Origin of the sequence: Pseudomonas fluorescens (genome assembly GCF_902497785.1) — a bacterium.
Lineage (GTDB): Bacteria > Pseudomonadota > Gammaproteobacteria > Pseudomonadales > Pseudomonadaceae > Aquipseudomonas > Aquipseudomonas fluorescens_BO.
This window is the reverse complement of the sequence record NZ_CABVHK010000011.1, coordinates 1-115,343: the sequence shown is the minus strand read 5'-3', so window position 1 is coordinate 115,343 and position 115,343 is coordinate 1. Positions and strand designations below refer to the sequence as shown.

Annotated in this window: 98 protein-coding genes, 1 tRNA gene and 1 pseudogene; 64 read left to right on the top strand and 36 right to left on the bottom strand. The window is 60.5% G+C overall.

The genetic code is table 11. The features are described 5' to 3' along the window. Positions 1–84 precede the first annotated feature (84 nt). The 7 genes from F8N62_RS17700 to F8N62_RS17670 form a co-directional block, all read right to left on the bottom strand. Positions 85–1,878: an alpha/beta fold hydrolase gene (locus F8N62_RS17700; RefSeq protein ID WP_150711878.1), complete on the bottom strand. Its 1,794-nt coding sequence runs from the start codon at positions 1,876–1,878 to the stop codon at positions 85–87. A gap of 148 nt (positions 1,879–2,026) precedes the next feature. Further along, a complete protein-coding gene (locus tag F8N62_RS17695; RefSeq protein ID WP_150711877.1) occupies positions 2,027–2,284 on the bottom strand; it encodes a hypothetical protein in 258 nt (85 codons plus the stop codon). Between the two features lie 136 nt (positions 2,285–2,420). After that, positions 2,421–2,496, bottom strand: a tRNA-Gly gene (locus F8N62_RS17690). A 63-nt stretch (positions 2,497–2,559) separates the two neighbouring features. Continuing rightward, positions 2,560–3,120, bottom strand: coding sequence for a CDP-diacylglycerol--glycerol-3-phosphate 3-phosphatidyltransferase (gene pgsA / locus F8N62_RS17685; RefSeq protein WP_150711876.1), 561 nt, complete (start codon positions 3,118–3,120; stop codon positions 2,560–2,562). 32 nt (positions 3,121–3,152) lie between these two features. Beyond that, a complete protein-coding gene (gene uvrC, locus F8N62_RS17680) occupies positions 3,153–4,976 on the bottom strand; it encodes an excinuclease ABC subunit UvrC (RefSeq protein ID WP_150711875.1) in 1,824 nt (607 codons plus the stop codon). Between the two features lie 2 nt (positions 4,977–4,978). Continuing rightward, positions 4,979–5,620: a UvrY/SirA/GacA family response regulator transcription factor gene (uvrY, locus tag F8N62_RS17675; RefSeq protein ID WP_008015884.1), complete on the bottom strand. Its 642-nt coding sequence runs from the start codon at positions 5,618–5,620 to the stop codon at positions 4,979–4,981. 126 nt (positions 5,621–5,746) lie between these two features. Continuing rightward, positions 5,747–6,211, bottom strand: coding sequence for a GNAT family N-acetyltransferase (locus F8N62_RS17670; protein WP_150711874.1), 465 nt, complete (start codon positions 6,209–6,211; stop codon positions 5,747–5,749). A gap of 617 nt (positions 6,212–6,828) precedes the next feature. On the opposite strand from F8N62_RS17670, the gene F8N62_RS17665 reads away from it, so the two are divergent. From F8N62_RS17665 to F8N62_RS17595, 14 genes are all read left to right on the top strand, one after another. Continuing rightward, positions 6,829–7,902 (top strand): 3-deoxy-7-phosphoheptulonate synthase, encoded by a 1,074-nt coding sequence (locus tag F8N62_RS17665; protein WP_150711873.1) that lies wholly within the window; start codon positions 6,829–6,831, stop codon positions 7,900–7,902. Between the two features lie 226 nt (positions 7,903–8,128). Beyond that, the gene (locus tag F8N62_RS17660) at positions 8,129–9,010 is read left to right on the top strand and encodes an esterase/lipase family protein (RefSeq protein ID WP_150711872.1); all 882 of its coding nucleotides are present in this window, start codon (positions 8,129–8,131) and stop codon (positions 9,008–9,010) included. Between the two features lie 85 nt (positions 9,011–9,095). After that, a complete protein-coding gene (locus F8N62_RS17655) occupies positions 9,096–9,377 on the top strand; it encodes a peptidylprolyl isomerase (RefSeq protein ID WP_150711871.1) in 282 nt (93 codons plus the stop codon). Between the two features lie 121 nt (positions 9,378–9,498). Next, positions 9,499–11,367, top strand: coding sequence for an extracellular solute-binding protein (locus F8N62_RS17650; protein ID WP_150711870.1), 1,869 nt, complete (start codon positions 9,499–9,501; stop codon positions 11,365–11,367). Continuing rightward, entirely contained in the window at positions 11,367–12,428 is a 1,062-nt protein-coding gene (locus F8N62_RS17645) for a microcin C ABC transporter permease YejB (RefSeq protein ID WP_017339138.1), read from the top strand. The genes F8N62_RS17650 and F8N62_RS17645 overlap by 1 nt, the downstream gene beginning before the upstream one ends. Next, positions 12,428–13,450 (top strand): ABC transporter permease, encoded by a 1,023-nt coding sequence (locus F8N62_RS17640; RefSeq protein WP_150711869.1) that lies wholly within the window; start codon positions 12,428–12,430, stop codon positions 13,448–13,450. The genes F8N62_RS17645 and F8N62_RS17640 overlap by 1 nt, the downstream gene beginning before the upstream one ends. Positions 13,451–13,466: 16 nt before the next feature. Continuing rightward, the gene (locus F8N62_RS17635; protein WP_150711993.1) at positions 13,467–15,038 is read left to right on the top strand and encodes an ABC transporter ATP-binding protein; all 1,572 of its coding nucleotides are present in this window, start codon (positions 13,467–13,469) and stop codon (positions 15,036–15,038) included. A 124-nt stretch (positions 15,039–15,162) separates the two neighbouring features. Then, a complete protein-coding gene (locus F8N62_RS17630) occupies positions 15,163–16,578 on the top strand; it encodes a sigma-54 interaction domain-containing protein (protein ID WP_150711868.1) in 1,416 nt (471 codons plus the stop codon). A 286-nt stretch (positions 16,579–16,864) separates the two neighbouring features. After that, complete coding sequence (locus F8N62_RS17625; RefSeq protein ID WP_150711867.1) at positions 16,865–18,256, top strand: GntP family permease; 1,392 nt, start codon at positions 16,865–16,867, stop codon at positions 18,254–18,256. A gap of 7 nt (positions 18,257–18,263) precedes the next feature. After that, positions 18,264–19,037: a 3-hydroxybutyrate dehydrogenase gene (locus F8N62_RS17620; RefSeq protein WP_150711866.1), complete on the top strand. Its 774-nt coding sequence runs from the start codon at positions 18,264–18,266 to the stop codon at positions 19,035–19,037. A gap of 129 nt (positions 19,038–19,166) precedes the next feature. Continuing rightward, complete coding sequence (locus F8N62_RS17610; RefSeq protein ID WP_150711864.1) at positions 19,167–21,122, top strand: acetoacetate--CoA ligase; 1,956 nt, start codon at positions 19,167–19,169, stop codon at positions 21,120–21,122. Between the two features lie 100 nt (positions 21,123–21,222). After that, entirely contained in the window at positions 21,223–22,278 is a 1,056-nt protein-coding gene (locus F8N62_RS17605) for a tetratricopeptide repeat protein (protein ID WP_150711863.1), read from the top strand. Between the two features lie 158 nt (positions 22,279–22,436). After that, a complete protein-coding gene (locus F8N62_RS17600; RefSeq protein WP_150711862.1) occupies positions 22,437–23,939 on the top strand; it encodes an ATPase domain-containing protein in 1,503 nt (500 codons plus the stop codon). Continuing rightward, positions 23,936–25,606, top strand: a complete 1,671-nt coding sequence (locus F8N62_RS17595) for an ATP-binding protein (protein WP_150711861.1) — start codon at positions 23,936–23,938, stop codon at positions 25,604–25,606. Before F8N62_RS17600 ends, F8N62_RS17595 begins: the two co-directional genes overlap by 4 nt. Positions 25,607–25,712: 106 nt before the next feature. On the opposite strand, the gene F8N62_RS17590 is transcribed toward F8N62_RS17595, so the two are convergent. The 5 genes from F8N62_RS17590 to F8N62_RS17570 form a co-directional block, all read right to left on the bottom strand. Beyond that, positions 25,713–26,090: a response regulator gene (locus tag F8N62_RS17590; RefSeq protein WP_010460444.1), complete on the bottom strand. Its 378-nt coding sequence runs from the start codon at positions 26,088–26,090 to the stop codon at positions 25,713–25,715. Positions 26,091–26,167: 77 nt separating this feature from the next. Continuing rightward, complete coding sequence (locus F8N62_RS17585) at positions 26,168–27,349, bottom strand: hybrid sensor histidine kinase/response regulator (protein ID WP_150711860.1); 1,182 nt, start codon at positions 27,347–27,349, stop codon at positions 26,168–26,170. Next, positions 27,343–27,936 (bottom strand): chemotaxis protein CheB, encoded by a 594-nt coding sequence (locus F8N62_RS17580; RefSeq protein ID WP_150711859.1) that lies wholly within the window; start codon positions 27,934–27,936, stop codon positions 27,343–27,345. The genes F8N62_RS17585 and F8N62_RS17580 overlap by 7 nt, the downstream gene beginning before the upstream one ends. Further along, positions 27,933–28,748: a CheR family methyltransferase gene (locus F8N62_RS17575; protein WP_150711858.1), complete on the bottom strand. Its 816-nt coding sequence runs from the start codon at positions 28,746–28,748 to the stop codon at positions 27,933–27,935. Before F8N62_RS17575 ends, F8N62_RS17580 begins: the two co-directional genes overlap by 4 nt. A gap of 25 nt (positions 28,749–28,773) precedes the next feature. Further along, complete coding sequence (locus F8N62_RS17570; RefSeq protein ID WP_150711857.1) at positions 28,774–32,265, bottom strand: response regulator; 3,492 nt, start codon at positions 32,263–32,265, stop codon at positions 28,774–28,776. 262 nt (positions 32,266–32,527) lie between these two features. Here F8N62_RS17570 and F8N62_RS17565 point away from each other — a divergent pair, with 262 nt between their 5' ends. The 11 genes from F8N62_RS17565 to F8N62_RS17515 all read left to right on the top strand — a co-directional run bounded on the left by F8N62_RS17565 (position 32,528) and on the right by F8N62_RS17515 (position 44,852). After that, positions 32,528–32,893: a response regulator gene (locus tag F8N62_RS17565; protein ID WP_150711992.1), complete on the top strand. Its 366-nt coding sequence runs from the start codon at positions 32,528–32,530 to the stop codon at positions 32,891–32,893. Positions 32,894–32,989: 96 nt separating this feature from the next. Further along, positions 32,990–34,294, top strand: a complete 1,305-nt coding sequence (locus tag F8N62_RS17560) for a glycosyltransferase (protein WP_150711856.1) — start codon at positions 32,990–32,992, stop codon at positions 34,292–34,294. A 103-nt stretch (positions 34,295–34,397) separates the two neighbouring features. After that, positions 34,398–35,303: an AraC family transcriptional regulator gene (locus F8N62_RS17555; RefSeq protein WP_150711855.1), complete on the top strand. Its 906-nt coding sequence runs from the start codon at positions 34,398–34,400 to the stop codon at positions 35,301–35,303. Between the two features lie 325 nt (positions 35,304–35,628). After that, positions 35,629–36,939, top strand: coding sequence for an ABC transporter substrate-binding protein (locus F8N62_RS17550; protein WP_150711854.1), 1,311 nt, complete (start codon positions 35,629–35,631; stop codon positions 36,937–36,939). A gap of 176 nt (positions 36,940–37,115) precedes the next feature. Then, positions 37,116–38,042 carry a carbohydrate ABC transporter permease gene (locus F8N62_RS17545; protein ID WP_150711853.1) on the top strand — a complete coding sequence of 309 codons (927 nt, stop codon included), beginning with the start codon at positions 37,116–37,118 and terminating at the stop codon, positions 38,040–38,042. 10 nt (positions 38,043–38,052) lie between these two features. Next, positions 38,053–38,883 carry a carbohydrate ABC transporter permease gene (locus F8N62_RS17540; RefSeq protein ID WP_150711852.1) on the top strand — a complete coding sequence of 277 codons (831 nt, stop codon included), beginning with the start codon at positions 38,053–38,055 and terminating at the stop codon, positions 38,881–38,883. Positions 38,884–39,064: 181 nt separating this feature from the next. Then, the gene (locus F8N62_RS17535; RefSeq protein ID WP_150711851.1) at positions 39,065–40,168 is read left to right on the top strand and encodes an ABC transporter ATP-binding protein; all 1,104 of its coding nucleotides are present in this window, start codon (positions 39,065–39,067) and stop codon (positions 40,166–40,168) included. A gap of 16 nt (positions 40,169–40,184) precedes the next feature. Next, positions 40,185–41,657: a mannitol dehydrogenase family protein gene (locus F8N62_RS17530; protein ID WP_150711850.1), complete on the top strand. Its 1,473-nt coding sequence runs from the start codon at positions 40,185–40,187 to the stop codon at positions 41,655–41,657. A gap of 184 nt (positions 41,658–41,841) precedes the next feature. Beyond that, positions 41,842–43,338 carry a xylulokinase gene (gene xylB, locus F8N62_RS17525; protein WP_150711849.1) on the top strand — a complete coding sequence of 499 codons (1,497 nt, stop codon included), beginning with the start codon at positions 41,842–41,844 and terminating at the stop codon, positions 43,336–43,338. Between the two features lie 13 nt (positions 43,339–43,351). Then, positions 43,352–44,296 carry a carbohydrate kinase family protein gene (locus F8N62_RS17520; protein WP_150711848.1) on the top strand — a complete coding sequence of 315 codons (945 nt, stop codon included), beginning with the start codon at positions 43,352–43,354 and terminating at the stop codon, positions 44,294–44,296. Between the two features lie 289 nt (positions 44,297–44,585). Beyond that, complete coding sequence (locus tag F8N62_RS17515; protein WP_150711847.1) at positions 44,586–44,852, top strand: DUF2790 domain-containing protein; 267 nt, start codon at positions 44,586–44,588, stop codon at positions 44,850–44,852. 63 nt (positions 44,853–44,915) lie between these two features. Here the strand turns inward: F8N62_RS17515 and F8N62_RS17510 are convergent, their stop codons facing one another. Next, positions 44,916–45,185: a DUF1652 domain-containing protein gene (locus F8N62_RS17510; RefSeq protein ID WP_150711846.1), complete on the bottom strand. Its 270-nt coding sequence runs from the start codon at positions 45,183–45,185 to the stop codon at positions 44,916–44,918. 637 nt (positions 45,186–45,822) lie between these two features. On the opposite strand from F8N62_RS17510, the gene F8N62_RS17505 reads away from it, so the two are divergent. The 3 genes from F8N62_RS17505 to F8N62_RS17495 are packed head-to-tail and all read left to right on the top strand — an operon-like array spanning position 45,823 to position 47,350. Then, a complete protein-coding gene (locus F8N62_RS17505) occupies positions 45,823–46,026 on the top strand; it encodes a hypothetical protein (RefSeq protein ID WP_077750139.1) in 204 nt (67 codons plus the stop codon). Positions 46,027–46,080: 54 nt separating this feature from the next. Next, a complete protein-coding gene (locus F8N62_RS17500) occupies positions 46,081–46,596 on the top strand; it encodes a DoxX family protein (protein ID WP_150711845.1) in 516 nt (171 codons plus the stop codon). A gap of 55 nt (positions 46,597–46,651) precedes the next feature. After that, positions 46,652–47,350: a dienelactone hydrolase family protein gene (locus F8N62_RS17495; protein WP_150711844.1), complete on the top strand. Its 699-nt coding sequence runs from the start codon at positions 46,652–46,654 to the stop codon at positions 47,348–47,350. A gap of 75 nt (positions 47,351–47,425) precedes the next feature. Here the strand turns inward: F8N62_RS17495 and F8N62_RS17490 are convergent, their stop codons facing one another. From F8N62_RS17490 to F8N62_RS17480, 3 genes are all read right to left on the bottom strand, one after another. Next, a complete protein-coding gene (locus tag F8N62_RS17490) occupies positions 47,426–48,394 on the bottom strand; it encodes a nitrilase-related carbon-nitrogen hydrolase (RefSeq protein ID WP_150711843.1) in 969 nt (322 codons plus the stop codon). A gap of 95 nt (positions 48,395–48,489) precedes the next feature. After that, positions 48,490–49,422, bottom strand: coding sequence for a GlxA family transcriptional regulator (locus F8N62_RS17485; protein ID WP_150711842.1), 933 nt, complete (start codon positions 49,420–49,422; stop codon positions 48,490–48,492). Positions 49,423–49,516: 94 nt separating this feature from the next. Beyond that, entirely contained in the window at positions 49,517–50,137 is a 621-nt protein-coding gene (locus F8N62_RS17480; protein WP_150711841.1) for a cell wall hydrolase, read from the bottom strand. Positions 50,138–50,336: 199 nt separating this feature from the next. Here F8N62_RS17480 and F8N62_RS17475 point away from each other — a divergent pair, with 199 nt between their 5' ends. After that, positions 50,337–51,188 (top strand): CAP domain-containing protein, encoded by an 852-nt coding sequence (locus F8N62_RS17475; protein WP_150711840.1) that lies wholly within the window; start codon positions 50,337–50,339, stop codon positions 51,186–51,188. A gap of 44 nt (positions 51,189–51,232) precedes the next feature. Here F8N62_RS17475 and F8N62_RS17470 read toward each other — a convergent pair whose 3' ends face one another. Together F8N62_RS17470 and F8N62_RS17465 are read right to left on the bottom strand one after the other, a co-directional pair. Next, positions 51,233–54,040, bottom strand: coding sequence for an amino acid adenylation domain-containing protein (locus tag F8N62_RS17470; RefSeq protein ID WP_150711839.1), 2,808 nt, complete (start codon positions 54,038–54,040; stop codon positions 51,233–51,235). Positions 54,041–54,230: 190 nt separating this feature from the next. Next, positions 54,231–55,157: a LysR family transcriptional regulator gene (locus F8N62_RS17465; RefSeq protein WP_150711838.1), complete on the bottom strand. Its 927-nt coding sequence runs from the start codon at positions 55,155–55,157 to the stop codon at positions 54,231–54,233. Positions 55,158–55,288: 131 nt separating this feature from the next. Between F8N62_RS17465 and F8N62_RS17460 the strand changes: the two genes are divergently transcribed. After that, positions 55,289–55,693 carry a RidA family protein gene (locus tag F8N62_RS17460; RefSeq protein ID WP_150711837.1) on the top strand — a complete coding sequence of 135 codons (405 nt, stop codon included), beginning with the start codon at positions 55,289–55,291 and terminating at the stop codon, positions 55,691–55,693. A 33-nt stretch (positions 55,694–55,726) separates the two neighbouring features. Here the strand turns inward: F8N62_RS17460 and F8N62_RS17455 are convergent, their stop codons facing one another. Continuing rightward, positions 55,727–58,297 carry an EAL domain-containing protein gene (locus F8N62_RS17455; RefSeq protein WP_150711836.1) on the bottom strand — a complete coding sequence of 857 codons (2,571 nt, stop codon included), beginning with the start codon at positions 58,295–58,297 and terminating at the stop codon, positions 55,727–55,729. Between the two features lie 154 nt (positions 58,298–58,451). Here F8N62_RS17455 and F8N62_RS17450 point away from each other — a divergent pair, with 154 nt between their 5' ends. Continuing rightward, positions 58,452–58,952 (top strand): PaaI family thioesterase, encoded by a 501-nt coding sequence (locus tag F8N62_RS17450; protein ID WP_150711835.1) that lies wholly within the window; start codon positions 58,452–58,454, stop codon positions 58,950–58,952. A gap of 453 nt (positions 58,953–59,405) precedes the next feature. On the opposite strand, the gene F8N62_RS17445 is transcribed toward F8N62_RS17450, so the two are convergent. From F8N62_RS17445 to F8N62_RS17430, 4 genes are all read right to left on the bottom strand, one after another. Beyond that, entirely contained in the window at positions 59,406–60,980 is a 1,575-nt protein-coding gene (locus F8N62_RS17445; RefSeq protein ID WP_150711834.1) for a DHA2 family efflux MFS transporter permease subunit, read from the bottom strand. Continuing rightward, positions 60,977–62,062, bottom strand: coding sequence for an HlyD family secretion protein (locus F8N62_RS17440; protein WP_150711833.1), 1,086 nt, complete (start codon positions 62,060–62,062; stop codon positions 60,977–60,979). The genes F8N62_RS17445 and F8N62_RS17440 overlap by 4 nt, the downstream gene beginning before the upstream one ends. A 100-nt stretch (positions 62,063–62,162) precedes the next feature. After that, positions 62,163–62,573: a cupin domain-containing protein gene (locus F8N62_RS17435; RefSeq protein ID WP_150711832.1), complete on the bottom strand. Its 411-nt coding sequence runs from the start codon at positions 62,571–62,573 to the stop codon at positions 62,163–62,165. 79 nt (positions 62,574–62,652) lie between these two features. Next, a complete protein-coding gene (locus tag F8N62_RS17430; protein WP_150711831.1) occupies positions 62,653–63,402 on the bottom strand; it encodes an SDR family oxidoreductase in 750 nt (249 codons plus the stop codon). 254 nt (positions 63,403–63,656) lie between these two features. Here F8N62_RS17430 and F8N62_RS17425 point away from each other — a divergent pair, with 254 nt between their 5' ends. Then, entirely contained in the window at positions 63,657–65,234 is a 1,578-nt protein-coding gene (locus F8N62_RS17425) for a winged helix-turn-helix domain-containing tetratricopeptide repeat protein (protein ID WP_150711830.1), read from the top strand. 61 nt (positions 65,235–65,295) lie between these two features. Here F8N62_RS17425 and F8N62_RS17420 read toward each other — a convergent pair whose 3' ends face one another. Further along, positions 65,296–65,676, bottom strand: coding sequence for a response regulator transcription factor (locus F8N62_RS17420; RefSeq protein ID WP_150711829.1), 381 nt, complete (start codon positions 65,674–65,676; stop codon positions 65,296–65,298). Positions 65,677–65,948: 272 nt separating this feature from the next. Here F8N62_RS17420 and F8N62_RS17415 point away from each other — a divergent pair, with 272 nt between their 5' ends. The 7 genes from F8N62_RS17415 to F8N62_RS17385 all read left to right on the top strand — a co-directional run bounded on the left by F8N62_RS17415 (position 65,949) and on the right by F8N62_RS17385 (position 71,675). Continuing rightward, positions 65,949–66,392, top strand: a complete 444-nt coding sequence (locus F8N62_RS17415; RefSeq protein WP_150711828.1) for a phage infection protein — start codon at positions 65,949–65,951, stop codon at positions 66,390–66,392. Between the two features lie 293 nt (positions 66,393–66,685). Next, complete coding sequence (locus tag F8N62_RS17410; protein ID WP_150711827.1) at positions 66,686–67,501, top strand: DUF1206 domain-containing protein; 816 nt, start codon at positions 66,686–66,688, stop codon at positions 67,499–67,501. 108 nt (positions 67,502–67,609) lie between these two features. Then, positions 67,610–67,777 carry a periplasmic nitrate reductase, NapE protein gene (gene napE, locus F8N62_RS17405; protein WP_150711826.1) on the top strand — a complete coding sequence of 56 codons (168 nt, stop codon included), beginning with the start codon at positions 67,610–67,612 and terminating at the stop codon, positions 67,775–67,777. Between the two features lie 33 nt (positions 67,778–67,810). Next, positions 67,811–68,071: a chaperone NapD gene (locus F8N62_RS17400; protein WP_150711825.1), complete on the top strand. Its 261-nt coding sequence runs from the start codon at positions 67,811–67,813 to the stop codon at positions 68,069–68,071. Next, positions 68,068–70,572, top strand: coding sequence for a nitrate reductase catalytic subunit NapA (gene napA / locus F8N62_RS17395; RefSeq protein ID WP_150711824.1), 2,505 nt, complete (start codon positions 68,068–68,070; stop codon positions 70,570–70,572). Before F8N62_RS17400 ends, napA begins: the two co-directional genes overlap by 4 nt. Before the next feature lie 11 nt (positions 70,573–70,583). Next, entirely contained in the window at positions 70,584–71,069 is a 486-nt protein-coding gene (locus F8N62_RS17390; protein ID WP_150711823.1) for a nitrate reductase cytochrome c-type subunit, read from the top strand. A 9-nt stretch (positions 71,070–71,078) separates the two neighbouring features. Further along, positions 71,079–71,675, top strand: coding sequence for a cytochrome c3 family protein (locus tag F8N62_RS17385; protein ID WP_150711822.1), 597 nt, complete (start codon positions 71,079–71,081; stop codon positions 71,673–71,675). Between the two features lie 200 nt (positions 71,676–71,875). Here the strand turns inward: F8N62_RS17385 and F8N62_RS17380 are convergent, their stop codons facing one another. Together F8N62_RS17380 and F8N62_RS17375 are read right to left on the bottom strand one after the other, a co-directional pair. Then, complete coding sequence (locus F8N62_RS17380; protein WP_150711821.1) at positions 71,876–72,334, bottom strand: MarR family winged helix-turn-helix transcriptional regulator; 459 nt, start codon at positions 72,332–72,334, stop codon at positions 71,876–71,878. A gap of 195 nt (positions 72,335–72,529) precedes the next feature. Further along, a complete protein-coding gene (locus tag F8N62_RS17375) occupies positions 72,530–73,735 on the bottom strand; it encodes an epoxide hydrolase family protein (protein WP_150711820.1) in 1,206 nt (401 codons plus the stop codon). 371 nt (positions 73,736–74,106) lie between these two features. On the opposite strand from F8N62_RS17375, the gene F8N62_RS17370 reads away from it, so the two are divergent. Further along, positions 74,107–75,024 carry a LysR substrate-binding domain-containing protein gene (locus F8N62_RS17370; protein ID WP_150711819.1) on the top strand — a complete coding sequence of 306 codons (918 nt, stop codon included), beginning with the start codon at positions 74,107–74,109 and terminating at the stop codon, positions 75,022–75,024. 15 nt (positions 75,025–75,039) lie between these two features. Here the strand turns inward: F8N62_RS17370 and F8N62_RS17365 are convergent, their stop codons facing one another. Then, positions 75,040–75,996: a threonine dehydratase gene (locus F8N62_RS17365; protein ID WP_150711818.1), complete on the bottom strand. Its 957-nt coding sequence runs from the start codon at positions 75,994–75,996 to the stop codon at positions 75,040–75,042. A 96-nt stretch (positions 75,997–76,092) separates the two neighbouring features. Between F8N62_RS17365 and F8N62_RS17360 the strand changes: the two genes are divergently transcribed. Then, positions 76,093–76,908, top strand: coding sequence for a helix-turn-helix transcriptional regulator (locus tag F8N62_RS17360; RefSeq protein ID WP_412071979.1), 816 nt, complete (start codon positions 76,093–76,095; stop codon positions 76,906–76,908). A 73-nt stretch (positions 76,909–76,981) separates the two neighbouring features. On the opposite strand, the gene F8N62_RS17355 is transcribed toward F8N62_RS17360, so the two are convergent. After that, entirely contained in the window at positions 76,982–78,379 is a 1,398-nt protein-coding gene (locus tag F8N62_RS17355) for an MFS transporter (protein WP_150711816.1), read from the bottom strand. A 542-nt stretch (positions 78,380–78,921) separates the two neighbouring features. Beyond that, positions 78,922–79,905 carry a GlxA family transcriptional regulator gene (locus F8N62_RS17350; RefSeq protein ID WP_150711991.1) on the bottom strand — a complete coding sequence of 328 codons (984 nt, stop codon included), beginning with the start codon at positions 79,903–79,905 and terminating at the stop codon, positions 78,922–78,924. Between the two features lie 131 nt (positions 79,906–80,036). Between F8N62_RS17350 and F8N62_RS17345 the strand changes: the two genes are divergently transcribed. The 5 genes from F8N62_RS17345 (at position 80,037) to F8N62_RS17325 (ending at position 86,619) form a co-directional block, all read left to right on the top strand. Continuing rightward, entirely contained in the window at positions 80,037–80,945 is a 909-nt protein-coding gene (locus F8N62_RS17345) for an alpha/beta fold hydrolase (protein WP_150711815.1), read from the top strand. A gap of 112 nt (positions 80,946–81,057) precedes the next feature. Beyond that, positions 81,058–81,483, top strand: coding sequence for a hypothetical protein (locus F8N62_RS17340; RefSeq protein ID WP_150711814.1), 426 nt, complete (start codon positions 81,058–81,060; stop codon positions 81,481–81,483). Positions 81,484–81,673: 190 nt separating this feature from the next. After that, positions 81,674–82,735, top strand: coding sequence for an alpha/beta fold hydrolase (locus tag F8N62_RS17335; RefSeq protein ID WP_150711813.1), 1,062 nt, complete (start codon positions 81,674–81,676; stop codon positions 82,733–82,735). Positions 82,736–82,848: 113 nt separating this feature from the next. Then, positions 82,849–84,387 carry a cryptochrome/photolyase family protein gene (locus tag F8N62_RS17330; protein WP_150711812.1) on the top strand — a complete coding sequence of 513 codons (1,539 nt, stop codon included), beginning with the start codon at positions 82,849–82,851 and terminating at the stop codon, positions 84,385–84,387. 105 nt (positions 84,388–84,492) lie between these two features. Further along, positions 84,493–86,619: a TonB-dependent receptor family protein gene (locus tag F8N62_RS17325; RefSeq protein WP_150711811.1), complete on the top strand. Its 2,127-nt coding sequence runs from the start codon at positions 84,493–84,495 to the stop codon at positions 86,617–86,619. Positions 86,620–86,637: 18 nt separating this feature from the next. Here F8N62_RS17325 and F8N62_RS17320 read toward each other — a convergent pair whose 3' ends face one another. From F8N62_RS17320 to F8N62_RS17310, 3 genes are read right to left on the bottom strand one after another with little or no spacing between them, the layout of a single operon-like run. Beyond that, a complete protein-coding gene (locus F8N62_RS17320; RefSeq protein ID WP_150711810.1) occupies positions 86,638–87,537 on the bottom strand; it encodes a LysR substrate-binding domain-containing protein in 900 nt (299 codons plus the stop codon). A gap of 6 nt (positions 87,538–87,543) precedes the next feature. Continuing rightward, the gene (locus tag F8N62_RS17315) at positions 87,544–89,757 is read right to left on the bottom strand and encodes a xanthine dehydrogenase family protein molybdopterin-binding subunit (RefSeq protein WP_150711809.1); all 2,214 of its coding nucleotides are present in this window, start codon (positions 89,755–89,757) and stop codon (positions 87,544–87,546) included. Next, complete coding sequence (locus F8N62_RS17310) at positions 89,757–90,221, bottom strand: (2Fe-2S)-binding protein (RefSeq protein ID WP_150711808.1); 465 nt, start codon at positions 90,219–90,221, stop codon at positions 89,757–89,759. The genes F8N62_RS17315 and F8N62_RS17310 overlap by 1 nt, the downstream gene beginning before the upstream one ends. Positions 90,222–90,339: 118 nt before the next feature. Between F8N62_RS17310 and F8N62_RS17305 the strand changes: the two genes are divergently transcribed. From F8N62_RS17305 to F8N62_RS17265, 9 genes are all read left to right on the top strand, one after another. Further along, on the top strand, positions 90,340–91,230 hold the full coding sequence (locus tag F8N62_RS17305) for a LysR substrate-binding domain-containing protein (RefSeq protein WP_150711807.1): 891 nt from the start codon (positions 90,340–90,342) through the stop codon (positions 91,228–91,230). A gap of 334 nt (positions 91,231–91,564) precedes the next feature. Beyond that, complete coding sequence (locus F8N62_RS17300) at positions 91,565–92,494, top strand: amidohydrolase family protein (RefSeq protein ID WP_150711806.1); 930 nt, start codon at positions 91,565–91,567, stop codon at positions 92,492–92,494. A 4-nt stretch (positions 92,495–92,498) separates the two neighbouring features. Then, the gene (locus F8N62_RS17295; RefSeq protein ID WP_150711805.1) at positions 92,499–93,404 is read left to right on the top strand and encodes an amidohydrolase family protein; all 906 of its coding nucleotides are present in this window, start codon (positions 92,499–92,501) and stop codon (positions 93,402–93,404) included. Positions 93,405–93,571: 167 nt separating this feature from the next. Beyond that, positions 93,572–94,957: a UbiD family decarboxylase gene (locus F8N62_RS17290; RefSeq protein ID WP_150711804.1), complete on the top strand. Its 1,386-nt coding sequence runs from the start codon at positions 93,572–93,574 to the stop codon at positions 94,955–94,957. Further along, positions 94,954–95,601: a UbiX family flavin prenyltransferase gene (locus F8N62_RS17285; RefSeq protein WP_150711803.1), complete on the top strand. Its 648-nt coding sequence runs from the start codon at positions 94,954–94,956 to the stop codon at positions 95,599–95,601. Before F8N62_RS17290 ends, F8N62_RS17285 begins: the two co-directional genes overlap by 4 nt. A gap of 73 nt (positions 95,602–95,674) precedes the next feature. Then, the gene (locus tag F8N62_RS17280) at positions 95,675–96,715 is read left to right on the top strand and encodes a CobW family GTP-binding protein (RefSeq protein ID WP_150711802.1); all 1,041 of its coding nucleotides are present in this window, start codon (positions 95,675–95,677) and stop codon (positions 96,713–96,715) included. Between the two features lie 254 nt (positions 96,716–96,969). Further along, positions 96,970–98,325, top strand: a complete 1,356-nt coding sequence (locus F8N62_RS17275) for a nucleobase:cation symporter-2 family protein (RefSeq protein WP_150711801.1) — start codon at positions 96,970–96,972, stop codon at positions 98,323–98,325. A gap of 12 nt (positions 98,326–98,337) precedes the next feature. Next, a complete protein-coding gene (locus F8N62_RS17270; RefSeq protein ID WP_150711800.1) occupies positions 98,338–99,723 on the top strand; it encodes an amidohydrolase family protein in 1,386 nt (461 codons plus the stop codon). 130 nt (positions 99,724–99,853) lie between these two features. After that, positions 99,854–100,711, top strand: coding sequence for a hypothetical protein (locus tag F8N62_RS17265; RefSeq protein ID WP_191632397.1), 858 nt, complete (start codon positions 99,854–99,856; stop codon positions 100,709–100,711). 209 nt (positions 100,712–100,920) lie between these two features. On the opposite strand, the gene F8N62_RS17260 is transcribed toward F8N62_RS17265, so the two are convergent. The 3 genes and pseudogenes from F8N62_RS17260 to F8N62_RS17250 form a co-directional block, all read right to left on the bottom strand. Continuing rightward, entirely contained in the window at positions 100,921–102,726 is a 1,806-nt protein-coding gene (locus tag F8N62_RS17260) for a sulfatase-like hydrolase/transferase (RefSeq protein WP_150711799.1), read from the bottom strand. 99 nt (positions 102,727–102,825) lie between these two features. Continuing rightward, positions 102,826–104,083: pseudogene (locus F8N62_RS17255) on the bottom strand (OmpP1/FadL family transporter). A gap of 264 nt (positions 104,084–104,347) precedes the next feature. Then, positions 104,348–105,565 (bottom strand): MFS transporter, encoded by a 1,218-nt coding sequence (locus tag F8N62_RS17250; protein WP_150711798.1) that lies wholly within the window; start codon positions 105,563–105,565, stop codon positions 104,348–104,350. 126 nt (positions 105,566–105,691) lie between these two features. Between F8N62_RS17250 and F8N62_RS17245 the strand changes: the two genes are divergently transcribed. Further along, complete coding sequence (locus tag F8N62_RS17245) at positions 105,692–106,345, top strand: TetR/AcrR family transcriptional regulator (protein WP_150711797.1); 654 nt, start codon at positions 105,692–105,694, stop codon at positions 106,343–106,345. A 6-nt stretch (positions 106,346–106,351) separates the two neighbouring features. Here F8N62_RS17245 and F8N62_RS17240 read toward each other — a convergent pair whose 3' ends face one another. Next, positions 106,352–107,233: a LysR substrate-binding domain-containing protein gene (locus F8N62_RS17240; protein ID WP_150711796.1), complete on the bottom strand. Its 882-nt coding sequence runs from the start codon at positions 107,231–107,233 to the stop codon at positions 106,352–106,354. Positions 107,234–107,342: 109 nt separating this feature from the next. On the opposite strand from F8N62_RS17240, the gene phnD reads away from it, so the two are divergent. The 8 genes from phnD to F8N62_RS17200 form a co-directional block, all read left to right on the top strand. Continuing rightward, the gene (gene phnD / locus F8N62_RS17235; protein WP_150711795.1) at positions 107,343–108,212 is read left to right on the top strand and encodes a phosphonate ABC transporter substrate-binding protein; all 870 of its coding nucleotides are present in this window, start codon (positions 107,343–107,345) and stop codon (positions 108,210–108,212) included. Continuing rightward, on the top strand, positions 108,209–109,006 hold the full coding sequence (gene phnC, locus F8N62_RS17230; protein WP_150711794.1) for a phosphonate ABC transporter ATP-binding protein: 798 nt from the start codon (positions 108,209–108,211) through the stop codon (positions 109,004–109,006). The genes phnD and phnC overlap by 4 nt, the downstream gene beginning before the upstream one ends. Positions 109,007–109,008: 2 nt before the next feature. Next, the gene (gene phnE, locus F8N62_RS17225) at positions 109,009–109,827 is read left to right on the top strand and encodes a phosphonate ABC transporter, permease protein PhnE (protein ID WP_150711793.1); all 819 of its coding nucleotides are present in this window, start codon (positions 109,009–109,011) and stop codon (positions 109,825–109,827) included. 137 nt (positions 109,828–109,964) lie between these two features. Then, positions 109,965–111,056 (top strand): iron-containing alcohol dehydrogenase PsrA, encoded by a 1,092-nt coding sequence (gene psrA / locus F8N62_RS17220; RefSeq protein WP_150711792.1) that lies wholly within the window; start codon positions 109,965–109,967, stop codon positions 111,054–111,056. A gap of 121 nt (positions 111,057–111,177) precedes the next feature. Beyond that, positions 111,178–112,473: an MFS transporter gene (locus F8N62_RS17215; protein ID WP_150711791.1), complete on the top strand. Its 1,296-nt coding sequence runs from the start codon at positions 111,178–111,180 to the stop codon at positions 112,471–112,473. 54 nt (positions 112,474–112,527) lie between these two features. After that, positions 112,528–113,400, top strand: coding sequence for a LysR substrate-binding domain-containing protein (locus tag F8N62_RS17210; protein ID WP_150711790.1), 873 nt, complete (start codon positions 112,528–112,530; stop codon positions 113,398–113,400). A 79-nt stretch (positions 113,401–113,479) separates the two neighbouring features. Beyond that, a complete protein-coding gene (gene phnX / locus F8N62_RS17205; RefSeq protein WP_150711789.1) occupies positions 113,480–114,307 on the top strand; it encodes a phosphonoacetaldehyde hydrolase in 828 nt (275 codons plus the stop codon). A gap of 225 nt (positions 114,308–114,532) precedes the next feature. Next, positions 114,533–115,343, top strand: an 811-nt coding sequence (locus F8N62_RS17200) for an FAD-dependent monooxygenase (RefSeq protein ID WP_191632396.1), incomplete at its 3' end; no start/stop codon positions are given.

Below are 115,343 nucleotides of genomic sequence, written 5' to 3'. Positions count from 1 at the left end.
GGTCGGCGCCGGTCGATCCTCACCTGTGCAAAGCGCTGAAACCCACGGGTGGCGTGGGGTCAGCTCGAGGAAAAGATGGCAGCCTCAACGCTCCATGACATAGGTACCAGGTGCGGGGCACAGGGGCGGGTACTTGCGCGAGCCGAGCTTCTTCGGCGGCGGCACGCTGTCACCCGAGCGCTGCCCGATCCATTCCCGCCAATGCGGCCACCAGCTGCCTTGCTGGCGCTCCCCGGCGTCCTGCAGCCAGGCTTGCGGGGTCTCGGCGGCGGCAGGCGCCGCGTAGTAGAACGACCTGGGGTTGCCCGGCGGGTTCACCAGGCTCTGTAGGTGGCCAGCGTTGGACAATACGTATGTTGTGTCCTCGCCAAACAACCGCGCGGTGCCGTAGCAGCCCTGCCAAGGTGTGATGTGGTCGGTGGTACCGCCAACCACATAGGCACCCACCTTGACCTGGGTCATGTCGATCGACTCGCCGGCAATTTCCAGAGAGCCCGGGTTGCTGTAGGGGTTCTGCTGGACCAGGTCGAGGTAGTCCGAGTGCAGTTGGGCGGGTAGCCGCGTGGTGTCATTGTTCCAGGCCAGAATGTCGAAGGCTGGCGGCTTGTTGCCCAGCAGGTAATTGTTGACCCAGTAGTTCCAGATCAGGTCGTTGGGCCGCATCCAGGCGAACATGCGGGCCATACCCTGGCCACTCAGCACGCCTTTGCGCCGGGAACTGGCCTTGGCCGCGCGCAGGGCAGACGGGGTGGCGAACAGCCCCAAGGTGGTGTCGTCCAGTGCCGAGGCCATGTCGAGCACGCACACGGCCCAACTGGTGTTGGCTACCTTGTGGCCTTCGCCGCGAGCCGCCAGCCAGCCCAGATAGGCCGCCAGGGTGATGCCGCCCGAACAAGAGCCCCACATGTTCACATCCTGGCTACCGGTGATCCTGCGCGCCACGTCCACAGCTTGGTCGAGGCACAGCGTGTATTCGGACAACCCCCAGTCGCGGTGCTCGCTGGTGGGATTGCGCCAACTGATGACGAAGAGGGTGACGCCGCTGTCCTGGATCCACTTGATCAAGCTTTTCTCTGGCGACAGGTCGATGGCGTAATACTTGTTGATTTGCGGCGGCGACATCACCAAGGGCCGGGCATAGACCTGTTCGGTATTGGGAGCGAACTGCAGCAGTTCGAACATCTCGTTGCGAAACACCACTTCACCTTTGGCCGTGGCGATGTTTTCCCCAACCTTGAACGGCGTGCTGTCGACCTGTCTCGGCAGCCCACGGTTGGTCAGCATATCCTCGCCGAATTGGCGAATGCCCCTGGCCAGGCTCATGCCCCCGGTGTCCACCAGCTTGCGCAGCGCCGCCGGATTGGTCAGCGGCGAGTTGCTTGGCGCCATAGCATCGGCCAGGAGCGCTGCAACAAACCGGGCCCGGCTCTTTTCCAGTGGGGCAAGGTCGGTGGATTCGATGAAGCGGGTCATCTCACTTTGGCCGGCCAGGTAGCTCTGTAGTAGTGCGCGCAGGAAGGCATTGGATTGCCAGGCCGGATCGGTGAAGCGCTTGTCCTTCGGGTTCGGCGCGATGCTGGATTTGCCGCCGACGATGTCCCGCAACTCCTTCAGGTAGCCCCCCAGATGAGCGCCCGCTTTGAGCGGCGATTTGCCCATGGCCTTGAGCAGGTAACCGGCCGAGCTGGCCAGGTCCGCCGCGCGCACGCTGACGAGCGGATTGCCTGCGATGGTCTGGTTGGCTGCCGTACCAATCAGCTCTTTTTGCTGGTTGCTGTCCGGGAGATCGGCATCCTTGCGAGGGCGACGCTTTCTGCCGGTCGCCGGGGGACGCTGGGTGTGGGTGGCGGTATCGCTCGTGCGGGTCGATCTGCTCATGGCGGCTCTCGTGTTTTCCGGCGCTGTGTTGTTTTGCACCGACTCTAGGCAGCAACGGCGTCGGCCATCTCGCATCGCACGACAGCGAATTTTCATTTCATGACAAGCAAATCGTGGGGCGATGAACTGAACGGGTGGCCTATACGTTTCAGCTGGCAGTTTCGAGCAGCTGCTTATGGCCTGGTGCTGTCCGTAAAGGAGGACACCCGTGAGAAACAGCAAGCGCAAACCCAAAATCGTTGCAGTGCGCCCCGCCATACCCACGCAATTTTTGAAGAAAGAAAGGGATTTCCTCCATTAACTGATAGGGATTATTTGTCACTGGAGGTTTAGGAATCGCGACGATGTCGAGATCTGCCGAGGGATTGGTCATCAACCCTTGTTCAGCCATGGCATAGCGGAACAATTGATTGAACCAGGCTCGATTGAGAAGAGATGTGCGGGTTCCGGTTTTCGACAGAATTCGCCGGAACGAAAAAAGGACCCGAAGGCCCTGTTTTCAATCGCTTACAGAATTCAGTTGAACTCTATAGCGCTATATCTGGAGCGGGAAACGAGACTCGAACTCGCGACCCCGACCTTGGCAAGGTCGTGCTCTACCAACTGAGCTATTCCCGCGTCTTGGTGAGGCGCATTCTATAGAATCCAGATGCCTCGTCAACCCTTTGATTCAAAAATGTTTTATTTCTTTTCAACTTCAGTCTTCAGATGCGGCCAGGCTGCCCGCAGGTACTGGACCATGGACCACAACGTCAAGCCTGCCGAGATCAGCAGCAAGGCGTAACCCAGCAAAACCCAGAACGTGAAGGCTGAAGGATTGGCCAGAAGGATCACCAATGCCAGCATTTGCGCAGCGGTTTTCCATTTGCCGAGGTTCGATACCGCGACATGAGCACGTGCGCCAAGCTCGGCCATCCACTCGCGCAGCGCCGAGACGACAATTTCGCGGCCGATGATCACGGCGGCCGGCAGCGTGAGCCACAGGTTGCCGTGTTCCTGCACCAGTAACACCAGCGCCACGGCGACCATCAGCTTGTCGGCCACCGGGTCGAGGAAAGCACCGAACGGCGTGCTTTGCTCCAGACGCCGCGCCAGATAACCGTCCAGCCAGTCTGTGGCGGCGGCAAAGGCGAAGACCGAGGCGGACGCCAGGTAGCTCCATTGGTAAGGCAGGTAAAACAGTAAAATAAAGATCGGTATGAGCAGGACGCGTAGAACGGTAATCAGATTAGGGATATTCATCGGCACAACTGGCTACGAGGTGAGGTGGCATTCTACTCGCTGTGCAGATTTGCATAAATCAACTCTGCGAGCTTTTTACTGATCCCGGGTGCTTTGGCGATCTCTTCGATGCTGGCACGAGACAGCTCCTGCAATCCACCAAAATGTTTCAACAAATCACGCCGACGGGTCGGTCCGACGCCGGCAACCCCCTCAAGCGTAGACGTGCGGCGGGTTTTGCCGCGGCGGGCGCGGTGACCGGTAATCGCGAAACGGTGAGCTTCGTCGCGAATTTGCTGGATGAGATGCAACGCCGGAGAATCGCCGCGCAAGGTGAATTCATGGGCGGCATCGTTGAGGTACAGGGTTTCGAAACCGGCCTTGCGTGTCGCGCCTTTGGCCACGCCCAGCAAAATCAGGTCGGGTACCGCCAGCTCATTGAGCACGTCACGGGCCATGGACAACTGCCCCTTGCCGCCGTCCACCAGCAGAATGTCCGGCAGCTTGCCCTCCCCGTCCTTCAGTTTGCTGAAGCGTCGGGTCAGGGCCTGGTGCATCGCGGCGTAGTCATCGCCCGGCGTCACGCCTTCAATGTTGTAACGACGGTAATCGGACTTGATCGGACCTTCGGGGCCGAAGACGACGCAAGACGCGACGGTCGCCTCGCCGCTGGAGTGGCTGATGTCGTAGCACTCCAGCCGCTGCGGCGGCTCGTCCAGTTTCAGCACATCGGCCAGTGCTTCGAAACGGGCAGCGACGTGTTGGCGGTTGGCCAGGCGCGCACTCAGGGCCTGCTCGGCATTGGTCACCGCCAATTGCTGCCAGCGTGCCCGCGTGCCGCGAACCCGGTGGCTGATGGACAGTTCGCGACCGCGCAGCTCGTCAATGGCCGCAATCAGCGTCGGGAAGTCTTCGTGAACCACGTTGACGATCAACTCGCTGGGCAAGTCGCGTTCAGGGCTGCTGATGAAATACTGACCCAGAAACGCCGCCATGACCTCGGAAACGTCTTCTTCAATACCCACCTGCGGGAAGAAGTTCTTGCTGCCCAGCACCCGGCCACCGCGCACGCTGATCAAGTGAACGCACGCACCGCCCGGGTTGACGAATGCCGCAATTACGTCGACATCGCCAGTCCCGCCTTCCATGCTCTGTTGATCCTGGACCCGGCGCAGCAATGAAATCTGGTCGCGCAATTCGGCGGCGCGCTCGAATTCGAGGTTGATCGCCGCCTCTTCCATGGCGGCGGATAACTCGTCGGTCAGCGCATTGCTGCGTCCTTCGAGGAACATCACCGAGTGCCGCACATCTTCGGCATACACCTCGGGCTCCACCAGACCGACGCAAGGTGCCTTGCAGCGCTTGATCTGATATTGCAGGCACGGCCGCGTACGGTTCCTGTAGTAACTGTCTTCGCACTGGCGAACGAAAAAGGTCTTTTGCAGCAGGCTCAGGCTTTCGCGAATCGCACCGGCGCTGGGGTAAGGGCCGAAATACTTGCCCTTGGCTTTTTTCGCCCCGCGATGAATGCTCAGGCGTGGAAACTGGCCATCGGACAGGAATACGTACGGATAGGATTTGTCGTCGCGCAGCAGGATGTTGTACGGCGGGCGCCATTCCTTGATCAGCGTCTGCTCAAGCAGCAGCGCCTCGGTCTCGTTGGCCGTGATTGTCGTTTCGACCTGGGCAATCCGCGCCACCAGCGCAGCGGTCTTCGGCGCGAGTCCGGACTTGCGGAAGTAACTCGACAGGCGATTCTTGAGGTTCTTGGCCTTGCCGACATAGAGCAGGCGCGCCTCGCTGTCGAACATGCGGTAGACGCCGGGGCGTCCACTGACCGTCGACAGGAAAGCACTTGGATCGAAGGTGTCAGTCATTTTCAGAGGCTGGCATCCACCATGCCGTGACGAACTGCCAACAGCGTCAACTCGACATCGCTGCTGATCGAAAGCTTTTCGAAAATTCGGTAACGGTAGGTGTTCACGGTTTTGGGCGACAGGCAGAGTTTGTCGGAAATGATCTGCACCTTCTGGCAGCCGACAATCATCAGGGCGATCTGGATTTCCCGCTCCGACAAGGCGTCGAACGGTGAGTCGTTGGTCGGCTGGAAGGATTTGATCGCCAGTTGCTGGGCGATCTGCGGGCTGATATAGCGCTGCCCGGCAAACACCAGGCGGATGGCCTGGACCATTTCCGGCAGCCCGGCGCCCTTGGTCAGGTAACCGGCGGCACCGGCTTGCAACAACCGTGTAGGAAACGGATCTTCTTCGCACACGGTGACCGCGACCACCTTGATGTCCGGATGGCTGCGCAACAGTTTGCGCGTGGCCTCAAGGCCACCGATGCCAGGCATCTTGACGTCCATCAGCACCACATCGGGTTTCAACTCACGCGCCTTGAGCAGGGATTCTTCGCCCGACTCGGCCTGACCGACCACTTGCAGGCCATCGATGTCAGCCAGCATTCGTGTAATGCCTGTACGAACGAGATCATGGTCATCGACTACTAGCACCCTAATCAAGCAGACACCTCGCGATATGGTCTTATTGAGTTGCCGACACCTTAGCAAAAAGCAACTGGCAGACCTAGCGGCAAGCGTCATATAAAAAGTATCAATACATCTTGAAAGGCTTGTCTTATGCGCGTTTCAGAGACTTGCGATCTCGACATCGCGCTGCATTCTCAGGAAACACTCATCGCTGCCAACCACCTTCAGGCCCTTGCGCTCGTATAACGCTTTCGCCGGATTGTTGTCGAAAACCGTCAGGCGCAAGGCCGGGCGCCGTTCCTGGCACGCCATCGCGAATACCTGATCGATCGCCCAGGATCCGGCACCCTGCCCCTGACAGCTTTCGAGCACGTGCAACTCACGGATGTACAAGGCCCTCGCGTCCCGGCTGAGGCTCACATAACCCGTTCGCACACCATTACACACAATCAACCAGTTCTGGCGACCCGCCCAGGCGACATCGAACGCCTCGTCCTGCCACAGCAGATCGTGCTGAATGTAGTAGCGGAGCATGGTGTGGCAGGTCAGTTCGCGGGCAAAGGCCAGGTCCGGCGCCGTCGCAGGACGTAACTCATAGGGGGCGGCGATGGGTGCTGTCGTCATGGTGGGTCTTGGGGCGTCGAGATAAGCCTGAAGTGTGTCACAACCGCCGACGCGCTCAAGCGATAGAAAATTGCACCGTCGATTGATAGAAATTTCTGATTGAATCCGCGTACCGGCCTCTAGTAAGCTCGGCGCATCCATCGGAGACAGACCATGTTCAACGCCCTCTCACAGCTTCGTACCGCCAGCGCCCCGCGCTCGGTTGCGGCTGTCCGGGCGAATGTCGTTTGCGCTCCGGTCAGCTTTTATTTTGGGTATTGGTTTAGCCACTGGCGCGCCTGATACCCACACGGCGCCCACTTTAAACGGGTCGCCACCAGAGAATTCTCAACCCCCGGTCGGCTTCCCGACCGGGGGTTTTGTTTTTTCAGCCCCGCCACTTTTCGGCAACACCTGACAATTTGAGGATTTACACCATGAACGACGCCACTTATTACCGTTACGACCTCTTTACCGCATGGCGATTTACCAGCTTCCGCTCGGGACAGCCTGCCGCCTCCGATCGGTCACCTACAGGTGGCAAGCACACACACGCAGCCAATCCGGCCAATTGTCGAACACCCCAATAGGGCCGAGCGCGCGGGAACGAACCCGCCGCCTGCCCAGGAAGCCTGACCATGAACTCGTCCGTCTCTGCTCTGCCGTTGTCCACCCTGAGCCCTGCCAATGAAGCGCTGACCCTGCGCCTGCCAAGCTCATTGCAACTCAAACAGCAACTGCCCCTCAGCAATGCCCTGACCCGCCAGGTCGCCTCCCATCGCGACGCGGTTCGCGCGATCCTCAACGGTGAAGACACCCGTTTGCTGGTGATCGTCGGACCTTGCTCGATCCACGACCCCCGATCCGCCCTCGAATACGCCAGCCACCTCGCCCGCCTCGCCGCCGAAGTCAGTCACGAAATGCTCCTGGTGATGCGCGCCTACGTCGAAAAACCGCGGACCACCGTTGGCTGGAAAGGCCTGGCGTACGATCCACATCTGGATGGCAGCGATGACATGGCCAGTGGTCTGAGCCTGTCCCGCGAACTGATGCGCGAAATGCTCCTGCTCGGCTTGCCGATTGCCACTGAACTGCTGCAACCGATGGCCGCCGGCTACTTCGACGACCTGCTCAGCTGGGTGGCCATCGGCGCGCGCACCACCGAATCGCAGATCCACCGGGAAATGGCCAGCGGCCTGGCCATGCCGGTCGGCTTCAAGAATGGCACCGATGGCGGCGTCGGAGTGGCCTGCGACGCCATGCGCTCCGCCGCCCACCCCCACCGGCACTTCGGCGTCGACAGCCAGGGTCACCCCGCCATCATCCAGACCCCGGGCAATGCCGACACTCATCTGGTCCTTCGCGGCGGCCATCGCGGCCCGAACTACGACCGCGACAGTGTCGCCCGAGTGAACGGTGATCTGGGCAAACTGAAGATCCCGGCACGGATCATGGTCGATTGCAGCCACGCCAACAGCGGCAAAGACCCGCTGCGTCAACCCGCCGTGTTCAACGATGTGCTCGAACAACGTTTGCAAGGTGATCGAACGTTGATCGGGATGATGATCGAGAGCCATTTGTTCGAAGGTTGCCAGCCGTTGAGCCCTTCGCTGCAGTATGGCGTATCGGTGACGGACGGTTGCCTGGGGTGGGCCGGGACGCAAGCGTTGTTGCGGCAGGCGGCGCAGCGGTTGCGAGCGGCACAGGGCTGAAAGGCAAATGACATTCCGGAGGTAGGCCATTGCAGGACTCTGCGCTACCTCCGATTAAAGGATGTCTGGACATTCCGAAAAGGACCGCCTACAGATTCGAATATTCGTACTTTCTCTATTCCGTTTTCCCCAAATCACAGCGTCTTTTTCATACATCGCCCGCACATCGGAGTGCTTTAGAGTGAGGCCCAGGCTCACTCATGAACTCCCGCGAAAAGGTATGAACATGCAACGGAATGCAAGCACTCTCTATCCCATCCTGCTGGTCCACGGGCTGTTCGGATTCGATCGAATCGGCCCAATCGAACTCTTCCGCGACGTCAAACAAGCCCTCAGGAGCTCCGGCGCCCGAGTGTTCATCCCGCACCTGTCGGCAACCCATACCAATGAAGCGCGCGGTGAACAGCTTCTCGCACAGATTGATCGCGTGCTGGAAGGCACTGGCGCAGACAAAGTCAACCTGATCGGCCATAGCCAAGGGGCACTGGCCGCACGTTTTGCCGCTGCAATCGCACCGCAGGTTGTGGCATCGGTGACGTCGGTCAGCGGCCCGAACCACGGCTCCGAACTGGCCGATTTCCTGCGCAAGGCATTGACGCCGGGACACCTTCCGGAACGCGCTGCCGAAGCGGTGGTGACCTTGTTCGCCGATTTCCTGTCGTTGCTCAGTGGCAACCCTCAGCTGCCGCAAAATGCGGTTGCCGCGCTGAATGCGCTGACCACTGAAGGGGTCAGCGCGTTTAATCAAAAGTACCCGCAAGGGCTGCCAAAAACCTGGGGTGGCAAGGGTCGCGAACTGGTCGACGGGGTCCGCTACTATTCCTGGAGCGGCACCTTGCAGGGGAGCATTCTTGATGAAGGGCTCAACGCGCTGGACCCATTGAACGGATTTTCCCGCGCGTTTTCCCGCTACTTCACGATCGAAGCGGACCAGAACGACGGGATGGTCGGGCGCTTCAGTTCCCATCTGGGCAAGGTGATCCGTTCCGACTACCCGCTGGATCATCTGGACAGCATCAACCAGACGGCCGGTCGGGTGCGCCATGGCATCGACCCGCTTGATCTCTATGTGCAACATGCCGAACGCCTGCGAAAGGCTGGCCTGTAAGTAGCCGAAGGAACTTTGAGAAGAAATGGACCACTGAATCCGGTAGGCTCAGCACTTTACTGAACATTGAAAGGAGTATTTACCCATGCCTAAAGCCACTGCCCGTCACATCCTGGTCGCCAGCGAAGACAAGTGCAACGAACTGAAAACCCAGATCGAAGGCGGCGCCGATTTCGCCGAAATCGCCAAAGCCAACTCCACCTGCCCGTCCAGCCGTCAGGGCGGTGATCTGGGCTCGTTCGGTCCAGGCCAGATGGTCAAGGAGTTCGACACCGTGGTCTTCAGCGCACCGCTGAACGTGGTGCAAGGCCCGGTCAAGACCCAGTTCGGTTACCACCTGCTGGAAGTGACCAGTCGTCAGGACTGATTGATTCGACAGTTACCGCGCAACGGCCCGCCTTTTTGGTGGGCCGTTGTGTTTCAGTGGCGAGGGACGCGCCGCTAGCGTACAAATTGCGCTTATCGACCACCCGGCTCTAAGGCTGACAATGCGACTGGCTTTCCCTACTTTGCTGTTCACTGCCGTGGCCCTGCTGTTGGGCGCCGCCGGTGTGAATGCCGCTCCCCAACATGCGTTGACCGTCTACGGTGAACCGGCGAAATACCCTGCCGGCTTCAGTCATTTTGCCTACACCAATCCGCAAGCCCCCAAGGGCGGGACGATGCGTCGTTCGGCCATCGAAATCGGTCACTTCGATCATGTCCTGCCTTATATAGACAAAGGCATCGGCGTGACGCAGATCGACGGTTTGATTTATTCGCCGCTGGCTCAGCGTTCCCAGGATGAGCCCTACACCGTGTACGGTCTGGTCGCACAGAAGATGGAGCGCTCGGATGACGGTTTGTCGCTGCGTTTCTACCTGAACCCCAAAGCCCGTTTTGCCGATGGACAACCGATCACCGCGCAAGACGTGCGCTACACCTTCGACCTGCTGATGACCCAAGGCAGCCTGCGCTATCGCACCCAGTTCGCCGACATCAAAGGTGTCGAAGTGGAATCGCCGCTGACGGTTCGGTTCGACTTCAAAAGCAGCGAAAACCGCACCCTGCCCCTCGATATCGCGACCTTGCCGGTCTTCCCCGAGCACTGGTGGAAAACCCGCGACTTCGCCGGCGGCGGTGGTTACGAACCGCCACTGGGCAGTGGCCCGTACAAGGTGAGTAAGGTCGACTCAGGACGCAGCATCACCTTCGAGCGCAACCCTGACTGGTGGGGCAAGGATTTGCCGGTCAGCCGCGGCCTGTACAATTTCGATCACTTCAGTATCGAGTACTTTGGTGATACCGACGTCGCGCGTCAGGTGCTGCGCGGCGGCGCCTACGACTACAACCGCGAATTCTCCGCCACCGGCTACTCCATCGGCTACGACAGCCCGGCCCTCAGCGACGGCCGCCTGCAAAAGGCGCATCTGGCGCAAAACGCCCCGCAATCGGCGCAAGGCTTCGTGTTCAACCTGCAAAATCCGCTGTTCCAGGACCGCAGCGTCCGTCAGGCGCTGGTGATGCTCTGGGATTTCGAATGGAGCAATCGGCAGATGATGCGCAATCTGTATATTCGCCAGCAGAGCTTCTTCTCCAACACCGACCTCGCCGCGCGCAGCCTGCCCGATGCCGCCGAGCTGGCCATTCTGGAACCCTTGCGCGGGCAGATCCCCGATGAAGTGTTCACTCAAGTCTTCGAAGCACCGAAGACCGACGGCAGCGGCGTGATCCGCGACAAACAACTGCAGGCGCTGGATCTGCTTGAGCAGGCCGGTTTCAAACCCGATGGCGACCAACTGGTGAACGCCGAAGGCAAGCCGTTGAGTTTTACCTTCCTGGTCAGCCAGAACGGCATGGACCGTTTGCTGCTGCCGTACAAACGTACGCTGAAACAGATCGGCATCGACCTGAACATCCGCCGCATCGATTCGTCCCAGTACGTCAACCGCCTGATGTCCCGGGATTACGACATGATCGTCACCGGCTACCCGGTCACCACGTCGCCGGGCAACGAGCTGACTAACTATTTCGGCTCTGCGGCGGCCAACGATCCGGGCTCGAACAATTACATGGTGCTGAAAAACCCGGCGGTGGATACGCTGGTCAACGGCCTGGTCCGCGCCACCACCCAGGCCGACATGTTGCGCTACGCCCATGCGCTGGACCGGGTGCTGCAATGGAACTACTACTGGATTCCTAATTATTACCCGCCGGGCAGCTCGACCGTGTGGTGGAACCGCTTTGGCATTCCGAGTGTGCAGGCCGCCAATGACGAAGCCATCGAGAGTTGGTGGGAAGTAAGCACCACGCCGCTGACCAACCAACAGATGACTGCCGAACTGATCAAGCGCGGCAGACCCGGAGGGCCGCACTGATGTGGGCTTATATACTGCGGCGCTTGCTGCTGATCATTCCGACGCTGGTGATCATTCTTCTGGTCAACTTCGTCATCGTTCAGGCCGCACCGGGTGGCCCGGTGGAACAGGCGATTGCGCATCTGCAAGGCATCGGCGGCGCCAGTGTCGGCGGTGGTTCGAGTGAGGTCATGAGCGGCAGTTCGCGCGCCAGTCGCGGCCTCGACCCGCAGCTGATCAAGGAAATCGAAAAACAGTACGGCTTCGACAAACCGGCCCCGGAACGCCTGTGGCTGATGCTCAAGAGCTATGCGCAACTGGACTTCGGCAAAAGCTTTTTCCGCGGCGCCACGGTCACCGACCTGATCCTGGAAAAAATGCCGGTGACCATTTCCCTCGGTCTGTGGGCGACGCTCATTACTTATCTGGTGTCGATCCCGCTGGGCATCCGCAAAGCCGTGCACCATGGCAGCCATTTCGACATCTGGAGCAGCACCGCGATCATCATCGGTTACGCGATGCCGGCGTTCCTGTTCGCGATGTTCCTGATCGTGGTGTTCGCCGGCGGCACCTCGCTGAACTGGTTCCCCGTGCGCGGCCTGGTCTCGGACAACTTTGAATCGCTGTCCACCGTGGGCAAGATCGCCGACTACTTCTGGCACCTGGTATTGCCGGTAACGGCGCTGGTGATCGGAGGTTTCGCCACGTTGACCATCCTCACCAAGAACTCCTTCCTCAACGAAATCACTCGCCAGTACGTGGTCACCGCCCGCGCCAAAGGCATGAGCGAACGCCGCGTGCTCTACGGCCACGTGTTCCGCAACGCGATGCTGTTGGTGGTGTCGGGCATTCCCCAGGCGTTCATCAGCGTATTTTTTGCCGGTTCGCTGCTGATCGAAGTGATCTTCTCCCTCGACGGCCTCGGCCGCATGAGTTACGAAGCGGCAGTGTCGCGGGACTATCCGGTGGTGTTCGGCTCGCTGTTCATCTTCACGCTGTTCGGCCTCCTGATAAAACTGGTCGGCGACCTCTGCTACACCCTGGTCGATCCGCGTATCGACTTCGCCGCGAGGAACGCCTGATGTTCAAGCTCTCGCCGTTGGCGCGTCGACGTTTCGAGCGCTTCAAGAAAAACCGTCGCGGCTGGTGGTCGCTGTGGTTGTTTATCGGCCTGTTTCTGCTGACCCTAGGCGGCGAACTGATCGCCAACGACAAACCGCTGGTGGTCAGCTATCAGGGCTCGTTGTACTTCCCGGCCTTCAAGCGCCACACCGAACAGGAGTTCGGCGGACAACTGCCGTTCCAGGCCGACTATCGCAGTGACTATGTGCAGAAGCTGATCAACAAGGACGGCGGCTGGATGCTATTCCCGCCGATCCCGTTCAGCGACGACACGCCCAATTACGAGCTGAACAAACCGGCGCCGAGCCCGCCGTCGAGCGTCAATTGGCTGGGCACCGACGATCAGGCGCGCGATGTGTTGGCCCGGGTGATTTTCGGCGCGCGGGTGTCGATTCTGTTTGCGCTGATGCTGACCGTTGTCAGCGCGCTGATCGGCATCGCCGCCGGCGCGCTGCAAGGCTATTACGGTGGCTGGGTGGACCTGATCGGTCAGCGCTTGCTGGAGGTCTGGTCGGGTTTGCCGGTGTTGTATTTGTTGATCATTCTGTCGGGGTTCGTCGAGCCGAATTTCTGGTGGTTGCTGGGGATCATGGCGTTGTTTTCCTGGCTGGCGCTGGTGGACGTGGTGCGCGCCGAGTTCCTGCGCGGGCGCAACCTGGAATACGTCAAAGCCGCGCGTGCGCTGGGCCTGACTGACCGCAAGGTGATCGTGCGGCACATCCTGCCCAACGCGATGAACGCGACCCTGAGTTACCTGCCGTTCATTTTGACCGGGGCGATATCGACGCTGACCGCGCTGGATTTTCTCGGTTTCGGCATGCCGGCCGGCAGTGCTTCGCTGGGCGAGTTGATCGGTCAGGGCAAGCAGAACCTGCAAGCACCATGGCTGGGCCTGACCGCGTTTTTCACGCTGGCGTTGATTCTTTCTTTGCTGGTGTTTATCGGTGAGGCGTTGCGAGATGCCTTTGACCCTCGATCTTGATCAAGCGGACGTTGATATGAGCAACCTGATCGAAATCCGTGACCTCTGCGTGGCCTTCAATGGCCAGACCGTGGTGCGCAATCTGTGCCTGGACATCCGCCCCGGCGAATGCCTGGCGCTGGTCGGCGAGTCGGGATCCGGCAAATCGGTGACCGCACACTCGATCCTGCAATTGCTGCCCGAGACCGGCACCCAATCCACTGGCAGCATTCGTTACCGCGGCAAGGAACTGCTCGGCGCTTCATCGAAGGTGTTGCGCGAGCTGCGCGGCAATCGCATCGCGATGATTTTCCAGGAGCCGATGACCTCGCTCAACCCGCTGCACAGCATTGAAAAGCAGATCGGCGAAACCTTGCTGCTGCACAAGGGAATGACCGGTAAACCGGCACAGGTACGGATTCTCGAATTGCTGCACCTGGTGGGTATCCAGAAACCCAAGGAACGGCTCAAGGCCTATCCCCATCAACTCTCCGGCGGCCAGCGGCAGCGGGTGATGATCGCGATGGCCCTGGCTTGCGAACCGGAATTGTTGATCGCCGACGAACCGACTACGGCGCTCGACGTCACGGTGCAGCGCAAGATCCTGATCCTGCTCAAATCACTGCAACAGCGGCTCGGCATGTCGCTGCTGCTGATCAGTCACGACCTCAATCTGGTGCGCAGCATTGCCCAGCGCGTGTGCGTGATGAAGGCCGGGGAAATCGTCGAACAGGCGCCCTGTGAAACGCTGTTCACCGAGCCGAAGCACCCTTACAGCTGCGTCCTGCTGAACGCCGAACCGGAAGGCGAAGCGTTGGCCCGGGACGCGCGCGAGAACGTTCTAGAAGTGGACAATCTGCACGTGCGATTCCCTCTCAGTGGCGGACTGTTTCAGCGCAAGACGTACTTGAACGCTGTGGACGGCATCAGCCTGAATGTCCAGCGCGGCAAGACCCTGGGGATTGTCGGCGAGTCCGGTTCCGGCAAGTCGACACTGGGTCAGGCGATTCTGCGTCTGCTCGACTCCGAAGGCGGCATTCGTTTTCAGGGTGAAGCGCTGGACGGCCTGACACAAAAGCAGCTGCGGCCGTGGCGCAAGAAAATGCAGGTGGTGTTCCAGGACCCATTCGGCAGCCTGAGCCCGCGGATGTCGGTGGCGCAGATCATCAGCGAAGGGCTTGAAGTGCACAGCCAGTTGACGGCGGACGAATGCAAGGCCGAGGTGATTCGGGCCTTGCAGGAAGTCGGCCTCGACCCGCAAAGCCGCCATCGCTATCCCCACGAATTCTCCGGCGGCCAACGCCAGCGCATCGCCATTGCCCGGGCGCTGGTGCTCAAGCCGGCGCTGATTCTGCTGGACGAGCCGACCTCGGCGCTGGATCGCACGGTGCAAAAACAAGTGGTCGCCCTGCTCCGCCAGCTTCAGGAAAAGCATGGCCTGACGTACCTGTTTATCAGCCACGACCTGGCGGTGGTCCGCGCCCTCGCCCACGACATGATCGTGATCAAGGACGGCAAAGTGGTGGAAAGCGGTGCCAGCCACGACGTGTTCGATTCGCCGCAGCATCCGTATACCAAAGAGCTGCTGGCGGCGGCGCATCCGCGGTAGGCACGACACCGAGTCGCCCCTTTCGCGAGCAGGCTCGCTCCCACATTGAAACGCGATCAACTGTGGGAGCGAGCCTGCTCGCGAAGAGGCCAGCACAAGCCACACACACTCAGGATCAGCCAACATGAACACCACCGAAAGCCTCAAGGATTACCAGCGCGTTCGTCTGTTGGCGATCCGCTCTTTGTTCGAGATCATCGAGCAGTCGAGTGAAGGCACGGTGATTGTCGATCGCGACGCCAACATCGTCTGGATGAACGAGCGTTACGCACGCCGCTTCGGTCTGGAGTCGGCCGAAATAGCCATCGGCAAGCCCTGCGAAAGCGTGATCCCCGGCAGTCTGCTGCGTGAAGTGGTGCGCACCGGTCGGCCGATTCTGCTCGACATGCAAGACACCCCCAAAGAACCGCTGGTGGTGATGCGCCTGCCGATTCACGACGACGCCGGCGTGGTGATCGGCGCGATCGGGTTTGCCCTGTTCGACGAATTGCGCAGCCTGTCGCCGATGCTCAAGCGCTACATGAGCATGCAGGAAGAACTCGCTTCCACCCGCTCGCTGCTGCGGGCGCGGCAGACCAAGTACAACTTCGCGCACTTCATTGGCACCAGCGCCGCCAGCCTGGAAGTCAAGCGCCGCGCCCGGCGCAGTGCCAGCGCTGAATCGCCGGTGTTGCTGCTGGGTGAGACCGGTACCGGCAAAGAGCTGTTGGCGCAGGCGATTCACGGTGCCTCGCCACGCGCGCACAAAGCCTTCGTCAGCATTAACAGCGCGGCGATTCCCGAAGCGCTGCTGGAAGCCGAATTCTTCGGCACTGCCCCCGGCGCATTTACCGGCGCCGATCGCAAGGGTCGCGCCGGCAAGCTGCAGATCGCCCAGGGCGGCACGCTGTTCCTCGATGAAATTGGCGACATGCCGCTGCCGTTGCAAAGCAAACTGCTGCGGGTATTGCAGGAAAAGGAATTCGAACCGGTCGGCTCCAATGAGGTGATCCAGAGCGATGTGCGGGTGATCGCGGCAACGTCCACCGACCTTGAAGCGGCGATCAAACGCGGCGAATTCCGCGCCGATCTGTATTACCGCCTCAACGTGTTGCCGATCCAGGTACCGCCGTTGCGGGATCGACTCGATGACTTGCCGGCACTCAGCGAAGCCATCCTCGAAGAACTGCGCAGCCAGCATGAACTGAACCGCGAAGCGCTGTCATTGCTGGGGCAGCACGCCTGGCCAGGCAATATCCGCGAACTGCGCAACGTGCTGGAGCGCGCGGCATTGCTCAGTGATGATCTGCTGTTGAATGCACAGGACATTCGCGCGGCGATTGGCACGTTCACGCCGGTGGAGCGTGCGCAGTTGCGGGTGATTGAGCCGGTTGCGCATGAAACGTTCAGCGAGGCGCGAGAGCGCTTTGACCGGCAATTGATTGAAGCTGCCCTGACGCAATGTGGGGGGAAAGTCATTGAGGCAGCGGCGCAACTGGGGCTGGGGCGGTCGACGTTGTACAAAAAGATGGTGGCGTTGGGGATTGCAGAGTCTCCATAAAGAGACATGAATCTCTATAGCTAGACACGGCCTCTTCGCGGGCAAGCCCGCTCCCACAGGGACTTAGTTTCTTCGGATTGACTCAGTAACCTGTGGGAGCGGGCTTGCCCGCGATGAGGCCGGTCCTGCTAGATAAAGTCTCAAGATAGAGATAAATATTTCAACGACACTTCGAAAAACAATAAATATCCTTATATTTCAATACGTTATCTTCTTGGCACAAATCTCGCTAACGCCCTCTCCCACGAAAGATCCACCACAAAAATAACAATCCAGGAGACACACCATGAGTGTGATCATTGCCTTGGCAGCCCTCGCGCTGCTGATGCTTGCGGCCTACCGTGGCTACAGCGTTATCCTCTTCGCCCCGATTGCCGCGCTCGGCGCCGTACTGCTCACCGACCCTTCCGCCGTCGCCCCCGCGTTTACCGGGGTGTTCATGGAGAAAATGGTCGGTTTCATCAAACTGTATTTCCCGGTGTTCCTGCTCGGTGCGGTGTTCGGCAAGCTGATCGAATTGTCAGGCTTCTCGCGTTCCATCGTTGCGGCGGCGATTGGTCTGCTGGGCACGCGTCAGGCAATGCTGGTGATCGTGCTGGTCTGTGCGCTGCTGACCTATGGCGGCGTCTCCTTGTTCGTAGTGGTGTTTGCGGTCTATCCGTTTGCCGCGGAAATGTTCCGCCAGAGCAACATCCCCAAGCGCCTGATCCCGGCGACCATCGCCCTCGGCGCATTCTCGTTCACCATGGACGCCCTGCCCGGCACGCCGCAGATCCAGAACATCATCCCCAGCACCTTCTTCAACACCACCGCATGGGCGGCGCCGTGGCTGGGCGTGATCGGCGCGATTTTCGTGTTCTGCGCCGGCATGCTGTTCCTTCAGCGCCAGCGCAACAAGGCCCAGCGCGCCGGTGAGGGTTACGGCACCGACCTGCGCAACGAGCCGGAAACCGCGCCCGACATCAAGCTGCCCAACCCATGGATCGCCCTCTCGCCATTGCTGGCGGTGGGCATCATGAACCTGCTGTTCACCCAGTGGATTCCGCAGTGGTACGGCAAGACCCACAGCCTCGCACTGCCGGGCATGACCGCGCCGGTGACCACCGAAATCGCCAAACTCACGGCGATCTGGGCGGTTCAGGCAGCGTTGCTGGTGGGCATCATTATGGTGCTGGTATTCGGCTTCAAAGCGATTCGCAGCAAGCTGGCCGAAGGCAGCAAAAGTGCGGTCAGCGGCGCGCTGCTGGCGGCGATGAACACTGCGTCGGAATACGGGTTTGGTGCGGTGATCGCGTCCCTGCCGGGCTTTCTGGTGCTGGCCGACTGGCTCAAAAGCATTCCCGACCCGCTGGTCAACGAAGCGATTACCGTGACCCTGCTGGCCGGCATCACCGGCTCGGCGTCGGGCGGCATGAGCATCGCGCTGGCGGCCATGGCCAACGACTTCATCGCCGCGGCCCATGCGGCCAATATCCCGCTGGAAGTGCTGCACCGCGTCGCCGCCATGGCCAGCGGCGGCATGGACACCCTGCCGAACAACGGCGCCGTTATCACCTTGCTGGCGGTGACGGGCCTGACCCACCGCGAAGCCTACAAAGACATTTTCTGTATTACGCTGATCAAGACCCTGGCGGTTTTTGTGGTGATCGGCACCTTCTACGCCACTGGCATTGTGTGAGGTATTCATGACTTCTCTTTCGGGCAAGACCGCATTGGTCACCGGCTCCACCAGCGGCATCGGCCTGGGCATCGCCCTCAGCCTGGCCAAGGCTGGCGCCAACTTGATCCTCAATGGTTTCGGCGATGCTTCGGCGGTGATTGCAGAGGTTGCACAGTTCGGTGGCAAGGTCGGCCATCACCCCGCCGATGTCAGCGACCCGGCGCAGATTGCCGACATGATCGCGTACGCCGAGCGCGAGTTTGGCGGCGTGGATATTCTGGTCAACAACGCCGGGATCCAGCATGTGGCGTCGGTGGAAGACTTCCCCGTGGAGCGCTGGGATTCGATCATCGCGATCAACCTGTCGTCAGTGTTCCACAGCACCCGACTGAGCTTGCCCGGCATGCGCGCCAAAGGTTGGGGACGGATCATCAACATCGCTTCGGTGCATGGCCAGGTGGGCTCGGTGGGCAAGGCCGCGTACGTTGCGGCCAAGCATGGGGTGATCGGTTTGACGAAGGTGGTCGGACTGGAAACAGCCAAGTCCAACGTCACCTGCAACGCGATTTGCCCGGGCTGGGTGTTGACCCCGCTGGTGCAAAAGCAGATCGATGACCGCATCGCCACCGGGATTGAACCGCAGCAGGCGCAGCATGATTTGCTGGCCGAGAAGCAACCGTCGCTGGAGTTCGTCACGCCGCCGCAGTTGGGCGAGCTGGTGCTGTTTCTATGCAGTGAAGCCGGCAGCCAGGTGCGGGGCGCGGCATGGAATATTGATGGTGGGTGGTTGGCGCAGTAAACCTGTGGCGAGGGAGCTTGCTCCCGCTCGGCTGCGCAGCAGTCGTGTTTGGGGCGGCTTCGCCACCCAGCGGGAGCAAGCTCCCTCGCCACAAGAGCCCTGTGTATACATAGAACAAGAGGCAAAAAAATGTCCGACATCCTCTGGCAACCCGACGCCAAGCGCATCGCCAACTCGCGCATGGACGCTTTCCGGCGCTTCATCAATCAACGGCACCACCTGCATGTCGCCGACTACGCCGATTTGCACCAATGGTCCATCGATCAACGGATCGACTTCTGGCAAGCGATCGTCGACTTCTTCGACATCCGCTTCCACACGCAACCCGATGCCGTGCTGATCGAAGGCGCTCACATGCCCAGTGCCCAGTGGTTCCCCGGCGCCACCCTGAACTTCGCCGAGCACCTGCTGCGTCGCCGTGATGACGCCGTCGCCGTGATTGCCATCGCCGAAAACGGCCAGCGCGAACAGCTCACCTGGGCTGAACTGGCCGAGCACGTCGCCGGTTTCCAGAACAGTTTGAAAGCCTGCGGCGTCGGCCTCGGCGACCGCGTGGCCGCGTGCATGCCCAATACCTGGCAAACCCTGGTCGCCATGCTCGCCACCACCAGCCTCGGGGCCATCTGGTCCTGTTCGTCGCCGGACTTCGGCACCCAAGGGGTGATCGACCGCTTTGGCCAGATCGAACCGAAAGTGCTGATCACCTGCGCCGGTTACCGCTACGCCGGCAAGGACATCGACCAAAGCGCCAAGGTCAACGAAATCCTTGCACGCCTGCCGTCGCTGCAACAGCTGATCGTCGTGCCTTACGCTCGACCACAAGCGCGCATCGCAGACTTCCACACGCAGGCGGCTGTGGCGCTGTGGGATGAGTTCTACGAACCGGGCGGCGCGCCGGATTTCGTCGCCGTGCCGTTCGCCCATCCGCTGTACATCCTCTATTCCAGCGGCACCACCGGCGTGCCCAAATGCATCATCCACAGCACCGGCGGCGTGCTGTTGCAGCACGTCAAAGAACATGGCTTGCATTGCGATCTGGGCCCCGGCGATCGCTTGTTTTACTACACCACCTGCGGCTGGATGATGTGGAACTGGCTGGTCTCGGCCCTGGCGGTGGACAGCGCCGTGGTCCTATATGACGGCTCGCCGTTTCACCCCGGCCCCGAGCGCTTGATCGACCTGATCGAAGACGAGCGCATCAGCGTGTTCGGCACCAGCCCCAAGTACCTCTCGACCCTGGAAAGCCATGGCGTCAAACCTCGTTCGAGCCACGATCTCGGGCGCCTGAAAACCTTGCTCTGTACCGGCTCCGCGTTATCGCCCCAAAGCTACGATTACGTTTATCGCGACGTCAAAAATGACCTGTGCCTGGCCTCGATGTCCGGTGGCACGGACGTCGTGTCGTGCTTCGTCAATGGCAATCCGTTGCAAGCAGTGCGTCGCGGCGAAATACAAGGCAAGAGCCTGGGCATGGCCGTCGAAGTCTGGAACGACGCCGGTGCAGCGGTCATTGGCGAAAAAGGTGAGCTGGTGTGCACCCGGCACTTCCCGGCCATGCCGATCGGATTGTGGAATGACCCGACCGGCGAAAAGCTGCACGCCTCCTACTTCAGCCAGTTTCCCGGCGTCTGGGCCCAGGGTGACTATGCCGAGCAACTGGCTCACGGCGGGATGATGATTCACGGACGTTCGGACGCGGTCCTCAACCCCGGCGGCGTGCGCATCGGCACGGCGGAGATCTACCGTCAGGTGGAAAAAGTCCCACAGGTCATCGACAGCGTCGCCATTGGTCAGCAATGGCAGGACGACGTGCGCGTGGTGTTGTTTGTACGCCTGAGCGATGGCGTGGCGCTGGACGAGGCCCTGCAACAGCACATTCGCGACGTCATCCGCGCCAACACCACACCTCGGCATGTGCCGGCGAAGATCGTCGCGGTGACCGACATTCCACGGACCATCAGCGGCAAGGTGGTGGAACTGGCGGTGCGCAACGTGGTGCATGGCCAACCGGTGAAAAATACCGATGCACTGGCCAATCCCGAAGCGCTGGAACAGTACCGCGACCGCCCGGAGCTCCTTGATTGACGGGCCTCTTCGGGCTTTCAACGAAGGCAGGTTTGACTCGCAGGCCTGCCTGACCGAAGCTGGCAACCTTGCCAAAGCTTGCCAGCTCCCGGATTACTGCATGCCCCAGTCCCGCCGCTACCTGATCATCAGCCTCTGCGTGTTGTTTGCCATCGGCCTTGCCTGGCTGTACCTGCGCAGCACGACCCCGGTCATTCCCGAAGCGATCAAACGTGGCTACAGCGAAGCGCTGACCCAGGCGCGCGCAGGTCAGCCGGGGGCCGCGCGAGTGCTTTATCAGCAGTTAGGTCGCCCGGACATTTCACCCAAACGCCGGGTCTGGCTGCATGCCGAACTGCCCAATTACCCCAGCCCCCAGGCGCTGAAGCTGGCGACTGCCGACTTGCAACACGAGTCCGCCGACGTGCGCATCGCCGCGATCAAAAGCATCAGTGGGCTGGTTCCCGGTGGTCAGCGCAGCCTGCTGCTGGGGCCGCTGCTCGAGGACGGCGAACACAGTGTCCGGCTGGCCGCAGTGAACGCATTACTGGGGCTGTCGCCGGACAATCTGGGGTTGTATTTCGGGCCCTTGCAACAGGCTGTGGACGCTTGGGAACAGTTGCTCGGCGCGGCCCCGGAAAGCGCCGACAACCAATATCAGCTGGCCCGCCTGCACTTGCACAATGGCGAATTCAAAGCGGCGCAACAGGCGCTGGATAATACCTTGCGCCTGGCCCCGGACAACCTGCCCGCGCTGGTGATGCAAATCGAAGTGCTGGACAAGTTGGGGCAAGGCGAGGCGGCCCGGCTGCTGCTGGCCAAACAGCTGAAGGCCCAGCCCGATTCCGCCTACCTGCAACATGCCCTCGGGCTCTGGTTGCTGCATCACGGCCAGAGTGAGTTCGCCCTGCTCGGCCTGTCCAAAGCCGTGGAGCTCGACCCGGACAACAAGGATTATCGCTACGACCTGGCCACCACCTTGCACGATGAACAGGAGCTGGAAGCGGCGCAGAAACAACTGCAGGAAATCGTCCAGCGCCACCCCGCCGACCGCAAGGCCCGGGTGCTGTTGATCAACTACTGGAAAGAAAGCGGACAGTTGCAGAACGTGCAGATCCTGTTGGCGCAGCTCGAACAACTCAATCCCGACGACCCGGCGTTGCAGCAAGGCCTTTGAAAAATCGCAGCGTCCGCAGGCTGCGATTTTTTGCTTTACACCATTCTCAGCAACAAAGTGCGGAACGCTTATCTCGGCCAACGGTCAAGTGATCAGGCAGTTCATTCAGGCTCTTCAGGCCTGCTGCCTCGCTTCCCCTAGTCATGAGAGGGCTTTTTTTGTCTACATCTAACGAGTTGTTCAGTGCAAAAGCCGCCACCGGCATCGAAGGTCTGGATGACATCCTGGCCGGCGGATTGTCCCGCGGTCATGTGTTTTTGCTTGAGGGCGAACCCGGCACCGGCAAAACCACCGTCGCTTTGCAATATCTGATCGCCGGCGCCAAATCCGGCGAGCGCTCGTTGTACATCACCCTGTCCGAAACCGAACGCGAACTACGTCAAGGGGCCTTGTCCCATGGCTGGGAGCTGGATGAAAACATCCACATCTTCGAGCTGACGCCACCGGAAAGCCTGCTCAATGCCGAGCATCAACAAAGCCTGTTGTACTCCTCGGACCTCGAACTGGGCGAAGCCACCAAGCAGATCTTCGAAGTGGTCGAACGGGTCAAGCCGACCCGTGTGGTGCTCGACAGCCTCTCCGAAATTCGCCTGTTGGCGCAAAGCTCCCTGCGCTACCGCCGCCAGATCCTCGCGATCAAACACTACTTCGTGCGCTATGACGCCACGGTGGTGCTGCTGGACGACCTGACCACTGAATCCCTCGACAAAACCGTGCACAGCGTCGCCCACGGGGTTATTCGCCTTGAAGAACTGACGCCCAACTATGGCGCCGAGCGCCGGCGCGTCCGCGTGGTCAAATACCGTGGACAAAAGTATCGCGGCGGTTTTCACGACTTCACCATCATGGGCGACGGTGTGCACGTGTTCCCGCGCCTGGTCGCGGCCGAACATCGCGGCGAGTACGTGCGCACCCAACTCACCAGCGGCATCCGCGAAATGGACGCCCTGCTCGGCGGTGGCATCGAGACCGGGTCCAGCACCCTCATCCTCGGCCCGGCCGGTACTGGCAAATCGCTGATCTCGATGATCTTCGCCGCTGCCGCCGTGGCGCGCGGGGAAAAAGCCGCGCTGTTCATTTTCGATGAAGAACTCGGCTTGCTGTTCGAGCGCATGCGCAACATGGGCATCGACCTGAAAGCCCTGCAAGACACCGGCAATCTGTTGATCGAGCAAGTGGATGCGGCGGAATTGTCCCCCGGCGAGTTTTCCCACCGGGTTCGCCGCTGCGTCGACCAGCAACAAATCAAAACCGTGGTCATCGACAGCATCAACGGCTATCAGGCGGCAATGCCCGAAGAAAACGCCCTGGTGCTGCACATGCATGAACTGCTGCTCTACCTCAATCGCCGCGGCGCCGCGACCTTCATGACCGTTGCCCAGCACGGACTGGTCGGCGACATGCAGGCCCCGGTCGATATCACCTACCTGGCCGATTCGGTGATCCTGCTGCGCTACTTCGAGGCGCTGGGCCAGGTTCGCCGTGCGATCTCGGTCATCAAGAAACGTACCGGCAGCCATGAAACCACCATCCGCGAATACCGTATCAGCCAGCAAGGCATGACCATTGGCGAGCCACTGGACGCGTTCCAGGGCGTGTTGCGCGGTGTACCGACCTACGTCGGCGAAACCCCACCCTTGCTTAAGGACAAAAACCCGTGACGGTGCAGCTAGCGACGTCCGAGCGCGCGATCATTCTCGCGCCGCTGGGACGTGACAGCCAAATCGCACTGTTGATGCTCAACGAAGCGGGTTACGACGGCGTCATCACCCGGGATCTGATCGGCTTGTGCGCCGAGCTTGAGCAAGGGGCGGGCCTGCTGTTGATCTCCTCCGAGGCATTGTTGGGCGCTGATCTCGAACCGCTGTTCGGGCTGATCGAACAGCAACCGACCTGGTCCGATCTGCCGATTGTGCTGATGACCTACCATGGCGGCCCGGAACAGAATCCCGCCTCACGTTTCGGCCCGCAACTGGGCAACATCACCTTTCTCGAGCGCCCTTTTCATCCGGTAACCCTGATCAGCCTGGTGACCACTGCGTTGCGCGGACGACGACGACAGTACGAAGCCAGGGACCGGCTGGTCGATCTCAGTCAGAGCGAGCTGCGCCTGCAAACCACCCTTGAAACCCTGGAACAGCAGGTCGAGGAACGCACCGCGCAGTTGCGCCACAACGAAGAAGCCCTGCGCCAGTCGCAGAAGATGGAAGCGGTCGGTCAGCTCACCGGCGGCATTGCCCACGACTTCAACAACATGCTGACCGGGATCATCGGCAGCCTCGAGCTGCTGCGCCGGCGGTTGTCCCGTGGCCGCACTGAAGACCTCGACAGCCTGATCGACCTCGGCGTGACGTCGGCCAACCGCGCGGCCAGCCTGACCCACCGCTTGCTGGCGTTCTCGCGGCGCCAGTCGCTGGATTCCAAGCCGGTCGAAATGAACGAGCTGGTGGTGTCCATGGGCGAGCTGCTGCAGCGCAGCATCAATGAAAGCATCCAGCTCGACATGCAGTTGAACTCGCCATTGTGGGTAGCCGAGGCCGACCCCAATCAACTGGAAAGCGCCCTGCTCAACCTGGTGATCAATGCGCGGGATGCCATGCCCGACGGCGGCAAGCTGGTGGTCAGAACCGCCAATCAGTTTCTGGATCACGCCTTCACCGACGCCCACAGCAACCTGGAGCCGGGCGACTACGTGGTACTGAGCGTCACGGATACTGGTTGCGGCATGCCGGAATCCACGATGAATCGCGCCTTCGATCCTTTCTTCACGACCAAGCCCATCGGCCAGGGCACCGGCCTGGGGTTGTCGATGATTTATGGTTTCAGCAAACAATCGCGCGGGCACGTGGCCATTGACAGTGAAGTGGGCAAAGGCACCACCGTGAGCCTGTATCTGCCGCGGTTTGGCGGCGATGTACCTCAGGACGATCCGCAAGACGTCCAGCATCCCTTGTTGGCTCAGGAAGGCGAAACGGTGCTGATCGTCGAGGATGACCCGGCAGTGCGGGTGCTGGTGAGTACAGTGCTGGGCGAGCTGGGTTATGCCTTTGTCGAGGCGGGCGATGCCGACAGCGCGGTGCCGATTCTCGATTCCGCACAGCGTATCGATCTGATGATCAGTGACGTCGGGTTACCGGGCATGAACGGCCGGCAACTGGCGGAAATCGGCAGGCAGTACCGGCCCGACCTGAAAGTGCTGTTCATCACCGGCTACGCGGAACACGCGGCGGTACGCGGCGGATTCCTCGATCCGGGCATGCAGATGATCACCAAGCCGTTTACCTTCGACCTGCTGACAGCGAAGGTGCGGGAGATGATCCGCATTTGACGCCACTCAATCCCGGCGTAGGAGCTGCCGAAGGCTGCGATCTTTTGATCTTGCTTTTCATAAGATCAAAAGATCGCAGCCTTCGGCAGCTCCTACAGGGTCCGGTTTACGACAGCATGTCCTGCATCAATTCCTGCAAAACATCCAGATCGAACGGTTTGCCCAGAATCGGCGCCTTGCGCGTGATAGGGCTGTCGGTCTCGCGGATTTCCTGCGGGTAGCCGCTGATGAAAATCACTTTGAGTTCCGGTCGCAGTTTCACGGCGGGTTCGGCGATCTGCACGCCAGAGATGCCGCCCGGCAGACGAAAATCGGTAATCATCATGTCCAGATGCGGCTTGCTCGCCAGAATTTCGAAGGCCTGCTCGCCGTTTTCGGCCTGCAATACCCGGTAGCCCTCACCCGACAGATAGGCCGACAGCACCATCAGAATCGAGGGGTCATCTTCGACGATCAATACGACGTCTTGTGCATCTTCACTCATGGGAAGCCTATGTTCGGTCAATAGCTGCTGATACGACCGTGAGGTCGATCAGAGGTTGCGTTTTTCTGGCTGTTTTCCTACAGCGGCAGACAAACGCGAAACAAGGCGCCTTCGCCAATCCGGCTCTCGACGGTAATGGTACCGCCATGGGCGGTCACAATCTGTTCCGAAATAAACAACCCCAGGCCCAGACCGGCGACGGCATGTTTAGCCGTCACCCGTTCAAACTGCTGGAAAATGCGTTTCTGGTTTTCTTCGCCAATGCCGATCCCGTGATCGCGCACTTCCACCAGGGCCTGACCGTTGTCACTGTACACCTTCACGGTGATCGGGCTCTTGGCACCGTAACGCAACGCGTTGGTCAGCAGGTTGGAAATCACCTGTTCAATGCGAAATTCGTCCCAGCGGCCCTCCACCGTTTGCCCGGCCTCCAGGGAGACGGAGCACTCGGCGGCGTCGATCTGCGGCGCAAAATTCTGCAACAGGTTGCGCACCAGCGCCGACAAATCGAAGCGCGTCGGTCGGATCGACAATTTGCCGGTGCGAATCCGCGAGACGTCGAGCATGTCTTCGATCAGCCGGATCAGGCTTTTGATCTGCCGTTCATCGCGGTCGACCATTGCGTGCATCTTGTCCAGGGCGAACGCCGCGGCATTGTCGCGGGCCAGGTGCATCTTGCGCAGCTGGGTTTCGAGAATCAGGCCATTGAGCGGCGTGCGCACTTCGTGGGCGACAATCGACATGAAGTCATCGCGCATGCGCACCGCCTGCTCCAGCTCCAGCTGTGTGCTCTGCAACTGCTTGAGCAGCGCTTCCTGTTCGCGACGGCTCTGCTCGAGGGCTTCGACCTGTTGCTTCATCGCCTTGCTCTGGCGGTACAGATCGACGAACACGTTGACCTTGCTCTTGACCGCGTGGATATCCAGCGGTTTATGCAGAAAGTCCACGGCGCCGCTTTCGTAGCCCTTGAACGCATAGTTCAATTCACGACCGGCGGCACTGACAAACACAATCGGGATGTTCTTGGTTTTCTCGGTGCCGCGCATCAATTCGGCCAGCTCGAAACCATTCATGCCGGGCATCTGCACGTCGAGAATGGCCATGGCGAATTCGTGTTGCAGCAGCAGCGACAAGGCTTCGTCGGCGGACAAGGCTTTGTAGACCAGGCGGTCTTCACGCTTGATCAGCGCTTCGAGCGCCAACAGGTTCTCCGGCAGATCGTCGACGATCAGCAGTTTGGCTTGAATGTTACTTAGCATGCTATTCGTTCCAGCTCGACAAGCAGACGGCCGATGCCGCGTATAGGGAGTATGTGGTCTGGCTGAAGCACATCCAGCGCTGCCCGGGGCATGACGGCGACCTGCGCCTCGTCGGGGTCCTGCACGATGGTCAGGCCGCCGCGTTGCTTGACATGCGCCATGCCGCTCGCGCCGTCGCGGTTAGCGCCGGTCAACAACACAGCGGCAAGCTTCGGGCCGTAGGCGTCGGCAGCCGACTCCAACAGGAAGTCGATGGCCGGCCGCGAATAATGCACGCGGTCTTCGAGGCTCAAGGACAGCGTGCGGTCCTGCTCCACCGACAAGTGATAACCCGGCGTGGCGAAATACAGCGTTCCGGCTTCGACCGGCGTCTTGTCACTGGCCTCTTGCACCCGCAGCGACACGCGTCGGGCAAACACTTCGGCCAAGTGGCTACGACGCTCGTCCGGCAAGTGCAAGACCACAATGATGGGCAGCGCAAAGCCTTTGCGCAGAGGGCTGAGAATATTCAGCAACGCCTCCACACCACCGGCGGATGCGCCAATCACAATGGCTTCGACTGAAGGCAGGATAGCGGCGTCGTTCATGATTTTCGGTAGATCCGTTCTTGTTTGACCAACGGCTCGAACTGCTTGCCGAAGGCCGAAAAATCCGGAGTTTCCTTACTGCCCAGCACCAGGAAACCGCGATGGCACAGCGACTCGTGGAACAATCCGAACGCGCGATCCTGAAGTTTTTTATTGAAATATATCAATACGTTACGGCACGAAATTAATTGAGTTTCTGAAAAGACACTGTCGGTCGCGAGGCTGTGATCGGCGAAGGTCACGTTTTCACACAGGCTCTTGTCGAAAATCGCGTAGCCGTAAGCCGCCGTGTAGTAGTCGGCGAATGAACACTGACCACCGGCCTGCTGATAATTGGAGGTGTAGGCGCGGACATTTTCCATGGAGAAAATCCCCTGCTTGGCCTTGTCCAGCGAACGCGGGTTGATATCGGTGGCGTAGATGATGGTGCGGTCCAGCAAGCCTTCTTCGCGCAACAGGATCGCCATCGAGTAAACCTCTTCACCGGTGCTGCAACCGGCGATCCAGATCTTGATCGACGGATAGGTCTTGAGCAGCGGCACCACTTCCTGGCGGATGGCGAGGAAGTGCGAAGGATCGCGGAACATTTCGCTGACCGGAATCGTCAGCAATTGCAGCAGTTGCATAAACGCCGTCGGATCGTGCAGGACCTTTTCCTGCAGGGCGGAAATGGTCGCGCACTCGAACTGGCCCAACGCGTGCTGGACGCGGCGCTTGATCGAGGCGCCGGAATAATCGCGAAAGTCATAGCTGTATTTGAGGTAGATCGCCTCAATCAGCAAGCGCAATTCGATTTCGGTGTTCCGTTCCACTAGAAGCTTTCCACTAGATGCTGCATTAGATGCGTTCCATTTTCGGCAACCACACACGAATCAACGAGAACAGGCGATCCAGGTCGATGGGCTTGGCCAGGTAATCGTTGGAGCCCGCCTGAAGGCAGCGCTCCTGATCGTCCTTCATCGCCTTTGCCGTCACCGCAATGATTGGCAGCTTGCGCCAGCGCGGGTCCTTGCGGATCTCGATGGTGGCTTCGAAACCATCCATCTCCGGCATCATCACGTCCATCAACACCAGATCGATGTCCTCGACTTCATTCAACTTTTCAATCGCCTCACGACCGTTCCGGCCAATGACCACGACTGCACCCTTTTGCTCCAGCGCGCTGGTGAGGGCGAAGATGTTACGGACATCGTCGTCCACCAACAGCACCTTGCGGCCCTCGAACACCTTGTCGCGGCTGCGCGCAGTCTTGAGCATCTTCTGCCGCTCATGGGACAACTTCGATTCAACTTTGTGCAGAAAGAGTGTGACCTCATCCAGCAGCCGTTCCGGAGAGCGTGCACCCTTGATGATGATCGAGCGCGAATACTTGCGCAGTTCGGCCTCTTCATCGCGGGTCAGGTTGCGCCCGGTATAGACGATGACCGGCGGGAACGAGCAGATGTCCTCGGTGGACATGCGCTTGAGCAGATCGTTGCCTAGCATGTCAGGCAATTTCAGGTCGATGATCATGCAGTCGAATATCGTCGTGCGCAGCAGCTCGAGCGCTTCCTGGGCGAAACCGACGGCGGTGATCTCGATGTCCTCGTCGCCGATCAGCCGCGCAATGCTGTCGCGCTGCAAGTCATCGTCCTCGACCAACAGCACGCGCTTGACCTTCTGGGTCAGCTTGGCTTCCAGGCGGGCAAACACGTCCTTGAGCTCTTCGCGAGTGGTCGGTTTGACCGCGTAACCGATCGCACCCATGTGCATCGCCGCCTCGACACGGTCTTCAACGGAAATCACGTGCACCGGAATGTGCCGGGTTTGCGCGTTCTCCTTCAGGCGTTGCAGCACGGTCAGGCCGGAATGATCGGGCAGGCGCATGTCCAGCAGGATCGCGTCAGGAATGTAATCCCGGGCCAGGTCGTACCCTTCATCGGCACCGTGGGCCACCAGGCACTGATAACCCAACTCATGCGCAAGATCGTAGAGGATGTGCGCAAAGTTAGGCTCATCTTCCACCACGAGAATGCAACGCGTGTTGAACGGCGCTTTGGTGCGGTCGTCATTGAAGCGCGGTATATCGACTTCTGCGATCAGCGGCACCAGCGCGGCAGTGGCCACCCTCGGCGTTGGCACCACCGGCGAAGTCTTTATCGGCTGCGGCGAGGTCTCCCCCGGCTCGACGTATTGCTGCGGCAGCACCAGGGTAAACACACTGCCCTGCCCCGGTTCGCTGGTGACGCTGATCGAACCGCCGAGCAACGCCGCCAGATCACGGGAGATCGACAGACCGAGGCCGGTGCCGCCGTAACGGCGATTGGTGGTGCCATCGGCCTGGCGGAACGCTTCGAAAATGCTCTCCTGCTGATCCGCCGCGATACCAATCCCGGAGTCACGAACCACGAAAGCGATGCCGTCGTTCGGCTGACTGGCAATGGTCAGGCTGACCGAACCTTTCTCGGTGAACTTGACCGCGTTCGACAGCAGGTTCTTGATCACTTGCTCCAGACGCTGGCGGTCGGTGTAGATCATCATCGGTGAACCGGGTTGCAGATCGACCTGGAAGTCCAGCCGCTTGTCAGTCGCCAAGGGCTGGAACATTCCGCGCAACCCGTCCACCAGGCGCGCGACGCTGGTGTTCTCCGGGCGCACCTCGAGTTTGCCGGCCTCGACCTTGGAGATATCGAGGATGTCGTTGATCAGGTTCAGCAGGTCATTACCGGCAGAATAGATCGACTCGGCGAATTTCACCTGCTCGGCGCTGAGGTTGTCCTGGGGGTTTTCCGCCAGCAACTTGGCCAGGATCAACGAACTGTTCAACGGCGTACGCAGTTCGTGGGACATGTTGGCGAGGAATTCGGACTTGTACTTGCTCGAGCGCTGCAATTCTTCGGCACGTTCTTCCAACTGGGCCTGGGCCTGATTGAGTTCGGTGTTCTTCAAGTCCATGGCATCTCGCTGGTCAGCCAGGATCTGCGCCTGATCGGCGAGCTGTTCGTTGGTCTGCTCCAGCTCCACCTGCTGGGTTTCCAGATGCGCCTGGGATTCCTTGAGAATCCGCGACTGCTCTTCCAGTTCCTCGTTGGCAGTCTTGAGTTCCTCCTGCTGAACCTGCAGCTCTTCATTAAGCTGCTGGGTCTCGGCGAGCACTTCCTGGAGACGTTGGCGATAGCGCGCGGCTTCGATAGACGTGCCGATATTGCTGGATATCAGTTCGAGGAGTTCGATGTCGCGCTCGTCCAGTGGCCGCAGGAAACCGAGCTCGATCACGCCGTTGACCCGCTCATCGTCACTGGTTGGCACCACCAGAACGCTGTGCGGCAGGCCTTCGCCCAGACCGGACGTGACCTTGAAGTAATCGGTCGGAACGTGGTCGAGGCGGATCAGACGCGCCAGTTGAGCGACCTGGCCGACAATCCCCTCACCGCTGTAGATCTGCTGATCGCGTTCCTCCTGCTCGCGGGAAAAACCATACGACGCGACGCGCTTGAGGCCACCGTGTTCTTCACGCACGTAAATGGCGGCAACGGCGGTGCCGAGGTATTGCGCACAAAACTGCAGAATGTTGCGACCCAGGGTATTGAGCGACAGTTGCCCCAGTACCTGCTCGGCCAGTTCGGTCTGGCCGTTGCGCAGCCAGGCTTGCTGCTCCAGGCGATGGGCGCTGGCCTGTTGCGCTGCGAGCGTGGCGCCGTAGCTTTGCGAGAGGTTGATCAAATCCCGACGGCCGATGTAGGCGAGCAAGGCGCTGATACCGAGGACAAACACAAGGTACAGGCTGATGCTCCAGATCGTGGTGCGGCGCACTTCCTCGTTGCGCGCGGCGCGCAACTGCTGCTCCATCTCGATCACGTCTTCGAATTGCTTGCGAATCTCGTCGGTCAGGCGTTTGCCGCGCCCGGCCTTGACGACACTGCGGTAATCACCGTTCGCGCGCTGCATGTCGATCATGCTCTGCGCGTAGCTGGCCCATTCACCCTGCAAGGCCTCAAGCCTTCGCAAGCGATCCGTCTGCACCGGGTTGTCCGCGGTCAGTTCGAGCAAGGTCTTGACCGCCACTGCGACGCGTGGCCGGGCGGTTTCGTAGGGTTCGAGGAATTTCTCGTCACCACTGAGCAGGAAGCCACGCATGCCGGTTTCCAGATCAACGGTCAGTTTCACCGCTTCATTGGCGTTATTGATCACCCGGTCAGTGTGCTCGACCCACTGGATCACCGACAGTAAATAGGTGATCAGCGAGACAAAAAACACCGCACTGAGCACGCCCACACCCAACGGCAGGCTGACGTTGCGGCTCAGGAGTTTACGGAATCGTTGCTCATCAACCGAAGACGCAGTGGTCATGGGGAAGCCTTGTCGAACTGTTGAAAGCCACGGAGTTTGCCCCAAATCGGCCGTATTGATCCAATTTTCTGACGTGATTTCACGCAAAATCCTACATTCAGCTGCTCCAGCGCAAAGGAGCGGTTACCCTTGCAGGGCTGAGTGCAGCTATTCTTTTTCCTGGGTGTCCGGGAACTTGTCGGGCTTCGCTACTTACTGATGCAAGAGCCCGGTGATTTTGATCGACCGGCCCACCGTACTTTCCATTTTTGAGAGCCCCATTATGTCCGCCGAAAAATCCGTCATCCTGGTCGTAGAAGACGACGACATCGTGCGCATGCTGATCGTCGATGTCCTGGAGGAGCTGGAATTCAAGGTATTGGAGGCAGATGGATGCGAACAGGCGCTGGCGTTTCTCAACGATGAAGATCAATACATCGATCTGATGATGACCGACGTCGGCTTGCCAGTGATGGATGGCCGCGAACTCGCCACACAGGCACGCCTGGTTCGCCCGGAGCTGCCCATCCTGTTCGCCAGCGGCTATGCCGAGAGCATCGATGCGCCGGCGGGGATGCACGTAATCGGCAAGCCTTTCTCCATCGATCAGTTGCGCGACAAAGTCAGAAGCATTCTCGCGCAAGCCTGAGCGCTGCGGCCTCGGGAATCGTCAGCGCCTGTGGTTTAATTGCGCCCCGCTTTCTTCCCGCCCCGCCCCAAGGCCCGCTTTAAGGAATGTTTCTGCATGAGCCAAACCCGCGCAACCAAAGTCCTGGTCATTGGTTACGTCTGGCCCGAACCCGCTTCTTCGGCGGCCGGCGGGCATATGATGCAGATCCTCGATACCTTTTTGCAGCAAGGCTGGGACATCACGTTCAGCAGTCCGGCGCGCAGCGGCGAACATCGGGCCGACTTAACGGCGCTGGGCATTGCCGAAGTACCGATCGAGCTGAACAACAGCAATTTCGACACCTTCATCACCGAACTGGCCCCGGATGTCGTGATGTTCGACCGTTTCATGATGGAAGAGCAGTTCGGCTGGCGCGTTGAAAAGCATTGTCCCGACGCGGTGCGGGTGCTCGAGACATCGGACCTGCAAAGCCTGCGCGATGCCCGGCATCAGCGGCTCAAGCAGCGTTTGAAAGACAGTGATGACGCCAATGACTTCAGCGCACTGTTCGCACCGGCGTTGCGCGAAGAATTCGAATTCATGGCCGACACGGACCTGGCCAAACGGGAAATCGCGGCGATTTATCGGTGCGACTTGAACCTGATGATCTCCGAGGTGGAAATCGAGTTACTGGTCGAGCAGTTCAAACTGCCGCGCGACCTGTTGCACTGGTGCCCGCTGATGGTCGATTTGCCGAGTCAGGCGCCGGTGCCGTTCGACGAACGCGCGCACTTTCTGCATATCGGCAATTTCCGCCACGCGCCCAACTGGGACGCGGTGCTCTGGTTGAAAACCGCCATTTGGCCGCTTATCCGCCAGCAGTTACCGGGTGCTCAATTGCACATCTATGGCGCTTACACACCGCCCAAGGCGACTGCCCTGCACAACGCGGCCCAGGGTTTTCGGGTGATGAACTGGGCAGAAGATGCGCTGCAAGTCATGGCCGCCGCACGGGTGTGCATGGCGCCGCTGCGTTTCGGCGCGGGCATCAAAGGCAAAATCGTCGATGCGATGCTGTGCGGCACGCCCATTGTCACGACGCCGACAGGTGCCGAAGCGATGCATGGCGAGGAGCCATGGCCGGGCGCGGTGACCTGCACCGCACAGGCCTTCGCCGACGCTGCCGTGCAACTTCATCAGGACCCGCGTCAATGGCAGGAAGCTCAGGCCCATGGGCTGCAACTGCTCAGCAACCGTTACCAGCAAAATGTTCACGGTCCAGCATTGATCGCCCGGCTTGTGCATTGCTTGGAACATCTACCCGCGATCAGAAGGGATAACTTCACCGGCAGTATGCTGCGTCATCACCAACACAAAAGTACCCAATACATGGCGCAATGGATTGAAGCCAAGAATCGCACTCAGACCACGGCCTCGTAACCTGGCCCCTCTCTGTCAATGCGCAGTTAAGTCGCCAGGCACTGGCTTCGACGGCCCCGAAGCAGGCATGATCAGGGCGCGATAACAACAAAAGCGCACTGACATGACTCGAACCGCCCGCGTGACCGACCCTTCCTACGAATTGATGGACGACCACAACGGCTTGTCCATCATTTACCGCCAGCACGGCTTTCCCTGCCCCCTGGTGCGTTGGCATTTTCACAAGGAATACGAGCTGCACCTGATTATCGCCAGCTCTGGCAAGGTGTTTATTGGCGACTACATTGGCAATTTCTATCCGCAAACGCTGTTCCTGACCGGGCCCAACCTGCCCCACAACTGGATCAGCCAGGTCGCCGAGGATGAAGTGGTGCCCAAGCGCGACATGCTGGTCAACTTCACCGACGAGTTATTTGAGAGCGGCCATCATGTCTTTGCCGAACTCAAGTCCCTGGTGCCGTTACTGGAGCGCGCCCAATACGGCATCGAGTTTCGCTGCAAAAACACCATTCGCCAGGCCATGGCGTTGATGCAAAGCATCGCCGACAGCCAGGGAGTGACGCGGCTCGGGCATTTTTTCATTCTGCTGGAGCTGCTGGCCGGCACCGATGACTACCAGTTGCTGTCCGGCGCGACAACGCCGCAACTGGCGGACGAACACAACATCGATCGCACTAACCGCGCAGTGGATTACATCTTCGCCCACTACGCCCGCGAACTGCCGCTGGAGGAAGTCGCCGAGCACCTCGGCATGAAGCCGACCTATTTCAGTCGTGTGTTCAAACAGGCCACCGGGCGCTGCTTCATCGAATTCGTCAACCGGCTACGCATCAGCAAGTCCTGCGAATTGCTGGCCGACGGCGATAAACCGGTGACCGATGTGTGTTTCGAGTCGGGCTTCAATAACATTTCCAATTTCAATCGACGGTTCCAGCAATTGAAAGGCATGACGCCGTCGCACTATCGGCGGTTGGCGGTGCAGCGGTTGACTGAGCAAAACCTCGGGTAAAGAAAGATCAAAAGATCGCAGGCTTCGCCAGCTCCTACGGGGAACCGCATTCCAAATGTAGGAGCTGCCGAAGGCTGCGATCTTTTGCTTGAAAATCGCAAGCCCCACAGGAACCGCATTCCAAATGTAGGAGCTGCCGAAGGCTGCGATCTTTTGCAGCTCCCTCGCTTCAGTCCAGTGCAAAATAGTATCGATCACAGTGCGATGGATGATTTGTCTCATCCGCCATTGAAGGCTGTAATCGACGCACATGCTTCCTGCCCCGGAAGACACAAAAACAATAACTGTCCTTCTGCCCCCACCGGGTGCAGAAAAGGAGTGCTCGATGCAACCTTCGGTAAAAGCTCTGCTAGCCCTCACCTGCATGACCCTCAGCAGTGTCAGCCTTGGCGCTCAGACGCTGACCATCGCCACCGTCAACAACAGCGACATGATCCGCATGCAAAAGCTCTCGAAAACCTTCGAGGCCGAGCACCCGGACATCAAGCTCAATTGGGTGGTGCTGGAAGAAAACGTCCTGCGCCAACGCCTGACCACCGACATCGCCACTCAGGGCGGGCAGTTCGATGTGTTGACCATTGGCATGTACGAAGCCGCACTCTGGGGTGCCAAGGGCTGGCTGGAACCGATGAAGGATTTGCCCGCCACTTATGGCCTCGACGACGTGTTCCCTTCGGTGCGCGAAGGCTTGTCGGTCAAAGGTTCGCTGTACGCCCTGCCGTTTTACGCCGAAAGCTCCATCACCTATTACCGCACCGACCTGTTCAAGGACGCCGGGCTGACCATGCCGGAGCACCCGACCTGGGAACAGATCGGCGAATTCGCCAGCAAACTCACCGACAAAGATAAAGAACAATACGGCATCTGCCTGCGCGGCAAGGCCGGCTGGGGCGAGAACATGGCGCTGATCACCACGGTCGCCAATGCCTATGGCGCACGCTGGTTCGATGAGAAATGGCAGCCCGAATTCACCAGTCCCGAGTGGAAAAACGCGCTGAATTTCTACGTCGACACCATGAAAAAATCCGGCCCGCCGGGTGCGTCGAGTAACGGTTTCAATGAAAACCTGGCGCTGTTCAACAGCGGCAAGTGTGCGATCTGGGTGGATGCCAGCGTCGCCGGCTCGTTCGTCACCGACAAAACCCAGAGCAAGGTCAGCGAACACGTTGGCTTTACTTACGCGCCGCACCAGACCACCGATAAAGGCTCGGCCTGGCTCTATTCCTGGGCGCTGGCGATTCCGACCAGTTCCAAAGCCAAGGACGCGGCGAAGACCTTCAGCGTCTGGGCGACCTCCAGGGAATACGGTGCGCTGGTGGCGGAAAAGGACGGCATCGCCAACGTGCCGCCAGGCACTCGGGCCTCGACCTACAGCGCCGCGTACATGAGCGCCGCGCCGTTCGCCAAGGTCACGCTGGAGTCGCTGAAAAAGGCCGACCCGAGCAAGCCGACGCTCAAACCTGTGCCTTACATCGGCATTCAGTTGGTGACCATCCCCGAGTTCCAGGGCATTGGCACCCAGGTGGGCAAGTCGTTCTCGGCGGCGCTGATCGGCCAGACCACCGTCGACCAGGCCCTGGCGGCCGCGCAGCAAACCACCGAACGTGAAATGAAGCGCGCGGGTTATCCCAAGTAACCCGTAACTCAATGTGGGAACGAACCTGTGGCGAGGGAGCTTGCTCCCGCTGGGTTGCGTAGCGACCCCAAGATCTTTGCGACTGCTTCGCAGCCGAGCGGGAGCAAGCTCCCTCGCCACACAAGCTCGCTCCCACATTCTGATCCTCACAGGTCTGCATAAATCGGTTCAACGCCATGAATATTTCAACTGCCAAAACACACATGGACCTTGCCCAGCCCGCGCGTAAAAGTCGGCTGGCCAATCCCGGCTGGTTTCTTGTCAGCCCCTCGGTGGCGTTGTTGCTGCTGTGGATGATCGTGCCGCTGGGCATGACTGTTTACTTCTCGATGATCCGCTACAACCTGCTCAATCCAGGCGAAAACGAATTTGTCGGATTGGAGAATTTCACCTACTTCCTGACGGACTCAGGCTTCATGCCCGGCGCCACCAACACCTTGCTGCTGGTGGGCAGCGTGTTGCTGATCAGCGTAGTGCTCGGGGTGCTGATCAGCGCGCTGCTGGAGGCCAGTGAATTTCTCGGTCGCGGCATCGTGCGGGTGATGCTGATTTCGCCGTTCTTTATCATGCCCACCGTCGGTGCGCTGATCTGGAAGAACCTGATTTTCCATCCCGTCTCGGGGATTCTCGCCTACGTCTGGAAACTGTTCGGCGCACAGCCGGTGGACTGGCTCGCGCATTACCCGCTGCTGTCGATCATCATCATCGTGTCCTGGCAATGGCTGCCCTTCGCGATCCTGATCCTGATGACCGCCATGCAGTCCCTCGACCAGGAACAGAAAGAAGCCGCGCGCCTCGACGGTGCGGGGCCGATTGCGATTTTCTGGCACCTGACCCTGCCACACCTGGCACGGCCGATTGCAGTTGTCGTGATGATCGAAACCATCTTCCTGCTCTCGGTGTTCGCCGAAATCTTCACCACCACCAACGGCGGCCCCGGCTACGCCTCGACCAACCTCGCCTACCTGATCTACAACCAGGCGCTGGTGCAGTTCGACGTCGGCATGGCCTCCGCCGGAGGCTTGATTGCGGTGGTGATTGCCAACGTCGCGGCCATCGTGCTGGTGCGCATGATCGGCAAAAACCTGACAGACAAAGCCTGAGGTCCGCGCCATGACTCTTCAACAATCCCGCCGCCTGCAAAGCCTGCTGCTCGGCACTCTGGCCTGGGCCATCGCCATCCTGATTTTCTTTCCGATCTTCTGGATGGTGCTGACCAGTTTCAAAACCGAAATCGACGCCTTCGCCACGCCACCGCAGTTCATTTTCACGCCGACGCTGGAAAACTACCTGCACATCAACGAGCGCAGCGACTACTTCAGCTTCGCCTGGAACTCGGTGGTGATTTCGTTCAGCGCCACGGCCCTGAGCCTGCTGATCGCGGTGCCGGCGGCCTACTCGATGGCGTTCTACGAAACCCAACGCACCAAGGGCACGCTGCTGTGGATGCTCTCGACCAAGATGCTGCCGCCGGTGGGCGTGCTGATGCCGATCTACCTGCTGGCCAAGAGTTTCGGCCTGCTCGATACGCGCATCGCGCTGATCGTGATCTACACGCTGATCAATCTGCCGATCGTGGTCTGGATGGTTTACACCTACTTCAAGGACATCCCCAAAGACATCCTCGAGGCGGCGCGACTGGACGGCGCAACGCTGTGGCAGGAAATGGTCCGGGTGCTGCTGCCCATCGCCAAGGGCGGGCTGGCCTCCACCGTGTTGCTGTCGCTGATCCTGTGCTGGAACGAGGCGTTCTGGTCGTTGAACCTGACCTCGTCGAAAGCTGCACCGCTGACTGCGTTGATCGCTTCGTACTCAAGCCCTGAAGGGCTGTTCTGGGCCAAATTGTCAGCGGTGTCGACCCTGGCCTGCGCGCCGATCCTGATCTTCGGCTGGATCAGCCAGAAACAACTGGTGCGCGGTTTGTCGTTTGGTGCGGTGAAATGAATCGACCCCGGATCCCCGACCCGACACAAATCCCTGTGGGAGCGGGCTTGCCCGCGATGGACGTGAACGATGACGCGTACCGCATGATTGAACGCGTCGCCTGTGAATCCATCGCGAGCAAGCTCGCTCCTACAGTAGACCGCGCGGTTTAACGAATAAAAACGAACGGAGGCCCATCACCATGGCCAACCTGAAAATCAAGAATCTGCAAAAAGGCTTCGAAGGCTTTTCCATCATCAAAGGCATCGACCTGGAAGTGAACGACAAGGAATTCGTAGTCTTCGTCGGCCCGTCGGGCTGTGGCAAATCTACCCTGTTGCGCCTGATCGCCGGGCTCGAGGAAGTCAGCGGCGGCACTATCGAACTGGATGGCCGTGACATCACCGAAGTCAGCCCGGCCAAGCGTGACCTGGCGATGGTGTTCCAGACCTACGCCCTGTACCCGCACATGAGCGTGCGCAAAAACATGTCGTTTGCCCTGGATCTGGCCGGCGTACCGAAAGCTGAAGTCGAGAAGAAAGTCGGCGAAGCGGCGCGCATCCTGGAACTGGGGCCGATGCTGGAACGCAAACCGAAACAACTGTCCGGTGGCCAGCGGCAACGGGTCGCCATCGGCCGCGCCATTGTGCGCAACCCGAAAATTTTCCTGTTCGACGAACCGTTATCCAACCTCGACGCCGCCCTGCGTGTACAGATGCGTCTGGAACTACTGCGCCTGCACAAAGAACTGCAAGCCACCATGATTTACGTGACTCACGACCAGGTGGAAGCCATGACCATGGCCGACAAAGTGGTGGTATTGAATGGCGGCAAGATCGAGCAAGTCGGCTCGCCGCTGGACCTGTATCACCAGCCCGCCAACCTGTTCGTCGCCGGCTTTCTCGGCACGCCGAAAATGGGCTTCCTCAAGGGCAAGGTCACCCGCGTCGACAGCCAAAGTTGTGAAGTGGCGCTCGATGCCGGCACCCGCATCACATTACCGCTGAGCGGCGCCAACCTGAGCGTCGGCGGTGCGGTGACCCTGGGCATTCGACCGGAGCACCTGAACCTTGCGCAACCCGGCGACTGCACCTTGCAAGTCACCGCCGACGTCAGTGAACGCCTGGGCAGCGACACCTTCTGCCACGTCCTGACCTCGGCCGGTGAAGCGCTGACCCTGCGCGTTCGCGGCGATCTGGCCAGCCGCTACGGCGAAACCTTGGACCTGCACCTGGACGCCGGACACTGCCATTTATTCGATGCCGACGGCATGGCGCTGACCCGCCCGTTGCGCGCTGCGGCCTGACTTCAGAGAGCCTGTGATGAAACTCAATAAACCTAACCTGCACCACCTCGCCCCCGAGGTGGTCTTGCCCGCCTACGCCCTGAGCGACACGCGCCAAGGCATCGCGCACATTGGCGTCGGCGGCTTCCACCGCGCCCATCAGGCGTACTACACCGACGCGTTGATGAACACCGGCGAAGGTCTGGACTGGGCGATTTGCGGCGTCGGCCTGCGTGCCGAAGACCGCCGCGCCCGGGACGATCTGAAAGAACAGGATTACCTGTTCACCCTGTTCGAGCTCGGCGATACCGACGACACCGAAGTCCGGGTCATCGGCGCAATCCGTGACATGCTGCTGGCCGAGGATGGCGCGCAAGCGTTGATCGACAAACTGGCCAGCCCCGAGATCCGCATCGTCTCGCTGACCATCACCGAGGGCGGTTATTGCATCGACGACAGCACCGGCGAATTCATGGCCCACCTGCCGCAGATTCAGCACGACCTGGCGCACCCGGATGCGCCACAAACCGTGTTCGGCTTTCTCTGCGCGGCGCTGGCCAAACGCCGTGCGGCCGGCACGCCGGCGTTCACGCTGATGTCCTGCGATAACCTGCCGCACAACGGCGCGGTCACTCGCAAGGCGTTGCTGGCCTTCGCCGCGTTGCGTGATGCAGACCTGCATGACTGGATCGCCGACAACCTGAGTTTTCCCAACGCAATGGTCGACCGCATCACACCGATGACCAGCACCACGCATCGCCTGCAACTGGCCGACAAACATGCTGTGGACGACGCCTGGCCGGTGGTCTGCGAACCGTTTGTGCAGTGGGTGCTCGAAGACAAATTCGTCAACGGACGCCCGGCGTGGGAAAAGGTCGGCGTGCAGTTCACCGACGACGTCACGCCTTATGAAGAAATGAAAATCAAGCTGCTCAACGGCAGTCATCTGGCGCTGACCTATCTGGGGTTTTTGAAGGGGTATCGTTTCGTCCACGAGACCATGAATGACCCGCTGTTTGTGCGGTACATGCGGGCCTACATGGACCTTGACGTGACGCCGCAACTCTCGTCCGTGCCGGGGATCGACCTGACCGAGTACAAGCAAACGCTGGTGGAGCGCTTCTCCAATCAGGCGATTGCCGATCAGCTGGAGCGCGTGTGTTCGGACGGTTCGTCGAAGTTTCCCAAGTTCACTGTGCCGACGATCAATCGTTTAATTGCCGATGGCCAGGAGACCAAGCGTGCGGCGCTGGTGGTGGCGGCGTGGGCGGTGTATTTGAAAGGGGTGGATGAGAATGGCGTGACCTATTCGATTCCTGATCCGCGGGCGGCCTTCTGTCAGGCGCTGGTGGCGGATGATGTGCTGATCACCCAGCGCTTGCTGGAGGTGGAAGAGATCTTTGGCAAGGAAATCCCCCGCTCGGCGGAATTTGTCGCGGCGTTTGAGTGGTGTTGCAACAGCTTGCGCGAGGTGGGCGTGACGCGGACGCTGGAGCGGGTGCTGGCTTGAAAGTATGGCGATGAAACTACCACCGTCATCGCGGGCAAGCCCGCTCCCACAGGGACTAATGTCGTTCACAAATGTGTGTTCACCACAGCCCACTGTGGGAGCGGGCTTGCCCGCGATGGCGGACTGACAGCCGCCCGATAGGCTGAATGCGCATGATATCGACCTGACACACCAAGGACCTACAATGGCAAACCCACAACTATTTCTCGGCATCGACTGCGGCACCCAAGGCACCAAAGCCATTGTCCTTGATGCCGTCAGCGGAAAAGTCCTCGGCCAGGGCGCCGCCGCTCACACGCTGATCAGCGGCGCCGACGGCCGCCGTGAGCAGGACACCGCGCAATGGCTCGAAGCGTTCACGTCCGCCACCCGCCGTGCGTTGCGCGCCGCCAACGTCGATGGCCAGGCCATCCTCGGCGTCGGCGTTTCCGGTCAGCAACACGGCCTGGTCCTGCTCGACGATCAAGGCCAGGTTCTGCGCCCCGCCAAGCTCTGGTGCGACACCGAATCCACCCCGCAGAACGACCGCTTGCTTAGCCAGCTCTGCGGTGAAAAGGGTTCTCTCGAGCGCCTCGGTGTCGTCATCGCGCCGGGCTACACCCTGTCAAAGTTGCTCTGGACCAAAGAGCAGCACCCGGCGGTTTTTTCCAGGATCGCGCGCATCCTGCTGCCCCACGACTACCTCAACTTCTGGCTCACCGGGCGCAGTTGCAGCGAGTACGGCGACGCCTCGGGAACCGGATATTTCAATGTGCGCACTCGCCAGTGGGATATGCAGCTGCTGCGCGACATCGACCCCAGCGGGCGTTTGCAAGCCGCGTTGCCCGAGCTGATCGACGCCCATCAAGCGGTGGGCACAATACTGCCGGGCATCGCCGAGCATTTGGGCATCAACCCAAAAGCACTGGTGTCCAGCGGTGGCGGCGACAACATGATGGGCGCCATCGGCACCGGCAATATCCGGCCGGGCGCGATCACCATGAGCCTCGGTTCGTCGGGCACGGTTTACGCCTACGCCGACCTGCCAACCGTCAGCCCGGACCCTTCGGTTGCGACGTTCTGTTCTTCCAGCGGCGGCTGGTTGCCGCTGATCTGCACCATGAACCTGACCAACGCCACCGGGGTGATTCGCGATCTGTTCGCGCTGGATCTCGAACAATTCAACCGCCTCGTCGCGCAAGCACCCATCGGTGCCGACGGCGTGTGCATGCTGCCGTTTCTCAACGGCGAACGCGTGCCTGCCCTGCCCCACGCCACCGGCCGCCTGCTCGGCTTGACCATGACCAATCTGACGCAAGCCAACCTGTGCCGCGCCGTGGTCGAAGGCACCACCTTCGGATTGCGTTACGGGCTGGACCTGTTGCGCCAAAATGGCTTACAAAGCCGCAGTATCTGCCTGATCGGCGGCGGCTCGAAAAGCCCGGTGTGGCGGCAGATCGTCGCCGACATCATGAACACCAAGGTGATCTGTACCGAGCAAAGCGAAGCGGCCGCCCTTGGCGCGGCGATTCAGGCGGCGTGGTGCACATCCCGGGCGAACGGGCAGGAAGACAGTCTGGCGGACGTGTGCGAGCGTTGCGTGAAGCTCGATCCCGCCAGCGAAACCCTGCCGATCGCGGAAAACGTGGCGGCCTGTCAGCAGGCCTATGAACGCTATCAACAGCATGTCGCAACCCTTTAAAGAGCGAGCAGTTATGTACCTGGTGTGTGGCGAAGCGCTGTTCGATTTCTTCAGTGAAGAAGACGCCAGCGGCCTGGCTTCAAAAGTGAATTTCAAGGCGATTGCCGGCGGCTCGCCATTCAACGTCGCGGTCGGTTTGCGCCGCTTGGGCGTCGACTCGGCGCTGTTTGCGGGGTTGTCGACGGACTACCTCGGCCGGCGCTTGCAACAGGTGTTGGAGGAGGAAGGCGTGCGCGCGGACTACCTCGTCGACTTCGCCGCACCGACCACGCTGGCCATGGTCGCAGTGGGTGCCAACGGTTCGCCGCATTACAGCTTTCGTGGCGAAGGCTGCGCGGATCGGCAGTTAAAACATGAGCATCTGCCGGAATTGGGGCCTGAGGTGCGCGGCTTGCACATCGGCTCGTTCTCGCTCGTGGTGCAGCCGATTGCCGACTCGCTATTGACCTTGGTCCAGCGCGAAAGCGGCAAGCGCCTGATCAGCCTCGATCCGAACGTGCGGCTCAACCCGCAGCCGAACATCGACCTGTGGCGTTCGCGGGTGGCGACGCTGGTCGAGCTGGCCGATCTGATCAAAGTCAGCGATGAGGATTTGAGCCTGTTGTATCCGGAGCAGGACCCGCAGCGGGTAATCGAAGGCTGGCTGCAGCATCGCTGTCAGTTGGTATTTTTGACCCGGGGTGGCGAGGGGGCGACGGTGTTCAGCCGTCACCACGGTTCCTGGTCGGTGCCGGCTTGTGAGGTGAAAATGGCCGACACCGTGGGCGCTGGCGATACCTTTCAGGCCGCATTGATTACCTGGTTGACCGAGCACCAGCTGGATTCGGTGGGAGGTGTGCAATCGCTGCAACGCCAGCAGATCGACGGGATGTTGAAGTTCGCGGTGCGGGCTGCGGCGTTGACGTGCAGCAAGACCGGGCCGGATTTGCCGTATCGTCATCAGTTGGATCTTCGCTGAAGCTGATGGCCTCTTCGCGAGCAGGCTCGCTCCCACAGGGGGATGGCGCCGAACGCCAAGTCGGGGGCCGCTGAAGATCTACTGTGGGAGCGAGCCTGCTCGCGAAGGCATTCCGCCAGGCGGTTGATCCCCTTCACGACAGGCGGCATTCAGCCGGGTTAACCATCGCTTAACGCTGCGGTCCAAGACTTTACTGGACCGCACGCCCTCAGGTTTTTCTGACGCCCAGTGCGGCAGGTTCGACGCCCGTTACGTCGAGCTTACTTTCTGTCTGCACTGGAGATTACTCATGAACACACGCATTTTGCTGGTTACCGCCGCACTCGCCTGCACCGGTTTTGCCGGGCTAGCGCAGGCCAACGACACCGCCTCCTCTCAAGCCGTGCCTTATCACTACGGCATGCCGCTGCACGTGGCCAAGGTCATTTCGCTGAACGAACCCACAACAATGGAATGCAAAGTCATTACAGCGGACATGAAGTACATCGATACGTCAGGCAAACCCGCAGAGATTACCTATCGCAAACTGTCGGATGCGTGCAGTTATCAGAATTAATCGGTCGGAAGGAACGAACGCGGGTCTGGCGATTTTGCCAGACCCGAAGGAGATGACAGCAGGTTAAAGCGCTTGCCGGTCGGGATGTAGCGTCTGGATGCTGGCCCGATCCTGCATGTCAGAACGCAACGTGGCGATCAGGTCATTGATTTCCCGACATCCATTAAGCGACTTGGCATCGATCCCGGTCTTTAACAGATCCACTTGGTCGGTTTCCCCGTCCGAATACACCTTGACGGTCATTAACAGGTCCGGCGACAGCGTGCATTGACAACGTTTCGGCAGAAAACTGCTTTCTACGATGTTGCGGAGTTCCAAGGCAGAAAGAAACATGGCAACCCTCTCCTGAGTGTGAGATAGCCAACAACAATCAAATACTGACTCTGTAGACCGGTCAGCTTTAAGGAACAGCTACAGCATAAAACATGCCTCACATTCCGCCCTGCAGTTCATCGGTAAATCAATGGTTTAGCGATTTCGTCTAAAAATCGGGCCATGCAATATGCAAGAAAGCCATGCTTGACCGCTGCAAATTGCAATCCGGCGAGCCAGGATTTGCGGCGCAAGGCAGTAAAAATGCGGGCGGCTCATTCAGTATCCGCTGACTCTACGCCCACGCAAGAAGGCATCCTGGGTTCATTGACCCGCAGCACTACCGCCGGGCTGATTATTTCCGCTGTGGGAGCGAGCCTACTCGCACAGTGAGAAATTTGATGGGCGTGGCGTGGGTGTTTGGGTACACCTGCCACAATGCCTTCGCGAGCAGGCTCGCTCCCACCTTTGTACTGCGTTCGACCTGAAAGTCGAGGCCTGCGTATCACAGTGTGTACAACCCCGCCCTTGACACACCCCCGCCCTAAAACCCCGCGCCAGCGACACATCGCAGATACACCCGCTTGATGAACTGTGTCTGTCGATTGGCCACGCCGATCAAAGCACTCAACTCACTCAATGCACCGGAGTATCACCCATGTTCAAGCTCTCGACTTCTTCCCTGACCCTCGGCCTGATCATCGCTGGCGGCCTGGCCCTGTCCAACGCCGCCTCGGCCTCCGAATCCGAAGCGTTCAGCATGAAGCAACTGGCCCACGGCTACAGCCAGGCTCAAGCCGACACCGCGGAAAAACCGGCTGAAGGCAAATGTGGCGAAGGCAAGTGCGGCGCCGGCGAGTAACCCCTGCGCGGGGCCGCCCAGCCCCGCGGACCTGACTGAACGGAGATCACGTCCATGAACACTGCACTCTCGTCGGCCATGAAAGGCCTGCACCTGAACCTTGACCGCGCCGGCAGCTGGCTGGCCCCCCTCACCTTGCGGCTGTTCATCGCCTGGGAATTCTTCGAGTCCGGCCTGGAGAAATGGAACGGCGAAAACTGGTTTGCCGACATTCAGGAGCGCTTCCCGTTTCCGTTCGACCAGGTGCCGGCAACGCTGAACTGGGAACTGTCGATGTGGGCCGAATTGATCTGCGCCCTGGCTATCCTGGTCGGTCTGGGCACCCGTTTCAGCGCCATCGTGCTGATCGTGGTCACTGTGGTTGCGACCGCTGCCGTTCACTGGCCGGCCGATTGGTCTACATTGAGTGAGCTGGCTCAGGGTTACGCCATCACCAACAAAGGCCACGGCAATTTCAAACTGCCGCTGATCTACCTCGCTGCCCTGATGCCACTGTTGTTGGCCGGTGCCGGCAAGCTCAGCGTCGATGCGTTGCTGGCTCGATTCTTCTGGCGTCGCAACAATCGTTGAAATGTTATGGTGGCACGCTTCACTTTCCACCTCACTTGTGTAGACAGGAGCCACCATGAGCGTGACCACCCAATGGATCGAGATCGACAGCGCCGACGGTAAGTTCGGCGCTTACCTGGCGATTCCGCATACTCAGAAAGGACCGGGGATCGTACTGATCCAGGAGATCTTCGGCGTCAACGAACACATCCGCTCCGTCGCCGAGCAGTACGCCGCCGACGGCTACCTGGTGATTGCGCCGGACCTGTTCTGGCGCAGCGGCGCGCGCATCGAACTGAGCTACGACGAAGCCGGCTGGAAACGCGCCGTCGAGTTGATGAACGCCACCGACGTCGGCAAGGCGCAGAAAGACATCGAACTGGCCATCGACGCCCTCAAGGCCCAACCGGGTCTGGACGGCGGGATCGCTTCCATCGGCTACTGCTTCGGCGGCCTGCTCTCGTACCACACCGCCGCCAACGGCCTGGTGGATGTGGCCATCGCCTATTACGGCGGCGGCATCCAGAATCAACTGGACCGTGCCGATGAAATCCAGGTGCCGCTGCTGATGCACTTCGGTGAGCAGGACAGCCACATTCCACTGGAAGCCGTCGAGCAAATCGCCGAGCGGTTCGACACCAATGACAACGTCGAAATTGTTGTCTATCCGGAAGCGGAGCACGGTTTCAACTGCTCGCATCGCGACAGCTACAACCAGCGCGCAGCGGTCGAGGCCCATGGCAACACGCTGATCTTTCTGGGGATGGAACTCTAAGTCCCACCCGCTTCTCGCAGGAGCATGGCTTGCCGGTCATGGCGACTTCAAAGACGCCATCACCGGTAGCCGTCATCACGCCTCTTGCGCTTGACCAGCGACAGCCAACACTGGCTGAGCGACGCGCTCATGCACATGCCGATGCGCCGTGCGGTCGATGTTGAGGCTGAGAATTTCCGGACGGCTGTAGTGACCACGGCCATCCATCTGGCGTTTGCGGATTTCGATCTGGAACAAATCGATGTCGGCGATGACCTCGCCTTCGCCTTCAGTCAACGCGCCGACGACTTCGCCCTGCGGATCAATGATTGCGGTGTAGCAACCGCCGGAGATCGGACCGATCTCGCAACCGGTGTCGGCGATGATTTGCGCCTGTTGCTCCGGGTGCAGCCAGGCCGTCGAGTTCACCACAAAGCACGCCGATTCCAGCGCATGCATGCGGATGCTGACTTCCATCTGACGGGTGAACAACGGGCCGGCAAACGAGCCCGGGTACATCGACGCGTGAATCTGTTCGCCGTCCTCGATCAGGGCGTAGCGCGCCAGCGGATTGTAGTGTTCCCAGCACGCCAGTTGACCGATGCGGCCGACGGCGCTGTCGGTTGCGCGCAAGCCGGAACCGTCGCCCATGCCCCAGATCATCCGCTCGTGATACGTCGGCGAAATCTTGCGGCGTGCCTGAATCAGAGTGCCGTCGGCGTCGAACAATAATTGCGTGTTGTAGAGGGTGCTGCCATCGCGCTCGTTGACGCCGATGGACACCACCATGTTGGCGTCCTTCGCTGCCTGGCCAATGGCATCGGTGGTCATGGACGGCACGACGACCGCCTGGTCCAGCAGTTTGTAATGCTCGGCGCCCATTTTGAAAGGCGACTGCACAAAGGAAAAATAGGGGTAGTACGGCACGATGGTTTCAGGGAAAACCGCGAACTGCACGCCCTGTTCGCCGAGTTCGCGAATCTTGTTGACGACTTTTTCTACGGTGCCTTCGCGACTGTAGAGCACGGGGGCGATCTGCACGGCGGCGGCTTTGACGATGGTCATGGTGATGATCTCGTTCGGGGGAAGGGCTTGAACGAGATCCAGATTACGCTGATCATATTTTGTCTTGAATGTCGAATACACACCCTTTTAGGACATCACGCACGATTAGCCCGCTGAATCACCTGTGGCGGCTGCCCAAACGCCCGAATAAACGCCCGGCGCATACGCTCCCGGTCACCAAACCCGGTTTCCGTTGCAACCACGTCAATGGCGTGCCGACCGGTTTCCATCATTAGCCGGGCCGACTCCACGCGCAGGTTTTCGATGGCCTTGGCCGGCGACTGGCCGGTTTCCGCCTGAAACACCCGACTGAACTGCCGAGGGCTGAGATTGGCCGCATCGGCCAGCGCCTCGACGGACAGCGCAGATTTCAGGTTTTGTTTGGCGTAATTCAACGCGGCCTGGATGCGATCAGTCTTGGGCTCGAGTTCGAGCATCGCCGAAAACTGCGACTGCCCACCGGCGCGTCGGTGGTAAACCACCAATTGCCGGGCCACGCGCCGCGCCACTTCGGCGCCAAGGTCCTGTTCGACCAGCGCCAGCGCCAGGTCAACACACGCGCTCATCCCGGCGGCGGTCCAGAGGTTGCCGTCGTTGATGAAGATCCGGTCTTCTTCCACCTTCACTTTCGGGTACGCCCGCTGCAGCGCCGGGGCGTGACACCAGTGGGTGGTCGCCCGTCGGCCATCCAGCAAGCCGGCTTCCGCGAGTGCGATGGCGCCGGTGCAGATCGAGGCCAGGCGGCGGGTGGTCGGGGCGGCGTTGAGCAAGAATTGCACCATGCCCGGCGATACCGGGCGGATAAGGTTGTCGCCCATCACCAGCAAGGTGTCGAACGAGCGCTGATCGAACGCGGTGGTTTCCACGCCAAAACCGGCGGAGGTCGGCACCGTGCCGCCGTGCTCGGACAACAAACTGATGCTGTATACCGGTTCAGCGGCGGCCGCGTTGGCCAATTCGAACGTGGCGCACATGGCCAGGCCCAGCACCTGGAAACCGGGGTAAACGATGAGTCCGAGCTTGTGCACGACGACAGTCTCTCTTGACCTTAAAGGTGGCATGACGGGTTTCAGGTCAACACTGTACGCCGGCGGTAGCCACTGATGAAAGTCGGCGTCTACGCTACATCGCGTTTCCACCCCGGGGCTTATAGAAGAGAAACTTCTTCGTCTCGGTGGTCTTGATGTATTTCCTGGCCCAGTCGGGTTTGACGCTACGGTCGTGGAAATACATCGCGCCGTTGCTTCGGTCGTTGAGCTGCTTGTTCAGGGCCTTGCGCGCGATTTCTTTGGCGACCATGTACTCGGTCTCTTCCTGAACGCTGTCCGCGCGTCCGTCACACCACCAGGAAAACTGGCAGTTCTTGCTTTCCGAACCTTGCTTGACCACCGCGCAAACGGTGTCTGGGAAACCTTCATGGCCCAGACGATTCATCACCACACTGGCGACGGCTTCCATGTCCGCCGATGATTTGCCTTTGGCTTCCCAATAGATCGAGCGCGCCAGACAGGTGATTGCATCGTCCAGCGGCGCCGCGCCCGCCGGGTCGACGGCCTGCACTTCGGAGGTGGTAATCGCTTCGGATTTGGGCACCGGAACATCGGTGCCCTTCTCTGCGGCTTTATGTTCCAGTACTTCGGCCTTGTTTTCGGCCGTATGTTCTTTTTGTTCCTGTTCGGTCGCCACTGCCTGGCCGCCGAGTAACGTGAGTGCGAGGCAGGCTGCTAACCAGATTAATCCCATGATCGACCCTTCTGAGTGAACTGGATTCAAGCTTCATATGTCGACGCTGCACCGCGCCTTGCGGGCGACATGGCTTGATTGTAGTTGCCAGATTTCATTCCGACAGACGGCCAACACGCTGAATTTCGTCGCGAAAAGGCATTGCGCAAACGGGGGTGTCATCGCGCATGATGTGCGCAGTCAGATTAGGGAGATTTCCATGCGTGTCCTGCCATCCGTTTTGCGCCTTGCCACCTTGTCACTGGGCCTGTTGTTCGCCGCGAAAGCGCTCGCGGTCGACGAGAAACAATTGATCGACTCAATCAACGATTACCGCAGCCAGGTGCAGCGCTGCGCGGGCGAGGTCTCTTCGGAACTGCCGCCGCTGGCGGGCGATCCTCGGCTGGCGCTGTCCGCCACCAACGTCGGCAATCTGCAGCAAGCCATGGTGACCGCGGGTTACCCGATGAAAAATGTGCAGGCGATCAGCCTGTCCGGGCCGCGAGATGCGCCATCGGCGATGAAAGCGATTCAGGAGACTTTTTGCCAGATCGTGCTGGACCCGCAATTTGTCGACATCGGCGTCAGTCGCCAGGACCGTGAATGGCGCATCGTGCTGGCCCGTCCGCTGTTGAGTGCACGGCTGGGCGACTGGCAGGCGGAAGGCCAGAAACTGCTGGCCGAAATCAACGTCGCCCGCAGCCGGCCACAGCAGTGCGGCACGCAATCCTTTACCGCCACCACCCCGCTGACCTGGAACGCGACGCTGGCGACGGCGGCCGAGACCCATTCGCGGTCCATGGCCAACAACAACTACTTCGATCACAAGGAACGCGATGGCCGCACGCCAGGTGACCGCGCCGAACTGGCGGGTTACAGCGGGCCGCAAATCGGCGAAAACATTGCCGCCGGGCAAGACACCGTGCGCAAGGTGGTTGAAGGTTGGGTCGCCAGCCCCGGGCACTGCGCCAACCTGATGAACCCGCAGTACCAGGAGTTGGGCGCAGCGTATGCGGTTGATCCTAAGAGTGACTCGGGCATTTACTGGACGGCGATGTTCGGGACGCCGTAACCGGACGCGCAGGGAACGTCAGTGGCCCGCGACCCGGGCCACCGTCACACGACCCGTTCGACGGTATCCGCGGCGGCTTTCTTGCGGCTCTTGTTCCAGTGCAGTAACACCACTCGAACCACCTTGTTCCAGGCATAAGCCACCGCGATCCCACCGACAATCGCCACGATCACCCCGACCATCGGCTGGTCGACAATGCGCCGGGCGAGGGACTGAAACTGGAAATGCGTCAGGTAGATGTACAGCGTTGACGAAGCAATCAACGCCAGCCCCCGCGCCAACAGACCGGGCACCGGAACGGCCCTGATCCAGATCGCCGCGAGCACGGCGGGAATGGCGATATCAACGTACTGGCTGATGTCCACGCCGAGCGGCTGGGTGCCGTACATGAGAAGCAGGTCCTGCCCGCCCAGCACCACGACCGTGACCACACTGGCCACCCACTTGCGGGTCGTTGAGTGGGCGTAATGAATGGCCATGCCCAGGACCATGATTGCAAGAAAGTGCTGCGGCACCCGGCCATACAACGCATTGGCATCGAAGACATACGCATTGATCACCAGATCTGCCACTGCCAATCCACACGCGGCAATCACCAGGTTGCGAAACGGATTCGCCATCAGTGTTTTCCTGACGCGATCGAATGACAATGCAATCCCGATGATGGCAATCATCTGCAGCAGTACTTCGATATACCAATAGTTGAAATAGCCGACGTCACTTTCAGGAAACCAGTTTGAAACGAACAACAGGGTTTGCCAGTGAACACGATCGAAGACGATTTGCACCAGCAGCGCGTACAGCAAGGTGGGGACCGCGATAGTGGCAATGGATTTCAACAACGTATGCGCGCTGCCGCGCTCGGTGATGATCTGCAGTTGAAACCTGGCCAGGCTGATACCCGAAACGATGAACAACACCGTCGTCTCACCCGCAATCGGCCAAGCGGAAAAAAGTTGAAGGTGCCCGATCACAATCAGCAGGATCGACATCACCCGCAACAGCACCGGGACTTCCATCGCCCGCAGGGAAAAGAATGAAGAACTGGCTGCCTTGGTCCGCTCGCCAAGTTCGCGTACCGGTATCGTTTCCCATTGGTCGGGGAGCGGGCCAATCAACTGCTCCAGCACCATCGACGCCTGCACGAACGAGAGCGAATCACCGCCCAGTTCCACAAATGACAAATTGGCATCGATGTGCGGGACTTCGAGTATCTCAGCCCACGCGGCGGCCAGTTTATGGGCGGCAGGTGACAGGTCCTGGCGCGAGGTTGAAGCCGTCGACTCGAGGTTGATCGGGGGCAGCGCACGCTTGTCGATCTTGCCGTTTGGCGTGAGCGGGATGGCGTCCAGAAACAGGAACAATGCCGGCACCATGTAGTCCGGAAGTTCGCGACTGACCTGTTCACGCAATTCAAGCGATGAAACGGGACTTGCTGAAACGCAATACGCAACCAGCCTCACCGGCGCACTGTCGTTGACGGCCGAGACGACGCACTGTTTGATCCGCGGATGCCGCGATACCGCCACTTCGATTTCGCTTAATTCGATTCGGTGCCCACGGATCTTGACCTGACTGTCGCCCCGCCCCAGAAACAGGACACTGCCATCTGACAGGTAAGTGCCAAGGTCTCCAGTTTTATAACAAAGGTCACCCGCACTATTCGTAAACGGGTTCACAACGAATTTTTCGCTGGTTTGCGCGGTGTCATGCCAGTAACCCAGCGACAAGTAAGGGCTGCGTATCAGAATCTCGCCGACATCGCCCTCGCCCACCAACTCGCTCGCGTCATTCACCACCAGCAATTGTGCCCCTTCAACACCTTTGCCGAGTGGAATCCGCGCATTGTTGGCATCAGGGTCGACTTGATGGAACGCCATGGCCTGGGGAGTTTCGGTGGTGCCGTAGAAATTCACGCTGATGGCGTTGGGCGCGATGACGCGTATCTGCTCGTACAGCGTGCTGCTGAGTGCATCTCCACCCCAGAACAGATAGCGCAGGGCATTCAATGGCCGTCCGTTGAGTTTTGCCCCGGTTTCAATCAGCTTGCCCAAGGGCGGGGTCAGGTGGATGACGGAAATGGCACTTTCATGGATCCACTTCGCCAGCGCCGCAGGATCGATGACCAGTGACTGGGCGGGAATGCAGACGGTCGCGCCAATCGACAGCGGCGTGAATACATCCCGGTAGACCGGGTCATGGCCAAGACCGGACAGCAGGGAAAAGCGCTCCTCGCGGGTAAAAGAATGTCGTCGGACATGCCACTCGATGAAGTGAACCAACGGCGCGTGATTCGTCACAATCCCTTTCGGTTCGCCGGTGCTGCCCGACGTGAAGGTGACATAGGCCGGGGCGCGCGGGTCGACTGGCGGCGGACCCTTTTGAGCGACGGGAAATTCCTGCAGCACGGCGGCGGGGATTTCCGGGATTCGCACGACGTGTGTTGAGTCAAGGTGCTCTGGATCGGGACCGACAGCGGCTTCACCGCACAGCAACACGTAAGAAGGCTGCAATGCCCGAATGATTTGAGCGACGCGCGCCGGTGGATAGGCGACGTCGGCCACCGTGAACATCAGCCCGGCGCGCAACGCGCCGAGCATGGCGTAGACCAACCCCGCACAACGCCCCGACACGATGACAACCCGGTCGGAGGAAGTGGCACCCTGTCCGATCAGGAAAGCAGCAATTGCCTGACTGACCTGTTCAAGCTGACCGTAACTGCACGTCGCGTCTGGCGAGATCACCGCGATTGCATCAGGCGATTGCCCCGCGTGCTGCAGGAAATCCGTGAAAATCGGACGTTGCGCAGCGTATTCCAGGTCGAGCGTCGGGTCCGGGCGAGGGTCCTGCATGTTGTTTTAGGCTCCGCATGATCCATACGTGGTTCGTCGAGCCCCTAAAATCCTCAGTGAGACGGCGCGGAATTTATCGGTAGCCAGGCAAAAACATGCAGCGTAGTTCTACTTCAGGCTGAACGCTTGAAAGGTAGTCCACAGCGGCCGCCGGCGCCAACGCGGTTGAGCGAAATCACCGCGTCGGATGTCACGCAGCCCCCCGGCCGCTGACCGGCGCGTGTTGCGCCATCAACTCAACCACCCAGTCGATAAACACCCGCAGCTTGAGGCTGATGTGCCTGTTCGGCGGGAATGCCACGTAGAGCGGCATCGGCTCGAGGCTCCAGTCTTGGAACAGCGGTACCAACGCGCCACTCGCCTCGCAATCTCTAGACATGTACCTGGGCAACCACAGAACGCCCAGCCCGGCGAGGCCGGCCGCGAGGTAGGCGTTACCATCGTCGACGGCCAGCGCGTAGCGACCCTTTATCTGCAAACGTTCGCTGTGGTTGTACAGGGCATAAGGCACCGGTTTGCCAGTGCGCGCCCACAGGAAACCAACGATTCGATGGGCGGAATCCTCCAGGTCGCGCGGATGCGCGGGCGTGCCGACACGGGCGAGGTAGCTGGGCGCGGCGAACACGCCCAGCGGCAGGTCAGCCACTTTGCGCGCCATCAACGACTGATCCGTCAACTCGCCGCCGCGCACCACGCAATCGACGTTCTCGTCGATCAAGTCGACGATGCGATCACTGACACCCAAGTCGATCTGGATGTCGGGATAACGCGCGTAAAAATCCGGCAACGCCGGTACCAGAATCAGGCGGGCCAACGGGCTCGGCACATCCACGCGCAATCGCCCGCGGGGCAATGATGAGGCGCCGGACAGACTGGTCTCGGCATCGTCCATGTCGGCCAGCAGGCGTAGCACCCGTTCGTAATACACGGCGCCATCGGCCGTCACGTTGACTTTGCGTGTGGTGCGGTTGAGCAACTTGACCCGCAATCGCGCCTCAAGCTGTTGCACCAGTTGGGTCACGGTGGTCTTGCTCATATGCAGGGTGTCGGCCGCCTTGGTGAAACTGCCCGCCTCCACCACTCGCGCAAATGCCTGCATCGCATCAAAACGGTCCATTGCGGCCCCTGTATCGATCGGATTGTTTGGATTTGCCAAACAGTGATAGCCAAGCTCGCTGGTTTATCGCCCGGATGCAAGTGCCTAAAGTCCCTTCAACGCTGGAACCGACCCATTGATGGAGGCACCTTATGACATCGCGTGATGTAGTTTTCCCGCCCAAACGCCAAGCGCTTTACGAGCGCAATCGCTATTCCCCGGCCATCCGCTCCAACGGCTTTCTGTTCGTCTCGGGGCAAGTCGGCAGCAAAGAGGATGGATCGCCCGAGCCCGAGCTGGAAGCCCAGGTGCGACTGGCTTTCAACAATCTGAACGCGATTCTGCTGGCGGCTGGTTGCACCTTTGACGACGTGATTGACGTCACGGTGTTCATCGTCGACCCCGAGTCGACCTTCGACACTATCTGGAAGATCGTGCCGGAGTTCTGGGGCAACGCGCCGCACCCGACGTTGACCGGCGTCGGCGTGACGTGGCTGTATGGATTCCAGTTCGAAATCAAGGTGATCGCCAGACTGCCGGAGACCGCCAAGGGCTAAAGGGCCGTGACTGACGTTCGGCACAAAGAGTCTTTAACGGACTTCCTCGTACACGCCGACCAACGCGTCGAAGGCTTCCGTATCCAGCGGCCGGCTGAGGAAATAGCCTTGGGCTTCATCACACGCCACCGCTTTGAGCAATTTCAGGTGATCGGCCGTTTCGACGCCTTCTGCCGTGACGGTCAGGGATAACGCACGGCCCAGCCCTACGATGGCCTGGATGATGGCTTTGTCATCCTCGTTATCGACCAGCCGGCTCAAAAAGCTGCGGTCGATTTTCAGGCCATCGAAAGGGAAGGTGCGCAGGTAACTCAGTGAAGAATACCCCGTACCAAAATCGTCCATCGAGATCCGCACGCCGAGGCGTTTGAGCGTGCGCATGATCTCAAGTGCGCCGGTGGCGTCTTCGAGCATGACGCTTTCGGTGATTTCCAGTTCCAGTCGGGCCGGATCGATTCCAGAATCGCGCAGTGTGGTCTGCAGGCGCTCGACCAGATTGCCGCGTTTGAATTCGCTGGGCGACAGATTGACGGAGACGAACAGGCGCTCCGGCCAGCGGGCAGCGCAACGGCAGGCGGTATCGATCACCCAGTTACTCAGAGAAAGAATCAGCCCCGATTCCTCGGCAATCGGAATAAACGTGTCGGGTGGAATCAGGCCGCGCTCAGGATGTTGCCACCTGACCAACGCCTCGGCACCGACCATCTGACCGTCGGCGATGCGATAGCGCGGCTGGAAATGCAGGCGCAGCTCGCCGTGTTTGATCGCGTAACGCAGGTCGCTTTCCAGCTGGCGGCGCTCAATGATCCTGGCGTTCATATCGCCGGCGTAAAAACGCCAGGTGTTGCGCCCTCCCGCCTTGGCCTCGTACAACGCAATATCCGCATAGCGCAGCAGTTCCGCAGCCTCGCAAGCGTCATTTGGCGCCATCGCGATGCCGATACTGGCGCTGACGAACACTTCCTGCTCTTCGATCCCGATCGGCCGCTCGATGGATTCGATCAGGCGGCGGCAGAGCGCCTCGACTTCTTCCTGGGAACTGACATCGGTCAGGATCAAGACAAACTCATCGCCGCCGACCCGGGCCACCAGGTCGCCGTGGCGCAGGCAGTCCGCCAGGCGACTCGACACTTCATTGAGCACCCGGTCACCGGCAGCGTGGCCGAGCAAATCATTGACCGGTTTGAAGCGATCAAGGTCCAGGCACAGCATAACCAGAGGTTGCTCTACCGTTGGCAACGCCTTGAGTTTACCGTCGAGAAATTCCCGAAGACGGGTCCGGTTGGGAAGTCCGGTCAGGGCGTCATGCTGTGAGAGGAATTCGATGCGCCGACGGGCTTCGACTTCTTCCGTCACATCCGTCGCCGTCCCCCGGTACCCTCCAACGGTCATTTTTCGAGCCGACAGACGGGTGATTCGCTCCTGACCTTTGGTGTCGAGGTAGCGACATTGAATGCTGATGTCCGGCCGCCGGTTGGGGATGCTCAGCCACTGGGACAGCGTGCCCGGCTCGGTGCTGAGCAGATCGTTGATCAGCGCACCCATCCAGGCCTCTCGGGAGAGCCCCGTTACCGCCTCAAATCGCTCAGACAAAAAGGTGAAGTGCCACTCGGCATCGATTTCCCACACCCAATCCGAACTGGCTTCAACGACGTCGCGAAAGCGCGCTTCGCTGGTGGCGAGGGCCTCCTGACTGCTCTGCAGCGACGCGTAGCTGGCGTCCAGCGCCAATGCACCCGCGGTGGTGCGACGCAAAATTGCCCACGTCATGAGGCACACCAGCAGCGCGGCGAAGCCGATCAAGGGTAAACCGACACCCAGTAACCGCAGGCCAGGTTGCTCAGGCGTCCACTGCAGGCTGCCGGCGGAACCGTCGTCGCCCAACGGGTAGACCGATGCAACTGCCCTTTGGCCGGGCGTGACGACGTGCAACTGATTGATCCCGAAGTCGTCGCCGATCTTCTCAAGTTTGGTGCTGTTTAACACGTTGACGAAAATCAATACCGACGGCGCCCGGTCATCAGGTTCCACGGTCGGGTCCGTTCCCGGGGTGATGGCGGCGGCCGCGACGAGGGCGGGTGCTCCGTCGATATTGATGAAGGCGGTTATCGGCGTTTCGGTTTCCGCGCCTGCACGCGCCTTATCCAGAATCCCGGCGATGGACTGCTTCAGCCACTCGCCGGCCTCGACGGTTTTCAGTTCACCCTTGATCACCGAGTAAACCGTGCGATTCACGTCATTGACGACGAACAGCCCCTGAAATCCAAAATCGGCATACAGCGTGGGGCCGACGTTTTGACTGACAAAAGCCCAGTCCGGGTCGACTGAAACATGCAAATGCGTGTAGGCATCCCCCCAAAACGCGTAATCCCTGACGGTTGAGCGCAAGGACTTTTCCAGCGACTGCATGGCCTTCTTGGTGTAAAACGCGCTTTCGCCCTCCTCCGTCCGGTCCAGATCATTGGCCAGATAAATAAGCGCGAACCCGGCCAGTAAAAACACCCCGGCCAACAGCCCCGCAAACTTGAACAGCGAGGCACGTGCCAACCGCACGCTGGAGCGATGGCAGGGGGCATGGATAGGAGTTGCGAGATGTGTTGGCATGGATTCCCGCTGTTGATTGGCGCAAGTCGGTTGCATACCACGCTATCGGCTGCGTTCGCAGAACGATGAGCCTGCGGCCAATTCAACGTCAATCTTTCTGCGTTCGGCGTTAACATCTTCCTCGACTGGTTCACATTTTAAGGAAGACCCCGTTATGTCCACGCTCGAGACTTCCCTGCAAGACACCGCCGCGCCTGAAGGCGTTTGCTACGGCTGCGGCGGCAGCAATCCGCACGGGCTGCACATCAAAAGCTACTGGCATGAAGACGGCGTGCACGTCGTCGCCGAGCACCTGCCGGATGCAAAATATTGCGGCTGGCCGGACCTGGTGTACGGCGGACTGGTCGCGATGCTGGTGGATTGCCACTCCAACTGGACCGCGATGGCCTACCACTACCGCACGGAAAACCGCGACGCCGCCAGCCTGCCCCGGATCAATTGCGTCACGGGCAACCTCGGCATCAAATTCATCAAACCGACCCCGATGGGCGTCCCGCTGACCCTGCGGGCGAAAGTGAACGGCGAGGTCGGACGCAAAACCCGGGTGATCTGCGAGGTCTACGCCGGCGAAGTGCTCACGGCGGTGGGCGACTCTGTGTTTGTGCGCGTTGATACCGGGCAACTGGCGGCGGTCGCGCATGGGCGGGAGGTGTAGCACGGCACCAGGAGCTTTATTGCCGGGAGCTTCCGGGACATCCGGAAAAATGCGGTGGCTGTCAGAACGCATTCGCGAGCAGGCTCGCTCCCACAATGAACCCCGCAGCGAACCAATCCAACCAAACCACGAGGCCGAGCGTTAGCTCGCCTTGCGCATTTGATCCTGCTTTTGATTTTGATCTGCCCGCCCCTTCGGGAGGCCGAGTGGAGGTTCTGCGCAGTGGGCAGCCCGGCATGGATGCCGGGCTAGCTGCCCCCGGCCATGGATGGCCGATGGCAGCGGGCCCACGGAGCAGGACCGGAGCGAGGGAACGCCGAGCCTTAGCGAGGGGCCGGACGCCGGGGCGAGCGTTTTTTTGCTTACTTTTTTTTGGCGCTTGTAAAAAAAGTGAGTCGCCGTAAGGGCGAAACCCTAAGTGGCCGTTACCGCAGAAATGGATATGTACACCGTTCACCCAGCGCGGTGTTTCGCAAAACGCGACAAGCCGATCTTGATCGCTACAAGCACCGGCGCAGCAACCGCAAACAGCAACGTGACAGCCATGAACGCGGTATCGAAGGCAATCACAGTGGACTGCCCGGTCACCAGCCGGCCCAACAGGCTCGTGGCCGCCCGGCTGGCAGCCGCCGCCTCCATCCCCTTCCCGCCCAGCATCGCCGCAGTGGTGGTCAGCCGTTCGATCACCGCCTGCCCTCCCGGCGTGAGGTTAGCGCCGAGCACCACGGCATTGGCCACGGCGTGGTGATCAATCAAGGTCTGAAGCCCTGCAACTCCCATGAGCCCACCTATCTGCCGCCCCGTATTGAACAGGCCTATGCCAGCGGCGAGGTTTCGGCTGTTAAGGTCGCTGAACGCTATCAACGTGATCGACAGAAACAGAAAGCCAAGGCCCAGGCCGCGCAACAGAACGGCGGCCATCATGTCGTCACTGCCGCTTTCGCTGGTCGAACCGGACAACATCCACATTGCGACCATGATCATCGCGATACCGAATGGCACCGTGGCGAACGGCGCAACGTGACGGACCTGAAAGAGAACAGCCGCCACCAGCAGCGCGCCGATAAACAACGCGCCACTGGGCAACAGCAGCAAGCCGGCCTCGGTGGGCGTGAACGCGAGCACGGACAGCGCGAACGCCGGGATCAGAAACGCGCTACCGAACAAGGCAGCACCGGCAACAAAACTGACAATAAAGGCGAAGGTGAAATCGCTCGACTTGAACAGCGTGAAGTCGAGCAGTCCCTGCCCTGCGGCCAATAATTGCTGGCCGAGAAACGCCAGCAATGCCGCAGCGCCGATGAAGGTCAGCCAGAGGATGCGCGGCGCCTCGAACCAATCCCAACGACTGCCCTGGCTGAGCACATAAGTGAAACAGAACAGGCTGAGCGAAATCAGCGCAAAGCCGATCCAGTCGAACGCACGCTCCCGCCGTCTGGCGGGTGCCGGGCCGTCGCTGATCAGCAACAGGCCGCTTGCCACCAGGGCTATCGGCACAACGCTGAAAAAGATCCAGGTCCAGGACTGGCTATCGATCAACCATCCTTGCAGGGCCGGCGCGAACGTCGCCGGTGCGACCACCGCGCCCATGGCAAACAGCGCCTGAAGAATCGGCTGACGGGCGCGCGGATAGCCCCGGAAGATGATCACCTGCCCCCCGACCAGCAGCGTGCCCCCGGCGAAACCCTGAATAATCCGCAGCGCGATCAACAGGTCCAGTCGAGCGGTAAACGCGGCAATCAAACACGCCAGGCCCATGACCAGGGTCGCGCCAATGACCACATGACGGGGATTGAAGCGCTGGAGCAGCCAGGCAGACGTTATGAACCCGATCAGCTTGAACGCGGTATAGCCGACGTCCAGCCAGGCGAACTCATCAGGCGTGGCGTAGGTGTCGCCGATGATATCGCTGCGTCCGAGCGCCAGCACCGTGCTGGCGATCGCTTCGGTCAGGGTGGCCAGCACAATCCCCACGAACAGCATCACACCGGTCGATGTGCCCGTTTTCAGGGTGGCCGCGACGCTCATGAGTCGCTCCCGGCGGCGACCTCGACCCGCGCAGACAGGCCGGGGACGATGCGGCCCGGCAACGGATTATTGACCAGCCGGATCTTCACCGGAACCCGCTGCACGACCCGCACAAAGTTACCGGTCGCGTTGTCTGCGGGCAGCAAACTGAACGCCGAGCCGCTGCCCGGTGCAAAGCTGTCGACCACCCCCTCGAAGGCTTCGCTGGGGTAGCCGTCGACGGTGATGCGCACGCGTTGTCCGGGGCGCAGGCCTTCAAGCTGGGTTTCCTTGAAATTCGCCACGATCCAGACGTCATGGACCGGTACGATATCGAGCAGCGAAACGCCCGTCGTCACATACCGCCCGAGACGCACCTGCCGGTTACCGACCACCCCATCCACTGGCGCGCGGACGACGGTGCTGTCGAGATCGATCTGCGCCAGGTCCCGCGCGGCCTGCGCCTGGGTGACCGCGGCAACGGCGGCTTCGCGCTGGGCCACCAGCACGGCGATGCGTTGCTGCTGCGCTTCGACCGTTGCCGAAGCGCCCGACACCGTTGCCTCGGCACGCAATCGGGCGGCGTCGCTTTCATCGACGTGGGCCTGGCTGACGGCATTGCTGACGATCAGTTTTCGGCTGCGGTCGTGAGTCTTGGCCGCCAGGTTCATCTCGGCGGAAGCCGAACGGCGCTGGGCCTCGGCCTGGCGAATCAGCGAACGCTGAAGCAGCGTCTCCGCCTCGACATGGGTCAGGCGAGCCTCGGCAGCTTTGATATTGGCCACGGCTTGCGCAAGCCGCGCGCGGTAGTCACGGTCGTCGATGCGAAACAACACGTCGCCCGCCCGCACGTTTTGATTGTCCTCGACTTCTACCGCCGTGATGTAGCCGGCGACCTTGGCGGCGAGCGACGTCACGTCGCCGCGCACGTAAGCGTTGTCCGTCGAGGTGGCGCCGCTCGACACCGCCATGGCCCATCCCCCCGCCAGGACCACCACGGCGCCGATGCACAGCAGCAGGCCGATGAGTTTTTTCTTGCTGCGCCGCGCCAGCGCCACAGGGGCTGCGGCGTCGACGGCGGTGTTGTCCCGGTGCGAGTTCATGTTTCTCATGTCCTGTGTCAATGCCATGGACCTGAAACCGCTACAGGGCGGCAATGGCCTGCCGCCCTGCTGTCAGGCGTCGATGAGCGCGTGCACCGGATTACTTTCCGGTGGGCGTGACCAGCACTGTTTCGCCGGTATCGAGGACGAACACGGCCAGAAGGCGCGCAGGTTTCGTGTCGCTGGCGTTCGCGCTGACCTGGTGGTGCGAGCCCGGTTCCTCGACGAAGTTTTCGCCGGCGTTGTAGACCTTTTCCGGCGCTCCGTTCACCGCACTGCGCACAGCGCCTTCAAGCACCGTGGCATAAATGAAGGCCGATTTCGGATGGGTATGGGCCGGTGACGAGCCGCCCGGCGCGTACTCGACGAGCACGCCACGCATGCTCTTGCCGGGGATATTCGGAATCGGCTGGTCGAACACCACCGTGACCTTGCCGGCGGGCTTGTCAGCCGCCGACGCGGTGAGCGAAAACGCGGCGCATGCAGCGGCTAGGATTAATTGGGTCAACATGGCAATGCTTCCTTATGGTGTGTTGTGATCAGCGCGACCCGACGTCGGGTCGCCGCGTTGTTGTTTGACGGCCATCGCCTCAGTACCGCGCCTCGGCGAGCCAGTCCTCGAAGCGGGTCGCTCCCAGTCGCGGGTTCTCGCCGGGGGTCAGCGACTGGTCGTCGAGCACCGCGCCGAAGTAGCGCGCATGCACATCCGGCACGACCTTGCGGGTGTCGCCAGAGGCCCGCAGAAAACGCCGGACCAGTTCGTCCAGCGGTATGGCTTCGGGGCCGGCGACTTCGACTGTGCCGTTGAGCGGTGCTGCCAACACCACCTCTGTCAGCGCGGCGGCCACGTCGTCGGACGCCATCGGCTGGATCAGCGCCGGCGACAGGCAAATTTCCTCGCCCACGGTGGCCGACTGCGCGATGCCGCCGACGAATTCGAAAAACTGCGTGGCACGCAGGAGGGTGTAAGGGATACGTGACGCCTTGATCAGGTCTTCCTGCGCGACCTTGGCGCGGAAGTAACCGTTTTCGGGCAGGCGCTCACTGCCGACGATGGACAGCGCAACGTGATGGCTAACCCCGGCAGCCGCTTCGGCGGCCAGCAGGTTACGGGTCGAGGTTTCGAAGAAATCCAGGACGGCCTGGTCTTCCCACGACGGCGCGTTCGCCACGTCGACCACGACGTCGGTGCCATCCATCGCGTTGGCCAGCCCTTCGCGGGTGATGCTGTTGACGCCCGTACTGGGGGCGGCGGCGAGCACGTCGTGACCGCGCTCGCGGAGGTTGTTCACAAGTTTCGATCCGATGAGGCCAGTGCCTCCAATGACGACGATCTTCATGGGCTCTCTCCACTTATGGACGGCAAGCATTGCCGTCGGTGCAGGCAAAGAGTGCCTGCACCCCCGCGTGGAGTCCTTGCGCCGGCCTTGGATTTGCCTTCAGGCCCCCTTGGATTTGCGTCCAAAGCCTTCGCCGGGCGACGAGACCGTCGCTGGACGGTGCAGGGTTTTACGGGCTGCCGTATTATCGACACCACGTACCAACCGCCCGCTCGGACACGGAGTCGAGAGCCCACGACCAGGGGACGCTCACTTTGCCCTTCGTGTTTGAAGACTACGTGCTCGATCAGGAGCGCCGTGAACTGAGCTGGCGTGGGCAAGTCGTGGCCGTCGGGCCGCAAGTCTTCGACCTGTTGCTGCTGCTCGTCAGCCACGGTGAGCGCGTGGTCAGTAAAGACGAGCTGCTGGAGGCCGTGTGGAGCGGCAGGATCGTCTCGGAGTCGACGATCGCCAGCCACATGAATGCCGTGCGCAAGGCACTCGGCGATACCGGCGAGGAACAGCGCCTGATCCGCACGGTGGCGCGCAAGGGTTACCGCTTCGTCGGGGAGATCACCACCACACTGCCCTCTGAAGCGATGGATGCCGGCGACCCGCCGCAGGCGAAGGAACCGCCGCCCGCCCCGCTGCTGCTGCCGGACAAACCGTCGATTACCGTGTTGCCGTTCCACAATTTGAGCGGCGATCCGGAGCAGGAATATTTTGCCGACGGCGTGGTCGAGGACATCATTGCCGCCCTGTCGCGCATCCGCTGGCTGTTCGTCATCGCACGCAATTCGAGCTTCACCTACAAAGGCCGCGCGGTGGACGTCATGGGCGTTGGCCAGACACTCGGCGTGCGCTACGTGCTGGAAGGCAGTGTGCGCAAGTCGGGAAACAAGGTGCGCATCACCGGGCAGCTGATTGACGCGACCACCGGGACGCACCTCTGGGCAGAACGCTTTGAAGGCGAGCTGAACGATCTCTTCGAGTTGCAGGACCAAGTCGCCGAGAGTGTGGTGGGCGCCATCGCGCCGCAACTCGAACGCGCGGAGATCGAACGCGCCAAACGCAAACCGACGGGCAGCCTGGACGCTTACGATTACTACTTGCGCGGCATGGCAAAACTGCACAGCGGCACCCGTGAAGCCATCGAAGAAGCGTTGCCGCTGTTCTACACCGCCATTGAGCTGGATCCGGAGTTTGCCTCGGCCTATGGCATGGCCGCGTGGTGCCATTTCTGGCGCAAGTTGAACGGCTGGATGACGGACCGCAACGCTGAGATCGCCGAAGGTGCGCGACTGGCGCGCCTGGCGGTGTCGCTGGGCCGGGATGACGCGGTCGCGCTGACGCGCGGCGGTCATGCGCTGGCGCATTTGGCCGGCGAGGTCGATGGTGCCATCGCGCTGCTGGATCGGGCGCGCCTGCTTAACCCCAACCTCGCCCCCGCCTGGTACCTGGGCGGCATCCTGCGCGCACTGCGCGGGGAAACCGACGATGCCATCAAAGACCTGACCCATGCCGTTCGCTTGAGTCCGCTGGACCCGGAAATGTTCAGGATGCAGATCGGCATGGCGCTCGCGCATTTCTTCGCCGGACGTTTCGACATCGCAACCGACTGGGCCGAAAAAGTCCTGGGCAACGTACCCAGCCTGCTGCCGCCGATTGCCCTTGTTGCGGCCAGCCATGCGTATTGCGGACGAATGGACAAGGCGCATCAGGCGATGCAACGCCTGCATGCGCTGGATCCGTCGTTGCGCATCTGCAACCTCAAGGACTGGCTGCCGATCCAGCGAACCGAAGATTTTGCGCGGTTCGCCGAGGGCCTGCGGCTGGCGGGATTGCCGGAGTAAGCGTGAGTGGGCAACTGCGCAGTGAGGTAGGCGAACCTGTGTTGAAAAACTCATCCCGACACTATCCGGCTGTCTGGATGTTGAGAACGTCACGCACCTGCTGCATGAGTTGCTCACCCTTGAAGGGCTTTTTGAAGTAACCCACCGCCCCCATTTCCCGCGCCTTGAGTTCGGGGGTCTCGTCGAGGCTTGCAGTGATGAAGATCACCGGGAAGCCCATCGCACGCGCTTGCAGCTCTTCAAAGAGTTGCAGGCCGCTCATGCCAGGCATGCGGATATCGGAAATCAGGCACGCGGTTAAATCCAGCGCATAACACGCCAGATACTCTTCGGCACACGAGTAAGTCCGGGCCGCATAGCCCATTGACCTAACCAGGCTATCCAGGGAAACACGGACGGTGTCGTCGTCATCGACGATCGAAATGATTGGAGTGTTCAGCAACGCGCTCACCCTTGAAGTTGTGGGAGCTGATTGCCAACGCTCCGCTTACTTCAAGATTCCCACTCGTACACAGGGGCAACAACATACATACGTATAGGCGTGCTCCCTTGAATCCGCGTGCCGCCGCGCATGACGGCTATACCAACGGATGATCGACTTATACGAAGATAGCGGCGGAGCAGCCCAAGGCATAAGTGACCTGAAAATTCACGCCCTTATTATTGGATTAGCGCTTTATGAACCGAGCCTGTCCGATCAACAAGGGTGAATATATGAAAACTGCCGACCTGGGTCTGGCCATTGCTTTTCTCGCCGCGACTGGCTTTATTGCCACTCACGCCGTTGCCACTGACGTTCACGCTGAACCTGATGCAGTGGCCGGCCGTGAAAACAACGCGCCTGATGAAATGTCCCCACCGGTGCAGCAGTATCGAGCCCGGTCGGCACCGACTCGTATTGCCGAAGGCGGATCGGATCGGTTGATTGAGCGGCGCGTTGCCGAAGGTGGATCGGATCGCCTGATCGAACGCCGCGTTGCCGAGGGTGGATCGGATCGGTTGATTGAACGCCGCGTTGCCGAGGGTGGATCGGATCGCCTGATTGAGCGCCGTGTTGCCGAGGGTGGGTCGGATCGGTTGATTGAACGGCGCGTTGCCGATGTCGGCAATGTGTACGGTTCCGGAATGAACATTAACGCCCACTTTTCCATGGACTGACACGACTCCCCTTTCCCGACAAACCCCGACCTTTATCGTAATGCTGTTCACTTAAGCGGGCGCAATCACATTGTGGCGAGGGGATTTATCCCCGTTCGGCTGCAAAGCAGTCGTGAGTCTCGATCAGCCTGAATGGACGCTGGGGCCGCTTCGCGGCCCGACGGGGATAAATCCCCTCACCACAGATCCTTGCTCGCATGGAATCTGTCTTAAATGAACGCGATTACGACCTTTATCGAACCCCACTCCGCGCCACAGGTCTGTTCCTTTATTACCCTTCTGGAATCAGACCCATGTCCGCTCATCAAAGCCTGGTCGCCCTCGCCCGTGGTGGTTACGCCGCCCGAGGCGTTATCTACCTGATCATCGGCATTTTCGCCTTGTTGGCCGCCCACGACTCGACCAAAACCAAAGACAGCCACAAAAGCCTGGAGGTACTGCTCAGCCAGCCCTTCGGCTATGTGCTGGTGGCACTGGTGGTGATCGGCCTGCTCGCCTTCGCCGGCTGGCGCGTGCTGCAAGCGACGCGTGACGTCGATCATCACGGCACGCACTTCAAGGGTCTGATAATTCGGGCAGGTTTGCTGGCGGGCGGCGTGATCAACGGCGCGCTGGCCTTTTTTGCGCTAGGCCTGCTCATCAGCGGCCTGAAAACGTCGGGTGATTCCGGAGGCAATCAAACCAAAGATCTGCTGGCTCATCTGCTGTCCTGGGAGCACTCGAATCTGTTGGTCTACCTCATCGCCCTGATCCCCCTCGGCGTCGGCATTGCCCACCTCATCAAAGGCTGGAAGGCCACGTTCGAAAAATACTTTGAAGCGGACGAAGACGTGATGCGCTATGTGCGTCCGGTGTCGCGGTTTGGCCTGATCGCCCGAGGGGTGGTGTTTATCGAGATCGCGGTGCTGCTGATGGTCAGCGGTTCGAAGTACAAGGCGATGGACCCGCCAGGTATGAAGGAAGCGCTGGACGCGTTGCAGAATCTGCCGGCGGGCGCGGTGATATTGATGGTGATGGCCTTCGGGCTGATTGCTTTCTCGGTCTACAGTTTCGCCGAAGCAGTCTGGCGCAAGATCAACATGGATGTGCCCGGAGTAGCGCCCGCGTAAAGGCTCGATTCGAAGCAGTCCGGCCGTCGGTCGTTAAAAGCCCGCTTCAACGCACAGGCGAAAACTTAGTGATCTAGGCTGAGTGCAAGTCAGGCGGGAGATTGCTCAATGCCACTCGTTGAAGAACGCACACCCGAACGCCGCAAGGAAACCCGGCTGTTCGTCTTTCTGGTCGTCTGCCTCTTTCCGCTGCTGTCGGTGTTCATCGTCGGCGGCTACGGCTTTATCGTCTGGTTTTTTCAAATGTTGTACGGCCCACCGGGACCACCCAACTAATAGCATTTTCATAAAGTCTGTTGGAGTCAGCACATGGACGACGCCCTGCATATCGCCAGCCTGCTCGTACTTGCCCGACCTGAATACTTCGACGCGGTCAAAGCCAATCTGCTTCTGCTGGATGGCCTGGAACTGCACCAGCAAAGCCCTGCGGGAAAACTGGTGGTGGTGATTGAGGCCGCGCACGAAAGCCAGATCCTGCAACGCATCGAACAGATCAACAACCTGCCGGGCGTGCTCAACGCCGCGTTGGTCTACCACGAGCTCCTCGAACCCGAAGGAGATAGCGAATGAGCATGTCCCGCCGAACATTCGTCAAGGCCCAGGCCGCCGCCATTGCCGCCGCCGCTGCGGGCCTGCCGATCGTGACCTCCGCCAGTAACCTGGTGACCGAAGCCGACATGGTCACGCTGGACTGGAACAAGGCACCCTGCCGCTTCTGCGGGACCGGTTGCAGCGTAATGGTCGCCACCAAGGAAAACCGCGTGGTCGCCACCCATGGCGACGTCAAGGCCGAGGTCAATCGCGGCTTGAACTGCGTGAAGGGCTATTTCCTGTCGAAGATCATGTACGGCGTCGATCGCCTGACCCAGCCGCTGTTGCGCATGACCAATGGCCAATACGACAAGCAGGGTGAATTCCAGCCGATCAGTTGGGAGCAGGCCTTCGACATCATGGAGACGAAATTCAAGGCCGCCTTGAACAGCAAAGGGCCCGGATCGGTCGGCATGTTCGGTTCCGGGCAATGGACCGTGTGGGAAGGTTACGCCGCCAACAAGCTGATGAAGGCCGGCTTTCGCAGCAACAACATCGACCCCAACGCCCGGCATTGCATGGCCTCGGCGGTCATGGGATTCATGCGCACCTTTGGCATGGATGAGCCGATGGGTTGCTACGACGACATCGAAGCCACCGATGCCTTCGTGCTCTGGGGCTCGAACATGGCCGAGATGCACCCGGTGCTCTGGAGCCGGGTCACTGACCGGCGCCTGAGCCAGCCTCATGTGAAGGTGGCGGTGCTGTCGACGTTTGAACACCGCAGCTTCGAGCTGGCCGACATTCCCATGGTGTTCAAACCGCAAACCGACCTGTTGATCCTCAATTACATTGCCAATCACATCATCGAAAGCGGCGCGGTGAACCAGGATTTTGTCACCCGGCACACGCGATTTGCCCAAGGCGCTGACGACATCGGGTACGGTTTGCGCCCGGACGATCCACGGGAAATGAAGGCGAAAAATGCCGGCAAGGCCAATACCTGGACGGATATTTCCTTCGAGCAATACGCAGCCTTCGTCAAACCCTACACCCTGGAGCGAACCGCCAAGGAAACCGGTGTTCCGGCCGAACGGCTGAAGAACCTGGCTGAGTTGTATGCCGACCCCAAGCGCAAGGTCGTGTCGTTCTGGACCATGGGTTTCAACCAGCACACCCGCGGCGTCTGGGCCAACAACCTGATCTACAACATCCACCTGCTCACTGGCAAAATCAGCGAGCCGGGCAACAGCCCCTTTTCGTTGACCGGCCAGCCATCGGCCTGCGGCACCGCCCGCGAGGTGGGAACCTTCTCCCATCGGTTGCCCGCCGACCTGGTCGTGACCAACCCCAAACACCGCGCCACGGCGGAGAAAATCTGGAAGCTTCCCGCCGGCACCATCCAGGAGAAGCCCGGTTTCCACGCGGTGGAACAAAGCCGGATGCTCAAGGACAGCGTACTCAATGTCTACTGGACCCAGGCCAGCAACAACATGCACGCCGGGCCGAACATCATGCAGGAAGTGCTGCCCGGCTGGCGTAACCCGGACAACTTCGTGATTGTCTCGGATGTCTATCCGACCGTTTCCGCCCAGGCCGCCGACCTGATCCTGCCCAGCGCGATGTGGGTGGAGAAAGAAGGCGCGTTTGGCAACGCCGAACGGCGTACGCAATTCTGGCATCAGTTGGTGAGTGCGCCGGGCGACGCCAAATCGGACCTGTGGCAACTGGTGGAGTTTTCCAAACGCTTCACCACCGATGAAGTCTGGCCAGCCGATTTACTCGCCAAGTCTCCCGAGCTCAAGGGCAAGACCCTGTTCGACGTGCTGTTCAAGAATGGCCAGGTCGACCAGTTCCCCGTCGAGCAATTGGAAGCCGGCTACAAAAACGATGAAGCCAAGGCTTTTGGTTTTTACCTGCAGAAAGGCCTTTTCGAGGAGTACGCCCAGTTCGGTCGCGGCCACGGGCATGACCTTGCCGCGTTCGACCGCTACCACAGCGAACGCGGGCTGCGCTGGCCGGTGGTCGACGGCCAGGAAACCCGCTGGCGTTACCGCGAGGGTCTCGACCCTTACGTGGAGAAAGGCAGCGGAGTGCAGTTTTACGGCTACCCGGACAAGAAAGCGATCATCTTCGCCCTCCCCTACGAACCGCCGGCCGAGGCGCCAGACGCCGACTACCCGTTCTGGCTGAGCACCGGACGCGTGCTCGAACACTGGCACACCGGCACCATGACCCAGCGGGTCGAGGAGCTGTACAAAGCGGTGCCCGACGCGCTGGTCTACATGCACCCCGAGGACGCCAGAGCGCTGAAGGCGCGGCGCGGCAGTGAAGTGAAATTGATCAGCCGACGCGGTGAAATCCGTGCGCGCATCGAAACCCGCGGCCGCAACAAACCGCCTCAAGGGCTGGTGTTCGTGCCGTTCTTCGATGCCAACAAGCTGATCAACAAAGTCACGCTCGATGCCACCGACCCGATCTCCAAGCAGACCGACTACAAAAAATGCGCGATCCGAATCGAGTTGGTCAGCGTGGCCTGAGGAGAACCGTCATGCCTTTTCGAATCCTGCCGTTGCTCCTGCTCGCTGTGATGGGCGTGGTGATCGCTGCCGAGATCAACTACCCGCTCGATGCGCCCGCGCCGGACGGGCGTCGGCCCGGCGGTACCCTGACCCAGAACTCGCCGGCTCCGCCCATCGCCAATGAAGAAAACAAAGACCTCAAACGCGAACGCAATTACCCGGACCAGCCGCCCACCATCCCCCACACCATTCGCGGTTATCAGATCGATATGAACGGCAACAAGTGCCTGTCCTGTCACAGCCGGGCCGCCAGCGCACGGACGCAGGCGCCGATGGTCAGCATCACGCACTACATGGACCGCGACGGCCAGGCCCTGGCGGCGGTGTCACCACGGCGCTACTTCTGCAACCAGTGCCACGTGCCGCAAACCGACGTGCTGCCACTGGTGGGCAATAACTTCGAGAACATCGACAAAATACTCCAAGAAGACGCCAACGCTGCGCAGAAACCCTGAGGAGGCAACATGAAAGCATTGTTCGCCATGCTCAAGGACTATTGGGGCATTCTGCGCCGGCCGAGCCTCTACTACAGCCTAGGTTTCCTGACGCTGGGGGGCTTTATCGCCGGGATCATTTTCTGGGGCGGTTTCAACACCGCGCTCGAGTTGAGCAACACCGAGAAGTTCTGCATTTCCTGCCATGAAATGCGTGACAACGTGTTCGTCGAACTCAAGGACACGATCCACTACACCAACCGTTCCGGCGTGCGCGCCAGTTGCCCTGACTGCCACGTGCCCCACGAATGGACCCACAAGATCGCGCGCAAGATGCAGGCTTCAAAAGAGGTGTGGGGCAAGATTTTCGGCACCATCGACACCCGCGACAAGTTCCTCACCCTGCGCCGCGAACTGGCCGAACACGAGTGGGCCAGGCTCAAAGCCAACGACTCTCGCGAATGCCGCAACTGCCACAACTTCGAGTTCATGGACTTCACCCGCCAGAGCAAGCGTGCGTCGGCCATGCACTCGACGTCGCTGGCCAAGGGCGAGGCCACCTGCATCGACTGCCACAAAGGCATCGCACACAAACTGCCCGATATGAGCGGGGTGAAAGGCTGGTAGTCAGTCCCTTATATTTCAGCAGATCTCTGTGGCGAGGGGATTCAGCGAAACGTCGCACCACGTTGGGTCCCGAGCGGCCCAGCGTCCGGCTAAATTAATCGAATTGTCCGATTGGCGACTGCTGCGCAGCCGAGCGGGAGCAAGCTCCCTCGCCACAGATTTATCGCCCGACCGAAGATCTACTGAGTGAGCAAAACTTGTCAGTCCCGGTCTTTGGTCGTGCGGATCAGGTTGTCACGCAGTTTCACGATGGCCTGCTGCATCTGCACGAAGTCGTCAGGGTTAAGGCCGGTTTGCGGGAAGCCGTCTTCCGAGAGGCCTTCACGCAGTTTGCGCCCCTCTTTTGTCAGGCTGATACGCACTTGGCGTTCATCTTCCGGGTCGCGCCGGCGCAGCAGATACCCCATGGCTTCCAGCTTCTTCAGGATCGGCGTGAGGGTGTTGGATTCAAGAAACAGCTTTTCGCCGAGGCTGCCGACGGTCTGGTTGTCTTCCTCCCACAACGCCACCAGGGTGATGTATTGGGTATAGGTCAGGCCAAGCCGTTCGAGCATGGGCTTGTAAGCCTTGCCGAAAGCAAGGTTGGAGGAATACACCGCGAAACACAGGAAGTCGGACAGTTTGAGATCGAGGGTGGCGGTCTTTTCAGGGGATTTCATGAGCATTCTCTGTGGCCAAAGACGGGGGGACTGCATGGCCCGACTATACATCGCATGCGATGGTATCGGAAGTGCTCACCCTGCCCTCCGGTCGCGCGGTCCGGATCATTTTCACCCGTGACGATGAATGATCCGGACCGGGCCTTTCTGCTCTACCCAACGGCAATCAGGCCTTCGATGCCGCTGGCTCGTCACTTACCGCAGCGATTTGAACCCGTCGCGCACTTCCCGGGAGAAAAGCGCCGGCTGCTCCCACGCCGCAAAGTGGCCGCCTTTGGCCACCCGGTTGTAATGCACCAGTTGCGGATAGGCCTGTTCCGACCAGCTTTTCGGCGCCTCGTACAGTTCATCCGGAAACACACTGACCGCGACCGGGATGTTGACGCCCTTGACCGCAAAGAACGTCGACCGGTTCTCGTAATAGAGCCGGGCCGAGGAAATCGCCGTGTTGGTCAGCCAGAACAGGGTGATGTTGTCGAGGACGTCATCGGGCGTGAGGCCTTCCGGTTGTCCGTCAATTGAACGCGCGATCATCTCGTAGCTTTTCGGATCGTGATCGAGCATGAACGCCGCCAGACCCACCGGCGAATCGCTGAGGCCGGTCAGCGATTGAGGCCTGTCGCCCATCATGATTGCGTAGCCGATGTGCTTGTAGGTGAAGGCGAGTTGTTCAGCGGCGCGCTGCTCCTCTTCGCAAAGCCCCGTAGGTACCGGCTCGCCGCGAAACAAGGCGGCATCGATGTCAGGCGGGATAACGCCGGCCATGTTGGTATGAAGACCGATCAGGCCAGGCGGCGCTTTCACCCCCATCAGATCGACCACAATCGACCCCCAGTCACCGCCCTGCGCCCCATACCGGGTGTAGCCGAGACGTTGCATCAACTCGATGTAAGCATCGGCGATGCGCTCGGGATTCCAGCCGGCGGCGGTCGGTTTCTCCGAGAAGCCGTAACCGGGCATCGATGGAATCACCAGGCTGAACGCCTCGCTGGCACTGCCGCCGTGCGCCGTGGGATCGGTGAGTGGCCCGATGACTTTCATCAACTCGATCACCGACCCGGGCCAGCCGTGCGCCATCAGCAGCGGCAACGCGTTCTCGTGTTTTGAGCGCACGTGAATGAAATGGATATCCAGGCCATCAATCTCGGTGATGAAGTTTGGCACTGCGTTTATTTTGGCTTCGATAACGCGCCAGTCATAGGTAGTCGCCCAGTGCTCGGCCAGCTTCTGAATCGTTGCCAGTTGTACCCCTTGGGATGAGTCATCGACGGTTTGCCGGTCCGGCCATCGGGTGGCCTGGATGCGTCGGCGCAACTCTGACAGTTCTGTCTCCGAAGCGCTGAATTGGAAAGGACGTATCTCGGTGGAAGCGATCGTTGTTTTTGTTGAAGGGCTAGTCATGCGTCAGTCCTGGGTGAACAAACGGGTCACCGTGAGTTCGGGTTTTATAAGGAATCAGATACAACTATGTGACGTAACTATCTGACAGGACTGATTTTATAAGCGTGAACAAGGCGCCGATAAGAACGGAAAAACCGATCATGTCCGGGTTATCCGCACACCCTGCTGCGCCGCTCGTCGTCACGCAGGCACATTGCTTTTGACATCCGTAAGCCAATGGCTGATTATTTATACATCGCATGCGATCTAATCGATCGCGATAATAGACCCTCAGGAAATCCAGTCATGAGCACCCCACACCGCCACACCCTGACCTTTTCTGCCGCTCACACTGCCCATGGCCACAACGGCAACAACTGGATCACTGCTTCATGAAGCTGACCCAGCTCCGGGCCTTTTGCTCGGTGGTCGACAGGGGCAGCTTTCGTTCGGCGGCACGCGCACTGGACGCGGCCCAAAGCACGTTGACTGACTCGGTGCAGAGCCTGGAAAGAGAACTGGGGGTCACCCTGTTGATGCGCTCCAACCAGGGGATCAGCCTGACCCTGGCCGGCAAGGTGTTCCTGAGCCGGGCGCGCTCGATCATGCTCGATTGCGATCGCGCTGTTCTGGACGCACGGCAATCGAACGGGATGGCCGAAGGGCAGATCGCATTGGGTGTCACCGCCGAGCCACTGGCTGCGTGCCTGATGCCAGTCTTCAGCAGTTTTACCGGACGTTTTCCCAACGTGCGACTTCATGTCGCCAGTGGCAGGACGAACAGGCTGATCGAGATGATTCGCGCCGGCCACCTCGACTTCGTGATGTGTCCCGTGAGCCCTGATGACTGTGATATCGACTTGCACATCGAGCGGCTTTTCAGCTCGAAAAACAGCGTCATTGCGCGCAAGGGCCATCCCTTGGCGAATGCTCGCTCCGTGCACGAGCTGACCGATTGCCAGTGGATCAGCGTGCGGCCGGCGGGGACCACCGGCAGCGCGGAGGATCATCTGACCGAGCTGTTCAATGCCCAGGGTCTTGCGCCGCCGAAGATCGCGATCACCACCGAATCGCTGCTGGAAAGCCTGCACATCGTCGCCGAAACCGATTACCTGACCCTTGAGCCCGGCATGCTTGTCGACATGAAGTTGTTTTCATCGTCGCTGGTCAGCCTTGCGCTCCGGGAGCCATTGGCGTCGGGTGAGGTGTGCCTGATCAGCCGGCGTGTGTCGCCCTTCTCCCGAGTGGCACAAGAACTGACCAGCATGCTGATTTCTTACTCGCGTTTGCGTCACCGGGCCAAGGCCTGATCAGGTCCGGGGTTCTCAGCCAATGACGTTCGCGTACACCGCCCGGTCAACATTCCCGCCGGACAGAATCACCCCGACTTTCCTGCCTTCCATCCCTGCCCGCTCCTGCATGAGTGCGGCCAGCGCCGCAGCCCCGGCCCCTTCTGCCAGATTGTGGGTATCGGTGTAATACACGCGCATGGCTTCGGCAATTTCGTCGTCGCTGACGGAAACGATCCGCGTCGCCGCTGCCCCGTAAATGGCAAACGCATCGGCAATCGGTTTGCGCACGGCCAGGCCGTCGGCAAAGGTATTCGCCGAGGCGGTTTCGCAGAGGGTTCCGGCTTCGAACGACAGCTTGGCCGCCGCCGCTTCAGTGGAAACCACGCCCACCACTTGGGTCTTCAGGCCCAAGGCGTCACGAGCGGCAATCACGCCACAAATGCCCGATCCGCAGCCGATGGGTACATAGACGGTATCGAGGTCCGGCGCCGCGTTGAACAGCTCCAGGGCATAGGTGGCCACGCCCTTGACCAGCTCGCTGTGGAATGGCGGCACCAAAAACAGCTTGTGCAGGTCCGCCAAGCGTGCGGCCTCCTCGCGGGCCTCATCGAAATCACGACCACACTCGACCACTTCGCCGCCGAAGCCGCGCATCGCATTGTTCTTTTCAACCGAGTTACCGACCGGCACGACGATCAATGCGCGCAAACCCGCAGCACGGGCCGCCAGCGCCAGGCTCTGGCCGTGATTGCCGCGGGTCGCGCTGACAATGCCCGTCACGTTCGGATGCTCGCGTTTGAGCCAGTGCATGAAGGTGATGCCGCCGCGCACTTTGAACGCACCGGTCGGCGTGTGATTTTCGTGCTTGACCCACACCGTGCAGCCCAACCGCTCGGCCAGCAATGGCCAGGCGTACTGGGCGGTGGCCGGCATGACTTGATACACGTGGCGCGCAGCTTGTTCGATATCGTCGCGGGTAATTCGGTGCATGAGTCGTCTCCCAGAGGTTTGACCTACTCTAACCTCGCACGCACGGTGTCGGCTTTCAGAAAACTGACCTGACTTTTGCCTCGCCTCTTCACTACTATGGTGCTCATGAAACCTCAAAATCGCCTGAAACCAGCGCTATTGCCCGAGACGGTCCGCCGTGTCGAGGCCGGCCCTTGGGCGATCGAATTGTTGCCCGGTTGCGCCTACGCCACCCGCTACGTCGCGAGTCAGTCAGCCGTCGGCTTTGCCTTCGACAGCCAGCGCGGCCTGCACGCCATCGGCAGCGACCGCGTGCAGCCCTTTGTCGCCATGCCCAACGGCCTGGCGTTCGTCCCCGCCGGCTGTGACGTCTTGTCCGAATCACCCCAGGGCGGTGAATACCTGCGGCTGATGCGCACCGATGGCACGCCCTTGGCCGGAGAACGTGCGTTCAATAATCGAATTGACCCGCACGCCATCGCCCTGGCGCTGCGCATGCGCGCCGCGTTGTTGCACGCCGAAGTGGATGATGATTGGGAAATGTGGGCACTTGCCCTGGCTGAACGGGCGAGCGGTCATGACGGGTTTTCGGCGCCGCAGCCACACGCCATCACCGGCAGCCGCCTGCGCCTGCTCGATGAATTTATCGACGCCGGCCTCGATGGCCCGCTGGCGGTACCGGCGATGGCGGGTTTATTGGAATTGTCCGAAGGCTATTTCATTCGCGCGTTCAAACACGCGACGGGCAAAAGCCCGCACAGCTACTTGATCGACCGACGCCTGGCCAAGGCCCGTGCGCAAATGCGCGACTCACGCGCCACGCTCTCGCAGATCGCGCTCAGCTGCGGTTTCAACTCCCAGGCGCACATGACAACCGTCTTCAAGCAGCGCCTTGGCGTCAGCCCCGCGCAACTGCGCAAGCGGCGGCCGTAAAGCAGACGGGTCAGCTGAACCGACGACAGCCACTGCGGACAGCCGGCCGGTTCAACGTCGTCAACCCGGTCGTTTACAGATCAGTGATTTCCTTGTGGCGTGGCACCAGCAATTTCATCACGCTCCACGCCACCAGATAGGCGCAGGCGCAGATGGCGAACATGATCATGTAGCCGGTGTGGATGTCGTTGATCGATTTGTAGTAGTCGAACACCCAGCCGCCGATCTTGGTCATCACCACGCCGCCCAAGCCGCCGGCGAGACCGCCAATGCCGACCACCGAAGCGATGGATTTTTGCGGGAACATGTCGGACACGGTGGTGAAGATGTTGCACGACCACGCCTGATGCGCCGAGGCGCCTACGCCGATCAACAGCACCGGCACCCAGAAACTGATGTAGCCCAGTGGCTGCGCCAGCAATACCAGCAGCGGGAAGAAGGCGATCACCAGCATGGCTTTCATGCGACCGTCATACGGCGCGTCGCCCCGGGCCATGAAGTAGCTCGGGAACCAGCCGCCGCCGATGCTGCCGACCATGGTCATGCTGTACAGCACGGCCAGCGGCCACACGATGGCCTGGCCCTTCATGCCGTATTGCGCCGACAGATAGGTCGGCAGCCAGAACAGAAAGAACCACCACACGCCGTCGGTCATGAACTTGCCGAAGGCAAATGCCCAGGTCTGGCGGTAGGTGAGCAGCTTGAACCACGATACTTTTTTCTCGCTGGCGCCCGGTGCCGGGGCGGTGATCACCTGCGCGTCGCTGCGGATGTAAGCCAGTTCCTCGGCCGAGAGGCGTTTTTGTTTTTCAGGTTTGTCGTACAGCGCAATCCACACCGTGACCCAGACGAAGCCCAACAGGCCGATCACGATGAACGCCGCTTCCCAGCCCCACAGGCCGGCAATCAGCGGTACGCAGATCGGTGCGAGGATCGCGCCGACGTTGGCGCCCGAGTTGAAGATACCGGTGGCGAAGGAGCGTTCTTTCTTCGGGAAGTATTCGGCCGTGGCCTTGATCGCGATCGGGAAGTTACCCGCCTCGCCGATCGCCAGCACGGCGCGGGACAGCATGAACCCGGCGATCGACACCGGGATCACGGCCAGGCCGAAGGCACTGCACACCGCCGCGATGCCCTCGCCCATCGGCACTGAAAACGCATGCATGATTGCGCCAGTCGACCAGATGCTGATGGCGATGACGTAGGCCTTGCGGGTGCCGATTTTATCGACGAAACGGCCCGCAAACAGCATGGAGATCGCGTATACAAACTGGAAGACCGAGGCGATGTTGGCGTAGTCGCTATTACTCCAGCCAAACTGCGTCGACAAATCCGGCGCCAACAGGCTGAGCACCTGACGGTCCAGGTAATTGACCGTTGTGGCGAAAAACAGCAACGCACAGATGGTCCAGCGATATTTGCCGACGGCCTGGCCGACACGTTGCGCATTGATGGGCTCGTTCAGATTCATGGCATCACTTTATTATTGGATTGTGGTGATGGTCGCTCGGTGTCAAGCGAGACCAGTCGTGTCATGAAGCGTCGCCAAAACGCGATGGGCACGCGTCAAGGCAGGCTGGCGTTCACTGCCAGTCGGAGCAGGGTTATCGGGGATTTGGCGGTAGGCCTTTAAACGAAGCAGATGAAGCGGCACGCAGCAAAGCGAGAAAGCGAATTGTGTTCATGAGGAGACCCGGTTCTTATTTTTAGCGTTGTAACAATGTGTGTCGTCGTACAACTGTGTCTTTTATAGCGATTCCTCTACCCGGTTGTCAATCGCGGAAATGGCCGTTCGTCTCAACGGGCAACCCGGCCACAGCGCGTTATCACTGAAGCGCGCCTATATGACGGCCCCGAAAAATTCTGTCTACTATAGTCGTACGACAACGCACGTCTCTCAATGTGGGAGCGAGCTTGCTCGCGATGGTCGTTAACGATAACGCGTATTTTCTGGATAAACGCGTCGCCCTGAAGTCCATCGCGAGCAAGCTCGCTCCTACAGTGATTCCAGGATCATTTGACCAGGCGTATTTCCTTGGACGGCCGGTAGCCGAAATACGAGCTGTAGCACTTGCTGAAATGGCTCGGCGAGACAAACCCGCACGCCACCAGCACCTCCACCTGGGACAGTTCGGTGTGCTGCAGCAACCGTCGCGCTTCGGTGATCCGCAATTCCATGTAATAGCGCTGCGGCGTGGTGCCCAGTTGTTCCTTGAACAGCCGCTCCAGTTGGCGACGGGAACGGCCGGCATAGGTTGCCAGTTGCTCCAGCTCCAAAGGCTCTTCGAGGTTGGCGTCCATCAGCTTCACCACCTCGCGCAACGGCGCGCTGACACAGACATTTTCCGTTGGCTTGATGCGCCGGTAGCGCGACTCTTCGAACGCGAGAATGTCTTCAATGCCTTCGATGAGGGCCTTGTCGTGCAAGCCCTTGATCCAGTCCAGCGCCATATGGAAGGCACCCGACGGACTGGACGCCGTAAGCCGGTCCCTATCGATCACGTAAGGTTCGCTGGTGACGTGCGCCGCTTTGGCCACTTCCGCCAGTGCTGGACGATGTTCGGGGTGAATCGCACAACGATAGCCGTCCAGCAATCCCGCATTGCCGAGGAACCATGCGCCATTCCATAACCCGGCGAGGCTGACGCCGTGCCCGGAAGCATGCCTCAACAAGCTGATCAACTCGTCACTGGTCTTCAGCTCAGTCCGGTAGCCGCCGCAGATGACCAGCAGGTCCAGGTGCTGAATCGCCGAACAATCGATCCGCGCATCCGGGCGAATGATCAGGCCCAGATCACTGACTACCTCGCCCTCGCTCAAACCGAAGGTTCGCGATGAGAACAATCCGGGACGCAGAAGATTGGCGGTGACTATCGTATCCAGCGCCTGGGTGAACGCCGGCAACGAAAAATGCTCGAGCAGCAAAAAGCCGGTCCGGGTCATGTGAACAGGCTCGTCGGGGTTATCGTTCAAATAGCGAAGATTCTTGCCCTTCATGCCTCCGCTAAATTGGCGTCGTTCGATCAAGGGTGGGTCACCTGGTCAGGTTGATGAAGGGTCGGTCCGGGCGCTCAGGATATCGCAAAACCGTCTACGCTCCTCCCATCGATTCCTCCAGAGGCAGCGCCATGATCCGCACGTTGTTGACCGTTTCCCTGCTACTCGTGCTCGGCCTCCCCGCCCATGCCGACATCACGCCGTTCCCCTCCTCGTTTCGCACCCAGGACATCCCGGTAGAAGGTGCGAAAATCCACGTACGCGTCGGCGGTAAAGGGCCCGCCGTGGTGCTGCTGCATGGCTTCGGCGACACCGGTGACATGTGGGCACCCCTCGCCGCTGACCTGGCCCGGGATCACACCGTGGTGGTGCCGGACCTGCGTGGCATGGGGTTGTCGTCGATTCCGGACGGTGGCTATGACAAGAAGACTCAGGCGGGCGATGTCCGCGCGGTACTGGCCTCGTTGGGTATCGAACATTCGGTGGTCATCGGGCACGATATCGGCACCATGGTTGCCTTCGCCTACGCCTCTCGTTACCCGCAACTCACCGATCGGCTGGTGGTGATGGATGCACCCGTGCCGGGAATTACGCCGTGGAACGACATCGTGCGTTCGCCGATGCTCTGGCACTTCGACTTCGGTGGCGCGGATGCCGAGCGCCTGGTGGCGGGTCGTGAGCGCATCTACCTCGACCGCTTCTGGAACGAGTTCGCCGGCGACCCGACCAAAGTGGACGAAGCCACCCGTCAACACTACGCCAGACTCTACGCACGCCCCGGCGCGATGCACGCGGCGTTCGCCCAGTTCCGCAGCATTCGCCAGGACGCGGTAGACAACGAAGCCTCGATGAAGAACAAGCTGACCATGCCGGTGCTCGCGGTCGGCGGGGAGAAATCCTTCGGCAACAACGAAGCCATCGTCATGCGCAATGCCGCGGACAATGTCACCGAAGTGGTGGTGCCAGGCGCCGGTCACTGGCTGATGGAAGAAGCGCCGACGCAGACCATTGCCGCGATTCGCACCTTTATGGAGAAGTAGAGCCACGGCTGCGGGGGTTCAAACGGATTGAACCCCACGCGTCATGGTGTTTTCGAAACTCTATCAGCGCCGATCCGTCACCCACCAAGGCGCCTTTGGAGAGGAAATCCCGATGAACAATCGACTTCTGCTTTTGATCGCCTGCCTGAGCCCGACCCTGGTATTTGCCGAAGGCTGCGACGTGCTGACCCGCTCTCAAAGCCCCTCCGTGCCGGTGGTCGAATCCCATAGCTGCTACGAATACGAAGGCATGCCGGTCAATGCCATCGACTGGTCATGCAGCAATGAGAGCAAGGAAATGCTCACCAGCACCAAGAAAAAAGTCGCGCAGTGCGACGATCATTATCAGGCGACCTGCGTCGCCACCCTGACTCAGGAATCCTTGGCCAATCCTCACTCCACCAGCAAGGACAAGAACGCCAAGTCGCTGAACATTCCCGACAACGCCCAGGTCACGACGTATTACTACGACGCCGAGCACTTGAGTCAGGTGAAAGTGGATTGCGAGTCGGGTGGTGGACACTGGAAACCCAAGTAACGACTGCCGCAGGTTTGCCATCGGCACGTTCTGGTGTATCACAGTGTGTCTGACTACCCCGTAGATACATGAGTTTTCACCGAGCCTGCAATCCGACACAGGCCAGATACGTCGCCGCGTTCAAATGCCAGCAAGGTTACAAGGGATCAGCCAGACCCCCTGGCCAACGGCTTGCAACGGAGACATCCGCATGAAGATGGCACTGCACAACACCCCCGGCAAATCCAGCCGCCGTTTGCTCGGTTCGTCGCTCCTCGCGTTATCCCTGTTCGGCATCCTCGGTGCGGCCCACGCACAAACCACCGCCGCCGCGCCGCCAGAGGCGATCAAGGCCGGTGCCACATACGCGCCCTCGCCGTTCGGCCCTTTGAAGTACATCAATGCGGGTCTGCTGAACGTGGCCTACGCTGAGACCGGCCCCGCGGATGGGCCGGTGGTGATTTTGCTGCACGGCTGGCCGTACGACATCCACAGCTATGACGAGGTCGCGCCGCTGCTGGCCGCGAAAGGCTATCGGGTGTTGATGCCGTATGCGCGCGGCTATGGCGACACGCATTTCCTGTCTGAAAAAACCCTTCGCAACGGCCAACCGGCGGCGCTGGCCAGTGACGTCATCGACTTCATGGACGCGCTGAAAATCAAACAGGCGGTGCTCGGTGGTTATGACTGGGGCGCACGTACGGCTGGCATCGTCTCGGCGCTGTGGCCGGAACGGGTCAAGGCGCTGGTCTCGGTCAGCGGCTATCTGATCGGTAACCAGGCCGCCGGCAAGAACCCGCTGCCACCCAAGGCTGAATTGCAGTGGTGGTACCAGTTTTACTTTGCCACCGACCGCGGTCGCGCCGGGTACGAGAAAAACACCCACGATTTCGCCAAGTTGATCTGGCAGCTGGCTTCGCCGAAATGGGCGTTCGATGACGCTACGTTCGACCGCAGTGCCAAGGCGCTGGAAAACCCCGATCATGTCGACATCACCGTCTTCAACTACCGCTGGCGCCTGGGGCTGGTCCAGGGCGAAAGCCAATACGAAGCCTTGGAGCAAAAACTCGCCACGGCGCCGTCGATCAGCGTGCCGACCATCACCCTCGAAGGCGATGCCAACGGTGCACCGCACCCTGCGCCCGAGGATTACGCCAAGCGCTTCACCGGCAAATACGAGTTCCGCCTGATCAGCGGCGGCATTGGCCACAACCTGCCACAGGAAGATCCGAAGGCATTCGCCAAGGCGGTGATTGATGCGGATCATCTTTAAGACTTGAGGCGATTTTTATTCGCGGGATCCGCAGTCGGATAGCAAACTGTGCGGTCACAGTCGAAGATGACGATCCGTCTTCGACTGTTTCCCTTTTTGCTGGATGCTGCTGAATGAATACGAATCGCCGGCTGTGCCTGGTCCTGGGCGACCAGCTCTGTTTCGACCTGGCTTCATTGACCGAGCTGGACAGCGAGCACGATACGGTGCTGATGGTCGAGGTGATGGAGGAAGCCAGCCATGTGCCCCATCATCCGCAAAAAATCACCCTGATCTTCAGTGCCATGCGCCACTTTGCCCAGGCATTGCAGCAGCGTGGCATCCGTGTGCAATACGTCACGCTCGATGACCCGCGAAACAGCGGTTCGGTGCCGAGTGAGTTAAAGCGTTGGCACTCGCTGTTGCAGCCGGAGGAACTGCACCTGACCGAGTGCGGGGACTGGAGGCTGGAGCAGTCGTTGAGAGACTGCGGTTTACCCATCCAGTGGCATGACGACACTCGTTTTGTCTGCACACGTGGCGAATTTTCGGCGTGGGCCGAAGGCAAAAAGCAGCTGCGCATGGAGTTTTTCTACCGTGAGATGCGGCGCAAAAGCGGGTTGCTGCTCAATGGCGACGGCACGCCGGTGGGCGGCGCCTGGAACTTCGATGAAGACAATCGCAAGGCGTTACCCAAGGGCGTAAAAGCCCCCTACCCGGCGCGCTTTTCGCCGGACTCAATCACCCGGGAAGTCATTTCGCTGGTGAGGGAGCGCTTCAGCAGCCACTACGGATCTCTCGACTCCTTCGATTATCCGGTGACCCACGCCGATGCCCAGGTGTTGTGGGAATACTTTCTGGATTACGGCCTGGCGGGGTTCGGCGACTACCAGGACGCCATGGCCAGCAACGAGCCCTTCCTGTTTCACGCCCGGATCAGCGCGGCACTTAATATTGGTTTGCTGGATGTGCGTCAGCTGTGCAGCGACGTGGAGTCGGCATATTGGTCAGGCCGCGTCGCATTGAATGCTGCCGAAGGCTTTATCCGCCAACTGATCGGCTGGCGCGAATATGTGCGTGGCGTTTATTGGCTGAAAATGCCCGATTACGCCGATGGCAATGTATTCGGCAACACCAGAGCGCTGCCCGAGTTTTACTGGACCGGCGAGACAAACATGAATTGCATGCGCCACGCTATCGGCCAAAGCCTGGAACATGCCTACGCCCACCATATCCAGCGACTGATGGTGACCGGCAACTTTGCCCTGCTCGCCGGCATCATCCCCAGCCAGATCTGCGAATGGTACCTGGCGATCTACATGGACGCTTTCGACTGGGTCGAACTGCCCAACACCCTTGGCATGGTCATGCACGCCGATGGCGGTTATCTGGGCTCCAAGCCTTATTGCGCCAGTGGCCAGTACATCAAGCGGATGTCGGACTACTGCCGCGACTGTGCGTACAAGGTGAGTGAGAGCACCACGGACAATGCCTGTCCGTTCAATTCACTCTACTGGCATTTTCTGATGCGCCACCGCGACCTTCTGCGCGGCAACCAGCGCATGGGCATGATCTACAAAAACCTCGATCGTATGCCTGACGCCAAACAGCAAGCGCTCTGGCAACGCGGCCAGACACTGCTTGCCAGGCTCGATGCCGGGGAGTCGATTTAAAGCAGGACAACTTACCTGGCAAAAAAACAAAATTGCCATGTGTTTCCTTCGTTCTTCCATACGTCGCAGTGTTCACTGCCCGTTCTTACGTCTGGAGTTATCTCGATGCCCTCGCCCACATCCCTGCCTGCTGCATTGCTGGGGCTGGCCCTTGCCTGTCCGGCCATGGCCGAAGCCCAGAGCCTGGAATTGGGGCAAGTGCTGATTAACGCACAGGACCAGAGCGGCGAAGACCAGTCGGTGGAAGACGCCAAGGCCCGGCTGGCCGAGGTGCCCGGCGGCACCAATGTGGTGGACATGCGCCGCCCGTTGCAGGGTCGCGTGGCCAGCAACCAGGATGTGCTGGCTTATCAGCCTGGGGTGTATGCCCAGTCGGCGGGCAATGAAGGGGTGAAGATTTCGATCCGCGGCTCGGGCCTCAACCGTGCACCCGGCGCCCATGCCTCGGGGTTGTACACCCTGCTCGACGGCCTGCCGCTGACCGGTCCCGGCGGCACACCCTATGAATTGCTCGAACCGCTGTGGCTCGATCACGTCGAAGTGCTGCGCGGTGCCAACGGTTTCGACAAGGGCGCATTGGCCCTGGGCGGGGCCATCGATTACGTCAGCCGCACCGGCTACAACGCGCCGAAGTTGCAGGTGCGCTACGCGATGGGCAGCCACGGTTATCTCCAGCGTCAAGTCAGCTCCGGGCAGGTGCTGGGCAATTTCGATTACTACGTGGCGATGACCGACGCGCGCGCCGATGGCTATCAGGACCACACCGCCAGTGACAGTCAGGGGGTGATCGCCAACTTCGGTTATCGCTTCAACCCGAACCTGGAAACGCGTTTCTACTTGCGCTATCGCCAGACCGACAACGACCTCGCCGGGCGGGTGACCAAACGCTCCATCGAGCACGACCCACGGGCGGCCAACCCCGCGTACGTGGCGCGGGACGACCGCCGCGAGCAACCGGGCAGCACCTTTATCGGCAACAAAACCACTTGGTACATCGATGACGATTCGAGCCTCCAGACCGGCCTTGTCTACCACGACTACCCGATGGACCTGCGCGAAGGCCCCAACCGTCTGAAAGTGGCGTACGCGGATGTCAGCGGCACCTTCGACTACAAACGCCGCGACACCCTTTGGGGGCTGGAAAGCCAGAGCACCCTGGGCCTGCGCGTGACCAAACACCTGCCGAATGCCGGCGCCAGCGAGCTGGTGCGTATTCCTGCCGGCAATACCGCCGGCTACGCGCCGGGCACGCACATTCGCAACTTCACTTATCAGGGTTCGGACACCGTCCTGCATGTCGGCAATGACCTGGAAATCGCCGATGACCTGTGGCTGACCACCGGCCTCGCCGCCATTTACACCCGCCGCGAAAGCGCCGTCACCTACCCTGAAGGCGGCGGCAAGACCAGCCTGAGCGACTGGGACTACGCGCCACGGTTGGGCCTGCGTTACCAGCTGACGCCGGACCTGCAAGTGTTCGGCAACCTCAGCCGCTCGGTCGAAGCGCCCCATCCCTGGTCGCTGATCTACAGCTCCAACATTCGTTTCCCGGCCGGCAGCGGTGTCGCCACCGGCGCCCAGCGCGATCCGGTCACGTTGCAAAACCAGACCGCGACGACTCTGGAGGTCGGCGGCCGTGGCGACAGCGCGATGGGGCAATGGAGCCTGGCCTGGTACTACGCTCAGGTGCGTCACGAATTGCTCTCGGTCCTGCCTGACGCCAACGCCACCACGCCCTACGAACTCAACGCCAGCCCCACCGTGCACCAAGGCGTGGAAGCCAGCCTGCAGAGCAACCTCTGGTCGCGCGATGATGGCGGCCAACTGAGCCTGCGCCAGAGCTACACCTTCAGCGATTTCCACTACCGCGACGACGAGCGCTTCGGCGACAACCGCCTGCCGGGCCTGCCGATGCACTACTACCAGGGCGAACTGCGCTACGACTGGCCCCAGGGTTTCTTCGCCGCGCTCAATACGCAGTGGGTGTCGAAAGTAGCGGTCGATTATGCCGACAGTTACGACGCCGATCCTTACGCGCTGTTCGGCGCAACCTTGGGCTACAACGCGCCCAAGGGTGACTGGCAGACGTGGCTGGACCTGCGCAACCTGACCGACAAGCGCTACGCCGCCACCGTCACGCCGGGCTACGATGACAAAGGTCTGGACGCTGCCAGGTCGACGCCGGGTGAGGGTCTGGCGATGTATGTCGGGGTGTCGTGGAGTCTGCGCTAACGCCTTGGGCAAGATCACTCAAGGGCGGCCACCGCGTTCTTCGAGGACGCGCTCGCGCAACGTGTCGAGAAACAGTTTAAGCACCGGCGAGTCATCGTCTGCGCGGTAAGTGGCGTACAACGGCACTTCCGGCAACGCCGGGGTCAGGCGACGGAACACCAGCCCCGCGGGCGCCATCTGCTCGATGGACGCCGGTAATAACGCCACGCCAAAACCGGCCTGCACCAGGCTGAGCAAGGTTTGCACCTCGATCACCTGCTGGCGGATCTGGGGAGTAAAACCGGCCTTGATGCAGCACTGATAGAGAAAATCGGCAAACCGCGACTGCTTCAGTTCCAGTGCCACGAACGGCTCCTGCGCCAGGTCGGCCGGTGCCAGGATTTCGCGACGGGCCAAAGGGTGATCGGCGGGCATGACCACACGAATCGGCTCATAGATCAGCAGTTCGTTGCGCAACTGCGGATCGTCATAACCGACCCGGAACACACAGGCATCGATGCGTTTCTCCTTCAACGCCATGACCTGCGCCGCCGGTGTCATTTCATGCAGACGCCAGGCCACCTGCGGATAGCGCTCGCGAAACAGGTGCAAGGCCCGCGGCAGCACGCCCACCATCACCGAACTGATCATGCCGATTTCCAGCTCGCCCAACTGCCCGCGTCCGGTCTGACGTGTCAGGTCCAGCGCGCGGTTCAGTTGTTCGAACACCAGCGGCGCCTGTTCCTTGAGCATCTGTCCGGCCGCCGTCAGCTCGACCCGGTGATGGCTGCGTTCGAACAACGGCGTGCCCAACTCTTCCTCCAGCAGCCGAATCTGCTGGCTCAGCGGCGGCTGACAGATGTGCAGACGCGTGGCCGCCCGACCAAAATGCAGCTCTTCGGCAAGGGCCATGAAATAACGCAGCAATCGCAGGTCCATGACGGCTTACCCCAAGGCCAGTGGCGTCGAACGCTGGCGCACCCCGGTCAGGCTGAACAGGGCATTGGCAATGGCCGGGGCCACCGGCGGGCTGCCCAGTTCGCCGACGCCGCCGGGTTTGTTCGGCTCACCCTCGACCAGCAGGATGTCCACCGCCGGCATGTCAGACATGCGGGCCACCCGATAGTCATGGAAGTTGCTCTGCACCACCCGCCCCTGTTTGATGTCCATGCGGTCGAACAGCGCGTGCCCGAGGCCCCACATCAGGCCGCCGTAGATCTGCTCTTCGACACCGCCCGGCGACACGGCCAGGCCGCAATCGACCACGCAGGTCAGCTTGTCGACCTTGATCACGCCGTCCTGCTTCGACAGCCGGGCAACCACCGCAATGAAGCTGGTGTAACCCTGAGTGGTGGCGATGCCCAAGGCCGTGCCTTGCGGCAATGGCTGGCCCCACCCGGCGCGCTCGGCGGCGCTTTTAAGCACCGCGACGTGCCTGGGCCGGTCGTGCATGTTGGCCAGGCGAAATGCCAACGGATCCTGCCCACCACTGTGGGCCAGTTCATCCATGAAGCTTTCGACGGCGAACACATTGGGAATGAAGCTCACCGAGCGATACCAGCCGCTGGGCACGTGGCTTTCATGCTTGACCCACACCAGGTCGAGATTCGCCGGACGATAGGCAAAATCCCAGGCGGTGATGGCTTCGGTGGTGCTGTAGTCCATGTGGTCCGGGCGCTCGAAATAACCCGGTTCCCACTGTTCCGGTGACGCCGGCGACACCGCGTTGAGTTGCAACGCCGTCAGGCGCCCTTCGGCGTCCAGCGCTCCCTTGGCCCGGTGCAACGTCGCCGGGTGCATGAACAGCGAGCGCATTTCGTCTTCGCGGCTGTTCATCAATTTGACCGGCACCTTGGCCTGCTGCGCCAGGTACGCCACTTCGAACAGCCAGTACTTGGCCTCTCGCGCACCGAAACTGCCGCCGGAGACCATTTCGTTAATGGTGACTTTGTCCTTCTTGATCTTGCACACCGTGACCGCCGCTTCCAGCGCCGACGACGGCACCTGCACGCCGCCCCAGTAGGTAATACCGCCGTCCGCCACCTGCGCGGTGATGCACACCGGCTCCAGCGGGTTTTGCACTTTGTACGGCATGCGATAGTCGGCTTCGAGCAGCTTCGCCGCGGTCGGCCATTGCGCGGCGACGTCCCCCGCCGCCATCGCGCTAACCCTTTGCGCAGTCTTGTCGTCGATGGCTGCAGCCTGCGCCGTGGCCAGTTGATCGCTGTCGAACCCGGCCAGCGGCGAGTCGCTCCATTGCACCTTCAATAGTTCGCGACCCTGTTGGGCGGCCCAGTAAGTATCGGCCAGTACAGCGACGCCTTCCTGATTGCCACCGAGCACGTCGGGGCGGCCCGGAATCGCGATCACCTTGCGCACGCCCGGCACTTGCAGCGCGGCGCTGGAATCCACCGCCAGCACTTTTGCGCCGACAACGGGTGTGCGTTGGATCACTGCCACAAGCATCTGCGGCAATACCACGTCGATGCTGTATTTGAAGCGCCCGCAGACTTTGGCTGCCGCGTCCCGTTTGTGCCGCAACTTGCCGATGTACTTGAACTGCGCCGGGTCCTTCAGCGTGACCTTGGCCGGGGCCGGCAACTGCGCGGCAACGCCGACCAATTCACCGTAGCCGAGGCAGCGCCGACTGGCGGAATGCAGCACGCGACCGTCTTCGGTGGTGCAACTGTCGGGGCTGACTTTCCACTGCTTTGCCGCTGCCGTGATCAACACTGCACGAGCCGTGGCACCGGCCAGGCGCAGGCGATCGTATTCGAGGGAAACACTGGTGCTGCCCCCCGTTGAAAACACCTTCCAGACCGGATGAATGTAGGTCTCGAAGAACGGGTTTTCCGGCGAGATCACCTGCACAGTCATCGGGTTGACGTCGAGTTCCTCGGCCACGCACGCGGCCAGCGCGGTGTGGGTGCCGGTGCCGGAATCGTGCTTGTGCACCACCAGTTTCACCGTGCCGTCGGGCAGGATGCGAACCCAGGCATTCGGTTCGAATTCACCTGCCGCCGCCGGCACATTGTTGTCTGTCGCCGCGAGGCCCGAAGGGAGATAAAACGCAATCGCCAGGCCGGAAGCGACCGTGGCCGTCTGCTTGAGAAAAATGCGCCGTGGCTGGTTGACCTGAGTGTCGTCGATAACCGTCATCACGCCTCCTTCGGCGCAGCAGCCGCGCGCTTGATGGCTTTGTTGATGCGCCCGTAAGTGCCGCAGCGGCACAGGTTGCCGGACATGGCGTTGCGGATCGAGTCGTCGGTCACCGCTGCCCCGGTGTTGAGCAGCGCGGCAGCGGACATGATCTGACCGGATTGACAGTAACCGCATTGCGGCACATCTTCGGCAACCCAGGCCAATTGCAGCGGGTGCTGTTCGGTGGCGGACAAGCCTTCGATGGTGGTGATGCGGTGTCCCGCCACGGCCGCGACCGGCAGTTGGCAGGAGCGCACCGCGACACCGTCCAGGTGCACGGTGCAGGCACCGCACAAACCCATGCCGCAACCGAACTTGGTACCGGTGAGTTTCAAGTGGTCTCGCAACACCCACAACAAGGGCATGGAGGGCGATGGCTCGACCAGCTCGTGTCGTTCGCCGTTTACCGTGAATTCGATCATTGTCAGGCTCCAAGAGAGCGGCCCGTCTTTGTGCAGGCCTGGTCGCCGATTATTGGGAGCCCGGGCAAAAACCGGCCAGCGACAATTTCTGCCATCCTGTGTAAGTAGGACTAACAGCATGTACAAGCGATACCCGTCGGTGCAGTCCATGAGCGCATTCATCCAGGCCGCGCGCAGCGGCAGCTTCTCCAGCGCCGCGCGCAAACTCGACCTGACCCACAGCGCGATCAGTCAACAGATCCGCAGCCTGGAAGACTTCATCGGTCAGCCGCTGTTCATCCGCGAAGGCGGCGGCAGTAACCTGACCGATGCCGGGCAACTGTTTGCCAGCGTGCTGTCCGACGGCCTGGCGCAGATCGACCGGGCGCTGTCCTCGATGAAGAACCGCAGCGTCGCGCAACGGTTGACCCTGGATGTCGACAGTGAATTGGCGCAGAGCTGGCTCAATCCACGGCTGCCGGAACTGCTCGATTTGTTGCCTGACCATGAAGTGGTGCTGCTGTCGATGCCGCGCTCGGATCGCAGCTCGTTCGAGCGCGTGGACCTGGCGTTGCGCTACGGCTATGGCGATTGGGACGATTGCGAGATGACCCAGATCTGCGGAGATCGAGTGACCGCCGTGGCCTCCCCGGCGCTGCTTGAGCGACATGGCTTGCAGGTGCCGATTACGCCGGCGCAGGTGCTGCAATTGCCGCTGCTGGGCTATACGCGACGCTCGTGGATTCCCTGGCTGGAGGCCTCCGCCATGGCGCCGACCGAGCCGAATGCGCGGGTGATCTTTGACAACGCGGCCAACCTGATTGCCGCCGCCGAGGCCGGGGTTGGCGCAGGGCTGGTGCGCGGTTTGCTCGCGGCAGATGCGTTGCGTGCAGGGCGGCTGGTGGAGCTGAACGACGCGCAGATTGCGGCGCATTACAACTTGTATGCGGTGTGGCCGCCGGGGCACGGCGAACGGGTGGCGCCGGTTGTTGAGGTGATCAAGCAGTTGGCCGCGCAAACCTTGGCATAGATCAAAAGATCGCAGCCTTCGGCAGCTCCTACATGAACCTGATTCCCCTGTAGGAGCTGCCGAAGGCTGCGATCTTTTCAGCGAGTACGACGCGTCGACGTACGAATGGCCAGGATGAAGGTCGATATCGAACAGGTATCAACCCCTCGCCCAATTAATATTGTACGAACCCAACCCCCTCTTCCAATACTCCTCCCCAAGCAGCCAGCGTCCCGAGCCGGATGCGACCAGGCGAGGGAATGCGCAGCAATGCGCATAGAAATGGCCGATTGCCCCGGACGTGGCTGCTGCGAACCGCAAGGTTCCCTTCCCCGCTATCAGGAGATCGACTTCAATGATCATCGATATCAGTTGCTATCCCACCGATCTGGTGGACCTCGCCTGGAGGCATGACGGTGACCCGTTCACCGGCGAGCGTCTGCTGGAGATGATGGATGGCCCTTACATGGTCAACGGCAAACCTCGCCGCATCGACAAAGCCTTCATCCAGCCACCCCAGGGCAACACCATTTACACCTGGACCGACGGCGACCTCAGCGGACGCGAGTCCATTGATGCCTACATGGCCTACACGCTGAAAATGGTCCAGACCTACCCGGATCGCTTCATCGGTTGCTTCGTCTACAACCCGCGCTGCGGCGTGGAAAACGGTGTCGAGGCGATTGAGCGCTACGTCACCGAACACGGCTTCAAGATGGTTCAGATGCAGGCCAACATGCACGCTTATCGCCCGGACCGTGCGCTGGACTGGGTCCGTCCGTGCTTCGAGAAATGCGCCGAACTGGGCATTCCGGTCAAGCTGCATACCGGCGACGGGCCGTACAGCATCCCTTCGGAATGGGTGCCGATGATCAAGGAATTCCCCAACGTCGATTTCATCATGGCGCACTTCGGGGTGCAGACCGGCGGCGTCTATGTGTTCGAACCGATGCAATGGGCGATGGAATTGCCCAACGTCTACTGCGAATCGGGCTGGTGCCTGCAATCGCGGATCGTCGAATTCGCCAAGGTCTTGCCAACCCACAAAATTCTCTTCGGCACCGACACCCCGCCGAACGAGCCGGGCATGTGGTTGCGTCTGCTGGAAGTGCTCTGCCACGAGCCGCCGCAAGGCCTGAATCTCGACGAAGACACCCTCGAAGAATACCTGGGCAATAACACCGCACGGATGATCGGCCTCGAACCGACCCCGCCGCCACGTTCCGTGTCCGAAGCCGAGGCGCAGTTGAAGCGCCCTGTCACCACCCAGCTGGCCAGGAGTTGAACCGATGATTATCGATACCCATCTGCACCCCACCAATCTGGTCGACGAGGCCTGGCGCCACACCGGCGAACCGTTCACTGGCGAGCGCATGCTCAAGCTGATGGACGGCCCGTACATGATCAACGGCAAACCCCGCCGTATCGACATGGGTTTCATCCAGCCGCCACCGGGCAACACCGGCTATCGCGACGGCAACCGTCGGGGCCGCGAAGGCGTGCGCGACTACATGTCCTACGTCGCCGAGCTGTGCGTGAAATACCCGGACCGCTTCATCGGCAACTTCAACTTCAACCCGCGCTGGGGACCGGAAAACGGTGCAGCCGAGCTGGAATTCCACATCAAGGAATACGGCTTCAAGATGCTCAAGCTGCACGCCAACATGCACGGCTATCGTCCGGACCGGGCGCTGGACTGGCTGCGTCCGGCGATGAAAGTCTGCGCCAAGTACAACATCGTCGTGCTGATCCACACCGGCGACGGCCCGTACACCATTCCGACGATGTTCTACCCGATCATCCGCGAGTTCCCGATGGTCAACTTCATCATCGGTCACTTCGGCATCCAGACCGGCGGCAACTACTCGTTCGAGGCGTTCTGGATGGCCATGGACACGCCGAACGTGTACTGCGAATCCGGTTGGTGCTTCCAGTCGCGGATCGTCGAGTTCGCCAAAGAGCTGCCGCGCGACAAGATCGTGTTCGGCACTGATTCGCCGCCGAACGAACCAGGCATGTGGCTGCGCGAACTCGAAGTGCTGTGTTCGCCCGCGCCGCAAGGGCTGGGGATTGATGAGGATCACCTTGAGGACTACCTGGGCAACAACATCGCCCGGTTGTGCGGCATCGAACCGACACCGCCACCCAAGGACCTGGCCGAGGCGGACATTCGCCTGACCACCACCTATCTCTGAACCCAGGCACAAACCCTGTGGGAGCGGGCTTGCCCGCGATGGGGTCCGGACATTCAGCATCGATGTCGAATGACCCACCGCCATCGCGAGCAAGCTCGCTCCCACAGGTCTCACGCAGATCCAGACATTTGCTTTGCTGCACAGCCCAGTTTCAACGAGGTGAAACCATGACCCTCTCTACGCTCGGCGATACCCAGGATTTCCACGATTTCATCGACGCCTATCGCCGGCAGTACCCCGACGATGTGCTGACCATTCACGAAAAATTATCCGCCGATCAGGACGTCACTGCCCTGGTCGACGCTTTGGCCGCCCAAGGTCGAAATCCGCTGCTGATCTGTGAAAACGTCGGCCATTTCGGCGCACCCGTGGCCACCAACCTGTTTGCCTCCCGGACCCGTATCGCACGAATGTTCGGGGTCGCCCCCGCGCAGTTGCACGAGACCTTTCAGGCCCGCGCCAATCAGCCGATCGCGCCGCGCTACCTCGACACCGGTCCGGTACTGGACGAAATCTTCGAAGGCGAAGCCGTAGACCTGGCGCTGCTGCCGATGCTCAAGCACTTCGACAGTGACCGTGGTCCGTACATCACTAACGCGATCATCATCGCCGAAGACCCGGTCACCGGCATCGCCAACATGAGCTATCACCGCTCGATGCGCCATGCCCGGCAGACCCTCGCCACCAGCCTGCATTCCCGTGGTCACTTGTGGCGCATGCTGCAAACCGCCCGCGAGCGCGGCGAAGAATTGCGCGTGGCCATGGTGGTCGGCGCTCATCCTTTGTTCATGCTGGCCGCCGCCGCCCGCTTGCCGTTCGGCAGCGATGAACGCGCAGTGGCCGGCGGCCTGTTCGGTGCGCCGCTGGAACTGGTCAAGACCCCGCGTTACGGCATTGGCGTGCCGGCCTACGCCGAGTTCGTGCTGGAAGGCGCCATCGATCCGGCGGCCTATGCCGAGGAAGGTCCGTTCGGCGAATTCAGCGGCTATTCCTCAGACCGGTCGACCAATAACGTGCTGCGGGTCGACACCCTGATGCGGCGCAAGGACGCCTGGCTGGTGGACGTGGTCGGCGGGCGCTACGCAGAGCACCTGACCTTGGCGCGGCTGCCACGGGAAGCGGAAATGAGCGAGAAACTCAAGGCGCGCTTCCCCGCCGTCACCGCCGTGCACTACCCCAACTCGGGCACGCATTTTCATTGCTACGTGGCGCTGGATCAAAGCCGCGACGGCGAGGCGCGGCAGATCATGCTCGCCCTGCTCGGCTGGGATCCGTACCTGAAAACCGTGATCGCGGTGGACAGCGACATCGACATCAGCGACGACAGCCAGGTGCTGTGGGCACTGGCCACGCACTTCCAGCCGCACCAGGATATTTTCGTCATCGACGGTTTGCCCGGCAGCCCGCTCGATCCCTCGTCCTCGGTTAATGGCACCACCTCGCGCATGGGCCTGGACGCCACACGCGGTTCCGGCTTCGACGGGATCAAGGCGCAGCTGGATCAGGACGTGGTCGAGCGTGCGCGCGCCTTGCTCAAAGGCTATCAACCGTGAACCGCCAGCGCATCGTGGTCGGCATCAGCGGCGCGTCGGGATTCATCTACGGCGTGCGTCTGCTGGAGTTATTGGCAGAACTGAACATCGAGAGCCACCTGATCATCAGCCGTGCCGCGCTGCTGACCATGGCCCATGAAACCGACTACAAACTCGCGGACGTCACCGCGCTGGCCAGTCATTACCACCGCGCCGACGACGTCGCCGCCGGGATTGCCAGCGGCTCCTTTCGCTGCCTGGGCATGGTGGTCGCGCCGTGCTCCATGCGCACCTTGGCGGAGATTGCCACCGGCACCTCTTCGGGGCTGATCGGCCGTGCCGCCGACGTCACCTTGAAAGAACGCCGGACCCTGGTGTTGATGGCCCGGGAAACCCCGCTGACCCTCGCCCACCTGCGCAACATGACTGCCGTCACTGAAATGGGCGGGATCATCGCCCCACCGGTGCCGGCCTTCTACGCCCGCCCGCAAAACCTTGCGCAGATGGTCGATCACAGCCTCGGCCGTGTCCTCGACCTGTTCGACCTCGACGCCGGCACCGCGTTGCGCTGGGGTGAACCCACATGCCATCCAACCCAACACAAAACCTGTGGGAGCGAGCTTGCTCGCGATAGCGGCGGGTCAGCCAGCATCAGTGTCGGCTGAGGCCCCTCATCGCGAGCAAGCTCGCTCCCACAATTGAAAGCACTGCGACCCATTCGTCAGTAAGGAGCTCTACATGAATAACCCATTCAACGCCCCGACCCCGAACCGCAAAATCCCTGTGACCATCCTCACCGGCTTCCTCGGCGCCGGCAAAACCACCCTGCTCAACTACATCCTCAAGGAAAACCACGGCCGCAAGATTGCCGTGATCGAAAACGAGTTCGGCGAAGTCGGCATCGACGGCGACCTGGTGCTCAGCTCCGAGACCGAAGAAATCTACGAGATGGTCAACGGCTGCGTGTGCTGCACCGCCGAGGTTCGCGAGGACCTGGTGCGCATCGTCCGCGAACTGGTGGCGCGCCCGGTGCGGCTGGATCACATCCTGATCGAAACCAGCGGCCTGGCCGATCCGTACCCGGTGGCGCAGAGCTTCTTCATCAACGACCCGATTGCCGATGAAGTGGAACTGGACGCCATCGTGACCATGGTCGATGCCAGGCACATCGCCCAGCATCTGGAGGATGTGCAGCTCGATGGCGTGGACAACCAGGCGGTCGACCAGATCGTCTGTGCCGACCGCATTGTCATCAACAAGGTCGATCTGGTGAGCGAGGACGACGTGGCCGCACTGCGCGGCAAGATTCGTGGGCTAAACGCCACGGCGGACATAGTCACCTCGAGCTACGCCGAGATCGACCTGTCGAAAATCCTCGGCATCGGTGCGTTCGAGTCAACGCAAAAACTGATGGAAATCGGCGCTGAGCACGATCACCACGCCGATGACCATCATCACGATGAACCTGACCATGCACACGACCCGAGCGTATCTTCCATCGGTATTGCCGTAGACGGTGCGGTGAACCTGGGCGCGTTCCACCGCTGGATCAGCACGCTGCGCACCGAGCAGGCCGACAACCTTTACCGCATGAAAGGCGTGTTGTCGGTGGCAGATCAGGACCAACGCTACGTGCTGCAAGGCGTGCACAGCCTGGTCGAGTTCCGCGCCTCGACGTCGTGGGGCACGGAACCGCGTTCGAGCAAGATTGTGTTCATCGGCCGCGACCTGGACCGCGCGGCGTTGAACCAGGGCTTCGCCGCCTGCCTGGCAGGCTGAAACAACGGCATCGGAGCCGGTGGATGGCGGTTCCGGGCACATAAAGCGAAATGCCTGATGCCAATCAGTCGAAATAGCACAGAACCTGTGGGAGCTGGCTTGCCAGCGATGGCTGACTGTCAGTCGATGAAAATGTCGACTGTTCAGCTGTCATCGCTGGCAAGCCAGCTCCCACAGGAATCCAGGCGTCTCTGGTTTGGCATCAGAACGAATACCCCTCTCTACAGCATAAAAACAGCAAGAGGTGATTCTCCATGTCGTCAGCCACTACCCCTGTCACCATCCACCCCGTCGACCAGGTTCTACCGGTCCGACAGATGCTCACCCTCGGCCTGCAACACATGGCCGTCTCGTACATCGGCGCTATTGCCGTGCCGTTGATTGTCGCCAGCGCGCTGAAAATGTCCCACGCCGACACCGTGGTACTGATCAGCACCACGCTGTTCTGCTCCGGCATTGCCACGCTCCTGCAAACCGTCGGCTTCTGGAAATTCGGCGTGTGTTTGCCGATCTTGCAAGGCGTGGCCTTCAGCAGTGTCGGCCCGGTCATTGCCATCGGCAGCAACCCGGAGGTGGGGTTTGCCGGGGTCTGCGGGGCGGTGATCGGCGCGGGGATTTTCACCATGCTCGTTGCGCCGTTCGTAGGTCGATTGCGTCGCTACTTTCCGCCGGTGGTCACCGGCTGCATCGTCACGGTGATCGGTTTGCAGCTGTTTCCGATTGCCTATGAGTGGATCGGCGGCGGGCGCAACGCCAGTGATTTCGGGGCGCCGGCGTACCTGGCCGTTGCCGCCGTAGTACTCGCGACCATTCTGCTGGTGAACCGCTTTGGCGGGCCGATGCTGCGCAACATGGCGGTGCTGATCGGCATGTTGGTGGGTGCGGGCCTGGCTTACGGTCTGGGCATGGGCAGTTTTCACAGCGTGCAGGAAGCGCCCTGGCTGACCGTGCCGTATCCGTTTTACTTCGGCCTGCCGACCTTCAGCCTGATCCCGATTGCGACCCTCGTGGTGGTGATGATCGTGCAGATGGTCGAGTCGATGGGGCTGTTCGTGGCCATCGGCGACATCGTCGACAAACCGGTGGAAGAAACCCAGGTGATCAACGGCCTGCGCGCCAATGGCCTGGCAAGCACCATCGCCGGGATGTTCGCCGCGTTTCCATTCATTGCCTTCATGGAGAACGTCGGCCTGGTGATTTTGACCGGCGTGCGCAGCCGCTGGGTGGTGGCGATCAGCGGGTTGCTGATGTGTTCCGTGGCGCTGGTGCCCAAGGCCGGGGCGATCATCGCGTCGATGCCGACCGCCGCCCTCGGGGGCGCCGGGATTGCGATGTTCGGGGTGGTCGCCGCCGCCGGCATCCAGACCCTGGCCAAAGTCGATTACGAGCGCAACCGCTTCAACGTGTTGATCGTCGGTTTCACCATCGCCGCCGCCCTGGTGCCGGTGCTGGCGCCGGCCCTGTTCAAGCAACTGCCCGAGTGGTCCCAGCCGTTCCTGCACAGCAGCGTGGTGATCGCCTGCCTGGTGTCGGTGCTGCTCAACGCGGCGCTCAACGGCGTCAGTGCGCCCGACAGCGCCGCCACCAAGCCTGCGCCCCACAGCCTCTGACTGGAGAAGCACATGACTCAACTTCAAAACATTCTGATCAAAAACCCGCTGGCGGTGATGACCGGCCTGCGCGGCTCGCGTGCCCGCGCCGGCAACGTCGACATTCGCATCGTCAACGGGCGCATTGCCGAAATGGCAGCGGACCTGGTGGCGCAACCCGGCGAACGGGTGATCGATGCGCGCAACTCAGTGGTCTACCCCGGCTGGATCAACACCCACCATCACCTGTTTCAAAACCTCCTCAAAGCGGTACCCGAAGGCTTGAATCAAGACTTGCAAGGCTGGCTGGCCAGCGTGCCCTATCCGCGCCTCAACCGTTTCACCCCACAACTGGCGCAGATCGCCGCGCGCCTGGGCATGGCCGAATTGCTGTTGTCGGGGGTGACGACCTGCGCCGATCACCACTACCTCTATCACGCCAACGGCACGACCGAGACCGGTGACCTGTTGTTCGACACGGCGGACCAATTCGGGATGCGTTTCGTACTGTGCCGCGGTGGCGCGCTGGAGTCCGCCAGCGCGCATCCCGGCTTCTCGAAAACCGCGCTGCAACCGGAGACGCTGGCGCAGATGGTCGGTGACATTGAACGGCTCAAGTCGCGCTACCACCAGGACACGCCGGACGCGATGCGCCGCGTGGTGGTAGCGCCGACCACGCCGACGTTCTCGCTGCCGCCGACCTTGCTGCGCGAGCTTGCGCATACCGCACGCGGCCTCGGTTTGCGCTTGCACACGCACCTCTCGGAGACGCAGAACTACGTCAACTTCTGCCGCGAGAAATACAACTGCCTGCCGGTGGAATTCGTCGCCGAACACGAATGGCTCGGGCCCGACGTCTGGTTCGCCCACGCGGTGCATTTGCAACCGGGGGAAATCCGCCTGCTCGCGCAAACCGGCACCGGCATTTCCCATTGCCCGGTGAGCAATGCGCGACTGGGCAGCGGCGTTGCACCAGTGCCGCAAATGGTCGAGGCCGGGGTGCCGATTTCGCTAGGTGTCGACGGCGTGGCATCGAACGAATCCGGCAGTATGGTCGGTGAGGCGCACACCGCCTGGTTGATTCATCGCGCCGAACAAGGCGCCTCTGCGACCACCGCCGAGGAGGTCATTCATTGGGGCACGGCCGGCGGCGCGCAGGTGTTGGGCCTGGGCGCGGTCGGCACGCTGGAAGTGGGCCAGGCAGCGGACCTGGTGATCTATGGCCTCGATCACCCACGGTTCTTTGGCTTCCACGATATCGCCGTAGCGCCGGTGGTCGCAGGCGAGCCGATTGCCGTGCAGTACAGCATGGTCGGAGGGCGGCTGGTGGTCGACAACGGCGTGATTCCGGGTCTGGATCTGGAGCGACTGCGCGCTGAAGCGTGGGAAGGCGTGCAGCAGCTGATGCAGGGCGACTGATCCAGCCGCCAACACATCCCTCCTGTTGGGGCTGGTTTACCGGCGGTGGCGGCAGTCAGGCAGACCGTGTCGGTCCGATCGTCAGCAAGCTGGCTCCTACAGGTTTCTCGGTAATTCAAGGAAATCAAAGATGCAGAAGCGCAAGTTTCTCGTTCGGCAGACCTTTGCCGCCAGTACGCTGTTGTTGACGATGGCCACTGCAGTACACGCCGCAGACTGGAGCGACAATTCATTCAGTTACTGGTACGGCACCCACTTTGCCGAGCCAGGTATCGACGGCCCCATCGCCAAGCATGTCGTCGAGTTCACCCACGTTGATGGCTACCAATACGGCGGCAACTTCCTCAACGTTCAGGTGCTGTTTTCCGATAAAGACGATCCAGCCGACGGTGGCGACAACGGTGCGACCGAGGTGTATGCAATCTATCGCCATCAACTGTCGCTGCATAAAATTTCCGGCAAGGATTTCAAGTGGGGTCCCGTTCGCGACTGGTCACTGTCAGGCGGCGTCGACTGGAACACCAAAAACACCGCGTTCGCCCCGGCGAAGCGCATGCTCGTGATCGGCCCGACGGTGAATTTCGACGTGCCGGGTTTTTGGGACTTTAGCGTGATGTACCGCTCCGAGCGCAACCACAATGGCTCGCCGTTCGCCCGCGAGCACGATATCCACTTCGATGACACCTACTACCTGGAAACCGCGTGGGACATTCCCTTCCAGCTCGATTCGGTACCGCTCAAATTCAAGGGTTTTGCCAACTTCGTCCCGCCCAAGGGCAAAGACGGCTTTGGTAACGACAGCGTCAGCGAAACCCTGGTGCACCTCAGCCTGCTGGTGGATGTCGGCGCGCTCACGGTCGGCAAGAAAGACACGTTCTTCGCCGGGGTGGGTTATGAGTACTGGAAAAACAAGTTCGGCAACAGCTCGGCCAATACATCGGGGACGGAGGCCAACACGACGTTTGTGAATCTGGAATGGCATCTGTAACCGGGCGGATAAATGAGTTCCGTTCAGACGGCCATGCCTTATTTGCCGTCTAATCGCTCATCGCTCGTTCGCCTACCGTCTCCAGCCGAAATGTCGCAGCCGCCTGCATCGGCCGTAGCCACGGTTACGGTCCGACCAATGCTCACGGAGCACTGCGATGGCTAACGATCAGTTGTTCGTCTGAGGAGCACTATCGGGCTCGCACTGACTCAAGGCGCCATCGTCTGCGCTGTCACTTCCCACCCTGCGTCGATGCCGCCGGGGAGCATCTGTCCACGGTCCTCGCCGACCTCTGTTTCAATGAGCCGGTTGAGCTTTTCGTTCATGGCCATCACCCGTTCGCGATTCTGCTTGTCGTTAATTGCCAGGTTGTTCATCTCGAGTGGGTCGACGTGCAGGTCGTACAACTCGACGTCGTTGAACCGGTAAAGAGATTCCAGGGATGTCGGCTGATTGTGCTCTTTGGGCGAGAAATAACGGGCGAACACGTAGCGCCCATCGTAGACCGACCGCACCGCCCCACGCTTTTTCATGTCCGGGACAATGCCGGCACTCTTGAGCTGGTTCTGTTTACCGCCCTGCTGGATGTACTCCATGGCCTTGTTGAGAAAGTCTCCGTCCATGTAGGCAAACATGTTGTAGTTGAACAACGCGCCTTCCCTGACGGCATTGAACCCGGCCTTCTCGGGAGCTGCCAGCAAACCGGACAGATCCTTGCCGGGGAGGCCTTTGACGATAGCTGCCTGCTTGTCAGCTGACGTGCCGGTGAGGCCGACCAGTGTCGTGGCGATATCGACGTGCGAAGTGACGGCCCGGCACTCTTTGCCGCCCGTGTAGGCCGGGTGGGCGATGAGCAGTGGAACGTTATTTTGCTCTCGGTACGCCACCGCTCCTTTGGCGTGAAGCTGATGGGCGCCGTCCATATCGCCGTGATCCGCGGTGAGAACAACAATCGTCCGGTCGCTCAGCCCCGACGCGTCTAGTTCAGCAAGCAGCACAGCGATATTGCGGTCGACGTCGCGCAGGCAATTCAAATAGTAGTTGTGCCGCCGACGCCAGCGAGCTTCTTCACTCGGAATGGAACCTACAAGCGCGTCATGCGAACGAAGAAAATCGCGGTGCGCCGGTGGGCGGCCCGGCGCGTCAAGCGGCTGGGCATGATTGGACGCAAGTGTGAAGTCCCACTGCTGGTCATACAGCGGATCGCGGGGATCGCGCGCCACTTGCATGATGCCGCGCTTTGCCTGCATCACGGTGCCCGGCCCATCGGTGTCGTAGTACATCACATCATGCGGGTTGACCAGGTTGACCGCGAGGAACCACGGTTTCCCTTGCGCCGCCAGCTCGCGCCCCTTGCCTCGCAGCCAGCTGCCGCCCATGGCGGTGATGATGCCGTCGTGTAGGTATCCGCCCTGGGTATGGGCGATGATGTCACCGATGCCGAAGTAGTCGGAGAAGCCATAGGCCTCCATTTCCTTCGTGAAAATTCTGTTCGGCGTATCAATCTGGTTGGCGGTCTCGAACTCCTTGGTCAGGTGCCACTTGCCTTTGTAGGCGGTGTAGTAACCCGCCCCACGCAACATGTCCCCGATGGTTGGGATATCGGTCGACATGCTGTCGATCCATGGAAAATTCGTGTTATCGAACATTCTCGTCTGCTGGATGTGCTGGCCGGTGTAGAGCACCGAACGCGATGGCGTGCACACACAGGAGCCGATGCGGTGATTGACGAATGTCGTGCCCTGTTTCATCAACCGTTCATGCGCGGGCAGGCTATAGCCGGCAGGCAACTCACCTGGACGAAAAAAGCGCTCTTGGTCAGTAAGAATGAACAGGATGTTGTAAGGACCAGCCGCTCGCACTCCATCGCTGACAGAGGGGGCGGGAGCGCTCAAGGTTGAAGCCTCGCTACTTCCAGCGCGACTCACCCCGAGGCCCACCGCTACCGCCCCTAGACCGGTGATGCGCAGCACGTCGCGCCGAGAGAGGACGCCGGGTTCCTGATCGTGTTCCATAGCCTTGGTCTCCGTGGTTCGGGAACCCGGAATTGCGTGCCGCAAGACGACACTGCATTAACGACTATTGAGCGGGTTCGTGTTCAATCAGCCGCTGACTCAGAAGCGCCAGACAACCCCCCCCTCCCAGCATGTGCAAGGCTGCGTTCGAGTACTCTCCAGATAGGGAGCCCCCGGTGTTCTTGGTCTGTTGGTCCGGCATGTCGCCCAGCCAAACCAGCGTATAGGCAAAGTGCAGGTCGGTGTTGGCGTCCAGGGCATAGTTCACGCCAGTTGCCAGGCGCCAGTTCTCGCCCATGGGGTTATCAACGGTGCGGTCTTCATCATCGACAGCGGAGGAGTCGTAGCCGACCCCGACACTCCAGCGCCATTGCTTGTTGATCTGATTCTGCGCCCCTAACGACAGGTGCCAGGTATCCTTGTACTGCCTATCGGCCGTCGTGGAGACGTTGCCCAGGGCATCGGAATCGACCTCGACGCCGATCTTGCCGAACTCGCTCCAGTCCTGCCAGCCCACGCTGCTCAGCAGTGTCCATTGCGGATCGAGTTGGTATGACAGGCTGGCCAACACCGTTTGCGGCACCGTCATGTCCAGGCTCAAGCCTTGCGCATCGAGCCGGTTCAGTCCCAGCCTGAGCACTGGATTGGTGATGTCCTTGAGCTCCGCCTGATCTTCGAATTCGAGTTTGATTTTGCTCGTATAGGCCAGGCCAAGCCTGGTCCGCTCATCGAGGTCGTAGAGCAGTCCGATATTGAAGCCGACGCCCCAGTCGGCGTCCTTGTAACGCAGCTGCCCATCGGGGGTATTGAACTGGCCCAGGACATTGTTATTGATGGCCACCTCGGTGCGAAAGTAGGTGTACATCAACCGCGGGCCGAAGCCGATCGAAAGATCTTCGTTGATCTTGTAGGCATACGTCGGCTGGAACGACAGGCCAATAATCGCTGATTCCTGGGTGAAATAACGCCCGGCCCAATCATCGTCGTAGTCCACTGCCAGGCCGAAGTTGCCATACATGCCAAAGCCGATACTGGCCTTGTCATTGACTTCGTGGCTGATGAAAAAGCTACTGCCCGGCAAATAGGGCAAGGGATTGCCGCCGTTACCGCCGTCAAACGTGTTGTCGCCATCGCGGGAAAAGCTGATGCCACCCACTATGAATTGGGCGTTGGCGTTGATTTGCGTGCCCTTGAGCTTGCTGATCCCGGCCGGGTTGCTCATTAACACGCTGGGGTCGGTGGCCAGGACTGCCGCCCCCGCATTGGCCAGGCCACTGCCTTCATGGCCTGCCTCATACAGTGAAATTCCGCCAGCCCAGGTTTGGCCAGACGTACCCAGCAGGCTCGCCACTGCCATCGTGCCGAGTACCGATGAAAGCCTGGCGGCGTGTATAGGCGCATCGCGAATACGTAGAACCGTCATTGGTAGCTCCCTTCAAAAAACCGCAGTGCAGTAATGATGGAAATAACGGCGAGACGGCGAATGCCGCAGGGGGCAACAGCTCAGTACACCCATTAACGTTAGCAGCGAACGTAGAAATAAGCTAAATCACGTCTGACGCTTTATCGCCCGGCTCTGCACGTCAACCAGGCGATCCAAAACAGGCGGCTGCAAAAACGCTCAGTGCCCCGCAACCGCTGCCCGGCCAGCCGCACGCGGGCCCGGTTTGAAGCCGTGAGCGCTGGCCCCCCATGCGATCGCAAACCCCACTCCCACCAACACCGCCATCGCCCAGGGAAAAGACGCAACGCCCCACGTGTCGAGCAACACCCCACCCAGCACGCCACTCCCCGCAATCGCACTGTTCCAGGCCACTACATTCAACGACAGCGCCACATCCGCGCCCTCCTCCGCCGCATCCGCCAATGCCGTTTGCAGCAGCGTCGCCGAGCCGCCGAAGCTCAACCCCCAAAACACCACGCCGATGTAAATCACTTCAGGCACGCTGCCCAAAAAGCCGAACAGCACGCAAACCGCCGCGAAGGCCGCCAGGCTCACCAGCACCGTGTTGCGCAATAACGGCTCAACCAATTTGGCAGTCACCCAAATTCCCGCCAGCGCCGCAATACCAAACATCAGCAACACCAAATCCACCCGCTGCCCCAACCCCGCCGAGGCCACGAACGGGGCGATGTAGGTGTAGAGAATGTTGTGTGCCAGCATCCAGCTGATCACCACCGCCAGCACGGGCCGCACGCCCGGCATGGTCAGCACGGCGCGCAGTGACATGCGCTGATGCGCGGCTTGGGGCGGGTAGTCAGGCACTTTCACCAGTACCCAGGCAATCAGCACCAGCGTCAACCCCGACATAATGCCGAAGGTCGTGCGCCAACCCACGAGGCCGCCGAGCCAGGTGCCGAGGGGCACGCCCAGGGACAGGGCAATCGGCGTACCGACCATGGCCAGCGCCAGCGCCTTGCCTTGTTGATGGGGCGCGACCATGCGTCGGGCGTAGCCGGCCAGCAGGCTCCAGGCCAGCCCCGCGGCGATGCCGGCGAAGAAGCGCGCGATCAGGGTCACGCCGTAGTGAGAGGACAACGCGGTGATCGAGTTGAACAACAGGAACCCGACGATGGTCAGCAGCAGCACGTTGCGGCGGCGCCAGCCTCGGGTGGCGATGGTCATGGGGATGACCGCCAGCACCGAGCCCAGCGCGTAGGCGGTGACCATCTGGCCGGCCATGGAAGGAGAAATCGCCAGGCCTTCGCTGATCAGCGGCAACAGGCCGGCGGGCAGGGTTTCGGTGACGATGCAGATGAAGCCGGTCATGGCCAGGGCGAGCAAGGCGCCGATGGGCAGTCGCTCGGGCGTTGCCGACAAAGTGATTGAGGGTGTCACGGCAGATTCCTTGAGAAGATTTCAGACTTAAATACTGATCGATATAAATGTTGAGGGCTACCGGCGTGCGTTGTCAACGACTTATGTATCAACTAGTATTTATCTCTCATCCAGAGGAGCCTTCACATGGCGCAAATGGGCCGTCCCCGCACCTTCGACCGCGATCTCGCCGTAGAGCAGGCCTTGCACCTGTTTTGGCAGCACGGCTACGACGCGACCTCCCTCGCTCAGTTGAAAGCCGAACTGGGCGGCGGCATTTCCGCGCCGAGTTTTTACGCGGCGTTCGGTTCCAAGGAGGCGTTGTTTGATGAGTGTGTGCAGCGTTACCTGGCGACCTTCGCTCAGGTCACCGAATGCCTGTGGGACGATAGCCTGCCGCCACGCCAGGCCATCGAGACGGCGCTGCGCCAGTCGGCGCGCATGCAGTGTGAAGAAGGTCACCCGAAAGGCTGCATGGTGGCCCTCGGCGTAATGAGTGCGCCCAGCCCGGAGAATGCGCGGGTGGCCGATGCCCTGACCCAATCTCGCACCCGAACGCGCGCGGGGATTCTGGCGTGTGTCGAACGGGGTGTCAGTGCCGGACAGTTGCCGGCCACTCTCCACGTGCCCGCGATGGCTACGGTGTTCGACAGTTTCCTCCAGGGCATTTCCATCCTTGCTCGGGATGGCATGGCGCATGAGGTCATTGATACGGCCATCAACCAGCTAATGCAGACGTGGGACAGTGCGGCCGCTAGCGTAGAACGCACTGAGCACAACGCCGCCGTTCGCCTGTCCTGATACTAGTCATACCTGTGAGCCGTTAGTCTGTGCAGAAAGTACGACATCGAAAAACGATGTAATCAGCCGGCTGGAACGACGTTCCGCCAGGCAATAGAGATACGTCTCGGTGTACAGCGGATCGCCTTCGAGGCGGATCGTCCGGATGCGAGGGTCAGCGATAAACTCCGCTTCGGACACGACCCCCAACCCGATGCCCCGCACCACCGCTTCACGGAGTGCTTCGCGGCTGCCAATTTCCATGGCGATGCGCGGAACGATCTGCGCCGCACTCAAGGCCTGTTCCAGGACCAGACGCGTTGTCGAACCTGGCTCTCGTTGCAGCAGCCGCTGGCCTTCCAGTTCCTCCAGGCGTATTGAATCGCGCCCGGCAAATGGATGCTCATGGTGAGCAAACAGAATGATGGCGTGACGCGCGTAATGCACCGCGCAAAGCCCCGGATCGTCATGCCGCCCGGCGAGCACCGCGATGTCCGTCACATAACTTTCAAGATCGGCCAGGACCTGCGCCGAGTTGCCCACCCGTATCGAAACGTCAATGCGCGGATAGTGTTGCAAGTAGTGATCAACCATTTCGATCACATGAAACGGGCCCACCGCGCCAAGTTTCAGCTGGCCACTGTCGAGCTGACCGGAATCACGCAGCAAGTTGTGCGCATCCAGATCAAGCGCGGCCATCGCTTGGGCGATCGGCAGTAATTGCCGGCCAACATCGGATAACTCAATGCGCCGCCCGCGGCGGTGGAACAGTTCGAGATTGTATTGGCGCTCCATGCTCTGGACCTGGGTGGTCAGCGTCGGTTGGCTGAGCCCCAACGCCCGCGCTCCCGCGCTGAAACTTCCGTGGCGGGCCACGGCGAGAAAAGCACGCATTCTGGCGGTCGACATCCATAGACTCCATCAATAGTTAGCTGCACAAACCCATATTGAATTGATCGTATGACTGTCACGTGACATTCCTAACCTGAGGCGACTCCCACCCACCTCCTGGAATGCCATGAACAACTTCTCCAGATTTTTGCGTGTCGCTGCTATTGCGTGCCTCTCGATAAGCGGCGTGTGCCACGCGGCGGCGAACGACACACTCAGAATAGGGTTGATCCCGTCGGAAGATTCCCAGGCGATGATCGAGTCCAGCAAACAAGTGCTCAGCAGCCTCGAAAGCAAACTGGGCATGCCGGTCGAACCCTTTGTCGCCACCGACTACAACGGCATTATCGAAGCACTGCGTGCAGGCAAGCTGGACGTGGCCTATCTCGGCCCATTCTCTTACGTGCTGGCCACATCGGTGGCGGACGTCGAAGCCTTCGCAGTAGCCGTCACCAAAAAAACCGGTCAGAGCGCCTACCGCAGTTTGATTCTGGCTCGCAAGGACAGCGGCATTCGTGAGTTGGCCGATCTCAAAGGCCGTACGTTTGCGTTTGTCGACCCGAGTTCCGCTTCCGGCCACCTGTTTCCCAAGGCTGGACTGGAACAGGCCGGTTTTGACCCGGGCAACTTGTTTTCGCGCGTGATCTTCTCCGGTTCCCACGACGCCAGCATCCTCGCGGTGGCGAACCAGAAGGTTGACGCCGCCGCTGTCGCCGACCGCATTCTTGCAAACGCGGTGGCCAGGGGACTGGTGAAGCCGGATGACTTCCAGGTGGTTTGGAGCTCTCGCCCGATTCCGGAATCGCCGATGGTCTGGCGTAAAAACCTCGACCCGGCACTGAAGCAGAAAGTCGCGGCCGCCCTCGCCTCGATCAAGGACGTGCCGTGGGGTGACCAGGGCCAGCTGGATGGCTTCCAGCCGACAACCGACGCGGCTTACGACGTGGTGCGCGACACCGCCAAAGTGCTCGATCTCGATTTGCGGAGGCTGAAATGATCAGCATCAGCCAACTGACCAAGCACTACGGGCCAAACCCGGTTTTACGCGGCATCGACCTGGAGGTGGCCGCGGGAGAATTTGTGGTGGTGCTGGGCCAGTCCGGCGCCGGCAAATCCACGTTGTTGCGCTGTATCAACCGGCTGGTGCAGGCCGATTCAGGGGCGCTCACAGTGGCGGGCATCGACGCACTCGCCTGCCGCGACACCAGCGTGCTGCGACGTCAGGCGGCAATGATCTTCCAGCACCACAATGTGGTGCCTCGGCTCAGCGTACTGAAGAATGTCCTCACCGGTTGCCTGGGCGCTGTGTCAACGCTCTCGTCAGTCCTGCAACTGTTTCGTCGCGAGCATGTGGCGTTGGCAATGCAGTGCCTGGAACGCGTCGAGCTTGCCCATAAAGCCGGCGAACGCACCGATGCGCTGTCCGGTGGACAGATGCAACGCGTCGGCATTGCCCGTGCGCTGGCGCAGTGTCCACAAGTGATTCTGGCGGACGAACCGGTGGCCAGTCTTGATCCCAAGACCGCGCGCCTGGTTCTGCAATATCTGCGCGACGCCACCCGGGAATTGGGCATCACGGTGCTGTGCAACCTGCATCAGGTGGATTACGCCCGCGAGTTTGGTGATCGAATCGTCGGCCTCGCCCACGGCAGGCTGGTATTTGACGGTGACGCTTCAAGCATGACCGAAGCCGACTTGCAGCGTATCTACCCCGGACCGGCAACGGAGTCGCAAAGCCCGGCTGCTACAGCACCCCAGTCGATCAACCATGCTTCGCAACTGAGGGTTTGAAGATGAAACAGCAACCCTATCTGTGGACAGTGGATTTGCCTCGCGGCGCCCGCGGCTGGCTGTCCACCGGCGCAATCGTGCTGGCGGTGATTTTGACCCTGCACTGGAGCGCTTCCGGCGCGCAGCTGAGCGTGGGTGAACTGGCGGCCGGTCTGCCGCAAATTGGTGATTTCCTGGCACGCACCGTTCCACCAGACCTGAGTATCCTCCCAAGATTGCTGGCACCCGCCGTCGAAACTCTGCAAATCGCTATCTGGGGAACATTGCTTGGCGTGCTACTGGCCATCCCGCTGTCATTTCTCGCCGCGCGCAACCTGAGCCGCAATCGCCTGGTGTTCCACACGACCCGGCAGTTTCTGAATTTCACCCGCAGCATCAACGAGCTGATCCTCGCGCTGATTTTTGTTTCGGCGGTTGGCCTGGGCCCGTTCCCCGGAGTGTTGGCGTTGGCACTGCATGGCTTGGGAATGCTCGGTAAATTTTTTGCCGAGAGCATCGAGGAAATCGATCAGGGCCCGATCGAGGCGCTACAGGCGACCGGTGCGCGGCCATTGCAGGTCATCGTTTTCGGCGTATTGCCACAAGTCATCACGGCCTGGATTGCCGTGATCCTGTACCGCTTCGAAGTCAATCTTCGCTCGGCCACCGTGCTCGGCATGGTCGGTGCTGGCGGGCTTGGATTTGAGTTGGTCAGTAGCCTGAAACTCTTCAAATACCAGGAGACCGCCACTTGCATCATCGTCATCACCCTGATGGTGATCGCTGCAGACGCGGTGTCTGGGAGGCTGCGCAACGCTATCCAGCGCGGCGCTCATGACTGAAAACGCTTCGCGCAAAAACCTTTCACTGACGACGGTATCGGCTCAGCCGATCAAAGCCTGCGAATTATCGATTTGAGCTGTTGTTGAAGGGCCCCGAGTATGGGGTCACTTCCAACAACAAAAACAAAGGACCCGCCATGACTGCCCGCTTCCATAATCCAGTTGATACACGTTTCGGCTGGGGCAGCCTCCTCGAGCTTGCCGATATTACCGACAACCAGAAAGTCGCCCTTGTCACCTTCCCCGAAGCGCGTGGGTTGGGGTTGGTCGACCGCATCCAGGACCTGTTGGGCGACCGACTGGTGTATGTGATCGAGGATGTCCAGCCCAATCCCGACGTCGCTCAGCTACGGGCGACCTATGAACGTTTCTGGCAACAGGCCGACGAATGCCAGGTCGTTATCGCGGTGGGCGGAGGCAGCGCCATCGATACTGCCAAGGCGTTGATCGTGGGCACCGAATCGGGCCGATTTGATGAATTGCTCGCATTGCTGGCAACCGGAAAACCCTTCGTTCCGGCGCGCAGCAAGTTACTGATCGCGGCCCCGACCACCGCAGGTACGGGGAGCGAAGTCACCCCTTGGGCGACGATCTGGGATTCGGCCAGCCACAAGAAATACTCGCTGCACCTGGAATGCACCTGGCCGAAAGTGGCGATTGTCGATCCGCAGTTAATGCTCACAGTTCCAGCCGGGGTGACGGTTTCCACTGGCCTGGATGCCTTGTCGCATGCACTCGAGTCGATCTGGAACATCAATGCCAACCCGGTCTCGGATACCTTCGCAGTCTCCGCCATCGAGGACATCCTCGAATGCCTGCCGCTGCTGCGCCGTGACTTGTCCAACAAGGAACTGCGCTCGCGCATGGCATTAGCCGCACTGAAGGCAGGCCTGGCGTTTTCCAATACCAAGACCGCACTGGCGCATTCGATTTCCTACGAAATGACCCTGCGCCATGGCTTGCCGCACGGTATCGCCTGCTCCTTTACCCTGCCGTTGGTGCTGGGCCTTGCCTGGGGCCATGACGCAGCGCGCGACCGAACCCTTCAACGTATCTTCGGCAGCGACCTGCAGCAGGCCCAAGACCAGTTACGCGAATTCCTGCATAGCCTGGAAGTGAAAACCGAGTTTTCCGACTACGGCGTCTCAGCATCGGAAGCCGAGGAAATGATCAATTTCGCCCTGCAGGGTGCACGCGGTAAAAACTTCATCGGCTCCCAGGCCGCCTAGAGACTCTACCCCCTACGCACCGACAGCGGCATGACGAGCCGCGACGATTTCCTGCTGCACCCACAAAAGTGTGCACCTGCCGACGCCATTCGGCGGGACCGACAATAATAAGGAAAAGATCATGAATCGTGCCCAAACCATGCCTGCCCTGGCCACACATACTTCCTCGTTTCGAGTCGCTCAGTGGCGCATGCTGCTGGCGGCGATGTTCTGTTATTTGTTCTTCTACACCGGCCGGCAGACCTTCGGTTTTGCCATTCCGGGTATCCAGGCCGAGTTCGGCTTTACCAAGGAGCACCTTGGATGGGCTTCGGCCGCCATGCTCTGGGCCTATGCCATCGGGCAGGCGATCAACGGTAACCTTGCGGACAAATACGGCGGTCGCCGGATCATGACCGCGGGTGCCGTGTTGTCCTGCGCCGCCAACTGGGTGACCAGTTTCGCCAGCAATTTTGCCGCTCTGATTCTGCCTTGGGGCATCAACGGCTATTTCCAGGCATTGGGTTGGGCGCCAGGGAGTCGGCTGATATCCAATTGGTGGAGCACCGGCGAGCGCGGCAAGGTGTATGGCTTGTACGTGTTCGCCGCCGGTTGCGCCTCGGTGCTGTCTTACGTGACCTCAATCGTAGTGCTTGAGGTGATGCACCTGGAGTGGCGCTGGATCTTTCGGTTGCCTGTGCTGTTGATGCTGGCGGGCGGCATCATCTTCTATCTGGTGGCACGCGAACGTCCGCAGGACATGGGTTTTGAACCGTTGACCGATACCGGCGTAGCCAACGCCGATGACAAAAATCATGAAGTGGCGCAAGGCGAAGTCGAGACCTCGGCGCAACGCTACAAAGCGGTGCTGAAGAACTTCCGTTTGATTGTCGCCGCTGTGTCTCTGGGATTCCAGAACGCCGCTCGCTACGGCCTGATCGTCTGGGTGCCGGTGCACTTTCTGGGGGCCAACTGGAAAAGCGGCGACAGCATGATTGATCCGAAGTGGATCACGGTGGCGCTGCCCGTGGGCATGGCCATCGGCGCGCTTAGCAATGGCTGGATTTCAGACAAGCTGTTCGGCTCCAAACGCTACCTGGCGATCATGCTCTACATGGTCCTCGGTGCAGCCACCAGCCTGTGGATGTGGACGCTTGCGCCCCATAGCGCGACCGGGCTTATAGCGCTATTCCTTTGCGGTTTCTTCGTGTACGGCCCGGCGTCCAGCTTTTGGGCGCTGTGCCCGGATCTGGTCGGAGCGAAGCGGGCTGGCACGGCCACCGGCGTCATGAACTTCTCGTCCTATCTGTTCGCAGGTCTGGCGGAACCGCTGATCGGCAGTATGCTCGACAGTACTGGCAATACATCGTTGATCTTCATCGTAGTCACCAGTGCGTGCCTGTGCAGTGCGGTGGTCGCGCTGTTCATCAGACGTTGATGACCCGGCACAAAGCCTTGAATCAAAAGCGTCAGTTCAGGAACAGGACCTTCTATGTACCAGTACCACAAGTGGCTACGCTCCTTTCATGCGGTGGCGAAGACCGGCAGCTTCACCCTCGCCGCCGAATACCTGAGCGTCGGTCAGCCAACGGTGAGTGAACAGGTCAATGCGCTGGAGAAAAAGTTTTCCGTGGAGCTGTTCCATCGTCGTGGCCGCTTTATCGAAATGAGCTCGGCGGGACACAAGCTCTATGCGATCACCCAAGGCCTGTTCGGTCAGGAGGATGAAGCCGTGCAACTGCTGCACAGTTTCAAGCAGCGCAAGACCGGCATGCTGCGCCTGGGTGCGGTCTCCCCGCCCATTGCGATGAACCTGACGTACGAACTGATGCAGCGCCATCCTGACATCGAACTTGAAACCTCGTTCTCCCCGGAAAAAGAGACGCTGGACCGACTGTTCAATTTTGATATTGATGTGGCCATTCTGGCGCTGTCCGATTTCGATCAACGCTTTGAGACCCGGCTTTACCGACGCTATCCGATCATTGCCGTGGTCCGCGACGACCATCCGTGGGCCGCGCAGAAAGAGGTGCACGTTGAGCAGATCAGCAAAGAGAGCTGCGTGCTTCGGGAAAAGAGCTCACGCACGCGTCAGCTGGTCGAAGAAAGCTGCAAGCGTCTCGACGTCTCGCTCAACTGCGTCATGCAGTTGAACAGCCGCGAAGCCATCGTCCACGCCATCGCCAAGGGCATTGGCATCGGTTTTGTGTCTGCCGTGGAATACGCCGAAACACCGGGCACCACCCCGATCACTTTTGTCGACCATCCGTTTTCCATCGACTACCACCTGTGCTGCCTGGGTATCCGCAGAAACCGGCCGATGATCGCCGAGTTGTTTGACTCAAGCCCACCGCCAGCCATTTGATTCTGTAACGCGTTTGAACAGGCCTGCTTCCCGGTGACGAGAGGCAAGGCCTTCCCTTACCCAAAAATGGAGACTCACCATGAACTATCAACAACCCACTCAACTGCAAGCCGTGGTCCTGGACTGGGCGGGCACCGTCGTCGATTTCGGCTCTTTCGCCCCCACCCAGATTTTCGTCGAGGCCTTCGCCGAGTTCGGTGTGGCCGTTTCGCTGGAGGAAGCGCGCGGCCCTATGGGCATGGGCAAGTGGGACCACATCCGCACGCTCTGCAACCAGCCACAGATCGCCGAACGCTACCGCGCAGCGTTCGATCGCTTGCCGACGGATGAAGACGTGACCGCGCTCTACGAGCGCTTCATGCCGCTACAGATCGAGAAGATCGCACTGCATTCGGCGCTGATTCCCGGAGCCCTGGATGCCATCGATGCCTTGCGCGACAAGGGCCTGAAAATCGGCTCCTGCTCGGGTTATCCGGCGGTCGTCATGGCAAAAGTGGTCGAGCTGGCGCGGCAAAACGGCTACGTCGCCGACCATGTGGTGGCCACCGATGAAGTGCCCAATGGGCGCCCGTACCCGGCTCAGGCATTGGCCAACGTGATTGCGCTGGGCATCAGCGATGTCGCCGCTTGTGTAAAGGTTGACGACACCTGGCCGGGAATCCTTGAAGGCCGCAGTGCCGGAATGTGGACGGTCGCGCTGACCTGCTCCGGCAACGCACTGGGCTTGACCTACGATCAGTACAAGGCCCTGCCCGCCGACAAACTCGCCGCCGAACGCGCCCGCATCGTCAAGGTTTTCGAAGGCTCTCGTCCGCACTACTTGATCGACACCATCGTCGAGTTGCCGGCGATCATCGAAGACATCAACGCCCGTCTGGCAAGGGGGGAAACACCACAGGGTTGCTGATGCGGTTCGGTGATCGAAACTGACGGCGCGAACGTCACCTTGGTCGAGGCTGAACTCCAGGCGCTGGATAACAGCCTCGACTTGCTCCGTCAAAACCTGTCATTGATCTGAAAGATTAATGACAAATAATTCAATATTGAAACTTGTCTCAGTTTTACATATCTTGACCCTGCCTGACGATGAGACCTGCGCGCCTCACGACTTCAATCACAACAAGGGCTCGAGATGAACAACAACAAGAACCTTTCCGAACTGCCGCCTGCCACCGTCGATGTGCTGATCGTCGGCAACGGTCCGGTCGGTGCGACCATCGCGGCGCTGCTCGGCCGCTATGGGATAGAGACACTGGTGCTGGACAAAAGCCACGAGGTGTTGCTGATGCCCCGCGCCATTGCGCTGGACAACGAGGCGCTGCGCATCCTGCAACTGGCAGGATTATCGGACGACGCATTCGAGAAGATCGCCATCCCTGAGGTGAAGATGCACTCCCCGGTCCTCGGGCAATTCGGTCGGGCCGACACGGCGGGCTGTATCGACGGCCATCCGAAACTGGTGACCTTCTATCAACCCGACCTCGAACACGCGATGCGCAGCCAGGTTTCCCGGTTGAAATCAGTGAACAGCCTGGGGGGCTTCGAGCTCGAGAACCTGCTCGAGGAGGCAGACGGTGTGGTTGCCACCCTGCGCGATCAGAATGGCCAGATGCATTCCGTCCGCGCCCGTTATCTGGTAGGTGCGGACGGCGCAAGCTCCAGGGTCAGGGCACTGATTGGCGAGGAATTCGAAGGACAGACCTACGCGGAAGACTGGCTCATTGTCGATATCAAGAACCGCCATCAAACAGCGATTGATCACATCGAGTTTATCTGTGATCCACAGCGTCCAACGCCGCACATGCCCGCCCCGGGCGGCAGGGAACGTTGGGAGTTCATGCTCCAGCCCGGCGAATCGCGCGAGGAACTGGAAAGCCCGGAAAGCATCGCCCGCCTGATCGCTCCCTGGATTGACCCGCAGGAGCTGGAAATCGAGCGCAAAG

What these genes read in the sequence shown, in the direction of transcription:
- F8N62_RS17335 (WP_150711813.1), top strand. Translation starts at nt 81,674, where the DNA reads ATGAAGATGGCACTGCACAACACCCCCGGCAAATCCAGCCGCCGTTTG.
- F8N62_RS17665 (WP_150711873.1), top strand. Translation starts at nt 6,829, where the DNA reads ATGAACTCGTCCGTCTCTGCTCTGCCGTTGTCCACCCTGAGCCCTGCC.
- F8N62_RS17605 (WP_150711863.1), top strand. Translation starts at nt 21,223, where the DNA reads ATGCCCCAGTCCCGCCGCTACCTGATCATCAGCCTCTGCGTGTTGTTT.
- F8N62_RS17355 (WP_150711816.1), bottom strand. Translation starts at nt 78,379, where the DNA reads ATGAATCTGAACGAGCCCATCAATGCGCAACGTGTCGGCCAGGCCGTC.
- F8N62_RS17490 (WP_150711843.1), bottom strand. Translation starts at nt 48,394, where the DNA reads ATGACCATCGTCAAAGCCGCCGCCGTGCAGATCGCCCCCGTGCTCTAC.
- F8N62_RS17435 (WP_150711832.1), bottom strand. Translation starts at nt 62,573, where the DNA reads ATGTTGACCCAATTAATCCTAGCCGCTGCATGCGCCGCGTTTTCGCTC.
- F8N62_RS17670 (WP_150711874.1), bottom strand. Translation starts at nt 6,211, where the DNA reads ATGACGACAGCACCCATCGCCGCCCCCTATGAGTTACGTCCTGCGACG.
- F8N62_RS17655 (WP_150711871.1), top strand. Translation starts at nt 9,096, where the DNA reads ATGCCTAAAGCCACTGCCCGTCACATCCTGGTCGCCAGCGAAGACAAG.
- F8N62_RS17380 (WP_150711821.1), bottom strand. Translation starts at nt 72,334, where the DNA reads ATGAAATCCCCTGAAAAGACCGCCACCCTCGATCTCAAACTGTCCGAC.
- F8N62_RS17450 (WP_150711835.1), top strand. Translation starts at nt 58,452, where the DNA reads ATGTCCACGCTCGAGACTTCCCTGCAAGACACCGCCGCGCCTGAAGGC.
- F8N62_RS17475 (WP_150711840.1), top strand. Translation starts at nt 50,337, where the DNA reads ATGCGTGTCCTGCCATCCGTTTTGCGCCTTGCCACCTTGTCACTGGGC.
- F8N62_RS17300 (WP_150711806.1), top strand. Translation starts at nt 91,565, where the DNA reads ATGATCATCGATATCAGTTGCTATCCCACCGATCTGGTGGACCTCGCC.
- F8N62_RS17535 (WP_150711851.1), top strand. Translation starts at nt 39,065, where the DNA reads ATGGCCAACCTGAAAATCAAGAATCTGCAAAAAGGCTTCGAAGGCTTT.
- F8N62_RS17240 (WP_150711796.1), bottom strand. Translation starts at nt 107,233, where the DNA reads ATGTCGACCGCCAGAATGCGTGCTTTTCTCGCCGTGGCCCGCCACGGA.
- pgsA (WP_150711876.1), bottom strand. Translation starts at nt 3,120, where the DNA reads ATGAATATCCCTAATCTGATTACCGTTCTACGCGTCCTGCTCATACCG.
- F8N62_RS17245 (WP_150711797.1), top strand. Translation starts at nt 105,692, where the DNA reads ATGGCGCAAATGGGCCGTCCCCGCACCTTCGACCGCGATCTCGCCGTA.
- F8N62_RS17470 (WP_150711839.1), bottom strand. Translation starts at nt 54,040, where the DNA reads ATGCAGGACCCTCGCCCGGACCCGACGCTCGACCTGGAATACGCTGCG.
- F8N62_RS17360 (WP_412071979.1), top strand. Translation starts at nt 76,093, where the DNA reads ATGGTGCTCATGAAACCTCAAAATCGCCTGAAACCAGCGCTATTGCCC.
- F8N62_RS17570 (WP_150711857.1), bottom strand. Translation starts at nt 32,265, where the DNA reads ATGACCACTGCGTCTTCGGTTGATGAGCAACGATTCCGTAAACTCCTG.
- F8N62_RS17315 (WP_150711809.1), bottom strand. Translation starts at nt 89,757, where the DNA reads ATGACGGTTATCGACGACACTCAGGTCAACCAGCCACGGCGCATTTTT.
- F8N62_RS17510 (WP_150711846.1), bottom strand. Translation starts at nt 45,185, where the DNA reads ATGTTTCTTTCTGCCTTGGAACTCCGCAACATCGTAGAAAGCAGTTTT.
- F8N62_RS17430 (WP_150711831.1), bottom strand. Translation starts at nt 63,402, where the DNA reads ATGAAGATCGTCGTCATTGGAGGCACTGGCCTCATCGGATCGAAACTT.
- F8N62_RS17215 (WP_150711791.1), top strand. Translation starts at nt 111,178, where the DNA reads ATGAATCGTGCCCAAACCATGCCTGCCCTGGCCACACATACTTCCTCG.
- F8N62_RS17410 (WP_150711827.1), top strand. Translation starts at nt 66,686, where the DNA reads ATGTCCGCTCATCAAAGCCTGGTCGCCCTCGCCCGTGGTGGTTACGCC.
- F8N62_RS17630 (WP_150711868.1), top strand. Translation starts at nt 15,163, where the DNA reads ATGAACACCACCGAAAGCCTCAAGGATTACCAGCGCGTTCGTCTGTTG.
- F8N62_RS17645 (WP_017339138.1), top strand. Translation starts at nt 11,367, where the DNA reads ATGTGGGCTTATATACTGCGGCGCTTGCTGCTGATCATTCCGACGCTG.
- F8N62_RS17640 (WP_150711869.1), top strand. Translation starts at nt 12,428, where the DNA reads ATGTTCAAGCTCTCGCCGTTGGCGCGTCGACGTTTCGAGCGCTTCAAG.
- phnX (WP_150711789.1), top strand. Translation starts at nt 113,480, where the DNA reads ATGAACTATCAACAACCCACTCAACTGCAAGCCGTGGTCCTGGACTGG.
- F8N62_RS17455 (WP_150711836.1), bottom strand. Translation starts at nt 58,297, where the DNA reads ATGCCAACACATCTCGCAACTCCTATCCATGCCCCCTGCCATCGCTCC.
- F8N62_RS17260 (WP_150711799.1), bottom strand. Translation starts at nt 102,726, where the DNA reads ATGGAACACGATCAGGAACCCGGCGTCCTCTCTCGGCGCGACGTGCTG.
- F8N62_RS17295 (WP_150711805.1), top strand. Translation starts at nt 92,499, where the DNA reads ATGATTATCGATACCCATCTGCACCCCACCAATCTGGTCGACGAGGCC.
- F8N62_RS17610 (WP_150711864.1), top strand. Translation starts at nt 19,167, where the DNA reads ATGTCCGACATCCTCTGGCAACCCGACGCCAAGCGCATCGCCAACTCG.
- F8N62_RS17445 (WP_150711834.1), bottom strand. Translation starts at nt 60,980, where the DNA reads ATGAGCGTCGCGGCCACCCTGAAAACGGGCACATCGACCGGTGTGATG.
- F8N62_RS17330 (WP_150711812.1), top strand. Translation starts at nt 82,849, where the DNA reads ATGAATACGAATCGCCGGCTGTGCCTGGTCCTGGGCGACCAGCTCTGT.
- F8N62_RS17650 (WP_150711870.1), top strand. Translation starts at nt 9,499, where the DNA reads ATGCGACTGGCTTTCCCTACTTTGCTGTTCACTGCCGTGGCCCTGCTG.
- F8N62_RS17415 (WP_150711828.1), top strand. Translation starts at nt 65,949, where the DNA reads ATGAAAACTGCCGACCTGGGTCTGGCCATTGCTTTTCTCGCCGCGACT.
- F8N62_RS17520 (WP_150711848.1), top strand. Translation starts at nt 43,352, where the DNA reads ATGTACCTGGTGTGTGGCGAAGCGCTGTTCGATTTCTTCAGTGAAGAA.
- F8N62_RS17390 (WP_150711823.1), top strand. Translation starts at nt 70,584, where the DNA reads ATGCCTTTTCGAATCCTGCCGTTGCTCCTGCTCGCTGTGATGGGCGTG.
- F8N62_RS17325 (WP_150711811.1), top strand. Translation starts at nt 84,493, where the DNA reads ATGCCCTCGCCCACATCCCTGCCTGCTGCATTGCTGGGGCTGGCCCTT.
- napE (WP_150711826.1), top strand. Translation starts at nt 67,610, where the DNA reads ATGCCACTCGTTGAAGAACGCACACCCGAACGCCGCAAGGAAACCCGG.
- F8N62_RS17700 (WP_150711878.1), bottom strand. Translation starts at nt 1,878, where the DNA reads ATGAGCAGATCGACCCGCACGAGCGATACCGCCACCCACACCCAGCGT.
- uvrC (WP_150711875.1), bottom strand. Translation starts at nt 4,976, where the DNA reads ATGACTGACACCTTCGATCCAAGTGCTTTCCTGTCGACGGTCAGTGGA.
- F8N62_RS17560 (WP_150711856.1), top strand. Translation starts at nt 32,990, where the DNA reads ATGAGCCAAACCCGCGCAACCAAAGTCCTGGTCATTGGTTACGTCTGG.
- F8N62_RS17310 (WP_150711808.1), bottom strand. Translation starts at nt 90,221, where the DNA reads ATGATCGAATTCACGGTAAACGGCGAACGACACGAGCTGGTCGAGCCA.
- F8N62_RS17555 (WP_150711855.1), top strand. Translation starts at nt 34,398, where the DNA reads ATGACTCGAACCGCCCGCGTGACCGACCCTTCCTACGAATTGATGGAC.
- F8N62_RS17350 (WP_150711991.1), bottom strand. Translation starts at nt 79,905, where the DNA reads ATGAAGGGCAAGAATCTTCGCTATTTGAACGATAACCCCGACGAGCCT.
- phnC (WP_150711794.1), top strand. Translation starts at nt 108,209, where the DNA reads ATGATCAGCATCAGCCAACTGACCAAGCACTACGGGCCAAACCCGGTT.
- F8N62_RS17365 (WP_150711818.1), bottom strand. Translation starts at nt 75,996, where the DNA reads ATGCACCGAATTACCCGCGACGATATCGAACAAGCTGCGCGCCACGTG.
- F8N62_RS17370 (WP_150711819.1), top strand. Translation starts at nt 74,107, where the DNA reads ATGAAGCTGACCCAGCTCCGGGCCTTTTGCTCGGTGGTCGACAGGGGC.
- F8N62_RS17265 (WP_191632397.1), top strand. Translation starts at nt 99,854, where the DNA reads ATGCAGAAGCGCAAGTTTCTCGTTCGGCAGACCTTTGCCGCCAGTACG.
- F8N62_RS17440 (WP_150711833.1), bottom strand. Translation starts at nt 62,062, where the DNA reads ATGAACTCGCACCGGGACAACACCGCCGTCGACGCCGCAGCCCCTGTG.
- F8N62_RS17590 (WP_010460444.1), bottom strand. Translation starts at nt 26,090, where the DNA reads ATGAGTGAAGATGCACAAGACGTCGTATTGATCGTCGAAGATGACCCC.
- F8N62_RS17320 (WP_150711810.1), bottom strand. Translation starts at nt 87,537, where the DNA reads ATGGACCTGCGATTGCTGCGTTATTTCATGGCCCTTGCCGAAGAGCTG.
- F8N62_RS17290 (WP_150711804.1), top strand. Translation starts at nt 93,572, where the DNA reads ATGACCCTCTCTACGCTCGGCGATACCCAGGATTTCCACGATTTCATC.
- phnE (WP_150711793.1), top strand. Translation starts at nt 109,009, where the DNA reads ATGAAACAGCAACCCTATCTGTGGACAGTGGATTTGCCTCGCGGCGCC.
- phnD (WP_150711795.1), top strand. Translation starts at nt 107,343, where the DNA reads ATGAACAACTTCTCCAGATTTTTGCGTGTCGCTGCTATTGCGTGCCTC.
- F8N62_RS17305 (WP_150711807.1), top strand. Translation starts at nt 90,340, where the DNA reads ATGTACAAGCGATACCCGTCGGTGCAGTCCATGAGCGCATTCATCCAG.
- F8N62_RS17385 (WP_150711822.1), top strand. Translation starts at nt 71,079, where the DNA reads ATGAAAGCATTGTTCGCCATGCTCAAGGACTATTGGGGCATTCTGCGC.
- F8N62_RS17495 (WP_150711844.1), top strand. Translation starts at nt 46,652, where the DNA reads ATGAGCGTGACCACCCAATGGATCGAGATCGACAGCGCCGACGGTAAG.
- F8N62_RS17275 (WP_150711801.1), top strand. Translation starts at nt 96,970, where the DNA reads ATGTCGTCAGCCACTACCCCTGTCACCATCCACCCCGTCGACCAGGTT.
- F8N62_RS17585 (WP_150711860.1), bottom strand. Translation starts at nt 27,349, where the DNA reads ATGCTAAGTAACATTCAAGCCAAACTGCTGATCGTCGACGATCTGCCG.
- F8N62_RS17545 (WP_150711853.1), top strand. Translation starts at nt 37,116, where the DNA reads ATGAATATTTCAACTGCCAAAACACACATGGACCTTGCCCAGCCCGCG.
- F8N62_RS17480 (WP_150711841.1), bottom strand. Translation starts at nt 50,137, where the DNA reads ATGGGATTAATCTGGTTAGCAGCCTGCCTCGCACTCACGTTACTCGGC.
- F8N62_RS17660 (WP_150711872.1), top strand. Translation starts at nt 8,129, where the DNA reads ATGCAACGGAATGCAAGCACTCTCTATCCCATCCTGCTGGTCCACGGG.
- F8N62_RS17460 (WP_150711837.1), top strand. Translation starts at nt 55,289, where the DNA reads ATGACATCGCGTGATGTAGTTTTCCCGCCCAAACGCCAAGCGCTTTAC.
- psrA (WP_150711792.1), top strand. Translation starts at nt 109,965, where the DNA reads ATGACTGCCCGCTTCCATAATCCAGTTGATACACGTTTCGGCTGGGGC.
- xylB (WP_150711849.1), top strand. Translation starts at nt 41,842, where the DNA reads ATGGCAAACCCACAACTATTTCTCGGCATCGACTGCGGCACCCAAGGC.
- F8N62_RS17465 (WP_150711838.1), bottom strand. Translation starts at nt 55,157, where the DNA reads ATGGACCGTTTTGATGCGATGCAGGCATTTGCGCGAGTGGTGGAGGCG.
- napA (WP_150711824.1), top strand. Translation starts at nt 68,068, where the DNA reads ATGAGCATGTCCCGCCGAACATTCGTCAAGGCCCAGGCCGCCGCCATT.
- F8N62_RS17505 (WP_077750139.1), top strand. Translation starts at nt 45,823, where the DNA reads ATGTTCAAGCTCTCGACTTCTTCCCTGACCCTCGGCCTGATCATCGCT.
- F8N62_RS17280 (WP_150711802.1), top strand. Translation starts at nt 95,675, where the DNA reads ATGAATAACCCATTCAACGCCCCGACCCCGAACCGCAAAATCCCTGTG.
- F8N62_RS17340 (WP_150711814.1), top strand. Translation starts at nt 81,058, where the DNA reads ATGAACAATCGACTTCTGCTTTTGATCGCCTGCCTGAGCCCGACCCTG.
- F8N62_RS17635 (WP_150711993.1), top strand. Translation starts at nt 13,467, where the DNA reads ATGAGCAACCTGATCGAAATCCGTGACCTCTGCGTGGCCTTCAATGGC.
- F8N62_RS17345 (WP_150711815.1), top strand. Translation starts at nt 80,037, where the DNA reads ATGATCCGCACGTTGTTGACCGTTTCCCTGCTACTCGTGCTCGGCCTC.
- F8N62_RS17375 (WP_150711820.1), bottom strand. Translation starts at nt 73,735, where the DNA reads ATGACTAGCCCTTCAACAAAAACAACGATCGCTTCCACCGAGATACGT.
- F8N62_RS17620 (WP_150711866.1), top strand. Translation starts at nt 18,264, where the DNA reads ATGACTTCTCTTTCGGGCAAGACCGCATTGGTCACCGGCTCCACCAGC.
- F8N62_RS17540 (WP_150711852.1), top strand. Translation starts at nt 38,053, where the DNA reads ATGACTCTTCAACAATCCCGCCGCCTGCAAAGCCTGCTGCTCGGCACT.
- F8N62_RS17550 (WP_150711854.1), top strand. Translation starts at nt 35,629, where the DNA reads ATGCAACCTTCGGTAAAAGCTCTGCTAGCCCTCACCTGCATGACCCTC.
- F8N62_RS17580 (WP_150711859.1), bottom strand. Translation starts at nt 27,936, where the DNA reads ATGAACGACGCCGCTATCCTGCCTTCAGTCGAAGCCATTGTGATTGGC.
- F8N62_RS17400 (WP_150711825.1), top strand. Translation starts at nt 67,811, where the DNA reads ATGGACGACGCCCTGCATATCGCCAGCCTGCTCGTACTTGCCCGACCT.
- F8N62_RS17210 (WP_150711790.1), top strand. Translation starts at nt 112,528, where the DNA reads ATGTACCAGTACCACAAGTGGCTACGCTCCTTTCATGCGGTGGCGAAG.
- F8N62_RS17270 (WP_150711800.1), top strand. Translation starts at nt 98,338, where the DNA reads ATGACTCAACTTCAAAACATTCTGATCAAAAACCCGCTGGCGGTGATG.
- F8N62_RS17530 (WP_150711850.1), top strand. Translation starts at nt 40,185, where the DNA reads ATGAAACTCAATAAACCTAACCTGCACCACCTCGCCCCCGAGGTGGTC.
- F8N62_RS17500 (WP_150711845.1), top strand. Translation starts at nt 46,081, where the DNA reads ATGAACACTGCACTCTCGTCGGCCATGAAAGGCCTGCACCTGAACCTT.
- F8N62_RS17565 (WP_150711992.1), top strand. Translation starts at nt 32,528, where the DNA reads ATGTCCGCCGAAAAATCCGTCATCCTGGTCGTAGAAGACGACGACATC.
- F8N62_RS17625 (WP_150711867.1), top strand. Translation starts at nt 16,865, where the DNA reads ATGAGTGTGATCATTGCCTTGGCAGCCCTCGCGCTGCTGATGCTTGCG.
- F8N62_RS17515 (WP_150711847.1), top strand. Translation starts at nt 44,586, where the DNA reads ATGAACACACGCATTTTGCTGGTTACCGCCGCACTCGCCTGCACCGGT.